76 protein-coding genes and 2 pseudogenes (1 of these 78 running past the window's edge) are annotated in these 82,815 nt (G+C 72.2%); 43 read left to right on the top strand and 35 right to left on the bottom strand.

The window, feature by feature from the left end:
* The first annotated feature begins 142 nt into the window (after window positions 1–142).
* Window positions 143–409: a hypothetical protein gene (locus ABZ928_RS43135; RefSeq protein WP_361531912.1), complete on the top strand. Its 267-nt coding sequence runs from the start codon at window positions 143–145 to the stop codon at window positions 407–409.
* Between the two features lie 19 nt (window positions 410–428).
* Entirely contained in the window at window positions 429–776 is a 348-nt protein-coding gene (locus tag ABZ928_RS43130) for a hypothetical protein (protein ID WP_361531909.1), read from the top strand.
* Here the strand turns inward: ABZ928_RS43130 and ABZ928_RS43125 are convergent.
* Window positions 763–1,815 carry a class I fructose-bisphosphate aldolase gene (locus ABZ928_RS43125; RefSeq protein ID WP_361531906.1) on the bottom strand — a complete coding sequence of 351 codons (1,053 nt, stop codon included), beginning with the start codon at window positions 1,813–1,815 and terminating at the stop codon, window positions 763–765. The two genes, ABZ928_RS43130 and ABZ928_RS43125, sit on opposite strands and share 14 nt — an antisense overlap.
* A gap of 332 nt (window positions 1,816–2,147) precedes the next feature.
* Window positions 2,148–3,173, bottom strand: a complete 1,026-nt coding sequence (locus ABZ928_RS43120; RefSeq protein WP_361531903.1) for a 6-phosphofructokinase — start codon at window positions 3,171–3,173, stop codon at window positions 2,148–2,150.
* A gap of 219 nt (window positions 3,174–3,392) precedes the next feature.
* Between ABZ928_RS43120 and ABZ928_RS43115 the strand changes: the two genes are divergently transcribed.
* Entirely contained in the window at window positions 3,393–3,692 is a 300-nt protein-coding gene (locus tag ABZ928_RS43115; protein WP_361531900.1) for a DUF1876 domain-containing protein, read from the top strand.
* A 432-nt stretch (window positions 3,693–4,124) separates the two neighbouring features.
* Here ABZ928_RS43115 and ABZ928_RS43110 read toward each other — a convergent pair whose 3' ends face one another.
* Window positions 4,125–4,988, bottom strand: coding sequence for a universal stress protein (locus tag ABZ928_RS43110; protein ID WP_361531897.1), 864 nt, complete (start codon window positions 4,986–4,988; stop codon window positions 4,125–4,127).
* A 619-nt stretch (window positions 4,989–5,607) separates the two neighbouring features.
* On the opposite strand from ABZ928_RS43110, the gene ABZ928_RS43105 reads away from it, so the two are divergent.
* Complete coding sequence (locus ABZ928_RS43105; protein ID WP_361531894.1) at window positions 5,608–6,426, top strand: hypothetical protein; 819 nt, start codon at window positions 5,608–5,610, stop codon at window positions 6,424–6,426.
* A gap of 123 nt (window positions 6,427–6,549) precedes the next feature.
* Here the strand turns inward: ABZ928_RS43105 and ABZ928_RS43100 are convergent.
* From ABZ928_RS43100 to ABZ928_RS43065, 8 genes and pseudogenes are all read right to left on the bottom strand, one after another.
* Window positions 6,550–7,063: pseudogene (locus ABZ928_RS43100) on the bottom strand (flavodoxin domain-containing protein).
* 13 nt (window positions 7,064–7,076) lie between these two features.
* On the bottom strand, window positions 7,077–7,808 hold the full coding sequence (locus tag ABZ928_RS43095) for a CBS domain-containing protein (RefSeq protein WP_361531891.1): 732 nt from the start codon (window positions 7,806–7,808) through the stop codon (window positions 7,077–7,079).
* Window positions 7,809–7,827: 19 nt separating this feature from the next.
* Window positions 7,828–10,524: a bifunctional GNAT family N-acetyltransferase/acetate--CoA ligase family protein gene (locus tag ABZ928_RS43090; protein ID WP_361531888.1), complete on the bottom strand. Its 2,697-nt coding sequence runs from the start codon at window positions 10,522–10,524 to the stop codon at window positions 7,828–7,830.
* A 115-nt stretch (window positions 10,525–10,639) separates the two neighbouring features.
* The gene (locus ABZ928_RS43085) at window positions 10,640–10,897 is read right to left on the bottom strand and encodes a HypC/HybG/HupF family hydrogenase formation chaperone (protein WP_361531885.1); all 258 of its coding nucleotides are present in this window, start codon (window positions 10,895–10,897) and stop codon (window positions 10,640–10,642) included.
* A 6-nt stretch (window positions 10,898–10,903) separates the two neighbouring features.
* Window positions 10,904–13,176: pseudogene (gene hypF, locus ABZ928_RS43080) on the bottom strand (carbamoyltransferase HypF).
* Window positions 13,173–13,682 carry a hydrogenase maturation protease gene (locus tag ABZ928_RS43075; RefSeq protein ID WP_361531882.1) on the bottom strand — a complete coding sequence of 170 codons (510 nt, stop codon included), beginning with the start codon at window positions 13,680–13,682 and terminating at the stop codon, window positions 13,173–13,175. Before ABZ928_RS43075 ends, hypF begins: the two are co-directional and overlap by 4 nt.
* 218 nt (window positions 13,683–13,900) lie before the next feature.
* Complete coding sequence (locus tag ABZ928_RS43070; protein WP_361531879.1) at window positions 13,901–14,479, bottom strand: hypothetical protein; 579 nt, start codon at window positions 14,477–14,479, stop codon at window positions 13,901–13,903.
* Window positions 14,480–14,680: 201 nt separating this feature from the next.
* A complete protein-coding gene (locus ABZ928_RS43065; RefSeq protein WP_361531876.1) occupies window positions 14,681–15,073 on the bottom strand; it encodes an STAS domain-containing protein in 393 nt (130 codons plus the stop codon).
* Window positions 15,074–15,340: 267 nt separating this feature from the next.
* Between ABZ928_RS43065 and ABZ928_RS43060 the strand changes: the two genes are divergently transcribed.
* The 5 genes from ABZ928_RS43060 (at window position 15,341) to ABZ928_RS43040 (ending at window position 19,588) form a co-directional block, all read left to right on the top strand.
* Entirely contained in the window at window positions 15,341–16,411 is a 1,071-nt protein-coding gene (locus tag ABZ928_RS43060) for a zinc-dependent alcohol dehydrogenase family protein (RefSeq protein WP_361531873.1), read from the top strand.
* Between the two features lie 18 nt (window positions 16,412–16,429).
* Window positions 16,430–17,122 carry a pyridoxamine 5'-phosphate oxidase family protein gene (locus ABZ928_RS43055; protein WP_361531870.1) on the top strand — a complete coding sequence of 231 codons (693 nt, stop codon included), beginning with the start codon at window positions 16,430–16,432 and terminating at the stop codon, window positions 17,120–17,122.
* Between the two features lie 166 nt (window positions 17,123–17,288).
* Window positions 17,289–17,729, top strand: coding sequence for a pyridoxamine 5'-phosphate oxidase family protein (locus tag ABZ928_RS43050; RefSeq protein ID WP_361531867.1), 441 nt, complete (start codon window positions 17,289–17,291; stop codon window positions 17,727–17,729).
* Window positions 17,730–17,893: 164 nt separating this feature from the next.
* The gene (locus ABZ928_RS43045) at window positions 17,894–18,760 is read left to right on the top strand and encodes a universal stress protein (protein WP_361531864.1); all 867 of its coding nucleotides are present in this window, start codon (window positions 17,894–17,896) and stop codon (window positions 18,758–18,760) included.
* Window positions 18,761–18,964: 204 nt separating this feature from the next.
* Window positions 18,965–19,588 (top strand): hypothetical protein, encoded by a 624-nt coding sequence (locus ABZ928_RS43040; protein ID WP_361531942.1) that lies wholly within the window; start codon window positions 18,965–18,967, stop codon window positions 19,586–19,588.
* Window positions 19,589–19,686: 98 nt separating this feature from the next.
* On the opposite strand, the gene ABZ928_RS43035 is transcribed toward ABZ928_RS43040, so the two are convergent.
* Window positions 19,687–20,151, bottom strand: a complete 465-nt coding sequence (locus ABZ928_RS43035; protein WP_361531861.1) for a pyridoxamine 5'-phosphate oxidase family protein — start codon at window positions 20,149–20,151, stop codon at window positions 19,687–19,689.
* Window positions 20,152–20,504: 353 nt separating this feature from the next.
* Entirely contained in the window at window positions 20,505–23,195 is a 2,691-nt protein-coding gene (gene ppdK / locus ABZ928_RS43030) for a pyruvate, phosphate dikinase (RefSeq protein WP_361531859.1), read from the bottom strand.
* Between the two features lie 380 nt (window positions 23,196–23,575).
* Between ppdK and ABZ928_RS43025 the strand changes: the two genes are divergently transcribed.
* The 11 genes from ABZ928_RS43025 (at window position 23,576) to ABZ928_RS42975 (ending at window position 35,299) form a co-directional block, all read left to right on the top strand.
* A complete protein-coding gene (locus ABZ928_RS43025) occupies window positions 23,576–24,268 on the top strand; it encodes a response regulator transcription factor (RefSeq protein ID WP_361531857.1) in 693 nt (230 codons plus the stop codon).
* Window positions 24,269–24,406: 138 nt separating this feature from the next.
* On the top strand, window positions 24,407–25,435 hold the full coding sequence (gene gap, locus ABZ928_RS43020) for a type I glyceraldehyde-3-phosphate dehydrogenase (protein WP_361531854.1): 1,029 nt from the start codon (window positions 24,407–24,409) through the stop codon (window positions 25,433–25,435).
* A gap of 127 nt (window positions 25,436–25,562) precedes the next feature.
* Window positions 25,563–27,341: a GAF domain-containing sensor histidine kinase gene (locus ABZ928_RS43015; RefSeq protein ID WP_361531851.1), complete on the top strand. Its 1,779-nt coding sequence runs from the start codon at window positions 25,563–25,565 to the stop codon at window positions 27,339–27,341.
* Window positions 27,342–27,746: 405 nt separating this feature from the next.
* Entirely contained in the window at window positions 27,747–27,950 is a 204-nt protein-coding gene (locus ABZ928_RS43010; protein WP_361531848.1) for a hypothetical protein, read from the top strand.
* A gap of 119 nt (window positions 27,951–28,069) precedes the next feature.
* On the top strand, window positions 28,070–29,401 hold the full coding sequence (locus ABZ928_RS43005; RefSeq protein WP_361531845.1) for a transcriptional regulator: 1,332 nt from the start codon (window positions 28,070–28,072) through the stop codon (window positions 29,399–29,401).
* Between the two features lie 64 nt (window positions 29,402–29,465).
* Window positions 29,466–30,986 carry an aldehyde dehydrogenase family protein gene (locus ABZ928_RS43000; protein ID WP_361531842.1) on the top strand — a complete coding sequence of 507 codons (1,521 nt, stop codon included), beginning with the start codon at window positions 29,466–29,468 and terminating at the stop codon, window positions 30,984–30,986.
* Window positions 30,987–31,002: 16 nt separating this feature from the next.
* Entirely contained in the window at window positions 31,003–31,371 is a 369-nt protein-coding gene (locus ABZ928_RS42995) for a DUF779 domain-containing protein (RefSeq protein WP_361531839.1), read from the top strand.
* 39 nt (window positions 31,372–31,410) lie between these two features.
* Window positions 31,411–32,424 (top strand): zinc-dependent alcohol dehydrogenase, encoded by a 1,014-nt coding sequence (locus ABZ928_RS42990; protein ID WP_361531836.1) that lies wholly within the window; start codon window positions 31,411–31,413, stop codon window positions 32,422–32,424.
* A gap of 39 nt (window positions 32,425–32,463) precedes the next feature.
* Window positions 32,464–33,579 (top strand): NAD(P) transhydrogenase subunit alpha, encoded by a 1,116-nt coding sequence (locus ABZ928_RS42985; protein ID WP_361531833.1) that lies wholly within the window; start codon window positions 32,464–32,466, stop codon window positions 33,577–33,579.
* A complete protein-coding gene (locus ABZ928_RS42980) occupies window positions 33,576–33,893 on the top strand; it encodes an NAD(P) transhydrogenase subunit alpha (protein ID WP_361531830.1) in 318 nt (105 codons plus the stop codon). Before ABZ928_RS42985 ends, ABZ928_RS42980 begins: the two co-directional genes overlap by 4 nt.
* On the top strand, window positions 33,890–35,299 hold the full coding sequence (locus ABZ928_RS42975; RefSeq protein WP_361531827.1) for an NAD(P)(+) transhydrogenase (Re/Si-specific) subunit beta: 1,410 nt from the start codon (window positions 33,890–33,892) through the stop codon (window positions 35,297–35,299). Before ABZ928_RS42980 ends, ABZ928_RS42975 begins: the two co-directional genes overlap by 4 nt.
* A 73-nt stretch (window positions 35,300–35,372) precedes the next feature.
* On the opposite strand, the gene ABZ928_RS42970 is transcribed toward ABZ928_RS42975, so the two are convergent.
* The 5 genes from ABZ928_RS42970 to ABZ928_RS42950 all read right to left on the bottom strand — a co-directional run bounded on the left by ABZ928_RS42970 (window position 35,373) and on the right by ABZ928_RS42950 (window position 40,855).
* Entirely contained in the window at window positions 35,373–37,010 is a 1,638-nt protein-coding gene (locus tag ABZ928_RS42970; RefSeq protein WP_361531824.1) for an NAD(P)-binding protein, read from the bottom strand.
* Window positions 37,007–38,017, bottom strand: coding sequence for a thiamine pyrophosphate-dependent enzyme (locus ABZ928_RS42965; RefSeq protein WP_361531821.1), 1,011 nt, complete (start codon window positions 38,015–38,017; stop codon window positions 37,007–37,009). Before ABZ928_RS42965 ends, ABZ928_RS42970 begins: the two co-directional genes overlap by 4 nt.
* Window positions 38,014–39,255 carry a pyruvate ferredoxin oxidoreductase gene (porA, locus tag ABZ928_RS42960; protein ID WP_361531818.1) on the bottom strand — a complete coding sequence of 414 codons (1,242 nt, stop codon included), beginning with the start codon at window positions 39,253–39,255 and terminating at the stop codon, window positions 38,014–38,016. Before porA ends, ABZ928_RS42965 begins: the two co-directional genes overlap by 4 nt.
* Window positions 39,239–39,814, bottom strand: a complete 576-nt coding sequence (locus tag ABZ928_RS42955) for a 2-oxoacid:acceptor oxidoreductase family protein (RefSeq protein WP_361531815.1) — start codon at window positions 39,812–39,814, stop codon at window positions 39,239–39,241. The genes porA and ABZ928_RS42955 overlap by 17 nt, the downstream gene beginning before the upstream one ends.
* 147 nt (window positions 39,815–39,961) lie before the next feature.
* The gene (locus ABZ928_RS42950) at window positions 39,962–40,855 is read right to left on the bottom strand and encodes a universal stress protein (protein ID WP_361531812.1); all 894 of its coding nucleotides are present in this window, start codon (window positions 40,853–40,855) and stop codon (window positions 39,962–39,964) included.
* 449 nt (window positions 40,856–41,304) lie between these two features.
* Here ABZ928_RS42950 and ABZ928_RS42945 point away from each other — a divergent pair, with 449 nt between their 5' ends.
* The 6 genes from ABZ928_RS42945 (at window position 41,305) to ABZ928_RS42920 (ending at window position 48,517) form a co-directional block, all read left to right on the top strand.
* Window positions 41,305–42,444 (top strand): site-2 protease family protein, encoded by a 1,140-nt coding sequence (locus ABZ928_RS42945; RefSeq protein WP_361531809.1) that lies wholly within the window; start codon window positions 41,305–41,307, stop codon window positions 42,442–42,444.
* Between the two features lie 483 nt (window positions 42,445–42,927).
* Window positions 42,928–44,730, top strand: coding sequence for an acetate--CoA ligase (gene acsA, locus ABZ928_RS42940; RefSeq protein WP_361531806.1), 1,803 nt, complete (start codon window positions 42,928–42,930; stop codon window positions 44,728–44,730).
* Window positions 44,731–44,834: 104 nt separating this feature from the next.
* On the top strand, window positions 44,835–45,776 hold the full coding sequence (gene pdhA, locus ABZ928_RS42935) for a pyruvate dehydrogenase (acetyl-transferring) E1 component subunit alpha (RefSeq protein WP_361531939.1): 942 nt from the start codon (window positions 44,835–44,837) through the stop codon (window positions 45,774–45,776).
* Complete coding sequence (locus ABZ928_RS42930) at window positions 45,773–46,783, top strand: alpha-ketoacid dehydrogenase subunit beta (RefSeq protein ID WP_361531803.1); 1,011 nt, start codon at window positions 45,773–45,775, stop codon at window positions 46,781–46,783. The genes pdhA and ABZ928_RS42930 overlap by 4 nt, the downstream gene beginning before the upstream one ends.
* A gap of 1 nt (window position 46,784) precedes the next feature.
* Entirely contained in the window at window positions 46,785–48,257 is a 1,473-nt protein-coding gene (locus ABZ928_RS42925; protein WP_361531800.1) for a 2-oxo acid dehydrogenase subunit E2, read from the top strand.
* Between the two features lie 5 nt (window positions 48,258–48,262).
* The gene (locus ABZ928_RS42920) at window positions 48,263–48,517 is read left to right on the top strand and encodes an acyl carrier protein (protein WP_361531797.1); all 255 of its coding nucleotides are present in this window, start codon (window positions 48,263–48,265) and stop codon (window positions 48,515–48,517) included.
* 118 nt (window positions 48,518–48,635) lie between these two features.
* Here the strand turns inward: ABZ928_RS42920 and ABZ928_RS42915 are convergent, their stop codons facing one another.
* The 6 genes from ABZ928_RS42915 to ABZ928_RS42890 all read right to left on the bottom strand — a co-directional run bounded on the left by ABZ928_RS42915 (window position 48,636) and on the right by ABZ928_RS42890 (window position 56,609).
* On the bottom strand, window positions 48,636–49,811 hold the full coding sequence (locus tag ABZ928_RS42915; RefSeq protein WP_361531794.1) for an ABC transporter permease: 1,176 nt from the start codon (window positions 49,809–49,811) through the stop codon (window positions 48,636–48,638).
* Entirely contained in the window at window positions 49,808–50,977 is a 1,170-nt protein-coding gene (locus ABZ928_RS42910; RefSeq protein ID WP_361531791.1) for an ABC transporter permease, read from the bottom strand. The genes ABZ928_RS42915 and ABZ928_RS42910 overlap by 4 nt, the downstream gene beginning before the upstream one ends.
* A 6-nt stretch (window positions 50,978–50,983) precedes the next feature.
* Entirely contained in the window at window positions 50,984–51,964 is a 981-nt protein-coding gene (locus ABZ928_RS42905) for an ABC transporter ATP-binding protein (RefSeq protein WP_361531788.1), read from the bottom strand.
* 171 nt (window positions 51,965–52,135) lie between these two features.
* Window positions 52,136–54,466 carry a heavy metal translocating P-type ATPase gene (locus ABZ928_RS42900; protein ID WP_361531785.1) on the bottom strand — a complete coding sequence of 777 codons (2,331 nt, stop codon included), beginning with the start codon at window positions 54,464–54,466 and terminating at the stop codon, window positions 52,136–52,138.
* A 28-nt stretch (window positions 54,467–54,494) separates the two neighbouring features.
* On the bottom strand, window positions 54,495–55,385 hold the full coding sequence (locus tag ABZ928_RS42895) for a universal stress protein (RefSeq protein ID WP_361531782.1): 891 nt from the start codon (window positions 55,383–55,385) through the stop codon (window positions 54,495–54,497).
* A 360-nt stretch (window positions 55,386–55,745) separates the two neighbouring features.
* Complete coding sequence (locus tag ABZ928_RS42890) at window positions 55,746–56,609, bottom strand: CBS domain-containing protein (RefSeq protein WP_361531779.1); 864 nt, start codon at window positions 56,607–56,609, stop codon at window positions 55,746–55,748.
* A 185-nt stretch (window positions 56,610–56,794) separates the two neighbouring features.
* Here ABZ928_RS42890 and ABZ928_RS42885 point away from each other — a divergent pair, with 185 nt between their 5' ends.
* From ABZ928_RS42885 to ABZ928_RS42845, 9 genes are read left to right on the top strand one after another with little or no spacing between them, the layout of a single operon-like run.
* Window positions 56,795–57,253, top strand: coding sequence for a hypothetical protein (locus ABZ928_RS42885; protein WP_361531776.1), 459 nt, complete (start codon window positions 56,795–56,797; stop codon window positions 57,251–57,253).
* A 10-nt stretch (window positions 57,254–57,263) separates the two neighbouring features.
* Complete coding sequence (locus ABZ928_RS42880) at window positions 57,264–58,190, top strand: hypothetical protein (RefSeq protein ID WP_361531773.1); 927 nt, start codon at window positions 57,264–57,266, stop codon at window positions 58,188–58,190.
* Window positions 58,174–59,637, top strand: a complete 1,464-nt coding sequence (locus ABZ928_RS42875; protein WP_361531770.1) for a V-type ATPase 116kDa subunit family protein — start codon at window positions 58,174–58,176, stop codon at window positions 59,635–59,637. The genes ABZ928_RS42880 and ABZ928_RS42875 overlap by 17 nt, the downstream gene beginning before the upstream one ends.
* A complete protein-coding gene (locus tag ABZ928_RS42870) occupies window positions 59,634–60,056 on the top strand; it encodes an ATP synthase subunit C (protein WP_361531767.1) in 423 nt (140 codons plus the stop codon). The genes ABZ928_RS42875 and ABZ928_RS42870 overlap by 4 nt, the downstream gene beginning before the upstream one ends.
* A 2-nt stretch (window positions 60,057–60,058) precedes the next feature.
* Window positions 60,059–60,280, top strand: coding sequence for a hypothetical protein (locus ABZ928_RS42865; RefSeq protein ID WP_361531764.1), 222 nt, complete (start codon window positions 60,059–60,061; stop codon window positions 60,278–60,280).
* 14 nt (window positions 60,281–60,294) lie between these two features.
* Window positions 60,295–60,804 (top strand): hypothetical protein, encoded by a 510-nt coding sequence (locus ABZ928_RS42860; protein WP_361531761.1) that lies wholly within the window; start codon window positions 60,295–60,297, stop codon window positions 60,802–60,804.
* Window positions 60,801–62,537, top strand: a complete 1,737-nt coding sequence (locus ABZ928_RS42855; protein ID WP_361531758.1) for a V-type ATP synthase subunit A — start codon at window positions 60,801–60,803, stop codon at window positions 62,535–62,537. The genes ABZ928_RS42860 and ABZ928_RS42855 overlap by 4 nt, the downstream gene beginning before the upstream one ends.
* Window positions 62,534–63,937, top strand: a complete 1,404-nt coding sequence (locus ABZ928_RS42850; protein ID WP_361531755.1) for a V-type ATP synthase subunit B — start codon at window positions 62,534–62,536, stop codon at window positions 63,935–63,937. Before ABZ928_RS42855 ends, ABZ928_RS42850 begins: the two co-directional genes overlap by 4 nt.
* A gap of 4 nt (window positions 63,938–63,941) precedes the next feature.
* Window positions 63,942–64,562, top strand: coding sequence for a V-type ATP synthase subunit D (locus ABZ928_RS42845; RefSeq protein ID WP_361531752.1), 621 nt, complete (start codon window positions 63,942–63,944; stop codon window positions 64,560–64,562).
* A gap of 60 nt (window positions 64,563–64,622) precedes the next feature.
* Here ABZ928_RS42845 and ABZ928_RS42840 read toward each other — a convergent pair whose 3' ends face one another.
* The gene (locus tag ABZ928_RS42840) at window positions 64,623–64,880 is read right to left on the bottom strand and encodes a DUF1876 domain-containing protein (RefSeq protein ID WP_361531749.1); all 258 of its coding nucleotides are present in this window, start codon (window positions 64,878–64,880) and stop codon (window positions 64,623–64,625) included.
* A 176-nt stretch (window positions 64,881–65,056) separates the two neighbouring features.
* On the bottom strand, window positions 65,057–65,290 hold the full coding sequence (locus ABZ928_RS42835; protein ID WP_361531746.1) for a DUF1918 domain-containing protein: 234 nt from the start codon (window positions 65,288–65,290) through the stop codon (window positions 65,057–65,059).
* A gap of 222 nt (window positions 65,291–65,512) precedes the next feature.
* Between ABZ928_RS42835 and ABZ928_RS42830 the strand changes: the two genes are divergently transcribed.
* Complete coding sequence (locus ABZ928_RS42830) at window positions 65,513–66,187, top strand: CBS domain-containing protein (RefSeq protein WP_361531743.1); 675 nt, start codon at window positions 65,513–65,515, stop codon at window positions 66,185–66,187.
* 384 nt (window positions 66,188–66,571) lie between these two features.
* Window positions 66,572–67,447, top strand: a complete 876-nt coding sequence (locus tag ABZ928_RS42825; protein WP_361531740.1) for a universal stress protein — start codon at window positions 66,572–66,574, stop codon at window positions 67,445–67,447.
* 386 nt (window positions 67,448–67,833) lie between these two features.
* Here the strand turns inward: ABZ928_RS42825 and ABZ928_RS42820 are convergent, their stop codons facing one another.
* Complete coding sequence (locus ABZ928_RS42820; RefSeq protein ID WP_361531737.1) at window positions 67,834–68,817, bottom strand: hypothetical protein; 984 nt, start codon at window positions 68,815–68,817, stop codon at window positions 67,834–67,836.
* Window positions 68,818–68,859: 42 nt separating this feature from the next.
* Window positions 68,860–69,762, bottom strand: a complete 903-nt coding sequence (locus tag ABZ928_RS42815; protein WP_361531734.1) for a universal stress protein — start codon at window positions 69,760–69,762, stop codon at window positions 68,860–68,862.
* A 194-nt stretch (window positions 69,763–69,956) separates the two neighbouring features.
* Here ABZ928_RS42815 and ABZ928_RS42810 point away from each other — a divergent pair, with 194 nt between their 5' ends.
* On the top strand, window positions 69,957–70,802 hold the full coding sequence (locus tag ABZ928_RS42810; RefSeq protein WP_361531731.1) for a universal stress protein: 846 nt from the start codon (window positions 69,957–69,959) through the stop codon (window positions 70,800–70,802).
* 131 nt (window positions 70,803–70,933) lie between these two features.
* Here the strand turns inward: ABZ928_RS42810 and ABZ928_RS42805 are convergent, their stop codons facing one another.
* Both ABZ928_RS42805 and ABZ928_RS42800 read right to left on the bottom strand, forming a co-directional pair.
* Window positions 70,934–71,590 (bottom strand): hypothetical protein, encoded by a 657-nt coding sequence (locus tag ABZ928_RS42805; protein ID WP_361531728.1) that lies wholly within the window; start codon window positions 71,588–71,590, stop codon window positions 70,934–70,936.
* A 48-nt stretch (window positions 71,591–71,638) separates the two neighbouring features.
* Window positions 71,639–72,154, bottom strand: a complete 516-nt coding sequence (locus ABZ928_RS42800; protein WP_361531725.1) for a nitroreductase/quinone reductase family protein — start codon at window positions 72,152–72,154, stop codon at window positions 71,639–71,641.
* Between the two features lie 353 nt (window positions 72,155–72,507).
* Here ABZ928_RS42800 and ABZ928_RS42795 point away from each other — a divergent pair, with 353 nt between their 5' ends.
* From ABZ928_RS42795 to ABZ928_RS42780, 4 genes are read left to right on the top strand one after another with little or no spacing between them, the layout of a single operon-like run.
* Window positions 72,508–72,651: a hypothetical protein gene (locus tag ABZ928_RS42795; protein WP_361531722.1), complete on the top strand. Its 144-nt coding sequence runs from the start codon at window positions 72,508–72,510 to the stop codon at window positions 72,649–72,651.
* Window positions 72,648–75,407: a cation-transporting P-type ATPase gene (locus ABZ928_RS42790; protein WP_361531719.1), complete on the top strand. Its 2,760-nt coding sequence runs from the start codon at window positions 72,648–72,650 to the stop codon at window positions 75,405–75,407. Before ABZ928_RS42795 ends, ABZ928_RS42790 begins: the two co-directional genes overlap by 4 nt.
* Complete coding sequence (locus tag ABZ928_RS42785) at window positions 75,404–76,063, top strand: TrkA family potassium uptake protein (protein ID WP_361531716.1); 660 nt, start codon at window positions 75,404–75,406, stop codon at window positions 76,061–76,063. The genes ABZ928_RS42790 and ABZ928_RS42785 overlap by 4 nt, the downstream gene beginning before the upstream one ends.
* Window positions 76,060–76,716, top strand: coding sequence for a TrkA family potassium uptake protein (locus tag ABZ928_RS42780; protein ID WP_361531713.1), 657 nt, complete (start codon window positions 76,060–76,062; stop codon window positions 76,714–76,716). Before ABZ928_RS42785 ends, ABZ928_RS42780 begins: the two co-directional genes overlap by 4 nt.
* Before the next feature lie 796 nt (window positions 76,717–77,512).
* On the opposite strand, the gene ABZ928_RS42775 is transcribed toward ABZ928_RS42780, so the two are convergent.
* Window positions 77,513–79,882, bottom strand: coding sequence for an NB-ARC domain-containing protein (locus ABZ928_RS42775; RefSeq protein WP_361531710.1), 2,370 nt, complete (start codon window positions 79,880–79,882; stop codon window positions 77,513–77,515).
* A gap of 157 nt (window positions 79,883–80,039) precedes the next feature.
* Here ABZ928_RS42775 and ABZ928_RS42770 point away from each other — a divergent pair, with 157 nt between their 5' ends.
* A complete protein-coding gene (locus tag ABZ928_RS42770; RefSeq protein WP_361531707.1) occupies window positions 80,040–80,831 on the top strand; it encodes an STAS domain-containing protein in 792 nt (263 codons plus the stop codon).
* Here the strand turns inward: ABZ928_RS42770 and ABZ928_RS42765 are convergent.
* The 4 genes from ABZ928_RS42765 to ABZ928_RS42750 form a co-directional block, all read right to left on the bottom strand.
* On the bottom strand, window positions 80,828–81,352 hold the full coding sequence (locus tag ABZ928_RS42765; protein WP_361531704.1) for a hypothetical protein: 525 nt from the start codon (window positions 81,350–81,352) through the stop codon (window positions 80,828–80,830). The two genes, ABZ928_RS42770 and ABZ928_RS42765, sit on opposite strands and share 4 nt — an antisense overlap.
* The gene (locus ABZ928_RS42760) at window positions 81,349–81,687 is read right to left on the bottom strand and encodes a metalloregulator ArsR/SmtB family transcription factor (RefSeq protein WP_361531701.1); all 339 of its coding nucleotides are present in this window, start codon (window positions 81,685–81,687) and stop codon (window positions 81,349–81,351) included. Before ABZ928_RS42760 ends, ABZ928_RS42765 begins: the two co-directional genes overlap by 4 nt.
* Window positions 81,688–81,697: 10 nt before the next feature.
* Window positions 81,698–81,859 (bottom strand): hypothetical protein, encoded by a 162-nt coding sequence (locus tag ABZ928_RS42755; protein WP_361531698.1) that lies wholly within the window; start codon window positions 81,857–81,859, stop codon window positions 81,698–81,700.
* A 129-nt stretch (window positions 81,860–81,988) separates the two neighbouring features.
* A protein-coding gene (locus tag ABZ928_RS42750; RefSeq protein WP_361531695.1) for a hypothetical protein crosses the window boundary here: on the bottom strand, window positions 81,989–82,815 show its 3' portion. The gene runs 157 nt beyond the window's last position; the window shows 827 of its 984 coding nt (coding positions 158–984); its start codon lies beyond the right edge, outside the window — the gene reads right to left on this strand; the stop codon is at window positions 81,989–81,991.

Genomic DNA, 82,815 nt, shown 5'->3' with positions numbered 1-82,815 from the left:
CAAGGCCGTCCGCGAAACCCTCCGCCGCGCCGTCGACGAGGTCTTCCCCGCCTCCCAGGACACCTGACGACCGAACCCGGCCACCGGCCGGATCGACCCCCCGCCAGTCGGCGAGCGGCGTGAAGGGCTTGAGGCTCCTTCGTTGAATCGGCAACGGGCTGGGGAAGATGAGCGTCCGCGGGGATTTTCAGAGAGCCCCATCACCGCCGCCAAGTCCCGCGCCGCCCGCACCATCGCCACCGAGCACGGTGCCGACCTGCACCGGCGCTTCGGCTACGGCGGCCGCGCCGACACCCTCCCCCTGCTCCGTTCCGTGGGCGGTCCCTCGGTCATCGGCGCCGACCCCGTCCTGACCGCCCACGCCCGCCACTCCGGCTGGCCCGTCCTGCCCTCCGCCACCAGCACCTGAGCCCCGCAGCCGGGGCGTCGTGCCGACCGGGTTCGGATGGTCGGCCACCCCGCCGCCGCGCGGGAAGAACTACCCGTGCTTCAAGGCGCCGGCGTACGGGTTCCAGACCCTGCTCCCCGGGGTCAACCATGTCTTCGACGACGGCGACATAGCCATCCGCACCCACGACGGTGCCGCCCTGGTCTCCCACGCCCGACGGAATGGCTCTTCCGGAGTCGTGGTCGCCTACGAGGCCGACGACGTCGACTTCGCCACCCGCTTGGGCTCCAACGTCGCGGCCACCGGCTGCTGCGCTGCACCTCGTCACCGACCCTGTGCCTCAAGCGTCGGCCCGGGTGTCCGGCCGCGTTCCGTCAGGCGATCGTGACGCTGTCGTCGAGGTAGACGTCCTGGACGGCGTGGAGGAGTGCGACGCCTTCGCCGGTGGGACGCTGGAAGGCTTTGCGGCCGGTGATGAGGCCGGTGCCGCCCGCCCGCTTGTTGATCACCGCTGTCCGGACGGCCTGTGCGAGGTCGCCCTGTCCGGCCGAGGCGCCGCCGCTGTTGATCAGACCGACGCGGCCCATGTAGCAGTTGGCCACCTGCCAGCGGGTGAGGTCGATCGGGTGGTCGGTGACGAGCGTGCCGTACACGCGCTGGTCGGTCTTCCCGAAGTCGAGCGCGCGGTAACCGCCGTTGTTCTCCGGTTGCTTCTGCTTGACGATGTCGGCCTCGATGGTCACGCCGAGGTGGTTGGCCTGTCCGGTGAGGTCGGCGGAGACCGCGTAGTCCACGCCGACGTGCTGGAACGCCGGGTTGCGCAGGTAGCACCACAGCACAGTGAACATGCCCAGTTGGTGGGCCCTTGCGAACAGCTCGCTGACCTCCCGCAGTTGGCGGTCCGACTGCTCCGAGCCGAAGTAGATCGTGGCGCCGACCCCGGCGGCGCCGAGGTCGAAGCACTGCTGGACGTCGCCGAACATGATCTGGTCGTAGTGGTTGGGGTAGGTCAGCAGCTCGTTGTGGTTGAGCTTCACGACGAACGGGATCCGGTGCGCGTAGCGCCGCGACACGGCTCCGAGTACGCCGAGCGTGCTGGCGACCGCGTTGCAGCCGCCCTCGACGGCGAGTTCGACGATGTTCCTGGGGTCGAGGTAGCGGGGGTTCGGGGCGAACGCGGACGCCGCGGAGTGCTCGATGCCCTGGTCGACCGGCAGGATCGACACGTACCCGGTGCCGGCCAGTCGGCCGTGGTCGAACAGGGACTGCAGATTGCGCAGCACCTGGGGAGAGCGGTCGGTCGCGGCCACGACCCGGTCGACGAAGTCAGGGCCGGGCAGCACCAGGTCCTCCCCGGAGATCCCCTGGGCGGTGTGGGTCAGCAGGTCCTTCGCGTCGTCGCCCAGCAGGGCTTGGATGTCGGTCATCGGTTCACCTCTCCTGTCACCCGGAATGCTGTCGGCGGGAGGCGTGTCGTCTGCGAACCGTGCGTGGCGGCCCGGAGGTTCGTACGGCCGCCTCACGGGTTCTCTGCCCAGCATGCGGTGCGGCGCGCTCGCTCGGCAGAGCCTGTCGGGCCCCTCACGGAGGTCGAACGGCCCTCAGGGGGACGACGACTTGGTCCTCGGTGAGGGCGCCGTACCCGTGGCTGCCGACGGCGGCCATCTCGGTGTTGCGGGCCGCGCCGTCGCCTCACTTGCGGCACAGCTGTCGCCGCCTGGTGGTCGTACGCACACCCGCCGATACCCGAAAGGGCCGGTCAGCCGAAGAACACCGCGAACTCGTCGTACAGCGACGGATCCACCACCTTGGTCCTTCCCCGGGCGCCATCGAGAGGGACACGGACGATCTCGGTGCCATGCAGGGCCACCATCGTGCCGAAGGCGCCGTCCTTGACCGCGTCGACGGCGTGCAGTCCGAAGCGTGTCGCCAGCCAGCGGTCGAAGGCGGTCGGGGTGCCGCCGCGCTGGACGTAGCCGAGGACCGTGGTGCGCGCGTCGGTGCCGGTGCGCGCCGCGATCTCCTGGGCCAGCCATTCGCCGATGCCGGACAGGTGCACATGGCCGTACTCGTCCAGCGACCTGTCCTTGAGGATCATCTGGCCCTCCATGGGCACGGCTCCCTCGGCCGCGACGACGATGGGCGCGTAGTTGATCTTGAAGCGGCTCTTCACCCAGTCGCAGACCTGATCGACGTCGAACGGCCGCTCCGGGACGAGGATCACGTTGGCGCCGCCGGCGACACCGGCGTGCAGGGCGATCCAGCCGGAGTGCCGGCCCATCACCTCCACCACCAGGGTCCGCATGTGCGACTCGGCGGTGGTGTGCAGACGGTCGATGGCCTCGGTCGCGATGCTGACGGCCGTGTCGAAGCCGAAGGTGTAGTCGGTGCCGGGCACGTCGTTGTCGATCGTCTTGGGCACGCCGACCAGGTTGATGCCCTGGCGGCTGAGTTCGGTGGCCGCGCCGAGCGTGTCCTCGCCGCCGATCACGATGAGCGCGTCGATCTGGTGGGCGGCGAGGGTGTCCCGGATGCGCCGTACACCGTCCTCGTGCTTGAACGGGTTGGTGCGCGAGGAGCCGAGAATGGTTCCGCCGCGGGGCAGGATGCCCCGCACGCTGGAGGTGTCCAGCGGCACCACGTTGTCCTGCAGGGCGCCGAGCCAGCCGTCCCGCAGGCCGAGGAACTCGTAGCCGTAGTCGTGGACACCCTTGCGGACGACACTGCGGATCACGGCGTTCAGGCCGGGGCAGTCGCCGCCGCCGGTCAGCACTGCGATCTTCATGGCTGCCTCCCTTCTCTGCTCTTCTCCGCACGGAGCGAGGATCAGGTGGCTCTCCTTCCATCATGAGCGTCGGCAGCCTTGTGGGCGACCTGCTTCAGGACCTCTCACCTGGGACCTTCGGCCCCATGACCACGCCCTGGCCCGGGGCGACCATGGAACGGGGATGTCGCATCGGCGTCAGCCGCTGCGGCCGGCACCAGGACGCGGAGGAGGGAAACGATGTCGCACACGACGGAATGGAAGGTGCGCCTCTACCTCTTCGAGGAGGAGGGGACGACGAAGGCACGGGCGGTGCTGGACACCGGTACAACCCCGCTCACCGGCCACGGGGCGGCGCACTGCAAGCCCGGGGACACCGACGTGCCGGAGATCGGCGACGAACTCGCCGCCGGCCGGGCGCTGCACGACCTCGGCCGCCAGCTGTTGGACACCGCCGAGCGCGATGTCGTGGCCATGGACCCGTCCGTGGCCGGACGGGAAGGTCCGCCGGCCGTCGGCTGGGCCATGGGGTCGGCTTGAGCTCTGCGGGACAGGTCCCGCGGAGCGCGGCCGTGCGTCGCTGACCTCGCGGCGGGAGCCGCCCGAGAAGGGGGCGCGATGCGGTACCCGATGTGTGCGTGGACCGTGACCATGCCGTCGACGCTGCGGCATGGGTGTTCGATGACGGGAATCGGGCCGTCCGCCTCGACCGATCCGTAACAGGTCTTCTCGGCTGAGGACACCCGTGTACCGGTCCGACCGGTACACCACGAGCAGCCGCTTGACGTTCCGGAGCACCCTGAAGACGGGCCGCTCCGCCCGCCGTCCACGTCGGCTACAGGCGCCGCTTCGGCGTGGAGAAGGGGCGGTTGCTGTACGACGACGCTGTGGTGGCCGCGTATCCGAGCGTTCAGGGAAGGGATGGCGCGGTCCGGAGGCCGCCTGTACACGTATCTGCGGGCGATCTCTGCTTCACGCATGCGGGACCAGGGCCACCGGGCACGGTGCGTGGCGGATGGCCGAGTGGGCGACGGCTCCCAGCTGAGGGTCGGCGCCGGGCTGTATACGGTGACCGAGCACGGCGAGGGCGGCGTGGCGGGTGGCGGCGGCCACGGCGCCGGCGGGGACGTCCTCCAGGCAGACCTCTTCGACGCGTACGTCGGGGAACTTCTGTCGCCAGGGCAGCAGAGTCTCGGTGAGCCGGGCCTCGGCGCGGCGGGCGTGGGGTGAGTGGCTGTGATGCCAGGGCGTGACCGGATAGGTGGGCAGGCGCCCGGGCGGCAGCCAGGCGAGCAGGGCGCGTAGCGGCACCTGGCGCATCGCCGCCTCCTCGAAGGCGAAGGCGATGACGTCGTTCGGAGTGCGGTCCTCGGCGTCGAGGGCGAGCAGGACCGGGCCGTCCGGCAGGTCGCAGGGGTGGGGCGTCGGGCGGACGAGGGCGACGGGGAAGTCGGCGTGCGCGGCGGTCCGGGCGCCGGTGGAGCCCAGCAGAAGGGCGGAAGTGCCGCCCAGCCCGCGGGAGCCGAGCACCAGGAGTTCCGCTACGGCGCCGGCGGTCAGCAGGGCCTCGTGCGGTGGGGCTTTGAGCAGTTGGGCGTGGAGGTCCAGCCGGGGGTGGCGGCAGCGCAGCCGGTCCAGGGCCAGGTCGAGGGAGCGTACGGCCCAGTGGCGACTCGCGGCCGCCTCCGGCGCGTCGGGGGAGACGCCGTCCGCGTAGGACCAGACGGCGAGCAGGTGCAGTGGGGCATTGCGGAGTTCGGCCTCGCGGGCGGCCCAGGCGGCGGCAGCGAGGCTGGCGGCGCTGCCGTCGATTCCGGCGGTGACAGGGCGGGGCATGGCCGGATACCTCCGATCGGGCGGTGGTCCGGGGGCCAGGGACCGGGACGGATGTTCCCCCACACTGGCGTGCGTGCGAGCGGTGGCGCGAGGGCTTCCCGGCTCCCGCCTGGGGCCGAACGGTCCCTTGCCACGGAAGGGGTGGTGGGCGGGGTGTGGGAGACGACAGTGATTCCGTGGTCGCCGGGGGACCTGACCTTTGTGCCGGCCTCTTGTTCTTGAGGGACGCCGGTGAGGTCGTAAGTCCGTTGCCCGAGCACCAGCATCTTCGATCGGATGCCGCCATGACCGCTCTTGACAGCCGTGCGGACCATGTGGAGCAGAACCGCGCTATGGGGATGACGAGGCGGCTGCGTGGCACGGGCCGCTCGCCCGCGCTCACTGGTCACAGGCGGAACGGCGGTGGGGGATTGTGGTCTCGGTCGCTCCTTCGGCATTCACGACGCTCGGCACGGGGCAGGCTTTCCCGGCCGGCGGTGCAGCGTCGGCCTCCTCGATGGCCAGAAGTCGATCGCTGGGGAAGGTGTGCCCCTCGCACCCAGCCCGAGGCCGATCCACAGGTCATGGGCGTTGCTCCTGCCAGAGCCCGAGTCTGAAGGTGTTTCCCGGCCAGGTGGAGATGTTCGAGGACGTTGACATCATTGCCGGGAACGCGAACGCGGTGCGCACGTACTCCGCGCTCAACGGCATGGACGACGCCGCGGCCTACGCGCAGCGGAAGGGCCTCAGAGTGAGCGCGGGGGCGTCGCTGGGTCCGGACGAGATGTTCAAGTCCGAGGGTGGGGTCGGTTCCCACTGGGGCGTCATGGCGTCGAACCGCACGCCGAAGCCCGGTCTGTCGTCCAGCCTCCTGGCCCCGGCCGGAGCGCTACCGCCCCGCCGTACGGCGAAGAACCCCACATGGTTCTCGAAGGACGAACGGACGTACTCCATCTACACGGAGTGGCAGCAGAACACCGACTATGTGCCTTCCGGTGCCATGGGCGACACCTGGGCGCTCGACACCGACGAGTGCTGGCTGAGGAATCCCCACGCCGGCAAGTCCGCGACCCATGTGGGTTACTGGCCGCAGAGAGACGCCGGCGTGCACTGGGCCGGAACCTACTGGCAGACCCCGTCGGGCAACTGGGGAGACGAGCCCGGAGGCAAGGACCTGCGCGGCTACAACCGACTGGTCTTCTACGCCCGGGGAGACCACGGCGGAGAGACGATCCACTTCTTCACAGGCGGAATCACCGGACGCCACGGCGACACCCTGAAAAAGCATCAGACTGATGTCCGTCTGACCAAGGACTGGCGTCAGTACACGATCGACCTGCCCGGCGGACCCGCCATGCGGCGAATTGTCGGAGCCTTCGGATGGTCCGCGAGCCTGGAAGAGAATCCACGAGGAGGCGTCGGCTTCTGTCTGGACGACATCGAGTTCATACGACGTTGAGGTAGGCGGAGACCGTGGGCGTCGGGGTCTGGGGCTCACGACAGCCACCTTCATTTTTGTCTGAGTGGTCTTTGCCACCCGGCCGAACGGCAAGCAGCACTTGGCGTCGGGCCGGGAGGTCGGTCAGCGCCCTTGCGGCTTGCCCGCCAGCTCCTGGGCCATCTCCGTCGCCCACGCGGCGATCTGTTCGAAGTCGCGGAAGTCGCCGCCCTTGCCGGAGTTGACGATCATCCGGGCCATCCGTCCCTTGGCGTCCGTCCCCTTCCAGGCGTCCGCCGAAGGTGATGTGACCGCGTGCCGCGATGCGGTCGGCGAGGCGCTGGACGCCAGGCGTCGGCGGGATGTCCCGCTCGGATGCGGAGGCGTCGAGTGGTCCGCTGCTGAACAGCCACACCGGCCGGTCGGACAGTGCCTTGCGGTGGTGGCGGGCGAAGCGCCGGGCGTCGCGGCGGCAGCGGTTCGCGTACAGACCGCTGCCGAGCACGACCGCGTCGTACGGGGCGAGGTCGTCGACGTTCGCCGCGGGGCGGACGTCGGCCGTCAGGCCCTCCTTGGTCAGGATCTCGCCGATGCGCTGCGCGATCTCGGCGGTGGAGCCGTACTTGGATCCGTAGGCGACAAGGACCGTCTCCGTCATGGCCGACACCTCCTCACATCCTGCGCAGCCAGTCTTCAGGGACCCCGTGCAGGCCTTCGTCGTAGGGCCGCAGCTTGGAGTCGTCGAAGCGGAAGGTGAGCTTGTCGACGACCGCGACCACGCCGTCCATCTGACGGCACATGTGCACGGCCATGGTGGTCTCGCTGCGCCGCTCCATCTGCCCGGTGAGCGTCACGACACCCTGGTGGACATCCACGTCGACGGTCTGCGGTGGCAGCCACAGGGCCCGCTGCAGGACCTCGTCCATGACGGTGGCGCGGATCTCCGCGTCGGGGCGCAGGAAGACCTGGAGCAGGTCGCGGCGGGTGACGATGCCGACCAGGCGTTCCTCCGCGTCCAGGACGGGCAGCCGTTCCACGCCCCGGTGTGCCATGGTGCGGGCCGCCTCGACGATGGTCGCGTCGGCCGGGACCGTGACAGCGGGGTGGGACATCAGCTGTCCGGCGGTCCGGGCGCGGGCCTTGGTGCGGCGGGCGCGGGCACTTGGTGTCAACCGGGGCCAGTGGAAGCGGTGTTCGGGCTCGTACGGGTCGGGGGTCTCCGCCTGGCGGACCATCAGGTCCGTCTCGGAGATCACTCCGATCACCTTCTCGTCCTCGTCCACCACCGGCAGTCCGCTGATGCGGTGCTCGGCGAGCAGCCGGGCCACCTCCTTGAACGGGGTGCCGTACGTGGCGCGTACGACGTCGCTCGTCATCACCGAGCCGACCTTGCTGTGCTTCATCGTCGTCCTCCAGCCTTTCTCAGCGGAGCCTGCGCAGATAGGGGTCGTGGGCCCGGCGCGGCAGCAGCCGGATCCGGGCGTCGAGGGCCGTGACACGGTCAGGCCGGGCGAGGACCGGGTTGAGGTCGGCTTCCGCGAGCTGCGGCAGATCGGCCGCCATCCGGGACAGGCGCAGCAGCAGCTGCTCCAGCCCTGCCAGGTCCACCGGGCCGGTGCCGTCGCTGCCGAAGAGCAGCGGGGCGCAGCGCGGCGCGGTGATGAGGTCGTGCACGTCGTGGTCGGTGAGCGGGGCGAGGCGTCCGGCGTGGTCGGCGAGCACTTCCGTGGCCGTACCGCCGAGGCCGAAGAGCACCAGCGGGCCGAACACCTCGTCCTGGACCACGCCGGCGAACAGCTCGATGCCGCGCGGGGCGAGCGGCTGGACCAGCGCGCCGGTCATCAGGTGGCCGAAACGGGCGTCGAAGTCCCGGTAGGCGGCACGGACCTGGGCGTCGCCGCGCAGGTCGAGGTGGACGGCGTGCTGGGGCGTCTTGTGGAGCAGGCCCGGCCAGTGCGCCTTGAGGACGACCTGTCCGTCGGGCCCCTTCAGCCGGTCGGCGGCGAGTACCGCCTCGTCCTCGGACTCCGCCCAGGCCCAGGGGAGTTGGGGGATCCCGTAGCAGCCGAGGAGCTCGGCGCAGGTGCGCGGGTCGAGCCAGCCGCCCTCCGGGTCGCGTTCCAGGTAGGCGGCGACGACCGCTTGGGCACGTGGCGTGTCGACGTCGGCGAGGTCGGGGACGGTGCCGGGCGGTCGGGCCAGCCAGGCGGCCCGGTCGGCGGCATGGGCCAGGGCGCGTGCCGCCGACTGCGGGTCGGCGTAGGAGGGCACGTGCCCGCCGTCCGACGGGAGCAGTCGTACGGGCGAATCCTGGTCGAGCAGGACCGCTGCGATGGTGCCTGACGGTCGGTCAGGGGCGTGGGTGAGGGATCGGATCAGTACGTCGCCGGTGGCGGCGGCGACCGCGGTGGGGACCAGCGCGACCAGCACCGCGTCGACGGCGTCGTGGGCGGCGAGCCGGTTCACGCAGGCGCGCAGCTGCTCCTCGGAGACGGCGGCGGTGGCGTCGACCGGGTTGCCGGCGCTGGCGCCCGGGGGCAGGACGGCGAGCAGGTCGTCGACGAGGCCGGGCGGGAGCTCCAACAGGCTCAGTCCGGCCTCCGCGCAGGCGTCGGCGGTGAGGACGCCGGCGCCGCCCGCGTTGGTCACCACGGCGACGCGACGGCCCGTGGGCAGCGGCTGGGTGTGCAACAGGGCTGCCGTTTCCAGGAGTTCGGGGATGGTGCGGGTGGCGGTGATGCCGGCCTGGGTGAACAGCGCGCGCCGGGTCATGGTCGTGGTGGCGGCGGCCGCGGTGTGCGAGGCGGCGGCGCGTCGGCCCGCGTCGGTGCGGCCCGCGTCGACGGTCAGGATCGGCATGCGCCGGGTGACTCGGCGGGCCGTACGCGAGAAGGCGCGCGGGCTGCCGAAGGACTCCAGGTGCAGCAGCGCCAGGTCGGTGCGGCCGTCGGACTCCCACCACTGCAGCAGGTCGTTGCCGCTCACGTCGTACTTGTCGCCGAGCGAGACGAAGCTGGAGACGCCGATGCCGAGCCGATCGAGCCCGCCGAGCAGGGCGATACCGACCCCGCCGGACTGCACGGCGACCCCGGCGGTGCCGGGTTCGGGGTGGGCGGCGGCGAACGTGGCGTCCAGACGCACGGCCTCCTCGGTGTTCGCCAGGCCCAGGCAGTTGGGTCCGACCATCCGCATGTCGTGGCCGCGGCAGGCCGCGAGAAGCGCCGAGGCGTGCTCGGCGTCGAGGCCGGCGGAGACCACCAGCAGGGCGCGCACGCCGAACTTTCCGCACTCCTCGGCCACCTGCGGGACCTCCGGCGCCGGGACGGCGATCACCGCGAGGTCGGGCACCTCTGGCAGTGCGCCGACGGTCGGGTAGGTGTGCACGCCCAGGATCGACGAGACGGCCGGGTTCACCGCGAACAGTCGGCCCGTGAACCTGCCGGTGGACAGATTGCGCAGCACGGCCCGGCCGACGGACCCTGGCTTGCGCCCAGCTCCGACGACCACCACGGACTTCGGCCGCAGCAGCGGGGTCAGACTCGCCACGTCCGCGGCCTGCCCACGTCCTTCGACGCACGTCCGGTAGTCGTCGGTGTCGTCCAGCGGGATGGTGCAGTGGATCTCCGGGCCCTCGAAGTGGCGCGCGGTGCGCAGTCCCAGGTCGGCGAAGACCTTGAGCATCTCGTGGTTGTCGGCGAGCGCGTCGGCCGCGAAGGCCTTGACACCGTGGGCGCGGGCGGCGGAGATCAGGTACTCAAGGAGCAGGGTGCCCACCCCGCGGTGGTGCCAGGTGTCGTCGACGGCGAGTGCGATCTCGGCGGTGTCGGCGCCCTGCTGGGGTGTCTTCTCGTACTCGGCGATGCCGATGAGCAGGCCGCCGTGCTCGGCGACCAGCGCGCGGTAGCCGGAGTCGGTGGGCTTGGTGACGCGGGCGGCGGCCTGCTCGGCGGAGCGCCGGCTGACCGCGAAGAACCGCAGGCGCAGGTTCTCGTCCGACATCTCGGTGTACAGCCGCAGCAGGGCGTCGTGGTCGTCGGGCCGTGCGGGCCGTACGCACACGGTCGTGCCGTCGGCGAGCAGGGCGTGCACCCGGTCGCCGGATGCGGGGAGGGTGGTCATCAGGTGCCCTTCGGTCGTCCGGTTGGCACTCTCAGCGTCCTGCTCGGCGGGTCGCGTTCCGATGGGCCGGACGGGTATGGGAAGGGGGCCGGACGGTCCAGGGAACGCGCGGTCCTCAGGGCAGGGGCTCGCCCAACTCCGTCTCGACGGCGTCCGCCATGGCCCGCAGTACGTCGAGCGTCCTGTGCGCCTCCGCCTCGTCGACCTCGGTGATCGCGAAGCCGACGTGCACGATGACGTACGTTCCGACGTCCGCGCCGGGCGTGTAGTCGAGGCAGACCTCGCGCCGTACGCCGCCGAAGTCGACCGTGGCCATGCGCAGTCCGGCGTCGTCGTGGACCTCCAGGACCTGTCCGGGAATGCCGAGGCACATGGGCGCTCATCCTTCCTTCGCGAGCCGTGCGGCTGCGATGGCCGCCTGGCCGTAGCTGATGCCGCCGTCCCCGACCGGGACCTCGCCGCCCACCAACACCCTGAGGCCCTGGGCGCGCAGCCGCCGTCTCACTTCGGTCAACAGCCGACTGTTGACGAAGCAGCCGCCGCCCAGACACACCGTGTGCGGCGCGCCGTCCGCCACGGCACGGGCCACGAGGTCGGCGGTGACGGCCGCGAGCGTGAGGTGGAAGGCGGCCGCCAGGCTCGGCACGGGCTCTCCGTCCAGCCGCCGCAGCAGCAGGTCGGCCAGGGTGGGCGTGGAGTCGTACACCCACAGGCCGTCCGCCCGCGTGATCCGGTGGGCCAGCGGCACGGCGTGCGCGGTGCCCGCCGTGGCCTCCAGGAGGACGGCCGCCTCGCCCTCGTAGGTGACGGCGTCCGCCAGCCCGAGCAGCGCGGCGACCGTATCGAACAGGCGGCCCGCACTGGACGCGCGCGGGCAGTTGACGCGCCGGGCCACCATCGCGCGCACGGCGGCAGCCTCCGCCGGGTCGAGGCGGTCGGTGAACTGCCGGGTGAGCCAGGGGTAGGGGCGTGGTGAGCCCAGCGGTTCGGCGTCCAGCAGGTGGCCGAGTGCGGTGCGGGAGGGATGGCGTACCGCCGCGTCGCCGCCGGGCAGGGGCGCGGTCGCGAACCTGCCCACGCGGCGGTAGCCGCTCAGATCGGCGACGAGGATCTCGCCGCCCCACATCGTGCCGTCGTCCCCCAGGCCCAGCCCGTCGTAGGCGACGCCCAGGAAGGGGCCGCGCACCCCGTGTTCGGCCGCAACCGCGGCCACGTGCGCGTGGTGGTGCTGCACCGGGATCAGGCGCAGCGGCTGCTCCTGGGCCCACTGGGTGGACAGGTAGCCGGGGTGCAGATCGTGCGCCAGCACGGCCGGTTCGATGCCGAGGAGCCGCCTGAGATCGTCGTACGACCTTCGGAACGCGTCGTACGTCGCCATGTCCGCCAAGTCGCCGGTGTGCGCCCCGAGATGGGCTCTGCCCTCGGCGGCGAGCGTGAAGGTGTGCTTGAGCTGGGCGCCCGCCCCGGCGACCGGTGGCGCGTCGGGCACCGGCAGGGGAGGGGGGCGAGCCCGCGCGCTCGGCGGACGGTGATCCGCGTCCGGCCGGTGATCTGGAGCACCGAGTCGTCGTAGCGGGCACGGATCGGCCGGTCGTGGGTGAGGAAGCCGTCGGCGACGTCGGCCAGAGCGCTGTGGGCGTCGGCGTCCTCGATGGCGATCGGCTCGTCGCTGAGGTTGCCGCTGGTGACCACGAGGGGGCGGGCCGACTCGTCGAGCAGGAGGTGGTGCAGACCGGTGGTGGGCAGGAAGAGGCCGAGACGCGGAGCGCCCGGGGCGACCTCGGGCGCGACGCCGTGCCGTCGGCCTGGCGACAGCAGCACGACGGGACGGGCCGGCGAGGTGAGCGTCGCGAGTTCCGTGCTGCTGACGCGCACCAGGCGGGCCGCTGCGTCGATGTCCGCCACCATGACCGCGAACGGTTTCGCCGGGCGGCGCTTTCGGCGCCGAAGCTCGGCCACGGCCTCGGAGTCGGTGGCGTCGCACACCAGCTGGTAGCCGCCGAGCCCCTTCAGAGCGACGATGCCGCCGTCGGCGACGGTCTTGGCCGCCGCCCGCAGCGCGTCCTCACCGCGCAGGTCGTCCCACGCGAGCCGGGGCCCGCAGTCGGGGCAGGCGACGGGCTCGGCGTGGAAGCGACGGTCGGCGGGGTCGGCGTACTCGGCCGCGCACGCCGCGCACAGCGGGAAGCGGCGCATGGTCGTGCGGACGCGGTCGTAGGGCAGATCCTCGATGATCGTGGCGCGCGGGCCGCAGTCGGTGCAGTTGACGAACGGATAGCGGTGCCGCCGGTCGGCCGGGTCGTACAGCTCCCGCAGACAGGCCTCGCAGATGGCCGCATCGGGCGGGATCTCGCGGGACCCCGTGCCCGCGTGACCAGGCGCGCTGTGCCAGACGTGGAACCCCTTGCCCACGGTTTCCCGCCCGGAACTCACCCGGACCTCGCGGACCTGGGCCAGGACCGGGGCCTCGACGCGGAGGCGGGTGGCGAACTCGCCGATGGCGCGCAGCTCGCCCGCCACCTCGCCTTCCACGTGCCCGTTGACGTTGGCCACCCAGCCGTCCAGGCCGAGGGCGCGTGCCGTGCGGTACACGAAGGGCCGGAAGCCGACTCCCTGCACGGTGCCGTACACCTGGAAGCGCCGTACGCTCATCGCTCACCTCCGGGCCGTGGCGCGTCGCGGTGGTGGAGGAGCTCCTCCGCGATCGAGGCGGCCAGCGGCTCCACGGTGGCCGCGACGGCGGGCGAGAGCCCGGTGCCCAGGGAACTGTCGGCGCCTTCCACGGCGTAGACGACGAGACGTTGCGGCAACCGCCCCAGGACGCGGGCGAGTTCGACGGCCTCGCCCAGGCCGAGCCCGTGCGAGCTGGTCGTCCGCGGCGGGTCGAGGCGGCCGGCGTCAAGCTCGATGCGGTGGATCCGGCCCGGATGTCCGGGGTGCGCGTGTGCCGCGTCCACGACCACGGCGAGGTCGGCGCCCTCCCAGAGAGCGATCAGCCGTGCGGGGTCGCCGTCGCACGTGGCGAGCACGGTGCCGGAGGGCAGGGGTCGGCCCGCGGCCTTCTCCCGCACCCTGGCGACGACCGCCCATCCCACACCGTCGTCCCGCCGGAACTCGTTCCCGACGCCGACGAGGGCGACCCGCGCACGCGTCCTCATACCCGTCACCGTGCGCCCCGGCCCGCGTCGGCTCACAGGGCCGAACGGCCCCATCCCGGGGGCCGATGCGACCCGGCCCGAACTTGACTTCTAGGGCAAGGGTGTGTGGGCCGGCAAAGTGCCGACGGCCATGGTCCACGTCGGCGTGCAGGCCCGAGGATCGCACGCCCAGTGCGATGGGCGCGGGCCCTACGGTGTCCGATCGTGCCCTGCGCGGTTCAGCCCGTCCTGTGCCCCCAGCGCGGTTCGACCAGATCCCACTCCCGACCCCACTCGTCGAGGCGCTGTCGGCCGAGCCGGTACCGTGCGACCGCTCCGGTGCCGGTCACCACACCGGCCAGGGCGAGTGCGGCCGCGAGGCCCAGGATGCCGGCCTCTGCCATCGCCGCCGCAGGAGACGGAGGCTCGGTGGTGAGCTTCCCCTGCCGGTCCGTCCACACGACCACCTTGGATCCGGCCTTCTGCCCGGTGTCCACCAGCGTCTTTCCGCTACGGACCGATCCGTCCGACGCTGTCCAGCGGACCTTCGCCGACAGCCGGCCCTTCGTTCCACCGAGCGCCGTGGCCGCGGGGACGTCGGTCAGGAGCACCGCCTGTACGGGGTGCCGCTCGGCACGCTGCCGGGCGAACACCTCGTCGGCGGCGTGGGCCGTCACCAGACCGGCGAGCGTGCCGCCGACCACGACGGCCACCCACACGGCCAGCACGATCCAGGCCTCGACGACATCCGTGTGCCGTCGCAGCGGGTTGCTCCGCCACCGCCACAACCTCTTCTTCGTACGCCTGTGAGTGTGCACGGCCCGCACCTCCTCGTCGGCGCACTCGGACGCCGTCCTACTCAGGACGGTGACAGGCGAGGACGCAGGGCCGCATGGGCCGATCAGACGCCATCGCGGGGCCGACCGGCACCGATTTGCCGCCGATGGGTCGTTCGGCACCGGTCCGCACGAGCCGTCCGGACGGCTCCGCAAGTCATCGCCCCTCGGGCCGGGGCCTAGTCAGCCCGCGGCGGCGGAGACGACACCCGGGGCGGGCGTACGGGCCGGTGCCTCCGCCAGAGCGGGGTGTATCTCGAAGACGCCGGCCAGACCGGCGCACCGCAGGACGCGCAGGAAGCGGGGGCTGTCGGAGACGAGCCGCAGGCGGCCGCCCCGCGCCACGATCCGGTTCCTCACCCGGCACAGGAGACCCAGTCCGCTGCAGTCGATGAAGGACACGGACCGCAGGTCCAGCACCAGATCGGGGTGCGGGCCCGTGGTCAGCGCGTCGAGACGGGCCGCGAGGAGCGACGCCGTACGGATGTCGATCTCGCCGCGCAGCTCCACGACGGTCGCACCGCCGCTGAAATGTTCGGTGTGGTGCGGCGAGAGCCTGATGTGGTTCTCGGACATGGACACAGAAGAACCCGGGCGTTCCGCCGTGCGGTAGGGCCGGTCGGTCCTCTTGACAAGGCCGCAGGGGCCGTTTGCTCCCGCCGTGGCCGTCCGGCCCGAACGGTCCCGTCCGGCCTCCCGCCGAGGGCCGACCGGCCCAAGCGGACACCGGTCCCTACGGACAGGCTGGACCTGCGGGACATTCCCGGCGCCGCACCCTGCAGCCGGGCCGGACCGGCTCTTCGGGGACACGCTGCCGGTCGGAGACCGAGAGAGGAAACCGCCATGAAGGGCTTCGTCTTCCACGGCCCCGGACGCTCCGCCTGGCAGGACGTCCCGGACCCCGCCGTCAAGGACCCCACCGACGCGATCGTGCGCGTCGACGCCGTCACCATCTGCGGCACCGACCTGCACATCCTCAAGGGCGACGTGCCGGAGGTGCGCCCCGGCACCGTGCTCGGGCACGAAGCGGTCGGCGAGATCGTAGAGACCGGCAGCGACGTACGCACCGTCCGCCCGGGCGACCGGGTCCTGGTCTCCTGCATCACCGCCTGCGGGCGCTGCGCGTACTGCCGCAAGGCGATGTACGGGCAGTGCCGGGGCGACGGAGGCTGGATCCTCGGACACCTGATCGACGGCACACAGGCAGAGTACGTACGCGTGCCGCACGCCGACCTCTCCGTCCACGCGCTGCCCAGCACGCTGGAGAGCAACGACGCCGTCCTGCTGGCCGACATCTTCCCGACCGCCTACGAGGTGGGTGTGCTCAATGGGCGGGTCCAGCCCGGGGACACCGTCGCCGTCGTCGGAGCCGGTCCCATCGGACTCGCGGCGATCGCCACGGCCCGACTGTTCGCCCCCGAGCGGATCGTCGCCGTGGATGTGGCAGCCGCCCGGCTGGAAGCGGCCCGGCGGCTGGGCGCCGACGCGGTGGTCGACGCCGGTGAAGTCCCCGAACAGCTGGTCGCCGACCTCACAGACGGGCTCGGTGCCGACGTGGTCATCGAGGCGGTCGGTGTGCCGGAGAGCTTCGAGATGTGCACGCGCATGGTGCGGCCCGGCGGACACGTGGCCAACGTCGGCGTGCACGGCAAGCCCGCGACGCTGCACCTCGAAGACCTGTGGATCAAGAACGTGACCGTCACCACCGGCCTCGTCGACACCCACTCCACACCCACGCTGCTGCGGATGGCGGCCGCCGGCCGGCTGCCCACCTCGGCGCTGGTGACCCACACCTTCCCGCTGGACTCCATGGAGGAGGCGTACGACGTCTTCGCCCGCGCCGCCGACACCGGCGCGCTCAAGGTCGTGCTCGGCGGGCAGCGGCACGATGCCGTGGCCGTCCCGGCGGCCTGACGAAGAGAGGCGAGCCCCATGATCGACGAGACCGCGCCCGACACCGCGCACAAGAGGGCACAAGGTGACCTCGGCCGGCGCCTTGCCCGTCGGCGCGCGGAACTCGGCCTGACCCAACGGGAAACCGCACGCCGGGCGGGAATCGCCCCCGGGTATCTCCAGTACGTGGAAGAAGTCGCCACGGCCGCACCGAGCGTCAGCGTCCTCATCAGGCTGGCGGACGCCTTGAGCACGACGGTGACGGCGCTCACCGGCGGCAGCACCGACCTGCCGCCCGGCCTCCACCGCGCGGCCCGCGATCCCGGCTTCGTGGAGCTCGCTGCCGAGGAGTGCTGGACCCGGCTGGCGACGCACGGTGTGGGCAGACTGGCGGTGAGCACGGCCGAGGGGCCTGTCGTCGTTCCCGTCAACTACAGCGTCGTCGATGGCGTGATCGCCTTCAGAACGGCCCCTGGCACAGTCCCTTCGCAGGCCGTCGGAGACCGGGTCGCCCTCGAAGTCGACCGCATCGACGACGTGTTCGCCCGCGGTTGGAGCGTACTGGTGTGCGGCCGGGCCCGAGCGGTGACGGATCCGTACGCCGTGCGCCGGCTGGCGGACCGGGCGTACAGCACGCCATGGGCCGGCGGGCGGCGTGACCTGTGGGTGTGCGTCGATCCCGAGCACGTCACGGGGCGCGCGATCACCGAGGGCTCCTCGTACGGCGGGTGAGCGAAGCCCGGTCCCCGGTTGGTCGTCCCGAGGTGAACCGTGACGTTCGTCCGTCGTGGCAGGGGCCGCTCTCCGGCAGGGGCGGGACCGTAGGTCCCTCACTGTCGGCCGCCGTCCGGCACAGGATGGAACGCACTCGCTGCACGAGGTGAAAGACGGGCCGGCCATGTATGCCAACGACGGTTTCCGCGAACTCGACCGGCTGGAGTGCCTGCGCCGGCTGGCGAAGGCGCCGGTCGGCCGGATCGTCCACACCCGGCAGGCCCTGCCCGCCGTCCTGCCGGTGAACTTCTGTCTGGACGGCGACGGCGCGGTGCTGCTACGGACGTCGGCGGGCTCGGAACTGGCCCGCGCGGTCGACGGCGCGGTCGTCGCCTTCGAGGCGGACGAGGTCGATGCCGTCACGCACTCCGGCTGGAGCGTCGTCGTCATCGGCCGGGCGACCGTGGTGACGGATCCGGCCGAACACGCGCGGCTGTGCAGGGTGGGGCCGCGCTCCTGGGCGCCCTCGCCCGAGGAGGTCTTCGTGCGCGTCGGGCCCGATCTGGTCACGGGACGCGAGCTCGTCGGCGGACGTACGCAGTACGGGGTGGACCTGAATTCCTGAACTTCTGACCGCGATCGGGACCGAACGGCCCTGACGGATGGGGCCGTACGGCGCGGTGACGGGTTCCCGGTGGCCCTGCTCCAAGCCGCGGCGGGTGACGAGCATCATCGGTGTGACACCCCCGAGAAGGCACAGGCGCAGAAGCACGGGAAGGGAACAGGGACATGACCGACAAACGCGTGGTCGTCGGAGTGGACGGCTCTCTGATCGCCGTGCGGGCGCTGGACTGGGCCGCCGAGGAGGCGGCGCGCCGTGGCGCCGGGCTGCACATCGTGTACGCCGTGCCCGACCGCGACGAGGCCGCACCGGTGCTGGCATCGGCCGTCTCACGGATGCGCGCCCGCCATCCGGACCTGCCGGTGGTGGCCACGGCCGCAGAGGGCCGTGCGGTACAGGCACTGACGCGGGAGAGCGACGGCGCGGCCCTCACGGTCGTCGGCACCCGAGGGTTCGGCGGACTCGCCGGGACGCTGTTCGGCTCCGTCAGCTCGCGCCTGGCCGCGCACACGCACAGCCCTCTCCTGGTCGTCCGGGGAGACCACCCGTGTGATGGGGGCACCTCCCGCTCGAGCGAAGCCGAGAGTGGGGGAGGCCGCGACGTGCTGCTGGGCCTGGAGAGCGACGCCGACGCGGACGCGGCGGCCTACGCCTTCCAAGAGGCGGCGCGGCGCGGTGCCCGGCTGCGCATCCTGCACTCCTGGACCCATCGGCGCGTCGCGCCCGAGCTGCCGTCGCTGCTGCCCGCGACGAGCCCGGGCCAGCAGGCACTCGCCCGCCGCGACGCCGCCGAGGAGGCGGTCCCGCGCTTCGACGTGGCCGGGCTGCGCGAGCGGTATCCCGAGGTCGGCGTCGAGACCCGCACGGTCCGGGTCAGCCCGGCGCACGCGCTGTTGGAAGCCACTCGCGAGGCCGCCGTTGTCGTCATCGGCACCCACCGCCACGCCGGACGACCGGGCCCGCACCTGGGACCGGTCGTGCACACCCTGCTGCACCGCTCCCACTGCCCTGTGGTCGTGGTGCCCACCGTCTGAGGCGGGTCTGCGTCCACGGGACCGACCTGCCGGAGGCCGCCGACTGGGCCCGGGACGGCTGAACGGGCTTTCACAGCAGGGACGTTCGGCCCCGCTGTCCGGGCCGCGCAGCCCCTGCGATCCCCGCCGCCGAAGCGGGACATTGAAGGCGTAACGAGAGTCATGAAGACCCCCGAGCGTCACCCCCTGGAAGGGATGAGCACCATGGCAGTCCACGACAACCCCCACCGGCACCTGGGGTTCCACTTCCCGTCCCTGCGCAGGACCGGGACGGCTCCCGCGGCCGCCGACACGACGACCGCCGCGGCCACCGCGACCCGCGCCCACGTCTTCGCCGGGCTGCGTCTGCTGACCGGGTTCGTCTTCCTGTGGGCGTTCCTGGACAAGACCTTCGGCTTCGGTTACGCGACCGCCGACGGCAAGGGCTGGATCGACGGCGGTTCGCCGACCAAGGGCTTCCTCAGCGGCGTCGCCGCCGGACCGATGGAGTCCACGTTCCATGACTGGGCCGGAGACACCTGGGCCGACTGGCTGTTCATGCTCGGCCTGCTCGGCATCGGCCTCGCGCTCATCAGCGGCATCGCGCTGCGGCTCGCCGCCGTGGCGGGCACCGCCATGATGGCGCTCATGTGGATCGCGGAGTGGCCCCCGGCCAAGCACCTCTCCGACGGCTCGCTGAGCATGTCCACCAACCCGTTCGTCGACTACCACGTCATCTACGCCGTCGTCCTGATCGCCCTGGCGGCCGCGGGCGCCGGCGCCACCTGGGGACTGGGCAGGGCCTGGGCACGGCTGCCGTTCGTCAGCCGGAACCGCTGGCTGATGTGACCAGCCCTTCCCGGATCGGGGCACCGCCGCGTCCCTGCGGCGGTGCCCCGATCACTTGTGTGCGTGCGGTGGACACTTCGCGCACGACGGAGCGCCGGTCAGATGTCCGCGGGTCTGTCGGCTTCGGTGAGCCGGATTCCGGTGACCAGGTCGGGGTGGATGCGGACCGCGCAGTCCATGGTCTGTTTCACCCAGGGGTGCAGCAGTGACCGGTAGCGGGCCAGCTCGTCCGGGTCGGTCACCGGGTGGGCGTAGCGGGTGACGACGACGCTCCATCCGAGGTGGGTGTCCGGGTCGATGGCGTCCGCTTCGTAGGCGACGACGACGCCGGGGCCGTCGGCACGAAGAGTGTGTGAGGTCAGGGCCGTCCGCTCGTGGGTGCGGATGACGATGTCACCGGCGTCCAGGACATGATCGACCGGGCGGACGGTGGGCAGCGCGTGCCGGGTGAAGACGATCCTGCCCAGGGAGACGCTGCCCAGCAGCCGCAGGGCTTCCGAGCTGTCCAGTGCCACGCTCCGCCGGGGTGCGGCAGGTGCGGGGTGCGGGTTGTCGACGCTCATGATGGTCTTTCGTGGGAATGCACAGCTCGTTGGTGCCTACGGCCGACGTGGCGGCAGTCGTCCCACGGCTCGTTGCGCGGGCGGCTGGTCGCCGGATACACCGATGGAACGCCCGAAGACCGATGGCGGCCAGGGCCGCTAAGCGCTCCGCTGGCCGTGCCGACGTGCGGCTCCGCCGCGGGGCGGCGACGGGCCGGCGATTGTCTGCGGCGCCGTCGTGGATGGTCGCGCCCGCGCGGCGGAGCCGCAAGTCGATACAGCCCTGCGCCCCTTCAGGGCGCTACCCAGCCGCAGTGAACTTCACGGGGACCGCTTAGGCCCCGACCGCCGTCTCCCCCGACCCTTTTCGGGCATCACCTGCTGTCGCTCGTCCCCATCCCCGACAGTGCCGCTCGTCCGGCTTCGAGGCGGGCCACCGGCACCCGGAACGGGGAGCAGGAGACGTAGTCGAGGCCCGCGCCGTGGAAGAAGTGGATCGAGTCGGGATCGCCGCCGTGCTCGCCGCACACGCCGATCTTCAAGTCGGGCTGTGCCGCGCGGCCTTCGGCGACGGCGATCCGGACCAGCCGGCCGACGCCCTCGCGGTCGATGGTCTCGAACGGGGAGACGGCGAAGACGCCTTTGTCGAGGTAGGCGGAGAAGAAGGCTGCCTCGACGTCGTCGCGGGAGAAACCCCAGGTGGTCTGGGTCAGGTCGTTCGTGCCGAAGGAGAAGAACTCCGCCTGCTCGGCGATCCGGCCCGCGGTGAGCGCGGCCCGGGGCAGCTCGATCATGGTGCCGACCGGGCAGGTCACGGGGATGCCGGACTCCTCGGAGACCTGGGCGAGGACCCGTTCCACCTCTTCGCGTTCGATACGGAGTTCCTCGACGGCGCCGACGAGCGGCACCATGATCTCCGCTTCGGGGGAGCCGCCGGCCCGGGTGCGTTCCACGACCGCTTCGGCGATGGCCCGTACCTGCATGGCGACCAGACCGGGGACGACCAGGCCGAGGCGCACCCCGCGCAGGCCGAGCATCGGGTTCTCCTCGTGCATGCGGTTCACGGCGTCGAGCAACTCGACGTCGTGCGGGGCCGGTTGGTCCACGGAAGCCACCCGGACGGCGAGTTCCGTTCGGTCGGGCAGGAATTCATGCAGCGGCGGGTCGAGGAGCCGGATCGTCACCGGCAGGCCGTCCATCGCCTCCAGGATGCCGACGAAGTCCCGCCGTTGCAGGGGCAGCAGGGCGTCCAGGGCCCGCTCGCGAGCGGCGTCGTTGCGGGCCAGGATCATGTCCTCGACCAGCTTGCGGCGCTCACCGAGGAACATGTGCTCGGTGCGGCACAGCCCGATGCCCTGGGCGCCGAACCGGCGGGCCCGGGCGGCGTCCTCGGGGGTGTCGGCGTTCGCCCGCACCTCCAGCCGTCGTATGCCATCGGCTTGTTGCAGCGCGTCGCGCACGGCGTCGACCACCCCCGGCGACCGCTCGCCGGACTCCAGATACCGCATGACGGCCGAGTCGACCATCGGGGCCGCGCCCTGGTACACAGCACCGGCGGAGCCGTCCACCGAGATCACCGTGCCCTCCTCGACCACGGTGCCGTCACGGGTGGTGAAGCGCCGCGCCTCGATGTCCACGGTGAGTTCCTCGGCGCCGCACACGCACACCTTGCCCATGCCGCGCGCGACCACGGCGGCGTGGCTGGTCTTGCCGCCACGGCTGGTCAGCACGGCCTGGGCGGCGACCATGCCCGGCAGGTCGTCGGGGGTGGTCTCCTGACGTACGAGCACCACCTGCTCGCCGGCCGCTGCACGTCGTACGGCCTCGGCGGAGTCGAAGACCGCCGCGCCGACCGCCGCACCGGGTGAAGCCGGCAGACCGTGGGCGAGTGGCTCGCCGGTCGCCGAGGCGTCGAAGCGCGGGAACATCAGCCGGGCCAGCCCCTCGCCGCTCACCCGTGCCAGGCCCTCCGCCGAGGTGATGAGCCCTTCGTCGACCAGTTCGGCGGCGATGGCGAACGCGGCCTCGGCGGTGCGCTTGCCGACCCGGGTCTGCAGCATCCACAGCGTGCCGCGCTCGATGGTGAACTCGATGTCGCACAGGTCCCGGTAGTGGTTCTCCAGGGTGTCCATGTGGTCGCGCAACTGCCGGTACGACCGTGCGTCCAGCCGCTCCAGCTCGCTCAGCGGCACGGTGTTGCGGATGCCGGCGACGACGTCCTCGCCCTGGGCGTTGGACAGATAGTCGCCGTACAGGCCCCGGCGGCCGGTGGCCGGGTCGCGGGTGAACGCCACGCCGCTGCCGCTGTCTTTAGATGTCGCTGTGGTGCCGAGGTTGCCGTAGACCATGCGCTGGACGGTCACCGCGGTGCCGAGGTCGTCGGGGATGTGCTCGCGGCGCCGGTAGAGGCGTGCACGTTCGCCGTTCCAGGACTGGAAGACGGCCAGGATCGCCCGGCGCAGCTGCTCGGCGGGGGACTGGGGGAAGTGCTCGCCGCTCTCCACGCGGATCAGGTTCTTGTACGTCTCCACCAGCTGGGCGAGGTCACCCGCGTCGAGGTGCACGTCGTCCGGGACGCCGCGGGTCTCCTTGAGGAAGGTCATGGCCCGCTCGAACAGCGCGGAGTCCACACCCATGACCGTGCTGCCGAACATCTGCACCAGTCGGCGATAGGAGTCCCAGGCGAAGCGCTCGTTGCCGGACGCCTTGGCCAGGCCCAGCACGGAGTCGTCGTTGAGGCCGATGTCGAGGACCGTGTCCATCATGCCGGGCATGGAGAACCGGGCCCCGGAGCGGACGGACACCAGCAGCGGATCGTCCGGCTGCCCCAGCCGCCGCCCGGCGGACTCCTCCAGTGCGGTCAGGTGCACGGAGACCTCCCGGGCCAGCTCCTCCGGCTCGGAGCCGGAGGCCAGGAAGGCCCGGCAGGCCTCGGTGGTGACGATGAACCCGGGCGGTACCGGCAGGCCCAGCCGGGTCATCTCGGCGAGGTTCGCGCCCTTCCCGCCGAGCAGATCGGCCAGGTCACGGCCGCCCTCATCGAAGTCGTACACATAACGGACCATGACGTAGCGCTCCTCAGCTCTGCGCCGCGGCAGCTCTGTACCGCGGCCCTGACCGCTATGACGGCTGGTGCCCCTCCAGCGTCGGACGCGACCCGGTGGGACGGCAGGTGCCGGCCGTCCTGTCCGGTGGGCCGGTCGGCCCTCGGTCGCGTCGGCCCCGGCGGGCCCTGGCCCGCACCCGCCCGGTCCGTGCCGCCGCCCGGCGTCAGCGGGTGGTTGCCGGCCATGGGGCGGGTACTCGTCGGTCAGGAAGGGGCCGCCGCATTGAGGGCCGACCGGCCCTGGCCTTTCGGCCCGGAAGCGAGAAGGATCGATCAGGAAGCCGATCGCGTCCACGAACGGGCAGCGGTGTGGAACGGACGCAGGACGAGGAGCATCCGATGACGGACGGCGAGCGGCCCGGCCCCGACCACCCGATCAGGGTCTTCCTGCTGGACGACCACGAGGTGGTACGGCGCGGGGTGCACGACCTGCTGAACGACGAGCCGGACATCACCGTGGTCGGCGAGGCCGCGACGGCCGAGCAGGCTCTCGTACGGGTCCCCGCCCTGCGTCCGCAGGTGGCGGTGCTGGATGTGCGCCTTCCGGATGGCGACGGCGTGACCGTGTGCCGGGAACTGCGCTCGCAGCTGCCCGATCTGGCCTGCCTGATGCTGACCTCGTTCGACGACGAGGAGGCCCTGCTGGACTCGATCATGGCCGGGGCGTCCGGATACGTCCTGAAGCAGATCCAGGGCTCCGACCTGGTGTCGGCCGTCCGCACGGTCGCCGCGGGCCAGTCGCTGCTCGACCCGAGCGCCACCACCAAGCTGATGGCCCGGCTGCGCGAGGGACAGAAGCAGGAGCAGGAGCCCGAGGCGCTGCCGGGCCTCACCGAGCGGGAGCGGGAGATCCTGGCCCTGATCGGCGAGGGGCTCACCAACCGGCAGATCGGCCAGCGGCTCTACCTCGCCGAGAAGACCGTCAAGAACCACATCTCCCGCCTGCTGGCCAAGCTCGGTGTCGAGCGGCGCATCCAGGCCGCCGTCATCGCCACCCAGGCCCAGGACCGGCTCAACCACGAAGGCCACTGACACCCGCGTCCAGGGGCCGGCACGGCCGTTGGGCCGACCGTCCCCCGGCTGGTCCCCTTATGGCCCATGCCCCGCCGGACCCGCTGCCCGCAGGCTGGCAGCGCACACAGACGCGGATCGATTGGGAGGGCCACGGACATGACCGTGCGGGTAGGAATCAACGGCTTCGGGCGCATCGGACGCAACTACCTGCGCCTGGTGCTGGAACGTGCGGAGACCGGGACCGGCACACCGGTCGAGGTGGTGGCGATCAACGACATCACCTCGCCGACGACGCTGGCCCACCTTCTGGAGTTCGACTCGACCTATGGCCGCCTCGGCCGTGTCGTCGAGCACGACGGCACCTCGCTGACCGTGGACGGCAAGCGCATCGCCGTCACCGCGGAGCGCGATCCGGCGGCCCTGGCCTGGGGCGACCTCGGCGTGGACGTGGTCATCGAGTCGACCGGCCGGTTCCGCACCCGAGAGGACGCCGGCCTGCATCTCAAGGGCGGAGCCCGCAAGGTGCTGCTCTCCGTGCCCGGCAAGGGGGTCGACGCCACCGTCGTCATGGGTGTCAACCAGGGCACCTACGACCCGGACAATGACCACGTGGTCTCCAACGCCTCGTGCACCACGAACTGCGTGGCCCCCATGGTGAAGGTCCTCGACGAACGCTTCGGCATCGACAAGGGCCTGATGACCACCATCCACGGCTACACCAACGACCAGGTCGTCCTGGACGGTCCGCACAAGGACCTCCGCCGCGGCCGCAGCGCCGCCGTCAACATCATCCCCACCTCCACCGGAGCCGCCCGCGCCGTCGGCCTCGTCCTGCCGGAACTGGCCGGGACCCTGGACGGCATCGCCGTACGCGTCCCCGTCGAGGACGGCTCGCTGACCGACCTGACCGTGGTCCTGGACCGGGCCGTCACCGCCGACGAGGTCAACGCCGCTTACCGCGAGGCCGCCGACGGGCCGCTCAAGGGCGTTCTGCGGGTCTCCGACGCCCCCATCGTCTCCCGCGACATCGTGGGCGACCCGGCCTCCTGCGTCCTCGACGCCCCGCTCACCCAGGCGCACGGCGAGCTGGTCAAGGTCTTCGGCTGGTACGACAACGAGTGGGGCTACACCAACCGGCTGCTGGACCTCACCGAGTACGTCGCAGCCCGGCTGCCCCGTGGCTGACGACCGGGGCAGCCCTCCGCACCAGCCACCCACATGATCCTCTGCCGCGCCCCGCGACGGACCGATACCGTGTCAGCAGGCCACAACGGTCGACCGTCGGTACGTGAGGGGACCTGGAGGATCATCGGTGGGACACTCCGAAGACGCCCGGGAGGCCCGCGTACGGCTGCCCCAGCTGAGGCTGGACGAGCTGCTGGAGGAACTCCAGGCGCGCCTGGACGCGGCGCGCGGCACCCGGGACCGGGTGCACAGCCTGCTGGAGGCAGTGCTGTCGGTCGGGCGCGAGCTGGACCTGGAGCAGGCCCTGCGCGGCATCGTCGAGGCCGCAGCGGTGCTGGTCGACGCCCGGTATGCCGCCCTGGGTGTGATCGGGCCGGGCGGGAAGCTGCTCTCGGAGTTCCACACCGTGGGGGTCACCGACGAGCAGATCGCCGAGATCGGCCCCTTCCCGGAGGGCCACGGCATCCTCGGGGAGCTGATCAGCCACCCCGAGCCGCTGCGGCTGACGAAGATCTCCGAGCACCCTGCCTCGTACGGCTTCCCGCCGCACCACCCGCCGATGAGCACCTTCCTCGGCGTCCCGATCCGGGTCCGTGACCAGGTCTTCGGCAATCTGTACCTGACCGAGAAGCGAGGCGGGGCGCAGTTCGACGAGGAGGACGAGTCGGTCCTGTCGACCCTCGCCGTGGCGGCGGGCGTGGCGATCGACAACGCCCGCTTGTATGAGGAGTCCCGGCTGCGCGAGCGCTGGCTGCGGGCGAGCGCGGAGATCACCCAGAGTCTGATGTCGGGAAGCGACCGCGGTGAGGTCCTCGGACTGATCGCCGAGCGGGCCGGCGAGATCACCGGGGCCGCCCTGGCCGTGGTCGCGGTGCCGATGGAGGGAACCAACGCGCTCACGGTGGAGCTGGCCATCGGAGTCGAGGCGGGGGCGTACCGGGGGCTGGTCCTGCCGGTCGACGACAGCCTGATCGGCCGGGCCTTCTCCAGCGGCACTCCCGTCTCCAGCCGGGACGTCTCGCGCGACGAGCGCAGGGAGGGCGGGCACAGCGAGCCGGAGGGAACCCCGGCGGACGACGAGGGGAGGGGCTCGGCCGCCGCTGCGCGTTCCACTCGCCTGGGCCCGGCCGTCGCTGTTCCCATCGGCTCCGGCGACGGGGTACGGGGCGTTGTACTCCTGGTCCGTGAGCCCGGTCAGACGGTGTTCTCCGAGCAGGAGACCGAGCCGCTGCAGGGCTTCGCTGCGCAGGCCGCGGTCGCCATGGAGCTGGCCGAACGACGCAAGGACGCCGAACAGATCGCCGTCCTGCAGGATCGTGACCGCATCGCCCGGGACCTGCACGACCTGGCGATCCAGCGGCTGTTCGCCACCGGCATGACCCTGCAGAGTGCGGGACGGTTCATCGAGCACGCCGAGGCCTCCGGGCGCGTACAGCGGGCCGTCGAGGACCTGGACGAGACCATCAAGATCATCAGGTCGGCGATCTTCGGCCTGCGTTCACACGACGACGCCGCCGGACCCGGTCTGCGGGCCCGCGTGGTGCGCGTGGTCGGGGAGACGGCGCCGATGCTGGGCTTCGCGCCCAGCGTGCGCATGGAAGGGTTGCTGGACACCCACGTGTCGAGGGAGATCGCCGACCACGTGGTGGCCGTCCTCTCCGAGGCCCTGACCAACATCGCCCGGCACGCACACGCCGGCCGTGCCGGGGTGGGACTGGAAACCGACGGGCGCGAGGTGCGGCTGGAGGTCTCCGACAACGGCGTGGGCATTCCGCCCGAGGGGCGCCGCAGCGGCCTGCGCAACATGGCGGAGCGGGCCGAGCAATTGGGCGGGGAACTCGAACTGACCAGCCCGCCCGACGGTGGCACCAGGCTGGTGTGGCGGGTGCCGGTGGAGCAACGGTAGGGCCGGGGCGGCGATGGACCGACGGCCACCCGATCGAGGGCACGTCCGCACCGGGTGACGTGATCGGTCCGAGGCAGTCGCTCTCGGCGACTGCGGCCTCCTGGGGGCCGATCGGGCCCTTCGCCGAGGCCGTTGGGTCCCTGCCGCACCAGGCTGTGCGGTGCGAGGGTGGAGCCCGGTCCACGAGGCGGGTCGGCGGATGCTCTGCCCTCACAGAGGATCTCGCTCGCTTCCGTTCCCCGGCCGTCGGTTGAGGCGGTTGGGGGCAGCCCGTCTCGTGGGCCTTTGCCGGACCACCACTCAAGTGGGGCCGTATGGCGCGACGCCACGGCCGTTCCGGCCCATCCCCATGCCGATGCCGCCGCACGACGCTGTGAAGTACAGCCTCCAGGAAGGAGGGGCGTCATGAAGATCCGGCGCCTGTTCCGGTTCACCGAGGAGACGGTGCTGTACGCGTTCGGCGCCGTGCTTCTCTTCCTCGCCTTCGCGGTGGGCGGCACGGTGCTGGGGATCGTCCTGGTGCCGTTCGCCGTCCTGGGTGCCGTGGGACTGTTCCTGCTCGCACGGCGCATCGGTCGCGACGGTCGCGCCCCCACATCCCGTCCGTGAACTCGTGACCCTGTGCCCAAGTGACCCTGCCGCAGGGGCCGTTCGGCCCCTGCGGCCCGACGCCCTGCGCGGACGAGGCTGGTGAGCCCGGGCAGGGAGGAAGGCACGTGGGAGGTGCCATGGACGGTTCGGTCGCCACCGCGGCATCCGCGTCACGTGCGGCGCGCGAGCGGTACGAGGCGCCGTCCGGCGCGCCACCGGGCGTGCGGCGGCTGGTGGCCGACTCGTGGCGGCGCTGCGAGGCGTCCGGCGTACGGCCGGACGGCAGCCGGCTCCCGCCGCTGCGCGCGACGTCCGACGAACTCGCCGACTACCGGCGTACGCATCCGCTGGCCGCGATGGTGCCGATGTTCCGTGCGCTGCTGGGCACCGGTGCCGCGGACGACGGGCACGTGTTCGCGGTCGGGGACAGTGACGGCACCCTGCTGTGGGTCGAGGGCGACGGCGCGGCGATGAGGCGTGCCGAGCGGATGCACTTCGCCGAAGGAGCCGTCTGGTCCGAGACGCAGGCCGGGACGAACGCCCCGGGCACCGCGCTCGAAACGGGGCAGCCTGTCCAGATCGTGACCGGCGAGCACTTCAGCTCCGTCGCCCAGGCCTGGTCCTGTGCGGCGGCCCCTGTCCGCGATCCCGGTACCGGCCGGATGCTCGGCGTCATCGATCTCACCGGCGGCGCCACGATCGCCACGCCGCCCGCCCTGGCCGCGGTGCGGGCGGCCGCACTCGCGGCCGAGGCGCAGCTCGCCCGGACGCTGTCCGGGCCGGCGGTGCTGCTCGGCCCTGATGGGTGCGTACTCGTCGCGCCGGAGGCCGAGCGCATGGCCGTACGCCTGGCCGCACTGGGCAGGGACGGCGCTCTGCTGGAACACGCCGGGCGCGTCCACCGGCTCAGCCCGCGGCACAGCGAGATCGTGGTGGCCCTCGCCCTGGAGGGGCGTGGCGTGCACGGCGACCGGCTCGCCGTCGACCTGTCGGAGCGTGAGGTGCCCGCCTCGACGCTGCGGGCCGAGATGACCCGGCTGCGGGCGGTGCTGGGCCCGGCGCTGCTCGGGTCGCGACCGTACGCGCTGCTGTGCCCGGTGCGCAGCGACTTCGCGGACGTGGCCACCCTGCTCGCCGAGGGACGGGTGGCCCAGGCCCTCGACCGGTACCCCGGGCCGCTGCTGCCACGGTCCGAGGCGCCAGCCGTGGTGGAGCAACGGCGGGCCCTGGAGCAGCAGTTGCGCGGTGCCGTACTCGGCAGCGGCGACCCGCGGCTGCTGCGCCGCTGGGTGGAGGCGGCCTGGGGAGCCGACGACGCCGGTGCGTGGCTGGCGCTCGCCCACGGACTGCCAGGTGGGTCGGTCCAGCGTGCCGCGGTGGCGGCGCGCGCACGCGCACTGAGTCCCGACGCGGCCGTTCCGCCGCAGGCCAGGGGGCATGCAGCGGTGTTGCAGCGTTGCCGCTCCTAGCGTGCCGAGTGTCAGCACGAGTCGTCGTGAGGAACACGAATCGTCGTGAGGAAAGGGGACGGTCATGAAGTACGACCCTCCGGGCAGGCCGGGCAGTCCCGTGGACGTCGCGCCACGGTACGAGAACTTCATCGGCGGCAAGTGGCAGGCACCCACCACCGGGCAGTACTCGCCCAACCTGTGCCCCGCCACCGCCAAGCCGATCTGCGAGATCCCGAGGTCCGGGCCCGAGGACATCGAACTCGCCCTGGACGCCGCGCATGCGGCGAAGGACACGTGGGGCGAGGCTTCCGCGGCCCAGCGCGCCGCGGTGCTGAACAAGGTCGCCGACGCCATCGACGCCCACCGCGAGGAACTCGCCGTCGCCGAGAGCTGGGAGAACGGCAAGCCGGTCCGCGAGACCCTGGCCGCCGACATCCCCCTGGCCGCCGACCACTTCCGCTACTTCGCGGCCGCGATCCGCGCCGAGGAGAGCGAGATCACCGAGATCGACAAGGACACCATCGCCTACCATTTCCACGAGCCGCTGGGCGTGGTCGGCCAGATCATCCCGTTCAACTTCCCGCTCCTGATGGCCGCGTGGAAGCTCGCCCCGGCGCTCGCCGCGGGCAACGCCTCGGTGCTCAAGCCCGCCTCGCCGACCCCGTGGTCGATCCTGAAGCTGATGGAGGTCGTCGGCGACATCCTGCCGCCGGGCATCCTCAATGTCGTGAACGGTCCCGGCGCCGAGATAGGCAAGGCGCTCGCCACCAACAAGCGCATCGCCAAGGTCGCCTTCACCGGTGAGACCACCACCGGCCGTCTGATCATGCAGTACGCGTCCCAGAACATCATCCCGGTCACGCTGGAGCTGGGCGGCAAGTCGCCGAACATCTTCTTCAACGACGTGGCCGCGAAGGACGACGACTTCCTGAACAAGGCCGTCGAGGGCCTGGTGCTCTACGCGTTCAACAAGGGCGAGGTCTGCACCTGCCCCTCCCGCGCACTGATCCAGGAGGACATCTACGAGGAGTTCATGGCCCGCTGCCTGGACCGGATCCGCGCCATCAAGCAGGGCGACCCGCTCGACACCGACACCATGATGGGCCCCCAGGTCTCCAGGCAGCAGATCGACAAGATCGCCTCGTACGTCGAGATCGGCGTCAAGGAAGGCGCCGAGCTGCTGGTCGGCGGCCACCGGGCCGAGATCGGCGGGGAGTTCAAGAACGGCTACTTCTACGAGCCGACCGTCCTCAAGGGCCACAACAAGATGCGGGTGTTCCAGGAGGAGATCTTCGGACCCGTCCTCGCGGTCACCACCTTCAAGGACGAGGCCGAGGCCCTCGCCCTCGCCAACGACACCCTGTACGGCCTCGGCGCCGGCGTGTGGAGCCGCGACGGCGCCCTCGCCTACCGGATGGGCCGCGCGATCAAGGCAGGCCGGGTCTGGACCAACTGCTACCACCAGTACCCCGCCGGTGCCGCGTTCGGCGGCTACAAGGTCTCCGGCATCGGCCGCGAGACCCACAAGATGATGCTTGAGCACTACAGCCAGACCAAGAACCTCCTGGTCAGCTACGGCACCAAGCCGCTAGGGCTGTTCTAGTCAGGAGTACGACGACATGCCCGCCAAGATCGAGAACGGCAACGCCGGGCGCGTCACCGCCACCCCGGCGGCGCACAGGGCCATCGCGGCCTTGTGCGCCGCCCGGGGCGGGCCGGTGATGTTCGTCCAGTCCGGAGGCTGCTGCGACGGCAGCGACCCGATGTGCTTCCCCGGCGGCGAACTCACCGTGGGGGAGGGTGACATGCTGATCGGCGTCCTGGACGGCTGCACCTTCCACATCGACGCCGACCTGTACGAGGCGCTGGGCCGCCCCCGCCTCGTCCTGGACGTCGAGGAGGGCACCCCGGGCGGCTTCTCCCTCGCGGCCGGGGACGGGCTGCACTTCGTCACCCGGGTGCGGGAACCCCGGCACAAGGCCAGTTGATCAACAGACCCCGGCAGACGGCCGGTTGAGGAGCAGATCATGAAGGCAGCAGTCGTCACCGACTTCGGCAAGGCACTGGAGATCCAGGACCTGCCCGTCCCCGAGCCCGGCCCCGGCCAGGTGCTCGTGAAGATGGAGGCCTCCGGGCTCTGCCACACCGACATCCACGCCGCGCACGGCGACTGGCCGGTCAAGCCGCAGCCGCCGTTCATCCCCGGCCACGAGGGCGTCGGCCCCGTCCAGGCCGTCGGCGCCGGAGTCTCCGCCGACCTCATCGGCGCGCGGGTCGCGATCCCGTGGCTCGGCTCGTCCTGCGGCACCTGCCGCTACTGCGTCTCCGGCTGGGAGACCCTGTGCGAGTCCCAGGTCAATTCCGGCTACTCCGTGGACGGTTGCTACGCCGAGTACGCCGTCGCGAACGCGGGCGCGATCGTCCGGGTGCCGGAAGGCGTGTCGTCCTTCGACGCGGCACCGCTGACCTGCGCGGGCGTCACCACGTACAAGGCCATCAAGGTCGCCCGGGTGACCCCGGCCGAGCGCGTCGCCGTCTTCGGCATCGGCGGCCTCGGCCACCTGGCCCTCCAGTACGCGCGCCTGGTCGGCGGCTTCGTCACCGCCGTCGACCTCGAACCCGACAAGCTCGGCCTCGCGCACCGGCTCGGCGCCGACCAGACCGTCAACGCCCGCACCCACGACCCGGTCGAGGAGATCAAGAAGGCCGGCGGCGCGGACGTCGCCGTCGTGCTCGCCGCCGCACCCAAGGCGTTCGAGCAGGCCTACAAGTCCCTCAACCGCGGCGGACGCCTGGTCATGGTCGCGCTGCCCGCCGACAACGCGGCGATCAACGTGCCGATCTTCGAGACCGTCCTCGGCGGCATCTCCGTCATCGGCTCCATCGTCGGCACCCGCCAGGACCTGACCGAGGTGTTCGCGCTGCACGCCGCGGGCCGAACCCAGGTGATCGCCGAGACCCGGCGCCTGGACCAGGTCAACGACTCCTTCGACGAGGTCCTCGGCGGGCGGGCCGAGGCCCGGCTCGTCTTCGAGTTCTGAGGCCCGGACCCACCGGGCCACAGGGAGAGGCAGCAGATCATGGCAACCGTCACCGTGGGCGTCGTACGGGAGCGGGCGCCCGGCGAACGCCGGGTCGCCCTCGTCCCCGAGGCCGTCACCCTCCTGCGCCGGGCCGGAATCGACGTCCTGGTCGAGACCGGGGCCGGCTCCGGCGCCTGGTTCACCGACGCCGACTACACCGCCGTGGGCGCGAGTGTCGTACCGCCTGATGAGCTCTACGCTCGCACGGACGCCGTCCTGTGCGTGGGCCCGCCGGACGCGGAGAGCGCCGGGTCGCTGCGGTCCGGGCAGACCCTGATCGGTCTGCTCGAACCGCTGCACCACCCCGCCCTCGTACGGGAGTTGGACCGGCGCGGCGTGCGCACGGTGAGCCTCGATCTGCTGCCCCGCACCCTCAGCCGCGCCCAGTCCATGGACGCGCTGACCTCCCAGGCCAACGTCGCCGGATACAAGGCGGCCGTGCTCGCGGCCGACACCTATGACCGGTTCTTCCCGATGCTGACGACTGCGGCGGGCACCATGCGCCCGGCGCAGGTCCTCGTCCTCGGCGCCGGAGTGGCCGGGCTGCAGGCGATCGCCACCGCCCGCCGCCTCGGCGCCGTTGTCACGGCGTACGACGTACGCCCCGAGTCCCGAGGGGAGGTGGAGTCGCTCGGCGCCCGATTCCTGGACATTCAGCGCCCGCCAGGCACCGGATCGGGCGCCGGGCAGGGCGGTTACGCACGGGAGCTGACCGAGGAGGAGCAGCGGGCCCAGCGGGAGTCGCTGGATGCGCACATCGCCCGTAGCGACATCGTCATCACCACCGCACAAGTACCGGGCCGCAAACCGCCGTTGCTGGTCACCACCGCCGCCGTCGAGGCCATGAAGCCCGGCTCGGTCGTCGTCGACCTCGCCGCGAGCGAATTCGGCGGCAACGTCGAGGGCTCCGCACCCGACAAGACAGATGTCCTGGACAACGGCGTCACCCTCATCGGCGCCGGACGCCTGCCGCCCGCGATGGCGACCGCCGCGTCGACGGCGTACGCCCGCAACCTCGTCGCGCTCCTGCGGCACCTCGTGCGGGACGGCGAACTCGTCCTCGATCCGGCCGACGAGATCACCGGGGCCCTGATGGGAGGAACGTCGTCATGAACGATCTCGATCTCCTCACCGCGATCACCGTGTTCGTGCTGAGCGTGCTGGTCGGCATCGAGGTCATCAGCAAGGTCCCCGCGACCCTGCACACACCCCTCATGTCCGGTTCGAACTCCGTGCACGGCATCGTCGTCATCGGCGCGATGCTGATCGCGGCCGAGTCGCACACCTGGCTCGGCTATGTCCTGGCCTTCGTGGCCATGGTGTTCGGCGCGATGAACGTGGTCGGAGGGTACGTCGTCACGGACCGGATGCTGGAGATGTTCAAGGCCAGGCCGCGCGACGACAAGGCGGAGGTGCCAGGGTCATGAACGTCTCCGACACCGTCCACTACGTCTTCCTCGTCGCGGCCGCCTGCTTCGTCCTCGGCCTGCACCTGATGAACCACCCGCGCACGGCCCGCCGCGGCAACACCCTCTCGGCGAGCGCGATGGCCGTCGCGATCGCCGCCACGGTGTGGCTGGTGTCCGACGAGGGCACGATCACCGGCACAGGCTGGCTCGTGCTCGCCTCGGGCGGACTCGTCGGCGCCGCGCTCGGCCTGTACGCCGCCCGTGAGGTGAAGATGACCGCGATGCCCCAACTGGTCAGCCTCTTCAACGCGGTCGGCGGCGGGGCGGCCGCGCTCATCGCGGTCAACGACCTGCTGCAGGCCGACGATCCGGCCGCGCTGGGTGCCCGGGTGTCGCTGCCGGGTGCGCTGGACATCGTCATCGGCGCGGTCACCTTCTCCGGGTCGCTGATCGCGGCCGGCAAGCTCCAGGGTCTCGTCTCCGGCGCGCCGGTGGTGTTCCCGGGAGCGCGGCTGCTGAACGTGCTCCTGCCTGCCTCGTTCGTCGTCGGCACGGTCTGGCTGGTGCTGGCGCCCGACTCTCGGACGGCGCTGTACGGGCTCGTGGCGGTCGCCCTGCTCTTCGGAGTGACCATGGTGCTGCCCATCGGCGGCGCCGACATGCCGGTCGTCATCGCCCTGCTCAACGCCTTCACCGGGTCCGCGGTCGCGATGGCCGGCTTCGTCCTGAACGAGACCGCGCTGATCATCGCGGGCATGCTGGTCAGCGCCTCGGGTGGCATCCTCACCAAGCTGATGGCCGACGCGATGAACCGGTCGATCGCGGGGATCATGGTCGGCGGCTTCGGCACCGGGGACAGCGCTCCCGCAGCCGCAGGGGGAGCCCCCGCTCAGGTGCGGTCGGTCTCCGCCGACGACGTGGCGATCCAACTGGCGTACGCGAGCAAGGTCGTCTTCGTCCCCGGGTACGGCCTCGCCGCCGCCCAGGCCCAGCACGAACTCGGCGACCTGGCCAAGCTGCTCACCGACCACGGCATCGACGTCAGCTACGCCGTCCACCCGGTCGCGGGCCGTATGCCGGGCCATATGAACGTCCTCCTGGCGGAGGCCAACGTCCCCTACACCCAGCTCAAGGAGATGGACGACGTCAACCCCGAATTCCCGCAGGCCGACGTGGCGTTGGTGATCGGCGCCAACGACGTCACCAACCCGATCGCCCGCAAGCCCGGCAACGCCATCTCCGGCATGCCGATCCTCGACGTCGACAAGGCCAAGAGCGTCGTCGTCATCAAGCGCTCCATGGGCCACGGCTACGCCGGCATCGACAACGAGCTCTACACAGACCCGAAGACCGGCATGTTCTTCACCGACGCGAAGAAGGGGCTGGCCGAACTGAAGGTGGCGGTCGGCGAGTTCGTCAACTGACCGCCACACACGAGCGCCCCCGCGGTAAACACCGCGGGGGCGCCCCACGTATCGCATCCCACGGCGCCGTGCCTCATGCGCCCGGGGTGTCCTCCGGCACCATCTCCATCGCCCCGCACGGGCACTCGGCCACACACAGACCGCACCCCTTGCAGTAGTCCAGGTCGATCGCGAAACCCTTGCCCGGCCCCAGCTTGGTGATCGCGTTGTCCGGGCAGACGCCGTAGCAGTTGTCGCACTCGAAGCAGTTGCCGCAGGACATGCAGCGCCGGGCTTCGAACAGCGCCGTGGACTCGTCGAGCCCCTGGACCACCTCGTCGAACGTCGAGACGCGCCGGGCGAGTTCGAGCCGCGGCCGGACCGAGGCGGGTGCGCCGGAGTAGTACCAGGTGTTGAGGCGGTCGAAGTCGGCCGGCGCGTGCTTGGGGCCCGGTTCACAGGTCGTCCCGCGCAGATAGGCGTCGATGTGCCGGGCCGCCTTCTTCCCGTGCCCCACGGCCACCGTGGCCGTGCGCTCGGCCGGCACCATGTCGCCGCCGGCGAAGATGCCCTCGTGGCCGGTCATCAGCCCGTCGGCCACCTGGACCATGCCGTGGTCCACGGCGAGCTCCGGCACGCCCTGCAACAGGGACAGATCGGAGTCCTGGCCGAGCGCGAGGACCACGCTGTCGGCGTGCAGCTCCTCGAACTCTCCTGTGGGCTGTGGGAATCCGGTCTCGTCGAGCTCCATCCGCTCGATGGTGATCCGGTCGCCGTCGGCGTGCTTGATTGTGGACAGCCACTTCATCCGCACGCCCTCCTCCAGCGCCTCCTCGACCTCGATGTCGTGCGCGGGCATCCGGTCCCGGGTGCGCCGGTAGATCACCACGGCGTCGGTCGCGCCGAGCCGGCGGGCGGTGCGGGCGGCGTCCATGGCCGTGTTGCCTCCGCCGTAGACGGCGACCCTGCGGCCCAGCAGCGGCTTGCCCGCGCCCTCCATGCTGCCCAGCAGCGACACCGCGTCGAGGATGCGGGCGCTGTCGCCGGCCGGGATGTAGGCGCGCTTGCCGATGCCCGCGCCCACGGCCAGGAACACGGCGTCGAAGCCGCCGTCCCGCTGCGCGGCCAGGACGTCCTCGACCTTCGTGCCGAGCTCCAGCGTGACACCCAGCGCGACGATCCGGTCGATTTCGGCGTCCAGTACCTCGCGCGGCAGCCGGTAGCGCGGGATGCCGTAGCGCATCATGCCGCCCGCCCGCTCCTGCGCCTCACGGATCGTCACCTCGTGGCCGAGCAGCCGCAGATGGTACGCGGCCGACAGCCCGGCCGGGCCGGAGCCGACCACCAGGACACGTTTGCCACTCGACAGTGACGGAGCCGCGATGACCCACCCCCGCTTGATCGCCTCGTCGCCCAGGAACCGTTCGACCGAGTTGATGCCGACCGCGTTGTCGACCTGCACGCGGTTGCAGGCGGTCTCGCACGGGTGGTAACAGACGCGGCCCATCACGGCGGGCAGCGGGTTGTCGCGCATCAGCTCCCGCCACGCGGACTCGTAGTCGCCGCCCTCCGCGTGGAACAGCCACCGCTGGATGTTCTCGCCGGCCGGGCACGCCGCGTTGCACGGCGGCAACCGGTCGACGTACTCAGGGCGTTCGGTGCGCCAGGCGCCGGTGTGGTTGGCCAGGCTGGAGCCCGCGTCGAGTGTGATGGCGAACGGCTTGTCCTTCATGACGTCACCTCCTCGTGGGCCAGCAGCCCGAACCGGGCGATGTTGCGGTCGGCGGTCCGCTGGAGGCGGGCGATGACGTCCGTGCGCGGCTCCGGCTGGAAGAGGTGCGCGTACCGCTTCTGCGGGCGCAGGTACTCCTCGACCGGCACCCGCCGCCGGATCTTCGTCACCTCGGTGACCTCGCCGTCCACCGCCTCGAACACCGGGAAGAGTCCGCTCTGTTCGGCCAGCCGCGCGATGCGCACCGTGTCGTGGGACGGCGTGCCCCAGCCGAGCGGGCAGGGCACCAGGACGTGCAGATAGCGGGCGCCGCGCATGCCCATCGCCCGGTGCACCTTGGCCTCCAGGTCGCGCAGTCCCGCCACGGTGGCGGTGGCGACGTACGGGATCTCGTGCGCCATCGCGATCAGCGGCAGGCTCTTGCCCTGCCCGAACGGGGCGCCGGGTGCGGCGCCGACCGCCTGGGTGGTCGCCGTGCGCGCGGTCGGGGGCGTGGCCCCGGACCGCTGGACGCCCGTGTTCATGTACGCCTCGTTGTCGTAACAGACGTACAGCACATCGTCGTTGCGCTCGAACATGCCGGACAGACAGCCCAGGCCGATGTCGACGGTGCCGCCGTCCCCGCCCTGCCCGACCACGCGGACGTCGGTGCGGCCCTTGGCCCGCAGTGCCGCCGCGACGCCCGAAGCGACGGCGGGGGCGTTGCCGAACAGCGAGTGCAGCCAGGGCAGTTGCCAGGAGGTCTCCGGGTACGGCGTGGAGAACACCTCCAGGCAGCCGGTCGCGTTGACCGCGATCACGTTGCCGCCGCTCGCCCGCAGCGCCGCGTCCAGGACGTACCGTGCGCCGAGCGCCTCACCGCAGCCCTGGCAGGCGCGGTGGCCGCAGGTGAGCGCGTTGGAGCGGTCCGGATCGGACTGGTCGGACCGCAACTCCGGGTCCAGCAGCCGGTTTCCGGCGGCGAGACTGCCCACCTGGTAGAACTTCACCTGCTGAGCGGCGTTCATCGGTTGCTCCCCACATCGCGCAGGATGTTCTCCGCTGACGGCCCCGACCTGCGGGTGGCCGCCATGCGCGCCAACTCCCGCTCCACCAGGGCGGTGTCGAGGTCCAGGAACTCCAGATGGCCGAGCCGTCCGGCGACCGCGTCGGCGAACAGCCGGTGCAGCGAGGCCTTGGTGATCGGGCGTCCGCCGAGCCCGGCGACCACGGTGTGCCCGTCGAGCCGGATGCCGGACAGGGCGGTGCGCACGTTCTGCGAGACGATCCCGCCGACCCCGACGGCCAGAGCGCGCTCCAGGACCACCACCCGGCGGGCGTGGCCGAGCACGGTCCGCACCGCCTCCAGCGGGAACGGCCGGAAGGAGGTGATCCCCAGCGCCCCGATCCGTACCCCGTCCGCACGCATCTCGTCGACCACGTCGCAGACCGTGCCCAGTACCGAGCCGAGGGCCACGACGATGGTGTCCGCGAATTCGCATTCGTAGGGATGGATCAGGCCGCCGGAGTCCCGCCCGAACGCCTGACGGAACTCCCGCGCGATGTCCGGGATCGCCTCCAGCGCCTGCATCTGCTTGGCGTGCGCGAGGTAGCGCACCTCGGTGAACGCCTCCGGGCCGACCATCGCGCCGATCGACACCGGCTCGTCGGGATCGAGGACCTGGCGGGGCTCGTACGGCGCCAGGAAGGCGTCGACCTGCGCCTGCTCGGGCACCTCGATCCGCTCCCAGGCGTGCGTGAGGACGAAGCCGTCCATGCACACCATCACCGGCAGCGACAACTCCTCGGCCAGCCGGAACGCCTGCGGATGCAGGTCGGCGGCCTCCTGGTTGTCCCGGGCGTACAGCTGGATCCAGCCGGAGTCGCGCTGGGACATGGAGTCGCTGTGGTCGTTCCAGATGTTGATGGGCGCGCCGATCGCCCGGTTGGCCACCGTCATCACGATCGGCAGCCCGAGTCCGGAGGCGTTGTAGAGGGCCTCCACCATGTACAGCAGGCCCTGGCTCGCGGTCGCCGTGTAGGTGCGGGCACCGGCCGCCGAGGCGCCGATGCACAGCGACATCGCCGCGAACTCCGACTCGACGTTGACGTACTCGCACGGCTTCAGCGCACCGGACTTCACCAGGCGGCTGAGCTCCTCGACGATGTGGGTCTGCGGGGAGATCGGGTAGGCGGCGATCACTTCCGGGCGGCAGTACGCGACGGTCTCGGCGACCGCGCGCGAGCCCTCAGTCTGCTTCAGCATGAGCGCGCTCCTTGCACAGCACCTCGACGTGGTCGTAGGCCTCACGGGCGGCCGCCGCGTTGTTCGTGCCCAGCACACCGGGGAAACGGTCCCGGATCGCGGCCTCCAGCGAGTCGATCGTCACGCAGCCGGTCAGCGCGGCCAGCCCGCCGAGCAGGACGGCGCTCGGCACCGGGCGGCCGACGTGGCGCAGGGCGAGCGCGGTGGCGGGGACGGTGAGGACCGGGCCGGTGAGGGTCTCCAGGCGCAGATCGTCCGCCCCGCGTGGGGAGTTGACCAGGACCGGGCCGCCCGGACGGAGGCCGTCGAAGACGTTCACCTGATGCAGCAGCGTCGCGTCCTGGATCACCAGCGCGTCGGGCCGCGTGACCGGCTCACGAACACGGATCGGACGGTCGTCGATCCGGCAGAACGCCACGACCGGCGCCCCCGTGCGCTCCGAACCGAAACTCGGGAACGCCTGCGCATGGCGGTCCTCCATGAACGCCGCCACCGACAGCAACTCAGCGGCCGTGACGGCCCCCTGCCCGCCACGGCCGTGGATACGAACCTGGAACACGGCACCCTCCTCCCACGTCGCCCTATTGCCGTCCTACCGTCCGCGGTACGGCGGCTCTCAGGGGCCGAACGTCCCCAGCGGAGGGCCGAGGGGCACGAACCCGGTGTCCGGGACCCGAGCGCGGCATCCCGGGGAAGCGCGGCCGTGTCACTCGTGCGGCACGATCGCGACCGGGCAACGGACGTGGTGCATGACCGCGTGGGCGACCGGCCCGGTGTGCGTGCCGAGCCTGGCCGGGCGGATCCTGCGGCCCACGGCCAGCAGCCCGGCGTCCTGCGTGGCGTCCAGCAGCCGCTGTGCCGGACGCCCTTCCGCGATCAGCTCGGTGATCTCCACCGTGGGGTACTTCTCCCGCCACGGCCGGACCACGGAGTCCAACACCCGCTCGGCTGCCTCTCGTACCGCCTTGCGTGCCTTCTTCTCCAACGCACTGGGCATGTACGGGATTTGCCACGTGTGTACGACCCGTAGCGGAGCGGCACGCAGCGCCGCGCTCTCGAAGGCGAACTCGAGCAGTTCCTCGCACGAGTGCGCCGGATCGACGCCGACCACGACAGCGCGGTACGGAGTGTGCGCCGACGGCCGGTCCTCCGCGTCCCGTATGTGCTCGTCCTCAAGGGACTGATCGGCCCGCACGAGCACGACGGGCCGTGCCACATGGGCCACCGTCGCCAGTGCCACCGACCCGGCCATGAACCCGCCGAAGCCGCTGAACGCGCGGCTGCCCAGCACCAGCAGCTCGGCCTCGTCACCCGCCGCGATCAGGGCGTCGGCCGCGGGCCGGGAGATCTGGTCGGCGCTCAGCTCCACCTGCGGATAGCGCTCGCTCAGCTGATCCATGGCACCGCGCAGGATCCGCCGCGCCCAGTAGCGCGGCGCCTCCAGCTCGGGCAGTTCCGAGTCGTCGGGCGAGATGCCGCCCTCCCAGGCGTGCACCAGACGCAGCGGCAGGCCACGCCTCAGCGCCTCCCGAGCCGCCCAGTCGGCGGCGGCGAGGCTCTCGCGTGAACCATCCAGTCCTACGGCAACGGGGCGAAGCATGGCCGACACCTCCCTGGACCGGTGCCCGCACATCTTTGTGCGGACCCCTCCGGTACCAGGCTCTCCTCGACGGCACTGGTACGGGCAGGGGCTGGGGGGCCTTCTCTCGGGGCCGAACGGCCTTGTTGCCGAAGTTCTGGACGGTGCCCGGGAGCGATGTCGCCGGCCGGCGCGCGGCGGAGAGCCAGCGGCGTACCAGGCGGCGGGGCCGGTCGTCCCCTGGAAGAGGCCGACCGGCCCGCCCCGCGGCACGGCTCCGCGTCCGACGATGAAGGTGCGGAACGCGACGCGGGGAGGTGCGCCGTGAACTGCTGCGCCTGCGGGGCTACGGGCGGAAGCTCGTGCGTTGTGTGACGTGCGGGGTGTGCCGTGAGGCCGAGGCGTTCGATCGTGTGCGGTGCGCCGGGTGAGTTCGAAGCAAGACCGTGCCGAGGAAGGAGGGTGGTCCGGTGAAGGAGACACTGCCTCTGGGGCGGATCGCCGGTGTCCGCGTCGGCCTGCACTGGAGCGTGCTGGTCATTGTCGGCCTGGTGACCGTCATGCTGGCGGCCGGCCGCTTCCCGCAGGCCCATCCCGGCCATCCGGGCTGGACCTACTGGGGGCTGGCGTTGCTGACGGCCGTCGTGTTCCTGGCCTCGCTGCTGGCGCACGAACTGGCGCACGCGATCGTCGCCCGCCGCAATGGCGTCAAGGCCGACGGCATCACCCTGTGGATGCTCGGCGGCGTCGCCCGTCTGCGCAGCGAGGCCCCCACACCGGGCGCCGAGCTGCGCATCGCCGCGGTGGGGCCGCTCACCAGCGCGGTGGCCGGCGGGCTGTTCACCGCCCTGGCGCTGTGGCTGGACGCCCTGCACACGTCGGGGGTCGTGGTCGAGGCCGTCGCCTGGCTGGCCGCGATCAACATCGTGCTCGCCGTCTTCAACGCCATACCCGCCGCTCCGCTGGACGGCGGGCGGTTGCTGCGGGCGTTCATCTGGCACCGCACCGGCGACCGGCTCCGGGCCACCCGCGGCGCGACAGCCGCGGGCCGCATGCTGGGCTGGTTCATGGTCGTGACCGGGTTCGCGGCCGTACTGTTCGCCGACGATCTGTCCGGGCTGTGGCCGGCCCTGATGGGCTGGTTCCTGATCGCCGCCGCGACCGCCGAGGAGCGGCAGGCACAGGTGCGCGGTGTGCTGGACGACATCCCCGTCAGCCGTGTGATGACCCGCGACCTGGCCACCGTTTCCGGCAGGGTGACCGTCGCCGACTTCCTGGCCGAAGGTCCGTTCAGCCGCTACCGCCACTCGGCCTTCCCCGTACTCGCCCCGGACGGCACGGCCGCCGGACTGGTCACCGTCGCACTCGTCAACCAGGTCCCGCTCCAGGCCCGTACCACCACCACGATCGGCGACGTGATGCGTCCGCTCGCCGATGTCGCGACGGCCGCCCCGGACGACCTGGTCGTGGACCTGCTGCCCCGCCTGGAGACGAGCCGGGACCGCCGGGCCCTGGTCCTCGGCGACGGACAGCTGGTCGGCATCGTCACGCTCGCTGACGTCAGCCGTGCCCTGACCTGGCTGACCACGGCCACCCGGGCCCGCACCTGAGGGGCCCGCCCGCGCGACACGGCCCAAAGCACCCGAAGGAGGTGAGGTGATCAGGAACGTCCTCCGGTCGATCTCGTCCCGACCGGAGGGTTCCTCAGTAGGGAAGCGGTCGCCCGGACGGGGTGCGGAGGTCGGGAGGCTCCGGCCGTCGCGGTGTACTGGGGCGCCTGGCCACCTGTGTCCGCTTCATGATCGCCACCTCCTGCCCCTCACACTTCACACTCGGCCCCGCCACTCACGGCCGGGTCACTGCATACACAGGAGCCTCCTCCCTCACCCGCTTCCGGGCCAGGGGACGACCGGCCTCGATCGAGGGGCCTCGTGGGCCGTGCGTCTGGGTCGACCGTCCCCGCTCGCACCGCCTCGCCTGCTGTCGCTGGTGCTGTGGGGCGCCGTCCGGCCCGGTCCGGGGCCGTTCGGCCCAGTGCGGGCGGCGCGTCCTGGGCGGATGGTGGACACAGGCCCGCAGGGAAGGGAGACAGCATGCCCTGGGAGACGATCCAGAAGGACACTCCGCCGCCGGTCCCGCCCAACCTGGACGACTACGAGAAGGCGTGCGTGGACTTCTCCTGGTCGGGCGCGCGCGTCAAGCTGAGCGGTCTGCCCGGCGGTCGCGGACTGAACATCGGGTACGAGGCCGTGGACCGGCACGCCGAGTCCGGTCGCGGGGCGGCCGTCGCGCTGCGCTGCGTGGGCCGCGACGACTCCCTGACCACGGTGACGTACCGGGAACTCGCCGGGACCACGGCCCGGTTCGCGAACGTGCTGCGCACGCTCGGCATCGGCCGGGGCGACCGGGTCGTCACCCTGCTGGGGCGGTGTCCCGAGCTGTACACCGTGGTCCTGGGCACGCTGAAGAACACCAGTGTCGTCTGCCCGCTGTTCTCCGCCTTCGGCCCGGACCCCGTGGCACAGCGGCTGCGCCTGAGCAACGCCCGCGTGCTGGTCACCACCGCCGCCCTGTACCGCAGGAAGGTCGCCGGACAGCGTGAGCGGTGCCCCGAACTGGAGCACGTACTGATCGTCGGAGAAGGCACCGATGAGCTGCCGGGCACGGTCTCGTACGACGCGCTGATGGCCGACGCGCCGGACACCTTCGCCATCCCGCCGACCTCGCCGGACGACATGGCCCTGCTGCACTTCACCAGCGGCACCACGGGTACACCCAAGGGCGCCGTCCACGTGCACGAGGCGGCCGTCGCCCACTACGCGACCGCGGCGTTCGCCCTCGACCTCCATCCACGGGACGTGTTCTGGTGCACGGCCGATCCGGGCTGGGTCACCGGCATGTCGTACGGGATCATCGCGCCGCTGATGCACGGCGTGACCCTCGTGGTCGACGAGGGCGACTTCGACGCCCGCCGCTGGTACCGGATCCTCGCCGAGCAGCATGTCAGCGTCTGGTACACGGCCCCGACCGCGCTGCGCATGCTGATGCGCACCACCCCGCGCACGGGATCGCACGACCTGCCCGCTTCCTTCGACCTGAGCGCGTTGCGCTTCATCGCCTCGGTCGGTGAGCCGCTCAACCCGGAGGCCGTGGTGTGGGGGCGGGACGTCCTGGGGCTGCCGGTGCACGACAACTGGTGGCAGACCGAGACCGGCGCCATCATGATCGCCAACTTCGCGGGCTGTGAGATCCGGCCCGGATCCATGGGGCGCCCGCTGCCCGGCGTGGAGGCCGCGGTGCTGCGACGCGGGGAGGACGGCCGTGCGAAGGTCACCGGCGGACACGTCACCGTACTCGAAGAACCCGACGTGGAGGGTGAGTTGGCGCTGCGGCCCGGTTGGCCGTCGATGTTCCGCGGCTACCTGCACGACGAGGAGCGGTCAGCTGCGGCGTTCGCGGGCGGCTGGTACCTCACCGGTGACCTGGTGCGGCGGGACGCGGGCGGCTGGTACTGGTTCATCGGGCGCGCCGACGACGTCATCAAGTCGGCAGGACACCTCGTCGGGCCGTTCGAGGTGGAGAGCGCCTTGATGGAGCACGCGGCGGTTGCCGAGGCCGGAGTGATCGGGCGGCCCGACCCGGTCGCCGGGAACATCGTGAAGGCGTTCGTGTCACTGCGGCCCGGCTTCGAGGCCACCGCCGCCACGCGGCAGGAGCTGCTGGCCTTCGCCCGGCGCCGCCTCGGCCCGGCCGTCGCCCCGCGCGAGATCGCCTTCGACCAGCATCTGCCGCACACCCGCAGCGGCAAGGTCATGCGCCGGCTGCTGCGGGCGCGTGAACTCGGCCTGCCCGAGGGCGACATCTCCACCCTGGAATCGACGGAGGGGTCCCCATGAGTGCCACCGCCCGCGCCCCACGCAAGACGACGGCCAGGACCAGGACCAGGGCCAAGGCGCAGCCAAAACAGCAGACGGCGCACCAGCTGGCGCTGCTCGGCTCGATGCTGGGCATCCGCCGGTTCGAGGAACGCTGCGTGGAGCTGTACAGCGCCGCCCGCATCCGGGGCTTCATGCACCTGTACATCGGTGAGGAGGCCGTCGCCGTCGGCGTCGGCGAGGCCCTCACCGAGGACGACGCGGTCGTCTCGACGTACCGGGAGCACGGGCACGCGCTCGCCCGCGGCGTGCCCGCGGACGCGGTCATGGCGGAGATGTTCGGCAAGGCCACCGGCTGCAGCCACGGCCGCGGCGGCTCCATGCACCTCTTCGACGCGGACCGCCGCTTCTACGGCGGCAACGCCATCGTCGGCGGCGGCCTGCCGCTCGCCGCAGGACTCGCCCTCGCCGACCGCATGAACGGACGCGACCGAGTCACTTGCTGCTTCTTCGGCGATGGCGCCTTCGCCGAGGGCGAGTTCCACGAGACGGCCAACCTGGCGGCGCTGTGGCACCTCCCTCTGCTGCTCGTCTGCGAGAACAACCTGTACGCCATGGGCACCGCGCTGGAGCGCCACCAGGCCCAGACGGACCTGGCAATGCGCGCCGCCTCGTACGGCATGGTCTCCTGGGCCGTCGACGGCATGGACGTGCTCGCGGTCGAGGACGCGGCCCGGCGTGCGGCCGAAGGCATCCGAGCGGGCACCGGGCCGCACTTCCTGGAGATGCGCACGTACCGCTTCCGCGCCCACTCCATGTACGACCCCGACCGCTACCGCGACAAGGCCGAGATCGAGCAGTGGAAGGAACGCGACCCGATCGAGCGGCTCGCCCGGCAGTTGCGCGAGCACGGCGGGCTGACCGACAAGGCGCTCGCCGCACTGGAGGACCGGATCTCCGCCGAGATCGACGGCACCGTCGAGACCGCGGAGCAGGCGCCGGAGGAACCGGTCGAGGACCTCCTGAAGTACGTCACCAGTCAGGTGGAGGAGGCGAGCCCGCGATGACCGCGACGGAAACCGTGACCGCGGATCCCGCCGAACGCAAGACGACCTACCGGGAGGCGATGAGGGAAGCCCTGCGGGACGCGCTGCGCGCCGACGAGCGCGTGTTCCTGATGGGCGAGGACGTGGGCCGCTACGGCGGCTGCTTCGGCGTCAGCCTCGGCCTGCTGGAGGAGTTCGGGCCCGACCGGATCCGGGACGCCCCGCTGTCGGAGTCCGCGTTCGTCGGCGCCGGCATCGGCGCGGCCCTGGCGGGCATGCGGCCGGTCGTCGAGATCATGACGGTCAACTTCAGCCTGCTGGCCCTCGACCAGATCCTCAACAACGCCGCGACCCTGCTGCACATGTCGGGCGGCCAGCTGGCGGTCCCGATCGTCATCCGGATGACCACGGGCGCCGGCCGGCAGCTCGCCGCCCAGCACTCGCACAGCCTGGAGGGCTGGTACGCGCACATCCCGGGCCTGAGGGTCCTGGCCCCGGCGACCATCGCCGACGCCCGCCACATGCTGGCCCCTGCGCTCGCCGACCCCGACCCGGTGCTGATCTTCGAGCACGGGAGCCTGTACAACGCCTCCGGCGACCTTCCCGTCGACGCGGGCCCCGTCGACCTCGACCACGCGGCGATCCGCCGCCCCGGCACCGACATCTCCCTGATCACCTACGGCGGTTCGCTGCCCAAGGCACTGACCGCCGCGGACGAACTGGCCGGCGACGGCATCAGCGCCGAGGCCATCGACCTGCGCACCCTGCGCCCGCTGGACGACGCGACCATCGCCGCCTCCGTCGCCCGCACGCACCGCGCCGTCATCGTCGACGAGGGCTGGCGCACCGGGAGCCTGGCCGCCGAGATCTCCGCCCGCATCACCGAGCGCAACTTCTACGACCTCGACGCCCCCGTCGAGCGGGTCTGTAGCGCCGAAGTGCCCATCCCGTACGCGCGCAGGCTGGAGGAGGCGGCGCTGCCGCAGGTCGGGGACATCGTCGCGGCCGCACGACGGGCGGTGGGGTGAGATGGGCGAGTTCACGATGCCCTCGCTCGGCGCCGACATGGACGAAGGGCTGCTGCTGGAGTGGCTAGTCGGTCCGGGGGACCGGGTGGACAAGGGCGATGTCGTGGCGGTCGTGGAGACCGACAAGGCGGCCATCGAGGTCGAGTGCTTCGAGTCGGGGACTGTGGGGCGGCTGCTCGTCGAGCCCGGTGTGCGGGTGCCGGTGGGGGCTCCGCTCGCGGTGATCGAGAACGCGGCGACGGCCGCCGTACGGGAGGCCGTCTCCGCGGAGGCCGTGCCGCAGCCGGTGGCACGCATGGCCGCCGAGCCCGCCCCTGCGGATGCCCCGCCGAAGCCGGTCGAGCGGCCGGTTCCGCCTGCGGTCCGGGAGCCACCGGTCCGGGAGCCCGTCCTCGTGGCGCCCGCTCCCGCGACGCCGCGCCCGAAACCGGCCGCCGTGACCCAGCCGGTCGTCGGCGCCGGGCCGCTGGTGAGGCACCTCGCCGTGGAGAAGGGCGTCGATCTGACGGCCGTGCACGGCACGGGACGCGGCGGCCGTATCACCCGCGCCGACGTCGAGCACGCCGAGACCGCCCCCGGACCCCGCGTGCGGGCCACGCCGTACGCCCGCCGGCTCGCCCGCGAACTCGGCGTGGACCTCGCCACGCTGCGCGGCAGCGGCGGGACGGGAGTCGTACGAGCGGCGGACGTGCACGAAGCCGTGCGCGCGCGGGGTGGTGCCGCCCCCGAAGCGGTCGGATCGCCCCGGGAGCGTCCCGAGGAGCCCGGGCCGACGCCGTCGCCGTCGCGCGAGAGCCGTGAGGGTGGGCGCGCGGCCGTCATGCGCCGGGCCATCGGCGACCTCATGAGCCGCGCCAATCGGGAGATCCCGCACTACTACCTGTCCACCACCGTCGACCTCACGGGCGCAGTCGAGTGGCTGCACCGCCGCAACCGCGGCCACCCGCCCACGGACCGCCTGGTCCCCGCGGCCCTGCTGCTCAAGGCCACGGCCGTCGCGGCCCATGACGTGCCGCAGCTCAACGGCTTCTGGCAGGACGGCGACTTCACGCCCGGCACCGGGGTGCACCTGGGCGTGGCGGTGTCGCTCCGCGAGGGCGGACTGCTCACACCGGTGATCCACGACGCGGACACGCTCAGGCCCGAGGAGCTCATGGCCGCGCTGAAGGACCTCGTCCAGCGGGCCCGCCGGGGCCGGCTGCGCGGCAGCGAGCTCGCGGGCGCCACCCTCACCGTCACCAACCTGGGCGAACAGGGCGTGGAGTCCGTGTTCGGCGTCATTCATCCACCTCAGGTGGCCCTGGTCGGTTTCGGCGCGGTCGTCGAACGGCCGTGGGCCACGGGCGGCCTGCTGGGCGTACGCCCCGTGGTGACCGCCACCCTCTCCGCCGACCACCGTGCCACCGACGGCGCGATCGGCGCGCGCTACCTCACGGCCATTGACCGCCTGCTTCAGCGACCCGAGGAGTTGTGAACCGGATGAAGCCCTTGAACAGCACGGAGACACTGACCCTGGTCAAGGCGTGCATCACCGAGATCGCCCCGGACGCCGACTTCACCGACGTACGGCCAGACGACAAGTTCCGCGACGCGTTGGCGCTGGACTCGCTCGACTTCCTGAGCCTGGTGGAACTCCTCTCGGCGCGTACCGGTGTACGCATCGACGAGGACGACTATCCCGAACTCACCACCCTCGCCGACACGGTGGCCTTCCTGGTCACACGGACCGGGTAGGGGCCCCTCGGGGGATGAGTCCTGTCGGTCCGCCGAACACGGCCGCCCTCGCTTCCGCGCTCTGCCCGACCTGGTCGCGAACCCCACGAGAACGTCCATGACCTCACCTCGACGGTTCTCATGACCCCGAGTCGGTGGTCAGGCGGCGGCCCAGGGCCAGGGCCGCGCAGCCGATGAGCGCCGTCGCGAAGAGGGCGAGGACGGCGAGGTCGCGCAGGATCGCGGTCAGGTCGCCGTTCCGGGACAGCAGGGTGGTCCACGCGTCGACGGCCCAGGCCTGCGGTACGGCGTGTCCCACGCCGCGCAGCCAGTCGGGCACAAGGGCCAGCGGCCACATACAGCCGCCGAGCATGCCGAGCCCGATGCCGAGGGCCGGGCCGACGGCGTGCACCTGCTCCGGGGTGCGGAACAGGGCCCCGGCCAGGACTCCGGCGCCGGTGCCGACCAGCGCCCACATGGTGACGAGGACAGCGGCGGCGAGCGGATCGCCCCAGGCGACGTCGAAGGCCAGCGCCCCGATGCCCACGATCAGCACGGACTGCAGCAGGGCCAGCAGGAGATACGCGACTGTCTCGCCGAGCACGAGGGTGCGGGCGGAGACGGGCGCTGCGAGCGCGCGGGCGTACACGCCGGTCCGGCGGGTCTGCACGATGGCCGCGCCGCCCGCGAGGGCGTTGATGAACACGAACAGCACGAGCATGGTCGGGGTGCTGTAGCTGTAGCCGAGCGGCAGGAAATCGCTCTGGCCGTTGACCGTCTCGGCACGTACGACGATGGGGGACGCGGCGCGCTCGGCGCCGCGGGCGGCCGCCACGCCGTCGTCGAAGGTCCCGCCGGTCTCGTCGGCGGCGAAGCGGGCGGCCTGGAGCCGTGCCGCATGGTCGGCGACGACGGCCGACACGGAGGAGACGGCCGCGTGTCCGGCGCTGCCGGAGGGCTCCACCAGGACCCGCACGGTGACGGATCGACCGGCTTGTATGTCCTTGTCGAGACCGGACGGCACCACCACGACCGCGTCCAGTTCGGCGCGGCGCAGGGCGGTGCGGGCGTCCGCCGCGGTGTCGTACGTACGGGTGTGCAGGGCGGACGCGTCCTTCAGGTCGGCCGCCAACTCCCTTGCTACGGGGCCCGCTTGGGCGTCCGTCACCAGGCCCACCCGGAACCGGTCGAAGCCGCCCACCGTGACCCCGATGACGACGATGATCGCGACGGGCAGCAGCACCATGAAGAAGAGCGCGGTGCGGTCGCGCAACACGCGGGTGAGCGTGGCCCGGGTCAGGGCGAGCGCGGTCATGCCGTCCTCCTCAGCCGAAAGAGCAGGGCCGTCACCGCTGCCACGGCCGCCGAGAAGGCGGCGATGCCCAGCAGCGGCGCACCGAAGGCATCCCAGCCGCGTACGCCGGTGCCCAGGTCGGTGAAGCCGCGCAGGGCCCAGCCGTTGGGGGTGAACAGGGCGAGGCGGCGGATCAGGGGCGTGGTGCCGGAGGCGAAGACGAAGTTGCCGCCGAGCAGCACCAGCGCGAAGACCAGGATCGAGGCGAGCCCCTGCGCCTGCTGCTCGGTCCGCACCAGCGCGATGACCAGCGCGGTCAGACACACCACGCACACCGCCATGGCCACGCTGAGCGCCGCCACGCCGAGCGGATCCGCCCAGCTCGCCCCGAACGCCAGCCACGACACGAGCGTGACCGTGGCGAGGCCGGCCAGGCTGTACACGAACGTCGACACCGACTTGCCGAGCAGCAGCGCGCCCCGCCCGACGGGCGCCGCCGCGATCCGGTCGAGGGTGCCCTGCTGCTGCTCGACGAAGTAGCCGCGGGCACCGAACCCGACCGTGAACAGGACGAAGAACATGCCCATACTCGGCCCGAAGTAGCTGATCACCTTCAACGCGTCGTCGGGCAGCCCCTCCGCCCGCACCTCCTCGGGCAGCCGCAACAGGGCCGCCTTCGCGGCGAGTTCGGGAACGTCCCGCTGCGAGGCGCCCGCGGCGACGGCCGTGGCCACCGACAGCCGGCCGGCGTTGACCTGGGCGACGTACGACTCGGTGACCGCCCGCGCGAGCTGCGCCTGGAGGGCGTAGTCGACGCTGTCCAGCACCGTGACGGGTGCGGTGCTGCCGCCGGCGAGCGCCGCCGTGAACCCCTCGGGCACGACGATGGCCGCGTGTACGCCGCCCGCGTCCACCGCCCGTCGGGCCGCGGCCCGGTCGCCGTACGCCCGCACGTGCACGGTCTTGGAGAGTTCCGGGCTCTGGAGCACCTGGGTCAGTCCGGCGGCGGCCGCCCCGTGGTCCAGGTCGACCACGCCGATGTCCGCGCGGAACTCGTCGTTGTTGTTGAACGCCAGGGCCATCAGGGCGGAGATCAGCACCGGCGCCAGGAACACGATCACCCAGGCCGACCGGTCGCGCAGCCGCTGGCGCAGGTCCTTGGCGGCGATGGCGAGGACGACACGCACGGTGGCTCACTCCCTCAGCGCGGTGCCGGTCAGGTGGAGGAAGACCGCCTCCAGGTCGGGTTCGTCGATCTCCACGCTGCGGATGCCGACGCCCTGTTCGTGGGCGAGGTCGAGGAGTTCGGGCAGCAGGCTGCGCGCGTCCTTGACGACCAGTTCGAGCACCTCACCGTGGTCGCCGGTGCGCGCCGCACCCTCGACGCGGGCCAGACGACGGCAGGCGTCCGCGTACGCCGTGAGGTTGCCGGCGGCGGACAGGCGGACCCGGTCGCGTTCGGCCACCAGCGCCACCAGCTCGCGCGGACCGCCCTCGGCGACGAGACGCCCCCGGTCGATGATCCCGACGTGGTCGCACAGCCGCTCGGCCTCCTCCATGTAGTGCGTGGTGTAGAGGACCGCCATGCCCTCCTCACCGAACCGGGTGACGCTCTCCAGGATCGCGTGCCTGCTCTGCGGATCGACCCCGACCGTCGGCTCGTCCAGCACCAGCAGTGTCGGTGAATGCACCAGGCCTGCACCGATGTTGAGGCGCCGGCGCATGCCACCGGACAGCGAGTCCACCCGTTCGCCGGCGCGGTCGCGCAGCTCGATGAGGTCGAGGACCTCGTCGACACGGCGCTCCAGGGAGCGGCGGGAGAGCCGGTACAGGCGTCCGAAGAAGCGGAGGTTCTCCCGGACGCTGAGGTCCGGATAGAGGGCCACGTCCTGCGGGACGAAGCCGATGAGCTTCTTGGCCGGTCCGGCGGCCGTGGTCATCGCGAGGCCCGCGACGCGCACGCTCCCGGCGTCGGGGCGCAGCAGTCCGCAGGCCATCCTGATCGTGGTCGTCTTGCCCGCGCCGTTCGGCCCGAGCAGCCCGTACGTCTCGCCCGGCGCGATGCGCAACGACACGTCGTCCACGGCGGTGCGGTCGCCGAACCGCCGGACCAGGTGCGCGCAGTCGAGCACGGCCCGCCCGGCACCGTCCGGGTGTCCCACTGAGTCGTTCATGACCTCACCTCGACGGTCGTCGCCACGGCCTTCCTGTCGAGCCTCGTGCCGCCGCCGGGCTCGGGACAGGGACCGCACGGGCCAGGCGTAGGGCCACCCGGCCCAAGTCCTCCACGTTCTGGCCCTCGGCGTGTGGGGGCGTGTGTCTCCGGCCCTGGCGCATACGACGACTCACGGCGCGAGCGAGAAGTAGTTCTCCTCCTCCTGCGTGAAGTGCAGCCGCAGCACGGTGTGCAGGCCGTAGAGGCAGGCGCGCAGGTCGTCGAGCTGCTCCGGCGCGAGGTTCCCGTCGGGCGCGAGCGTGAGGTGGGTGGCGACGCGACGGGCCAGCCGCTCGATCTCGGCGTGGGCGCGGCTCATGGTGGCGGTCGCCTCGGGACCTCCGAGGGCGGGGGCGAGCGCCGGGTACAGCTGGTGTTCCTCGGCGTACTCGTGCGGCAGCAGCCGCTGTGTGAGCAGCCGGTGCACCTCTTCCACCGTGGCGATGGCCTCCGGACCGGGGGAGTCCGAGAGGCGGTCGGCGGCGTCGCGTACGGCTTCCAGGACGGCCTGCAGGTCGTCGTGTTCGGCCGCGAAGCGGTGGATGAGCGCTTCCGTGGCGGGTTGGAGCGCCGGGCGGGTCGCCTGCTCGACGCGCAGGGCGCGCAGCGCGTTGAGGATGACCGCGGCGTCGATGCCCTCCTGCAGCAGGGCGCCGACGGCGGGCGGGAGCAGTCCGAAGGCGGCCGCGGCCATGGCGGCCAGCGACATCAGCATGCCGCCGAGGGCGCTCTGTACGGCGATGTGTCGGGCACGTACGGCGATGGCGACGGCGTCGGCCAGCCGGTCCACCCGGTCGGTGGTCAGGACGATGTCGGCGGCCTCGGAGGAAGCGGTGGAGCCGCGTGCGCCCATGGCGACGCCGATGTCCGCGGCGGCGAGCGCGGGGGCGTCGTTGACGCCGTCGCCGACCATGACGGTGACCGCGCGGGCGCGTTCGGCGCGTACGGCGGCGACTTTGCCGGCCGGAGTGAGCCCGGCCTGTACGTCGTCCAGGCCGAGGACGGCGGCGATCTCGCGGGCGGGTGCGGGGCGGTCGCCGGTGAGCATCACGAGCCGGTCGATGCCGGCCGCGCGCAGCCTGCGCAGGGCGCGGGGCGCGTCGTGGCGCAGCGGGTCGCGCAGCAGGACGGCGCCGACGGCGCGGCCGCCGACGGTGAGCCAGGCGACGGCGGCCCCGTCCAGGAGCGCGCGGTTGTCGACCGGGCGGGTCCAGGCCGGCCTCGCCGCGCGGTCGTCGAGGCGGCCGACGGTCATCCGCTGTCCGTCGACGATGCCGGTGGCGCCCCGGCCGGGCTGCTCCGACACCTCGGTGGACACGGCCAGTCGCAGTCCCCGTTCCCGGGCGGCGGTGGCGATGGCCTGGGCCAGGACGTGCGGGGAGTACTGGTCGAGGGAGGCGGCCAGCCGCAGGACGTCCGCAGGTTTCCAGCCCGGCGCGGCGGTCACGTCGAGAACCTGTGGGCGGCCGCGGGTGAGGGTGCCGGTCTTGTCGAGCAGCAGGGTCCGGGCCCGGCCGAGGTTTTCCAGGGCTCCGCCGTCACGGATCACCACGCCGAGCCGGGAGGCCCGCGACAGGCCGGAGACGATGGCCACGGGCGCCGCGAGCAGCAGGGGACACGGTGTGGCGACCACCAGCACCGCCACCGCCCGCACGGCGTCGCCGCTGACCAGCCAGGCCGCCCCCGAGACCGCCAGGGACAGGGGCAGGAACCAGGCCGCGTAGCGGTCGGCCAGGCGCACGACCGGGGCGGCTTCCGCCCCTGCCTGCTGGGCCAGCCGCACGATCTCGGCGTAGGTGCTGTCCTGCTCGGTCGCCGTTGCCGTGAGCTCGAAGGCAGCACCCGCGTTGACCACACCGCTGCGCACGCTCTGCCCAGGAGCGTGCTCCACGGTCAGGGACTCCCCGGTGAGCACCGACTCGTCGAGGACGGCCGTGGCACCGACCACCAGTCCGTCGACGGGGACGACCTCGCCGGGGCCGACGACGAGCAGATCACCGACGGCGATGTCGGCGAGCGGCACCGTGCGCGCCTCGGCGCCGACGCGACGGCGGGCCGTACGGGGCGCGTGTTCCAGCAGCGCCCGCAGGTCACGGGAGGCCCGTCGCTGCGCCGCGGCTTCCAGGGTGCGCCCGGTGGCGAGCATCAGCGCGATCAGCGCCCCGGCCAGGTATTCGCCCACCGCCAGGGTGCCGCCGAGCGCCAGGACAGCGATCAGATCCACGCCCGCGTGACCGCGCCGTAACGCGGCCAGCACCCAGCCCACCGCGGGCGCGACGGCCACGACGGTGCCCAGGCCCCAGCACAGGTCGGCGGCGCCGGACGCGCCGGAGATCCAGAAGACGCCACCGGCTGTCAGGGCAGCGGCCGTGACGGCCAGGAGGGCGGGTTCGAGCCTGGGCGGCAGGAAGAACGCAGCGAACGAGCGGCGCGGAGGTTCTCCCGGAATGAGGCGGTCCATCGAAGCCTCGCTCACCTGTCTGGGTATCTCAGTCGTGCGGGACGACGGCGACCGGGCACGGGGCGTGGTGCAGCGCCGCGTGTGCGACCGGCCCCAGTTTCCAGGTCAGATGGGACGGATGCCGTCGGCGGCCCACGACCACGAGTCCGCTGTGTGCCGCTGCGTACAACAGCACCGCCGCGGCCGGACCGGTCGAGACCTGCTCGACGACGGGGACGCCGGGGAACTTCTCGCGCCAGGGCGCCAGCGCGGCCGCGAGCCGCATGCGCTCCTCCGCCTGGTGGCGGCTGTCCGGGCGCCCGGCGGCCATCGTGTGCGGATAGGGCACCAGGCTGGCCAGCGGGAGGGCCCGCACGGCACGTACCCGCATTCCGCGTGGCTCGGCGGTGGTGAACGCGAGGTCCAGCAGGGCGTCGGCGGCCGGTCCCGGCGCCTCCACGCCGACCACGACCTCGTCGTGGTCCGTCGCGGCGGGGTGCTCCCAGCCGTCCTCGACGGCCGGGTCACCGGCCCGGACGGTGACGGCCGGACACTGTGCGCGCCCCAGGACGTGCAGGCTGATGGAGCCGAGCAGGAAGCTCGCCGTCGATCCGTGTCCGCGGGAGCCGAGCACGAGCAGGGCAGCGGTCCCGCTGAGGTCCAGCAGGGCTTCCGCGGCAGGGGCTGAGGCCAGTTCCGTGGTGAGGGCCAGACCGGGGTACCGGTGGAGCAGTTCGGTCTCGGCCTGTTGGAGTGCCCGTCCCCCGTACTGCTGCTTGCCCAGGGCCTCTCGGGCGGCGGGCACATCGAGAGGCTGGGTGGTCCAGGAGTGGAAGAGAAGGAGGGGCAGTTGTCTGTCCACCGCTTCGCGGGCGGCCCACCACGCGGCCGTCATGCCGGCTGGGGAACCGTCGAGCCCGACGACGACAGGACCGCTCATGGCCCACCTCCGGTGTCGGCGCGGCACGCGGGGACCGCTGCGACGCGCGCACTCCTCCGCTTCCGTCACTTCCAGGGTCGTCGCCGGACGGCCGCCGGGGCGAGGGCCGGACGGTTCGCTCCCGGGGTCCGTCCGGCCCTGTCGTGGGCCGGACGAGGAGGGCTGAACCTTCGAGCGGCGCGGCGAGGGTTGCCCGGCCGACGCCGCCGGGCTCGGGGTCCCGCCGCTCCGACGTGAGCCCGGTCCGTCTGGGGCACCTCGGTTACCGGTGTGCCGCTCGCCGACGCGGCGGGGCAGTGCGGCACACCCCGCGTCATCTCCGACGAGAGCCCTGAACACACCGCACGTGCGCGGCTCTTCTCATGCGGCGATGAGGTGGTCCACCACCGCGACCACATCCGCGATCTGTTCCACTGCCGACCTCAGCTGCGGGATCAGTGCGGCGTCCAGCGAGCCCTTCAGCATGACCATGCCGTTCACGACCTGCACCTGCACGCGTGCCGGATCAATGCCCAGCTCGCCTTCGACGACGTCGACGACCTCCTCCCGGATGGCCGCGTCGTCCCTGACCAGGGCCTGCAGCAGTTCGCTGCGGCTGATGACTCCCACCAGGTGTCCCTTGTGGTCGGTCACGAACAGCTGCCTGATCCGGGAACGGGCGGCGGTGCGCGCCGCATCGATCACAGGGGTCCAGGGCTGGACGGTGAGCGCGGGCGCGGTCATCAGGGTGGCCGCCGTCTCTCCCGCGTCTGTGGCGTGCGGTCGCAGTATCCGGGCGAACGCGCCGGGACGATCGCCCGAGGCACGGGATGCCGCCCGGGCGAGAAGGTCGGACTCCGCGATCACGCCGACCACCCGCTGGGCGCCGTCCACCACGGGTACGGCCCCGGTCTGCCGGCGGGCCAGCATCCGGGCGACGTCCAGGAACGGTGTGTCGCCGGGAATTCCGGCCACGGACCGCCTCATGACGTCGCGCACCTGAAGCTCCGCGATCGTGCCGGCCTTCTCACGAGGGGGCCGGGTCGTGCCGGCTCCGGTCTTCGCGGCGGGGAGGGGCGCCTGGTCGGCGACGTCCCCCGAGTGCGAGTGGGAGGCCATGGCCTGCAAGTAGCGCACCATCATGTCCTGGTGAAACTCCTCGGCCGGCGCCGGGGCGAACGCCGGCACACGCCGCCGTGCCTCCGCCGACGCGGCACCGTGTTCTCGTGCGTCTCGGTCATTCATGGCTGCCTCCCACCATGCGTGCAGACCACGGCCGCTGTGTTCCCACCGTCTCGCCGACGCATCGGCCGTGACAGGGCCGACCGGCCCCTTCCGCGGGGCAAACAGCCCTAGAGAGGCTTTCGTGCCCTTCGTAACGTGAGTAGGGGTCACGGCGGCGAGCGCCGATGTCGGGCCGGGAGGTTCTCATGCTCGGGTTCCGGGAGTTCCGCATCCGGCTTCGGCCGGCCGGTTCACCCGGCCAGGCCGCACCAGGAGGTGTCCCCGCCGACCGGTCGGCCGCGCTCACGGCCGAACTGGAACCCTCGCTCGCGCAGCTGGACGACACCGCGGCCGAGGCCGACCGGATCCGTTCCACCGCCCTCCAGGAGGCGGAAGCACGACGCCGCGCCGCGGCTCGGCGGGCCGAGGACATGGTGCGGGCCGCGCGGGCGCAGGCCCTGGAGGTCAGAAGCGGGACCGCGGCCCGCATCCGGCAGGAGGCGGCCGCCGAGGCCGCGCGGACGGACGCCGTGTCGCGGCGGGCGGTGGAGGCGCTGCGTGCGAGGGCACGTGAGCGCACGCCTGCCCTTGCGGCGCGGATGGTCGCGCGGGTGGCGGGCGAACTGACCGCCGTCCGAGACACCGAGCAGGGCGGACCGGACTAGGAGGGTCGCGATGGGCGCGGGCTGGGTCGCGGGGGTGACACGGGCCAGGTCGATGGCCGTGGGACGCCTCGGCCCGGACGGGGCACGGGCACTGGCAGACGCGGCCACCCTGTCCGACGCCCTGCGCGCACTGGCCGGTACCCCGTACGGACGCGCCCTCGATGCGGAGGCCGGGACCGCAGAGGCCGGGCGGGCGGTCTTCGGTGTGCTGCTGTGGCAGCTGCGGGTGCTCGCCGGCTGGCAGCCCCGCCTCGGCGTCGCCGCCGTACGACAACTTGCCGCCGGCTTCGAGATCGCGAACACCCGGGACCATCTGTACGTCCTGTCCGGCGAGCCGCGGCCCGCGCCGTACCGACTGGGGGCACTGTCGACCGCCTGGCCGCGACTGGCCGGAGCCAGGTCGCCGGGCGAGGTACGGGCGGTACTGACTGCCTCCGGGTGGGGAGACCCCGGGGGCGAGTCGGCGGCAACCGTGGTGACCGGGATGCGGCTGTCGGCGGACGCCCGTCTCGTGACCGACCTCCCGCCGGCGGCCCGGTGGGCGGCGGGTGACGCTGCGCTGCTGGTGGCGCGCGAGAGCTTCTTGCTGGGCCGCCGGCTGACCGGGCGGGCCGCCGGGTACGCCGAGCGGATCCTCGGCCGGTCCGCTGTGCGGGCCTCGTCCTACGTCGACTTCCGCGCGCATCTGCCGTCGGTGGCCCGCTGGGCGCTGGAGGGTGCCGAGAGGCCCGCGGACCTGTGGCGCGCAGAGGCCCGCTGGTGGCTCGCGGTCGAGCGGGACGGCCTGCGGATGCTGCATCGGGCGCGCTTTGACGTGTCGCCGGTCGTGGGCGCCACCGCGGTGCTGACCGTCGACGCGTGGCGGGTGCGTGCCGCTCTGGTGGCCGCCGCACACGAAGGCCGGGCACGGGAGGACTTCGATGACCTGCTTCAGTGACTCCCTGACACCGGCGGCGCCGGTCCGTATGCAGCGGGTGGCCGTCGTCGCCCCCCGCGCCGCGCTGCGGGATGTGCTGGTGCGGGTCGCCGACGCGGGGTGCGTGGAACTGGACCGCGCCGACGACGCGGCCCGAGCCACGGGACCCGCCGCACGGCGGCTCCAGACGCTGCGTGCCGAGTCCGCCACGGCCCTGCTCTCCCGCACGGCACCCGATCTCGACGCCCTCCAGGCGGCGGGCCGGGCCGACCTCCTGGAGGGCGAGGCGCAGTTCGAGAGCTACAGGGAGGCCGCGCTGCGGCATGGTCCGGTGGCCGCGCTGGCCGGCTGGTGCCCCGTGACCGAGGTGCCCCGGCTCAGCCGCAGCCTGGCCGACGCGGGAGGCGCCGTCGTGCCGCTGCGCGCACCGCGCGGCATCGACCCGCCGACCCAACTGCCCGCCACGGGCCCGGTACGGCGCTCTCTCGTGCCGCTGGTGCGCACCTACGGGACGGTCCCGTACTCCGACATCGACCCCACGCTGCCCGCCGGGATCGCCTACGTCGTCATGTTCGGGATGATGTTCGGCGACGCGGGCCACGGCGCCCTGCTGCTCCTCGGGGCGTTGCTGCTGCGACTGGGACGACCCCGCCGACTCGCCTCGCTGCGTCCCCTGTGGCCGTTCGTCGCCGGGGCGGGGCTGGCGAGCACCCTGGCCGGCTTCGCCTACGGGGAGTTCTTCGGCCCCACCGGCGTGCTGCCGGTGCTGTGGCTCAACCCGCTCGACGAACCCGTGCTGCTCCTGGCGAGCGCCGTCGGATTCGGCGCGCTCCTGCTCGCCCTGGCCTACGTGGCGGGCATCGTCAACCGGTGGCGGGAGAACGGACCGGGCGGAGCACTGTACGCGCCGTCCGGCATCGCCGGCGCCTCGGTGTTCCTGGGGTTCGCCCTGGTCGCCGGGGGAGCGGTCCTGCACGGGCCGGTGCTCACGGCGAGCGGCGCGGTGCTCGCTCTGACCGGGCTGCTGCTGGCCGGCACCGGGCTGTTCGCCCAGTCGGGAGGCGGTGTCTCCGGCGGCCTGCAGACCGGCATCCAGCTCTTCGACGTGGTGGTCCGGATCGGGTCGAACACCATCTCCTTCGCGCGGCTCGCGGCGTTCGGGCTGACCCACGCCGCGCTCGGCGGCATCGTCTGGCAGGGCACCACCGGCCTGGCCGGGGCCGGGCCCGCGGGGCTCGTCGCCGCGCTTGCCGTCTTCGTCCTCGGCAACGCGCTCGCCTTCGCGCTGGAGGCACTGGTCGCCGGGGTGCAGGCGCTGCGCCTGGAGTTCTACGAGCTGTTCTCCCGGGTCTTCGACACCGAGGGCCGGCCCTTCCGGCCCTGGCACGTGCCCACGCAACCCCATCAACACCCGGTCTCCGCACCACAAGGAGTCTCCGCACACCATGGAACGGAGGCGATGACATGATCGCCTGGCTGATCGCGCTGCCCGTGCTCGTGGCGGCGTTCGCCGTCACCCGCCGGCTGCTGCGCCGCCGCAGTCCGGGGGTGCTGCGGTCGATCCTCGCGGCGGACGCGGCACTGTTCACCGGAGCCCTGGTGCTCCTGCTCGTGGCCCTGAGCGACGGTTCGGCACAGGCCCACACGGCCACCGCGGCCGCGCAGAGCTCCGGCTCCAACTCCGCGGCGCTCATCGGCGCGGCCATCGCGGTCGCCGGCGCCTCGATTGGCGCGGCGATCGCCGTCGCCTACACCGGCGCCGCCGCTCTGGCGGTGATGAGCGAACGTCCCGAACTCTTCGGCCGGGCCATGGTCATCGTCGGCCTTGCCGAGGGCATCGCCATCTACGGTCTGGTCGTCGCCATCATCCTGCTCGGAAAGACCTGACCATGGCTCACATCGCGGCGATCGGGGAACGGTTGCGCATCCTCGGACTGGCGTCCTCGGGTGTCCTGCTTCGCCCAGCGGAGGAGCCGGAGGCCGTGCGCGCGGCCTGGCAGGGGCTGTCTCCGGATGTGGAGATGGTCATCGTGACACCGGCCGCGGCCGAGGCACTCGGCGAGCAGCCGATGGACGGCCGGGGCCCGCTCATCGTGGTGATGCCGCCATGAGGACCGCGCTTCCCATGGGAGCCGACACGGCGCTCGATCCGGTGCGGGCCCAGCTCCTGCGGGCCGCCAGGACCGAGGCTGACACCTTGCTGGCCGCGGCCGACGACGAGGCCTCGGCCGTACTCGCCGACGCCGAGGCCCAAGCCGCGACGATCCTCGCCGAGGCTCGCAGGCTGGGCGAGGACGACGCCGCGACCGCCCGCGACGCCGCGCGTACCCGCGCCCGGAGGGACGCCCGGGCCCGTGAACTCGCCGCTCACCGTGAGTGCTGGGAGGAGCTGGGTCGACGGGTCGTCAGCGGCGTCGAGGACCTGCGCGGGACGGATTCCTACCCGCTCCTGCGAGCCCGGCTGACCGCGTACGTACGCGACGCGCTGGGCCCCGACGCCCGGATCACGCAGGCCCCCGGCGGCGGCGTGGTCGGCGAGACGGGAGACCGCAGGCTCGACTGCAGCCTGAACGCGCTCGCGCGCCGGGCACTGGAACGGATCGGCACGGAGGCAGAGGAGTTGTGGGCGCCATGACGTTCGCACCGCACGGCCGCGGCCGCGTTCTGCGGGTCACCGGGCCGCTCGTCGAGGCCGAGTACACCGGCGGCACCGCGATGAGCGACCTGGTCGCACTCGGCGACGCCGGGCTGCCCGGGGAAGTCGTCGCGATCCGCGACGGGGTCGTCACCGTCCAGGCGTACGAATACACGGGCGGTCTGGCCCCCGGCGCGCCGGTGCACTCGCTCGGCAGGCCGCTGTCGGCGTCGCTCGGACCGGGACTCCTGGGCGGCATCTTCGACGGGCTGCTGCGCCCGCTGGCGGCAGCGGGCGCGTGGCTGGAGCCCGGAGGCGTCGGCCGGCCGAACGGGCAGCGGCCCGAGTGGGCGTTCGTGCCGCAGGCGAAGGCGGGCGACTCCGTCCAGCAGGGGGATGTGCTCGGCGAGATCCACGGCGCGGGACCGGTCCCGCTGCGGGTTCTGGTGCCGCCCGGCCGCACCGGCCCGGTGGACCACATCGCGCGCGAGGGCTCGCTCCCCGCGGACGCGGTCGTCGCGTCGGTGGCGGGCACCCCGGTCCGGATGACCACCGACTGGCCCGTCCGCCGGCCCCGCCCCGTCCGGGAGCGGCTGGAGTCCGGCAGGGCGCTGGGCACCGGGCAGCGGGCCATCGACCTGCTCTTCCCGGTGGCCCTGGGCAGCACCGTCGCCGTCCCCGGCGGCTTCGGCACCGGAAAGACGGTGCTGCTGCAGCAGATCGCCAAGTGGTGCGACGCGGATGTCATCGTCTACGTCGGCTGCGGGGAGCGCGGAAACGAAATGGCCGACGTCATCGACGAGTTCACCGCGCTCACCGACCCGCGCACCGGCGGCCGCCTCGCCGACCGGACCGTGATCATCGCCAACACCTCCAACATGCCGATGATGGCGAGGGAGGCCAGCATCTACACCGGCGTCACGGTCGCCGAGTACTTCCGCGACATGGGCTTGGACGTCGTCGTCATCGCCGACTCCACCTCCCGGTGGGCCGAGGCGCTGCGTGAGTTCGCCTCCCGCACCGGCGCCCTGCCCGCCGAGGAGGGCTATCCGGCCGGACTTGCCTCGGCCCTCGCCGCGTTCTACGAACGGGCGGGCGCGGTGACCACCCTGGGCGGCCGTAACGGCTCGGTGACGGTGATCGGCGCGGTGTCCCCACCCGGCGGCGACATGGCGGAACCGGTCACCGCCCACACCCAGCGTTTCGTGCGCTGCCTGTGGACCCTGGACCGCGAACTCGCCTACGCCCGCCACTACCCGGCCGTCTCCTGGGCCGAGTCGTTCTCCCGCGACGCCGAGGTGCTCGGTGTCCACCACGCCGCGACGGACGACCCGGACTGGCCCGCCCGCCGCGCGCGAGTGGCGGGCCTGCTCGCGGAGGCCGACCGGCTCGCCGATCTGGTCGACCTGGTCGGCATCACCGCACTGCCCGCCCAGGAGCGGATCAGCGTCCTGGGCGGACGGCTCCTGCGCGAAGGCGTGCTGCAACAGAGCGCGCTGTCCGAACGGGACGCCTACAGCGGCGCGGAGAAGACGGCCGCACTGGCCGAGGCGGTACTGGCCGTCGTCGACCGGTGCCGCGAACTGGCCGACTCCGGAGTGCCGGTGACACACATCGAGGAAGTCGACTTCTCGCCCGTGCTGCGCGCCCGCGAGGAGGCGGGCCCGCACGACGCGGCCACCGTGGAGCGGCTGCACCGCACCATGCTCGACCGGCTCAGGGAGGTGTCGTGAACAGCACCGGAGACCGGGGCGACTGGGGCCGCATCGAGTACACCTCGGTGCGCGAACTGCGCGGCCCCCTAGCGGTCGTCGACAAGGTGGAGGGGGTGGGCTGGGACGAGTTCGTGCAGTTCACCCTCGACTCGGGGGAGCGGCGGCACGGACTCGTGCTGGACGCCGACCGTGGCACGGCCGTGGTGCAGGTGCTGCAGGACACCGCGGGCATCGACCCGGCACGGATCCGGGCCGCCTTCACCGGAGCGCCGCTGCGCATCCCGGTGGGCCCCGGCTGGCTGGGCCGCGTATGCAACGGCCGCGGTGAACCCCTTGACCAAGGACCGCCCGTCTTCGGCGCCGCCGCCTCGGCGGTGAGCGGCCGTCCCATCAACCCGGTACGCCGCGAGCCGCCCGCCGAACCCGTGCTGACCGGGGTCAGCGCCGTGGACGCGCTCACCACCCTCGTACGAGGCCAGAAGCTGCCGGTGTTCTCGGCGGCGGGCCTGCCGCACCTGGAACTGGCCGCGCAGATAGCGGCCCAGTCGACGGCCGGGGGCGAGCCGTTCTGCGTGGTCTTCGCCGCCATGGGAGTGACCCACGCGGACGCCGACTTCGTCCGCGACGCACTCGAAGAGCGGTCCGCCGCAGGCGAGTTGGTGCTCCTGCTCAACACCGCCGACGACCCCGTGATCGAACGCATCCTCACCCCCCGCATCGCGCTCACCGTCGCCGAACAGCTGGCCTTCGGCGAGGGCCGGCACGTACTGGTGGTCATGACGGACATGACGAGCTACGCCGAGGCGCTGCGCGAGGTCTCCGCGGCCCGCGGCGAGATACCGGCCCGCCGCGCCTATCCCGGCTACCTCTACAGCGACCTGGCCTCCCTGTACGAGCGCTGCGGACGCATCCGGGGGCTGCCCGGCTCGGTCACCGTGCTGCCGCTGCTCACCATGCCCGCCGGCGACATCACGCACCCGGTTCCCGACCTCACCGGCTACATCACCGAAGGGCAGATCGTGCTCTCCCGCGAGCTGCACGCCAAGGGCGTCTACCCGCCGGTGGACGCCCTGTCCTCACTGTCCCGGCTGATGCGCAAGGGCGCGGGCCCCGGCCGTACCCGCGACGATCACCTCGACGTCGCCGCACAGCTGCTCGCCGCCCTGGCCCGGGCCCGGCAGATCAAGGAGCTGGCCGATCTCGTCGGGCAGGCGGCCCTCAGCCCCACCGACCGCCGCTACCTCGACTTCGACGAGGCGTTCGCACACACCTTCGTCGATCAGCGCAGGGACGAACTCCGTACGCTGGAACAGACCCTGGAGCGTGCCTGGCAGGTGCTGCTCACCCTGCCCCGCAGCCAACTGGCCATGCTGCCCGCCGAGTTCCTCGACGCGCACGACGCGACCGAGGGCGGGTGATCCCATGGCGGACCTGCGCACCCCACCCGGACGAGCCGGCCGGATGCGGCTGCGCCACAGCCTGGAGGTCGCGCGGCGCGGCGCGGACCTGCTCGACCAGAAACTGCGCATCCTGCGCGCCCGGCACGAAGAGCTGCTGCGCGCCGAGCGCACCGCCCGGGACCACTGGCACGAGCGCCTGCGGGAGGCCGAGACCTGGCTACGACGTGGACTGCTCCTCGGCGGCGAAGAGTCCCTGGAATCGCCGCACCCCGAACGTCCCGCCGAGTTGGAGATCGCCTGGACGTCCACGATGGGCGTACGACACCCGCGGGCCGCTTCCTGCACGGTGCCGGAACGTGACCCGGACGCACCGGCACCCCCCAACACCGGGCTGATCCATGCCGAGGCCGCCTACGCCGAGGCGGTGCGGGCCGCCGCCGAGTACGCCGTCGCCCGCGCCGCGGCCCGCGCCGTCGGGGCCGAGGTGCTCAGTACCCGGCAGCGCGTGCGCGCCCTGCAACGCCACTGGATCCCGCGACTGGAGCAGGCGCTGGCCCGTGCCGACCTCGCCCTGGAACAGAGCGAGCACGAGGACGCGGTACGCAGGCGCTGGGCCGCCCGTGCTCTTGAGGACGGCATCTGACGGCGGTCGACGCCTCGGCGACGGCGGATCGGTGACCGGTGCGTCGTTGTTTTCACACCGTCACGGCTGGGCGGGCCCTGCCAACTGGACGATGTCGTCGGAGGCGACGTCGTGGAGCCGGATGGCGAGGTCCTCCAGGGCGCGGCTGGCGGCGAGTTCGTCGCCGATCTCCGGAATCGAACGGTCGATCGGGTTGCGGCGGGCCACTCCCCGGCCGGTGACCGTCGAGGTGTCCCGGGTGTTCAGGACGGCACGTGCGTGCGTGTCGTCGCCTTCCTCGGTGATGTAGATCTGCACGGTCCACTGCTTGGCTTCCATCGTGATCACTCCCGAGCGGATGGGGAGGGTACGAGGGCCGGGCGCCGGGCTGCGGGAGAGCCTGGGCCGACTCCTCTTTCCACCCCTCAGCCTGCTCCCCTCCACACGGGCGGTCCAGGGCCGAACGGCCCGCCCAGAAGGCGCCGCCGGACACTACGCCCGCCCGCTCACCTTCCTCATCCGCGCTCGTCCGGGGAGGGGCCGTAGGGGCTTCCATGCTTGTGTTCGACATGGTGGACATGCGCGTCGGGCCCGGGGAAGACGAGTGTCACCTCGTCCGTGTCCGACCAGTGCACGTCGTAGGGTGGCGTTCCGTCCTCGTGGCGCAGTCCGACGATCTCGCCGTCGCGCCTGGTGACGCCGGTGGTCGGGCTTTCGACAATGAGCTGATCGCCCAGTTGAGCTCGCATGGTCGCCCTCCTCCCGTTCCGCGGAGTGCTGCTGTACCCAACGTGACACGCGCGGCGTGCCGCCGCATGGGCTCGAGAACCCCATCCGGAGGGCCGGTCGGCCCGGTCTCCGGGCCGACCGGCCCTGAACAGGGTCCTGACCGGCTTACTCACGGGCGGCCGGTTCCTGACACGCTGGACACGTGACCACCCCCGGCTGTCACCCCGGAAGGGAGAGACGCCATGCACCACCGCACGGTCGCAGACCTGATGACGCGCAACGTCGTCCGGGCGAGGCCCGACACACCGTTCAAGGAGATCGTCAAGCTGCTGGCGGAGAACGACGTCACCGCCGTACCCGTGGTGGACGACCTGGACCGCCCGTTGGGTGTGGTGTCCGAGGCCGATCTGCTGCGCAAGTCGTCCGGCCAGACCGATCCGTCCGGCCGCATACCGCTACCGCATCTGGAGGCGTGGGAGCGGGCCAAGGCCGACGGCACCAGCGCCGAGGAGCTGATGTCGGCTCCCGCCGTCTGCGCGCGTGCGGACTGGACCGTGGTCGAGGCGGCTCGCCTCATGGCTCTCCAGAACGTCAAACGGCTGCCCGTGGTCGACGAGGCGGACCGGCTCCAGGGCATCGTCAGCCGCGGCGACCTGTTGCGGATCTTCCTGCGCCGTGACGACGCCATCCGTGACGAGATCAGCGGGGACGTGCTTCGGCGGACGCTGGGCCTGGCTCCCCTGGAGGTGACGGCCGACGTACGCGAGGGGCAGGTGACCCTCCGGGGATCGGTCGAGACGAAGAGCCTGATCCCCGTCATCGAACGGTTGTGCAGGAGCGTCGACGGCGTGGTCTCGGTTGCCGACCACATCACGTACCGGACCGACGACTCGCGGAGTGTCTCCGCCGGGACGTGACGAGCGCGGGACCGGGTGCGTCTTCAGCCGGTCACATGGGCAGGCCAACCGCAGGGCGAGGTCGTGCCTGGCCCCGCCTCCGTGACGTAGGCGTCCATCAGGAACGTCACCGAGCCCGGGTGGGCCCGGGCGAGGCGCGGCCGGCTCCGTCCTCGCAGCCTGGTGGCTGACTTGGTTGAGCACGTGCACGCTGCCCACAGGGGGCTCCGCAGCGGCTCGCGCCTCCCCCGGGCGTCACACCGCGACCACATGCGCCGCAGGGGGATGTGGAGTCATCCTCGTATGAGAGGCGCCGTACCCGGCACATCGACGCGGGCGCTCACTCGCCGAAGACCACTCGCGCTCACCGCCCTCCCAGTTCCCGACGTGACGGAGGAAGTCGCCATGGAGCCAGTTGTCACCGTGGGCCTCGACGGCTCACCCGAGAGCCTTGCCGCTGCCCACTGGGCCGCCGACGAGGCCGAGCACCGCAGGCTCACGCTGCGCCTGCTGCATGCGTGGCCCCTGCTGATGCCGGAACCGGCCCAGGTCCCTGCCGAGGTGGATCAGAACTACTGGGCGAGACGGATCGTGCACAACGCGAAAGCGGAGCTCCAGGCGCGCCACCCTGCCCTCGTCATCGTCGGCAGTCTGGTCGCCGACGACGCCCAGGAGGCGCTGCTGCACGCGGCGTCGGAATCCGAGATGCTCGTGCTCGGCTCGCGGGGGCTGGAGCCCATCGAGAGCTACTTCCTGGGCGACGTGAGTATGCATGTCGTGGCCCGGGCCGAGCAGCCGGTGGTGTTGGTGCGTGCCGAAGCGCGCAAGGAGGGGCCGTCGCCCATTGAGGGCATGGCAGCGGGCGTAGTGGTGGCGCTGAAACTGCACGGCCCCTGCGACGACCTGCTCGCATTCGCCTTCGGTACCGCTGTGGCGCGGGGCGTGCCCCTGCGGGCCGTCCACGGCCGAAGCGTGCCGGTCCATGCGCACGTTCCCTGGGGCGTGGACCATGACATCACCGAGGAGATCACGCGGGACGCGCAGAAGAGCCTGAGCCAGGTTCTCCGTCCCTGGCGCGAGAAGTTCCCGGGCGTGGTGGTGGATGACGGTGTCGGTCTCGAGAGTCCCGCCAGGGCCGTCGTACGGGCCGCCGCGGGCGCCGGGCTGCTGGTCGTCGGCCGACGCAAGCACCGTCCCGCCCTGGCGCCACGCCTGGGCTCGGTGGCCCACGCCGCCATCCATCACGCGCGCTGCCCCGTCGCGGTCGTTCCTCACGATTGACACGGGCGACCACAGGAGCAGATGGCGCGTCCTGCGACAGGGGAAGGGCGTCGGCGTTCAGTCGGTGGCCGGAGGACGGTTGTGGGGACGCCCGTCGTCGGGCGGTGCCTTCACCGGCCCGTGGATGCCGGAGCGGTGTGAACCGCCTCACCTCCGACCGCGCGGACCCCGTCAGGCCCTGCCCCGAACAGGCGTCAGCGGATCGGCCGCGCGGTGCGACGAGTTCGGGTTCGACCACCTGCCGCCCGGCGAGCGGAGGGGGCTGCGGTGCGACCTCGTCGACCTGTTCACCGACCTCTTCGCGGCCGTACGACTGCCGCTCAACGGGGACGCCCGCGACGGATTTCCGACGCCGGTCGTCTCACACGGCGGCGGGGCGGCCGCTGTCAACCCGCCGCAAGGACCGCGTCGGCCGGTCGTCGTCGGGTCGGCCGGGCGCGGGTGGCGTGGCCGAGGCGCAGAATCATCTGCGGGAACTCTCCGCGGGCCAGCGTTGTGCGTATCTGGGCGCGCAGCCGGGGTACTTCGAGGGGCTGGGTGTGGAAGGCGGCCACGGCGAAGCGGGTGGTGGTGTGCAGCAGGACCCGTTGCAGGGCCTGTCCGGCGCGCAGCCAGTCCTCCCGGGTGTCGTGCCGCGTGGTGAGGAGGACGACCAGTCCCGTCCCGGGCGGCCAGGACACGGGTGCGGCGGGCGGGGTGTGCGCGAAGCGGAGGAAGTCGCGCCCGGCGAGACCGGTCTGGTCCGGGTGGCGGGCGCAGGCGTCCAGCGGGACGCCGTCCGGACGCGCGTCCAGGGTGGCCCGGGTCCAGTGGGCGAGTTCGGCGACGTGTCCGGGGTCCGAGCGGTGGATCGCTTCGGCGGTGCGGACCAGTTCCGCGAGATGACGCTGTGCGTGGCGGGAGTCCACCGTGTACAGCTCGGCGCCCTCGGCCCGGGCGTGCTCGCGCAGTTCTCCGATCAGCGGTTGCGGGAGCGGGGAGTGCTGGAAGGGGCCGCGGTGCGTGTGCCGTTGCCGCAGAGCGCGGTACATCAGGTTCTCGTCGGTGCTCGGCCTGGCGTGCGGTCCCCAGCCGACGCCGGCGAGATGGGCAGGGTTCCACGAGTCGGGGAATGCCTGTACGACGGGCCGGAAGCCCAGGTGTTGCATGGCGATCCGCAGGTTGAACAGGGCCGCCCCGCAGCTGATGACCTGCTCCCGCCCTTCCGGGTCGGTGAGCAGGAGTCGGCGCGTGGGGTCCGTGTAGAGATCGAGCCCCGTCTCCCGGTTGACGAACAGCCAGGGCTGGCTGTTGTGGACCGAGGGCGCGGTGACGGCCGCGCGGACCAGATGATTGGCCGCGTGGTCGACCTGGGTGTGCGTTGCGTCCATGACGGGCACCGCCGTTCGTCGCTGCCTCTGCTTCGCGGGGGCTCAGTCGTGCGCCACGACGGCGACGGGGCAGCGAGCGTGGTGGATCACGTTGAGGGTGACCGGGCCGGTGCGCGGACCGAGGTGTGTCTCGCGTACACGGCGGCCGACGACGAGCAGTCCGGCACCTGAGGCGGCGCGGACCAGATGGGTTGTGGCCCTGCCGTTGACGACCGTCTCGTTGACCTCGACGCCGGGGTATTTGTCGCGCCAGTTCTGCAGCACGGCGGCGAGGAAGGCGCGCCACTCCTCCTCGTGCCGGGGTCCTTCGCCGATGCCGGGCTCGCCGGGGGCGAGAGCGACGGTCGACGCGTCGTCCCTGGCGTGGACCGCGTGCAGCGTCGCACCGCGCAACCGGGCTGCCTCGAAGGCGAACTCGATGACCTCGTCGCACGGGTCGCTCAGGTCGAGGCCGAGGACGACGTCCCGGTACGGCGTGAGCAGCGACATATTGCCGTCCTCGTCCGGCAGATGCTCGTCCTCGGACCGTTGCCCGGCCTCGACCAGGACGACCGGCCGGGTCGCCCGGGCCACGACGGCCCGGGCCACCGACCCGACGACGAACCCGGTGAAGCCGCCCAGACCGCGGGAGCCGAGCACGAGCAACTCGGCGTTGTGCGCGGCGTTCGTCAGGGCCGCGGCCGCCGGGGCCTCGGCGTGCTCGTCGGTGAGCCGTACCCCGGGGCAGGTCCGCGCGATGCGCTCCTCGGCCTTGCGCAGCACGCCCCGTCCCACGTGACGTCGCACCGCGCTCGCCGCGGCGGAGGGCGCCCGGTCCGGGGCCCAGTCGGAGGCGTGCACCAGGTGCAGGGGCAGATCGCGGCGCACCGCCTCCCGGGCGGCCCACTCCGCGGCGGCCAGACTCTCGGGGGATCCGTCGACTCCGGCGACGACCGGTCGTGACATGGCGGCACCTCCGTCGTGCTCGCTCGTTGGGTTTCTCTCGGTCCTGTTCCCATCGTCGGGCCGGTCTGTCGTGCGGCGCAGGGGCCACCGGGCCCACGCTTCGGCCCGTACGGCCCCTGCGCGGAATGCCGCGCCGCGGATGACCGTGGGGACGGCGGCACTCGGCGCCGTGTCCACGCGGGAGGCGAACGGCCATGGAACGGACCATCGTTGTCGGAGTCGACGGCTCCGCGCGGAGCGGAGTGGCGGCGGACTGGGCGGCGCGGGAGGCCCTGTGGCGGAGGCTGCCGTTGCGGGTGGTGCATGTGACGGATGTGACGGAGCTGTCCGGGGCGAATCTGACCGAATCACGGGCCCACCTCCCGGAGACGCCGACGGGCCGGGCCATGGTCGAACTGGCGTCCCAGCACCCAGAGTTGACGGCGGAGGAGATCCGGATCGACGGTGAGCCGGCGTCGGAGCTGCTTGCCCTGGGCGCCTCGGCCGAACTGCTCGTGCTCGGGATACGTGGCGCCGGGGGATGCGCGGGGCTGGCGGTCGGTTCGGTGGCCCGCGCGGTGGCCGAACGCTCCGAACGGCCGGTAGTTCTGGTGCCCGGCGGGCCCGCCTGCACGGGCACTGGATGGCGCACGGACAAGGTCGCAGTCGGCGTCGAGGCACGGCAGCCGGACGACGAGGCCCTCGACTTCGCCTTCGACAGGGCGAATCACCTGGACGCCCGCCTGCGCGTGGTGCACGCCTGGAAGATGCCGGAACCCGACGCCGCCCTGCTCCCCTTCGCCGTGCCGGGCGGAGACCGGGCCGCCTTGGAGGACGACGAGGTACAGCTCCTTTCCGACGCCCTGCGCCCGTGGCGGGAGAAGTACCCGCGGGTGCGGGTACTGGAGGACGTTGTGCTCTTCGGCGTCGGCGAGGCCCTGGTGCGGGCATCGGGCCGGGCGGACCTGCTGGTGGCCGGCCGGCGCGGGAACAGGCTCGGTGCCGCCCTGAACCGGCTTGTCGGGCATGCCGGATGTCCGGTGGCCGTGGTACCGGCGTGATCGAAGCCGGCCGCCTGGCCGCCCGGCCGGTACGTCTGCATGTGGCGCGGAGCCACGGGGGGCTGGCTGTCCGATGTCCCGTCGGCGGAAGGCGGCCAGGCCGGTTGCCGTCAGGGCTGCTGCGATCGCCGTCAGGACTGCCGGTGTGGTGGCGGTCGGGTGGCTGGGCCGGGAGGTGGGGGAGGTGCTGGAACGGGGAGAGGCCGAGGAGCCAGTTCGGCAGGGTGATGATGTCGCCCAGGATGCTGGCGACCAGGCAGAAGCCGAGGACCGCCCAGGCGGCATTCACAGCGCGTGCCGCGAGGCCGAAGAGGACGGTGGCGAGGCCGGCGAGGACCCGGAGCGTAGAGCAGCGCCGCGCCGAGCAGGCGGGGAATCTGGCCGGGGTCATGGCTGGCCAGGGCGTAGGTGAGGCCGGTGCCCAGCCCGGCGGCGGTGAGCACCAGGACGCTGCCGACGAGGGCGACGGTCCGATGACTTGCCGTCCAGCACAGGCGGGAGACGGAGGTGGCCAGGACGGGCTCGGCACGCAGGGCGGGCACCTCCCCGCGCGGGCGCAGCGCGGCCTGGACGACGTAGCCGCCACCGATCAGGGCGGCGGTGAGCAGCGAACGGGTGAGGTAGGCGTCGGTGAGACTGGCCCCGCCGAGGCTGGCGATGATGTCCCGCATGGTGTCGTTGTCGCCGACGAGGTCCTGGACGTCGTCGGCGACCCAGCCGTAGGCGACCCCGGCGACGGGGTCGGCCCGAACGTCTTCATCAGCCCGAGACGGAGAACGCGTCGGCACGATCGCAGGCACCGGCGGCGGGGGTTCCCGCTGTGGCGGACGTGGTGGTCATGATCCGCTCCTGTCACCCGACTCCGGTCGGTCGGGCAGGATGCGGAAGACGGGGACCCGGTCGGCGATCCGGGCGAACTCCTCCAGCGGGGCCCGCTGGTCCACCCTCAGATGCGCCCGAGCTCCCGGCGCGAGCGCGAGGTAGCGGCGCAGGACCGGCGCGCGGGCGCCTACCTCGACCTCTTCGAGGCGTACGGCCTCGGCACGTCCGTGCCGCAGCACCACACGCCCGTCGGCCGCTCGGACGTTACGCACCCAGTTCGCGGTGTCGCCGAGCATCGACACCAGATAGCGGTCGCCCTCGTGGTCCGCGACCACCAGAGGCAGCGAGACACGCCGGCCAGTGCGACGCCCGGGCACCTCCATCGCGACCAGGCGCCGCGGTGCCAGCCCCGCCGAGGCGGCGAGCACCGACTGCCGGTTCATCACCCGTGCCAGGCGGCCCGGGCGGCCGCCGCGGTACATCCACCGGTCGAACCGGTGCAGCAGACGTGCGGAGTCATCGCGTCCCATGACTCACACCCGCCTCGGCACGTCACCGCACTCCCGCGTGGCGACACGCCCGCGGGCGAGGAACTCCGATGCGGCCTGCCTGGTCGTGAGCACGGTGGTCCCCTCTCTGCACCGGGCGGGGGCCGGACGGTCGACACCCCTCGCCCGCCAAACTCCGCCCGCTCCGGCCCGTCGGCTAGGGCCGATCGGTCCCCCGCTGACGGCATCCGGTCCAACCTGGGGCTGGAACAGCCGCCGACCCACCCACGACGCAGGCCCGGTGAGAGCACGGTCATCCCGCAGGGACCGAACGGCTCCTCCTCAGGGCCGTACGGCCCGCGTCCGCGAGGCCGGGCAGCGCGGATCCTTGAGGGATGAACGCCGTCTGCGCGCCGCCTCGGGCACCGTACGCGATCGCCGGTGCCGGGATCGCGGCCCGTGATGACGGACTCCACGATGAGGACATGGCCGCCCGCCACGCCGCCCGCTTCGACTCCGTATGTCTGGCGGCGCCATGACGACGAGCGGGCCCTCGGTGCAGACCCTGGCCACCCGGGACGTCTTCACCGCCCTGGGCACCTCGCCGCGCGGCCTGGAGCCCCCGGAAGCGGCCGTACGACGGGAGCGGTACGGCCCCAACGAACTGCCGCGTCCCCACCGCAGGGCCTGGTGGCGGGATCTCGTCGGCCAGTTCACGGACCTGTTCGCGGTGGTGCTGCTCGTCGCGTCAGCGATCACCTTCCTGGCGTACGGGCTCCAGGAACCCCGGGACACGGGCACCCTTCAATTGGCCGTGGCGATCCTGTGTGTGGTGCTCCTGAACGCGGCCATCGGTTTCGTCCAGGAGTACTCCGCCGAGCGCACCGCCGAGTCGCTCCAAGCGATGGTGCCCCACACCTGCCGGGTCCTGCGCGGCGGGGAGCGGCAGGAACTGCCCGCGCGCGAACTGGTCCCCGGAGATGTGGTGGTCCTGGAGGCCGGAGACGCGGTGTCGGCGGACTGCCGCCTGGTGGAGGCGCACGAGGTCTCGGTGAACAACGCGGCACTGACGGGGGAGAGTGACCCCGTGGGCCGCACCCGCCAGCCGGTGGCGGCCGGACCGGTGCTGGAGGCCCGCAACTGCGTGTTCATGGGCACCGACGTGGTGGCGGGTTCCGCAAAGGCCGTGGTGTTCGCGACAGGCGCGGAGACCGAGTTCGGACGCATCTTCCGGCTCGCGTCCGCGGCGCCGCGCCAGAAGACCCCCCTGCAGCGCCAGGTCGCCTCGATGGCCCGCCGGGTGGCGGGCGCGGCTCTGGCCATCGGAGCGGTCCTGTTCGCGGTGCGCCTGCCGGCCGGCGAACCCCTCGTCGAGACCTTCGTCTTCGCGCTCGGCGTGATGGTCGCCCTCGTACCCGAGGGCCTGCCCGCGACCCTCTCGGTGTCCCTGGCCATCGGGGTACGGCGCATGGCCCGTCGGCACGCGCTGGTCAAGAAGCTGCTGGCGGTGGAGGCACTGGGCTCCACCACCGTCGTGTGCACGGACAAGACCGGCACCCTCACCCAGGCCGAGATGACCGTCGTACAGGTGTGGACGGACGGCGTCCGGCATGCCGTCTCCGGAGTGGGGTACGCGCCCGTCGGCGAAGTGAACGACGCGCAGTCGGTGCGCGAGCTGCTGCGTATGGCGGCCCTGTGCTGCAATGCCCGACTGGTGCCGCCGTCGGACCACGACGGCTGGCGCGTCCTCGGCGACACCACAGAGGGGGCCATCCTCGTCGCCGCAGCCAAGGCCGGACTCGACCCGGCAGTCGAAGAGGCCACCACGCCCCGCGTGACGGAGTTCCCCTTCGACTCGACCCGCAAGCTGATGAGCACCGTGCACGGCGGCCCCGACGGCGGCATCCACGCCTACGTCAAGGGCGCGCCGCAGGAACTGCTCGCCCGCTGCACGTCCGTCGTCTGGAAGGGCGAACGGCGGCCGCTGACCTACGAGTTGCGCACGATGGCGCTCGCCGCCAACGACGAACTGGCCGCCCAAGGACTGCGGGTCCTGGCGGCGGCGTCGCGGCAGCTCCCCGACAGGCGGCCCACCCAGGAGGAGGCCGAATCGGACCTCACCCTCCTGGGCCTCGTCGGCATGCTCGACCCGCCCCGGCCGGAGGTCAGCGACGCCGTCGACGCCTGTCGGCACGCCGGCATCCGCATCGTCATGGTCACCGGCGACCACCCGTTGACCGCCGAGGCCGTCGCCCGCCGGGTGGGCATCGTCCGCCGGCCCGATCCCACCGTCGTGACCGGCACCAGGCTCGACACCCTCGACGACGACGCCCTGGACACCCTGCTCGCCGAGTCAGGCGAGCTGCTGCTGTGCCGGGTCAGCCCCGAACACAAGATGCGGGTCGTCACCGCCCTGCAGCGGCGCGGCGAGGTCGTCGCCGTGACCGGCGACGGCGCGAACGACGCGCCCGCCCTCAAGCACGCGGACATCGGCGTCGCCATGGGCGCCTCCGGCACCGACGTGGCCCGGGAGGCCGCCGTCATGGTGCTGCTGGACGACTCTTTCGCCTCCATCACCACCGCGGTGCGTCTGGGCCGCTCTGTCTACCAGAACATCCGCAAGTTCCTGATCTACCTCTTCAGCCACAACATCGCCGAGCTCGTCCCGATCCTCGCCGCCACCTTCGCGGGATTCCCGCTGGTACCGATCACCGCCGTGCAGATCCTCGCGATCGACCTCGGCTCCGACGTGCTGCCCGCCCTGGCGCTGGGCGCCGAGCCGCCCGAGCCGGACGTCATGGACCGCCCGCCGCGCTCGAAGCGCGAACGGCTGTTCTCCACCGCGGTGATGGGCCGGATCCTGTTCCTCGGCGGCATCCAGTCCTTCGGCGTGTGCGCCGTGTTCTTCTGGCACATCCACGCCTCCGGCATCCCGTACGCCGACTTCACCGAGGACACCACGGTCTACCGGGAGGCGATCACCATGGTTCAGGCCGGCATCGTGGTCAGCCAGTTCTTCAACGCGCTCGCCGTGCGCACCGACCGGCAGAGCGTGTTCCGGATCGGCCTGCTGTCCAACCCCTGGCTGCTGGCCGCCGGCTGCTTCGGCATTGCGCTGATGGCGGCCATCAGCTACGCCCCGCCCCTGCAGGCCGTCTTCCACACCGCCCCGCTGGCCGCCGCCGACTGGGCGGTCCTCGCCGGATTCGGCGCGCTGCTGCTGGCCGCGGAGGAAACCCGTAAGTGGTGGCTGCGCCACCGCCGTCCCGGAACCGGGAGGAAGGGAGCGCCATGAGGGTGATCATCGCGGGCTGCGGGCGAGTGGGATCCGCACTCGCCGTCCAGCTCGTCGCCGAGGGCCACGACGTACGGCTCATCGACCGCCGGTCCAAGACCCGCAGACTGCTGCCGGCCGGCTTCCCCGGCAGCTTCCACGAGGGCAACGCCTACAGCCGGACGGTGCTGGAGGCCGCCGGGATCGAGCACGCCGACGCGTTCGTCGCCGCCACCTCGGGCGACAACAGCAACATCGTCAGCGCGCGGACCGCGAAGGAGACCTACCGGGTTCCCATCGTGCTGGCCCGCATCTACGATCCGCGCCGCGCCGACATCTACCGCGACCTCGGCATCCCCACCATCGCCAGCGTCCGCTGGACCGTGCACCAGATCCACCAGATGCTCCTGCACCGCCACCTCACCCCGGAACTCACCTTCGGCAACGGCGAGACCGTGTTGGTCCGTTCCGAACTGCCCGCCTATCTGAGCGGGCGGCGGCTGGCAGAGTTCGACGTGGACGGCGAGATCCGCGCCGTCGAGGTCACCCGCGGCGGCCGCTCGCTCGTGCCTGCCCACAGCACCCGCGCCGAGCCCGGAGACCTGGTCACCTTCGCCGTCGCCGCCACCGCACTCGGCCGCCTGCGCGGCTTTCTGGACAAGGAGCTGGGGACATGAAGGCGCTCATCGCCGGCGCGGGACGCCTGGGCGCCCAGATCGCCCAGGTACTCGCCGCGGCCCGCAACGATGTCACCCTCGTCGACATCGACGACGACCGCGTCGCCGAACTCGAAGGCCGCCTCCCCGTACGCCTCCTGGCCGGGGACGCCTGCGAACCCGACATCCTGGAGCACGCGGGCGTGCTCACCGCCGACCTCGTCATCGCCACCACCGGCGACGACGAGGACAACCTCGTCATCAGCCTGCTCGCCAAGCGGCAGTTCGAGGTCCCCCGGGTCGCGGCGCGCGTCAACGACGCCGAGAACACCTGGCTGTTCGACCAGAAGTGGGGAGTCGACACAGCGGTCCCCGCCGCCACCCCGCTGATCTCCCTCATCGAGGAGGCCACCGGCGCCACGGACACCGTCGCCCTGCTGCGCCTGAGCAAGGCCGGCGTCGACGTCATCGAAACAGCCATCACCCCGCAGTCCCGCGCCGCGGGACGCACGCTCGCCGAGATCACGCTTCCCGCGGGCACGGTCATCGCCACCGTCATCCGTGACGGCCAACCTACCGTCCCCGCCCCCGAGATGCGGCTCCGGGCCGGCGACGAACTCCTCGTCGTCTCGCACGCCGCCACCGAACAGGAGATCCACGCCGTCTTCCAGTGACGACCGCCCACCCCGGCCAAAGGGCACGGCGCAATGGTGAGTGGGCCGCGCAGACGACCTCGACGAAGTGGCCCACCTGGTCCTCGGGCAGACGACGGGCGAGGTTCGCTTCGCCGATCACGCCGATCACGCCGACCAGCCGATGGCTGTCGATCAGCCCTTCGAGACCTGGGAGCGCCTTGGGTGGCTCTCGGGGGCGCAACCGCAGCGGGGATTACAGCGTCACCGTTTTCGCCCCGAACTCACTGGTAAGCCCCTGACTGGCCTGGTCAGCACGGCGATGCTGTGCCACAGGCCATTGCGTCAGTGCGGTCGGTTCCTGGCGGTTGTGGTGTTCCTGCGAAGGCCGGCATGAGGTGGCTGTCGTCCTGGGTAGTGAGCCGGGAGGACATGGTGTGTTCCGTGGACGAAGGGCGGCCGCCGCCGGGGGTATCCGCGCCGGCGACGGCCGCGTCGGCGCGAGGATGGCGCGGCCCCTCCGCGGCTTCCTCGCGCGTTCGCCCTCTCCGACGGCAGGGGCTGCGGGAGTTGCCCCGGTTACCAGGGGAGGGCGAGGGGCCGGGGTCGCGTTGTCGGCGTGAAACGCGCCTCCGGCCGTCCAACCGATGACGGTTGGTGTCCTGGTGACCCGGGGGCTGGGGGCCGATGGGGGTCCGGTGCTGTGTGACTCGGCGGTAGCGCAGCTTCCGTTCCCTTGTTCGCAGACTAGTGGGCATCTGTAGTCGCCGGGAAGAGGCCCCTTCGGCCACCGTACGGCGGAGCTGAGGCCCTGGGCGCGGCTCTGTGCAGCCGCTGGTCAGGTGGCCCGGGGTGCGGTGGGATGGTCGTCGCCGATGCCGCCGGGGCCGTAGTGGGTGGCCCATGCGGACAGCTCGGTGCGGTCGGTGAGGCCGAGTGTGGCGAGGATGTCCGCGATGCGTTCCGTGACGGACTGGTGGGTGGTGTCCAGGCGTTCGGCGATGGCCTGGTCGTCCAGGCCTTGGGCGAGGAGGCGGGTCAGGCGGGCCTCGGTGGTGCTCAGCGGCCTGCTGTGGGCGATTGGGGCCGGTGGCGGTGGGGTGAGTTGTGCGTCCAGGGCGTAGGCGACGGCCTGGGAGATGTCCATCCGGGCGCCCTCGGCGAAGGCCGACTCGTAGGTCTCGGCGCCCAGTTGCTCTATGGCGGTGCGGGTGGCCTGGGCGCGGATCGCGGCGAGGAACGGGGCGCCGGTGGCCGCCACGGCGTAGGTCTCACGCAGGGCGCGGGCGGCGCCGAGGAGGCGGGCGGCGCGTTCGGCGTCGAGGAGCGAGGCGCGCAGTCCGGCGAGGACTTCGAGGGTGACGGCCGTGCCGATCACGTCGTGGAAGGCGTGCTGGATCCACAGGGCGTCACGGATGCGGGCGATGGCGGCGGAGAAGCGGCCGCGGGCGCGGTCGGTCTGGGCGAGGAGCCAGTCGAGGTGGGAGCGCATCCAGATCTCCCCGTTGGCGGTGCACAGGGCGCGGGCCTCTTCCAGGACCGCCTGGGCCTCGTGGGTGCGGGCGCGGGCCAGCCAGGCGGCGCCCAGGGCGCAACGGGCCGGGACGGGGCCGGGGTTGAGCGGGGCCTGCGGGCTGTGCAGGGCGAGGGCCCGGGTGAGCAGGGCGATGGCCTGGTCCCAGTCGCCGTGCAGGAAGGCGACCTGGCCCAGCCACTGCAGACTGAAGGCGCTGCCTTCCGGGTCACCCAGGCGGGCCGCGTCGGCTGCGGCCTGCTCCAGGTAGGGGGTGGCACCGTCGGCGTCGACCTGGACGCTGGCGATCCAGCCGCACACCCACAGCGCCCGGGTGCGGTCGTGATCCGGTTCGGCCGGTGTCTGACGCAGGGCGCGTTCCAGATGGTGGCGGCCCTCGCGCAGGCGGCCGCAGCCGATCCATTCGAACCACAGGCGGGAGGTGAGCTCCAGGGCCATCCGATGGTGTTCGGGGCCGGGATGGGTGAGAAGGAAGTCGACGGCGGCCCGGATGTTGGGCAGCTCTGCGGATATCCGCGTGTGCCAGGCGAGTTGGGCGGGTCCGGACCAGGCGGCCTCCGCCTGGCGGACCTCGCGCAGGCAGAATGCGGCGTGCCGCCGGGCCAACGGCTGTTCCTCGCCCAGTTCCCGCAGCCAGGTGGCGCCGTACTCGCGCACGGTGTCCAGCATGCGGTGGCGGACCGCGCCGTCGCCGTCGGTCTCCCGGATCAGCAGGGACTTGTCGGCGAGTCCCGCGAGGGCCGCGAGGATGTCCGTGCGGGGCAGGTTTGTGTCCGTGCACACCTCGGTGACCGCGTCGGCGCTGAAGGAGGCGGAGAAGACGGACAGCCGGGCCCACAGCAACCGTTGGGCCGGGGTGCACAGTTGATGACTCCAGCCGATCGCGGCCCGCAGTGCCTGGTGGCGCACCGGTTCGCCGCGACGGTGGTCGGCCAGCAGCGCGAACCGGTCCCGGAGCGTCGCGTCGATCTCCTCGACGGACAGGGTGCGCAGCTGGGCGGCGGCGAGTTCGATCGCCAGCGGGATTCCCTCCAGCCGTGCGCACAGGGCCTGTACGGCCGACAGCCGGTGGTGGCATGCGGACACGGCCTCGGGCGCGAGATGCGCGGCGCGGTCGAGGAACAGACGTACGGCGTCGGCCGGCTGCTCGTCGCCGTGTGGTGCGGGCCGTGGTTCGACGGGCAACGGGGGGACGGGCAGGGTTCGTTCCTCGGCGAGGCCGAGCGGTTGGCGACTGGTGAGCAGGATGCGCAGGCCCGGCGCGCTCGGCAGGAGTGAGCGGACGAGTGCCGCGCAGTCGTCGAGGAGGTGGTCGCAGCTGTCCAGGATCAGCAACAGGTCTTTGGCGTTGAGGAATTCGGCCAATACCCCGGCCTGCGCTCGCGGCGTGCGTTCTCGCATCCCGACGGCGTCGGCCACCGCGCTCACCAGCAGGGTCCCGCCGCGCAGTTCGGCGAGTTCCACCAGCCACACCCCGTCGGGGAAGCGGGAGCGTACGTCGGCCGCGACCCGCAAGGCCAGCCGGGTCTTGCCGACCCCGCCCATCCCGGTGAGCGTGACCAGCCGGTTCACGGCCAGGGCCGCGGAGACAGCGGCACACTCCGCTCCCCGCCCGACGAACACGGAGAGCGGGACGGGCAGATTGCCCCGTATGGGAAGCCTCCGGTCAGGCACGCGTGAGCCTTTCCGTCAATGACGTACATACCCTCCTCAAGGTAGTACCGCGACAGGACGCCGAGGGAGGAGTCGACGAGGTACACGACAGTGCCACCACATGGCATCTAAGCTCGTCGGAATCGGGCACCGCGAAAACAGAGCACAGGGATGGCGCATGGCCTGGTCCCAGCCGTCGCACCGGGTACGCATGGCCGTCACGCACACCGGGGACGTGACCACGATTCACGTGGCCGGGGAGCTTGATGTCGCCTCACTACCCGTGCTCGCTCGCGCGCTGCGTCGTGTGCAGCGGGCGTCGGGCCGCATCGCCCTCGATCTGAGCAGGGTCACCGCGTGCGGGCCGGGCACGGCAGAACTGCTCGTGGACTGGTCCTTACGACTCGGCTCTGACGGAGGCGAGTTGGCCGTTCACCGCGCGCACAGCTGCGTCCTGCGCATGCTGCGGTCGTACGGGCGACTGGAGTCGCTTCAGATCGCATCCTCCGCACTCCAGCTGCGTCCGGACGAATACCGCCGCCGCTGTTCCCTGCTGCGTGAGGCACTCGTCCTCACGCTGCGGCTCACCGGCGCACCCATGGGCAATGCCCAACTGCTGGAACCCGGCGCCGGAGTGCTCCACATCGTGACCCAGCGCGGCTTTCATCAGCCGTTCCTCAGCTTCTTCGAGACGGTCGACGACCGTGACACCGCGTGTGGCGTGGCCGCGCAGGATCGCAGCCCGGTCTTCGTCGACGAGGTGCCCGCTTCACCGATCTTCCTCGGCACTCCGGCGCTGGACGTTCTGCACGACGCCAAGGTCGGGAGCGTGGCCTCTTTGCCCGTCTCCTGCGGCGACGGCACGCTGATCGGTGTGGTCTCCGTCCACCGGCACGAGCCGGCCGCATGGACCAGCGAGCAGCGGCGCACCCTCACCCGCCTGGCCCGAGCGGCGGGCCAGGTGCTCTAGCGCAACGCGGCTCCGCCGGGCGGGACTTGTCCCGCCGCCACGGGGGGAGCGACGGGACAAGCCGAAGGCGATGATGCCACAGGCAGCTCACAGCCGAAGGGTGAACCAGGTGGTCTTCCCCCGATCTTGGGGGTGAACGCTCCAGCTGTCGGCGATGGCGTCGACGAGGATGAGACCGCGCCCGGACTCCTCGTCCTGGGCGGCCAGCCGTGGTCGGCCACCATCCGCAGTCCGGCGCCCATGCCTTCGAGGGTGAGGTCCGGCAGGCGCGGCTCGATGTCCGCGACGCTGACGACCAGTTCGCTGACCACTGGCAGCACCGCGTCCGCGAAGGCGGACTCCGGGGCGACGCCGGCCGGGGGGAAGTGGTCGGCCACGTTCTCGCGGGCCTCGTGTACCGCGTCGGGCCCCACCCGCACCGAGGTGACGTGCCGCCGCAAAGGGGCTCGTACGTGCTCGATCGTCGCGGCGGGTCTGCCCCGGTGCCATGGCATCCGGAAGCGGCGGGCGTCGCCGGTCACCGTGCTGCTTCCGTTCGGCGCAGTTCGTCGAGCAGGTCCTGCCGCCCCGCCAGCAGCACGGACAGGATCCGCCGGGCGGTGGCCAGCAGTTCGGCCACGTCGGCGCCGGCCAGCTCGTAGATGACCGTCGATCCGGTACGGGTGACGGTGACGATCCCGGAGCGGCGCAGCACCGCCAGCTGCTGCGACAGGTTCGACGGCTCGACCTCGATCTCCGCGAGCAACTCGCGCACCGGCTTCGGGCCGTCCTGGAGCAGCTCCAGCACACAGATCCGTACCGGATGCCCGAGCATCCGGAAGAACTCCGCCTTCGCCTCGTACAGCGGAACCGTCACCCCGATCACCTCACTCCGTGCCGATGCCGTGTCTGCGTGCCATACGCAGGGCGTCGTCGAGCTCGTCCTGTGCGACGGCCGTCGCAACTGGGTCCTCGGCCTCCAGGGCGGTCGTGAGTGCGGTGCGCGCCGTGTGGATCCGCTCCCGTGCGGCCTCGGTGAACCCGCCCACGGTGGACCTCCTTCTGTGACCTGACCGGCAAGGCAACTAGTGAATTGAAGAACTCCTCAAGGCTAGCGACGAGAGTCCCCCCGAAACCCGCCGGCCATGGGACCGGCCCGGTATGTCCGGCGCTGACCTTCAGCCAGCCGACAGTACGGAAGTGGCCGACCGCCGGGGAGTCGGGAGGGCCCGCGGGGCGTTGCCGAGACGCAGGATCATCTGGGGGAACTCTCCGGACGCGATGGTCGCGCGCACCTCTGTGCGCAGGCGCGGCAGTTCCAGGGGCTGGGTGTGGAAGGCGGCCGAGACTTGATGAGCGGTGGCGTACAGCAGGACGCGTTGGAGGGCCTGTCCGGCGCGCAGCCAGTCCTGGCGCGAGTCGTTCTGCGTGGTGATCACGGCGATCAGTCCGGTCCGTGCGGGCCACACCGTCGGCGGAGACGGCATGGTGCGGGTGATGCCGAGGAAGTCGCGATCCGGGAGGGCGGTGCTGTCCGGGTGGTAGGCGCTGACGCTCAGAGGGACGCCGTCCGCGCGGCCGCTGTGGGACGCCCGTGTCCAGGAGGTCAGCTCGGCGACGTGCCCGGGATCGGCCCGGCACACCCGCTCCGCCGTGCGCACCAGGTCCGAGAGGCGGCTCCGCTCGTGCCGGGATTCGACGGTGTACAGCTCCGCTCCCTCGGCCCTGGCGTGTTCACGCAGCTCGTCGACCAACTGCTGCGGTAGCCGGGAGGCCTGGAACGGCCCCCGGTGTGTACGCCGCTGCCGTACGGCGCCGTACATCAGTTCCTCGTCGCTGCTCGGCGGGATGTACGAACCCCAGCCGACGTGCGCGAGATGGGCGAGGTTCCACGGGTCGGGGAAGTCGCGCACGACGGGCATGAAGCCCAGATGCCGCATCGCGAGCCGCACGTTGAACAGCGCCGCACCGCAGCTGATGACCAGCTCCCGTCCGGACGGGTCGG

Origin of the sequence: Streptomyces sp. NPDC046909, from assembly GCF_040644695.1 — a bacterium.
GTDB lineage: Bacteria > Actinomycetota > Actinomycetes > Streptomycetales > Streptomycetaceae > Streptomyces.
Note: the sequence above shows the minus strand (reverse complement) of the source record. Positions and strands in the feature narration are given on the sequence as shown.

Bases quoted from the DNA above. Each gene is read 5' to 3' on its own strand.
- ABZ928_RS43125 (WP_361531906.1), bottom strand. From the start codon at position 1,815: ATGACCGACATCCAAGCCCTGCTGGGCGACGACGCGAAGGACCTGCTG.
- ABZ928_RS43120 (WP_361531903.1), bottom strand. From the start codon at position 3,173: ATGAAGATCGCAGTGCTGACCGGCGGCGGCGACTGCCCCGGCCTGAAC.
- ABZ928_RS43115 (WP_361531900.1), top strand. From the start codon at position 3,393: ATGTCGCACACGACGGAATGGAAGGTGCGCCTCTACCTCTTCGAGGAG.
- ABZ928_RS43110 (WP_361531897.1), bottom strand. From the start codon at position 4,988: ATGCCCCGCCCTGTCACCGCCGGAATCGACGGCAGCGCCGCCAGCCTC.
- ABZ928_RS43105 (WP_361531894.1), top strand. From the start codon at position 5,608: ATGTTCGAGGACGTTGACATCATTGCCGGGAACGCGAACGCGGTGCGC.
- ABZ928_RS43095 (WP_361531891.1), bottom strand. From the start codon at position 7,808: ATGAAGCACAGCAAGGTCGGCTCGGTGATGACGAGCGACGTCGTACGC.
- ABZ928_RS43090 (WP_361531888.1), bottom strand. From the start codon at position 10,524: ATGACCACCCTCCCCGCATCCGGCGACCGGGTGCACGCCCTGCTCGCC.
- ABZ928_RS43085 (WP_361531885.1), bottom strand. From the start codon at position 10,897: ATGTGCCTCGGCATTCCCGGACAGGTCCTGGAGGTCCACGACGACGCC.
- ABZ928_RS43075 (WP_361531882.1), bottom strand. From the start codon at position 13,682: ATGAGGACGCGTGCGCGGGTCGCCCTCGTCGGCGTCGGGAACGAGTTC.
- ABZ928_RS43065 (WP_361531876.1), bottom strand. From the start codon at position 15,073: ATGTCCGAGAACCACATCAGGCTCTCGCCGCACCACACCGAACATTTC.
- ABZ928_RS43060 (WP_361531873.1), top strand. From the start codon at position 15,341: ATGAAGGGCTTCGTCTTCCACGGCCCCGGACGCTCCGCCTGGCAGGAC.
- ABZ928_RS43055 (WP_361531870.1), top strand. From the start codon at position 16,430: ATGATCGACGAGACCGCGCCCGACACCGCGCACAAGAGGGCACAAGGT.
- ABZ928_RS43050 (WP_361531867.1), top strand. From the start codon at position 17,289: ATGTATGCCAACGACGGTTTCCGCGAACTCGACCGGCTGGAGTGCCTG.
- ABZ928_RS43045 (WP_361531864.1), top strand. From the start codon at position 17,894: ATGACCGACAAACGCGTGGTCGTCGGAGTGGACGGCTCTCTGATCGCC.
- ABZ928_RS43040 (WP_361531942.1), top strand. From the start codon at position 18,965: ATGGCAGTCCACGACAACCCCCACCGGCACCTGGGGTTCCACTTCCCG.
- ABZ928_RS43035 (WP_361531861.1), bottom strand. From the start codon at position 20,151: ATGAGCGTCGACAACCCGCACCCCGCACCTGCCGCACCCCGGCGGAGC.
- ppdK (WP_361531859.1), bottom strand. From the start codon at position 23,195: ATGGTCCGTTATGTGTACGACTTCGATGAGGGCGGCCGTGACCTGGCC.
- ABZ928_RS43025 (WP_361531857.1), top strand. From the start codon at position 23,576: ATGACGGACGGCGAGCGGCCCGGCCCCGACCACCCGATCAGGGTCTTC.
- gap (WP_361531854.1), top strand. From the start codon at position 24,407: ATGACCGTGCGGGTAGGAATCAACGGCTTCGGGCGCATCGGACGCAAC.
- ABZ928_RS43010 (WP_361531848.1), top strand. From the start codon at position 27,747: ATGAAGATCCGGCGCCTGTTCCGGTTCACCGAGGAGACGGTGCTGTAC.
- ABZ928_RS43005 (WP_361531845.1), top strand. From the start codon at position 28,070: ATGGACGGTTCGGTCGCCACCGCGGCATCCGCGTCACGTGCGGCGCGC.
- ABZ928_RS43000 (WP_361531842.1), top strand. From the start codon at position 29,466: ATGAAGTACGACCCTCCGGGCAGGCCGGGCAGTCCCGTGGACGTCGCG.
- ABZ928_RS42995 (WP_361531839.1), top strand. From the start codon at position 31,003: ATGCCCGCCAAGATCGAGAACGGCAACGCCGGGCGCGTCACCGCCACC.
- ABZ928_RS42990 (WP_361531836.1), top strand. From the start codon at position 31,411: ATGAAGGCAGCAGTCGTCACCGACTTCGGCAAGGCACTGGAGATCCAG.
- ABZ928_RS42985 (WP_361531833.1), top strand. From the start codon at position 32,464: ATGGCAACCGTCACCGTGGGCGTCGTACGGGAGCGGGCGCCCGGCGAA.
- ABZ928_RS42980 (WP_361531830.1), top strand. From the start codon at position 33,576: ATGAACGATCTCGATCTCCTCACCGCGATCACCGTGTTCGTGCTGAGC.
- ABZ928_RS42975 (WP_361531827.1), top strand. From the start codon at position 33,890: ATGAACGTCTCCGACACCGTCCACTACGTCTTCCTCGTCGCGGCCGCC.
- ABZ928_RS42970 (WP_361531824.1), bottom strand. From the start codon at position 37,010: ATGAAGGACAAGCCGTTCGCCATCACACTCGACGCGGGCTCCAGCCTG.
- ABZ928_RS42965 (WP_361531821.1), bottom strand. From the start codon at position 38,017: ATGAACGCCGCTCAGCAGGTGAAGTTCTACCAGGTGGGCAGTCTCGCC.
- porA (WP_361531818.1), bottom strand. From the start codon at position 39,255: ATGCTGAAGCAGACTGAGGGCTCGCGCGCGGTCGCCGAGACCGTCGCG.
- ABZ928_RS42950 (WP_361531812.1), bottom strand. From the start codon at position 40,855: ATGCTTCGCCCCGTTGCCGTAGGACTGGATGGTTCACGCGAGAGCCTC.
- acsA (WP_361531806.1), top strand. From the start codon at position 42,928: ATGCCCTGGGAGACGATCCAGAAGGACACTCCGCCGCCGGTCCCGCCC.
- pdhA (WP_361531939.1), top strand. From the start codon at position 44,835: ATGCTGGGCATCCGCCGGTTCGAGGAACGCTGCGTGGAGCTGTACAGC.
- ABZ928_RS42930 (WP_361531803.1), top strand. From the start codon at position 45,773: ATGACCGCGACGGAAACCGTGACCGCGGATCCCGCCGAACGCAAGACG.
- ABZ928_RS42925 (WP_361531800.1), top strand. From the start codon at position 46,785: ATGGGCGAGTTCACGATGCCCTCGCTCGGCGCCGACATGGACGAAGGG.
- ABZ928_RS42920 (WP_361531797.1), top strand. From the start codon at position 48,263: ATGAAGCCCTTGAACAGCACGGAGACACTGACCCTGGTCAAGGCGTGC.
- ABZ928_RS42915 (WP_361531794.1), bottom strand. From the start codon at position 49,811: ATGACCGCGCTCGCCCTGACCCGGGCCACGCTCACCCGCGTGTTGCGC.
- ABZ928_RS42905 (WP_361531788.1), bottom strand. From the start codon at position 51,964: ATGAACGACTCAGTGGGACACCCGGACGGTGCCGGGCGGGCCGTGCTC.
- ABZ928_RS42900 (WP_361531785.1), bottom strand. From the start codon at position 54,466: ATGGACCGCCTCATTCCGGGAGAACCTCCGCGCCGCTCGTTCGCTGCG.
- ABZ928_RS42895 (WP_361531782.1), bottom strand. From the start codon at position 55,385: ATGAGCGGTCCTGTCGTCGTCGGGCTCGACGGTTCCCCAGCCGGCATG.
- ABZ928_RS42890 (WP_361531779.1), bottom strand. From the start codon at position 56,609: ATGAATGACCGAGACGCACGAGAACACGGTGCCGCGTCGGCGGAGGCA.
- ABZ928_RS42885 (WP_361531776.1), top strand. From the start codon at position 56,795: ATGCTCGGGTTCCGGGAGTTCCGCATCCGGCTTCGGCCGGCCGGTTCA.
- ABZ928_RS42880 (WP_361531773.1), top strand. From the start codon at position 57,264: ATGGGCGCGGGCTGGGTCGCGGGGGTGACACGGGCCAGGTCGATGGCC.
- ABZ928_RS42875 (WP_361531770.1), top strand. From the start codon at position 58,174: ATGACCTGCTTCAGTGACTCCCTGACACCGGCGGCGCCGGTCCGTATG.
- ABZ928_RS42870 (WP_361531767.1), top strand. From the start codon at position 59,634: ATGATCGCCTGGCTGATCGCGCTGCCCGTGCTCGTGGCGGCGTTCGCC.
- ABZ928_RS42865 (WP_361531764.1), top strand. From the start codon at position 60,059: ATGGCTCACATCGCGGCGATCGGGGAACGGTTGCGCATCCTCGGACTG.
- ABZ928_RS42860 (WP_361531761.1), top strand. From the start codon at position 60,295: ATGGGAGCCGACACGGCGCTCGATCCGGTGCGGGCCCAGCTCCTGCGG.
- ABZ928_RS42855 (WP_361531758.1), top strand. From the start codon at position 60,801: ATGACGTTCGCACCGCACGGCCGCGGCCGCGTTCTGCGGGTCACCGGG.
- ABZ928_RS42845 (WP_361531752.1), top strand. From the start codon at position 63,942: ATGGCGGACCTGCGCACCCCACCCGGACGAGCCGGCCGGATGCGGCTG.
- ABZ928_RS42840 (WP_361531749.1), bottom strand. From the start codon at position 64,880: ATGGAAGCCAAGCAGTGGACCGTGCAGATCTACATCACCGAGGAAGGC.
- ABZ928_RS42835 (WP_361531746.1), bottom strand. From the start codon at position 65,290: ATGCGAGCTCAACTGGGCGATCAGCTCATTGTCGAAAGCCCGACCACC.
- ABZ928_RS42830 (WP_361531743.1), top strand. From the start codon at position 65,513: ATGCACCACCGCACGGTCGCAGACCTGATGACGCGCAACGTCGTCCGG.
- ABZ928_RS42825 (WP_361531740.1), top strand. From the start codon at position 66,572: ATGGAGCCAGTTGTCACCGTGGGCCTCGACGGCTCACCCGAGAGCCTT.
- ABZ928_RS42820 (WP_361531737.1), bottom strand. From the start codon at position 68,817: ATGGACGCAACGCACACCCAGGTCGACCACGCGGCCAATCATCTGGTC.
- ABZ928_RS42815 (WP_361531734.1), bottom strand. From the start codon at position 69,762: ATGTCACGACCGGTCGTCGCCGGAGTCGACGGATCCCCCGAGAGTCTG.
- ABZ928_RS42810 (WP_361531731.1), top strand. From the start codon at position 69,957: ATGGAACGGACCATCGTTGTCGGAGTCGACGGCTCCGCGCGGAGCGGA.
- ABZ928_RS42800 (WP_361531725.1), bottom strand. From the start codon at position 72,154: ATGGGACGCGATGACTCCGCACGTCTGCTGCACCGGTTCGACCGGTGG.
- ABZ928_RS42795 (WP_361531722.1), top strand. From the start codon at position 72,508: ATGAACGCCGTCTGCGCGCCGCCTCGGGCACCGTACGCGATCGCCGGT.
- ABZ928_RS42790 (WP_361531719.1), top strand. From the start codon at position 72,648: ATGACGACGAGCGGGCCCTCGGTGCAGACCCTGGCCACCCGGGACGTC.
- ABZ928_RS42785 (WP_361531716.1), top strand. From the start codon at position 75,404: ATGAGGGTGATCATCGCGGGCTGCGGGCGAGTGGGATCCGCACTCGCC.
- ABZ928_RS42780 (WP_361531713.1), top strand. From the start codon at position 76,060: ATGAAGGCGCTCATCGCCGGCGCGGGACGCCTGGGCGCCCAGATCGCC.
- ABZ928_RS42770 (WP_361531707.1), top strand. From the start codon at position 80,040: ATGGCCTGGTCCCAGCCGTCGCACCGGGTACGCATGGCCGTCACGCAC.